Source organism: Pseudomonas matsuisoli, from assembly GCF_014647635.1.
GTDB classification, from domain to species: Bacteria; Pseudomonadota; Gammaproteobacteria; order Pseudomonadales; family Pseudomonadaceae; genus Pseudomonas_P; species Pseudomonas_P matsuisoli.
This window is the reverse complement of the sequence record NZ_BMPO01000006.1, coordinates 1-115,343: the sequence shown is the minus strand read 5'-3', so window position 1 is coordinate 115,343 and position 115,343 is coordinate 1. Positions and strand designations below refer to the sequence as shown.

The window sequence follows — 115,343 nt, the reverse complement described above, 5'->3', positions numbered from 1 at the left end:
CTAGACCGGCTGTCTCCTCCGTAGACCGCGAGGCGGTTTGATCCACGCGGGCCTATTCCCTGCGGTCAGGCGACTTTGGCAGCGCTCCCTTCATAGGCTACACCTACCGGTGTCGTCACCTTTTGGTTGTGCCTGGTGCGTGGAGGTAGTGGCGCATGCGTGCCTAACAGTGCGCGTATCGGCCGTAGGCTCGCAGTTCAGCAAGTCGCCGGGGTCAGGGTCATGCGACGCCCCAACAACAAGAACCTCAAGAAGGACACCTGCTCATGGTCGATAACACGCGCCGCGAGTTCATCGCGACCAGCCTCATCGCTACAGCGGGCATCGCTGCTGCCACCGCCTCCACGACGAGCGCTGCTCAAACCAATGCCGCCGATACCACTGTCGTCCCCATACCGCCCCCCGTCTTGCTCAATGTCGTGGGCTCCGACGCGAAGTTTCCGGTACGCCGTATCTACTGCGTGGGCCGCAATTACCTGGCCCACGTGCGCGAGCTCAACAACAATGAAGCCGAGCCACCGTTCTTCTTCCAAAAACAGCGGGACATGATCGTGCACAACGGCGGCAAGGTGCGTTATCCGGCACTGACGAAGGACTTCCAATTCGAGACGGAACTGGTCGTCGCGCTCAAGACGGGTGGGTCCAATGTGAGCAAAGAGAACGCGAATTCGCTCATCTACGGCTATGCGGTGGGTTTCGATATGACGCGGCGCGACCGTCAAAGCGACATGAAGAAGATGGAGAAGCCATGGGAGGTCGGCAAATCCTTCGAAGACAGCGCCCCCTGCGGTGATATCACGCCCGCGGAAAAAACCGGCTTCCTGACCAAGGGCCGCATCAAGCTGGAGGTGGAGGGTAAGACTCGCCAGGACAGCGACCTGGACCACATGATCTGGGACGTCGTTTCGATCATTGCGGAATTGTCCAAGCAGGTCGACCTGGCACCCGGAGACCTGATCTACACCGGCACACCCGAAGGCGTTGGCCCAGTGCAGAAAGGCGAGCGCATGGTGGCTACGATCGACGGCTTGCAGACGTTGACCGTGGACGTGGTCTGAGCGAACCGGCGATTGTCTTGGCCTTCGGGTTTTGCAAGGTGTCGCCGCTGGCGGCATCGATCTACGCCCGAAGGCCTTGCGATTACATGTAGCGTCCTGGTGCAAGCACGCTGTACCTGTTTGAAAGCCAGTTTCTGTACTTAATCTTGGCTGCCAAGCTTGTCTAGACTGGTGCCTACTGATAGCGCCTGCATCCCCCATGCGGGCGTCCTGCCTATCGCTTACCCCTGCCGAGCCGTTATGCCTCCCGCCAATCCGCTGCTGTTGATCGCCTCCTTTTTCGCCCTCTATTTCGTCTGGGGTTCGACCTATCTTGTGATCAAGTTCGGCATCGCCTCCTGGCCACCGCTTTTGATGGCAGGCATACGCTTTCTCGTCGCGGGGTCGTTGATCTATGCCTGGTGCCGCTTTCGCGGTGCAGCCAATCCGTCCCTGCGTGAGTGGGGGGCCGGGGCGATCGTGGGTATTCTTTTGCTGGCAGTGGGCAATGGCGGTGTCACGGTCGCCGAGCACATGGGCGTGGACTCGGGCATCGCCGCGCTCTGCGTCGCGACCGTCCCGTTGTTCGCACTGCTGTTCGGCATGATCTGGGGGCAGCGCACACGAGGTTTGGAGTGGGCCGGCATCGCTTTGGGTCTGTTCGGTATCGGCCTGCTCAATCTCGGCTCCAACCTTCAGGCAAGCACCCTAGGCGCCGTTTTGATTCTGATCGCCGCGGCCAGCTGGGCATTCGGTTCGATGTGGAGCAAGCATTTGCCCCTTCCTCGGGGTGCAATGGCCAGCGGCGTGGAAATGCTCGCGGCGGGCGTGGTTCTGTTGATGGCCAGCTTAATTTCGGGGGAGCGCATGACGGCGGCGCCTACGGCGACCGGCTGGTTCGCCTTGGCCTATCTCATCGTGTTTGGTTCGATCATTGCGTTCAGCGCTTACGTTTATCTCCTCAAGCATGTGCGTCCTGCCGCGGCGACAAGCTACGCCTACGTCAATCCCGTGGTTGCCGTCCTGCTTGGCGTGGGCTTCGCCGGCGAGCGCGTCGGTGGGGAAGAACTCTTGGCGATGGCAGTCATCGTTAGCGCGGTCATTCTTATCGGGTTGCCTCAACGGCGTACGCAGAAGCTCGCGGAGTCCTGCTGAAACAAACGCGTGGGGTTAAACTGCGCGCCTGTTTTCACGCCCCGGATTTCCCACGATGACTTTCGCTTCGCTTGGCCTGTTCGAACCGTTGCTCAACGCACTGGATGCACTGGACCATCGAACGCCGACGCCCGTTCAGGCGAAAGCGATACCTGCAGTATTGAGTGGTCGCGACGTGTTAGCGGCCGCACAGACCGGAACCGGCAAGACGGGTGCCTTCGCATTGCCCTTGCTACAGCGGTTGATGCAGCAGGGGGTGCCCGCGGGCGCCAATGGCGTGCGCGCGCTGATCCTGGTGCCGACGCGCGAGCTCGCTGAGCAAGTGCATCAGGATATTCAGGCCTACGCGGCGCATTTGCCGCTACGCAGCCTGGTGGCCTATGGCGGCGTGAGCATCAACCCGCAGATGATGAAATTGCGCAAGGGCGTTGACGTAATCGTCGCGACACCTGGGCGGCTGCTGGACCTACATCGCCAGAACGCAGTGCGTTTCGAGCGGCTGCAAGCGCTCGTGCTCGATGAGGCGGACCGGATGCTGGATCTGGGGTTCGCACGGGAACTCGATGCGTTGTTCCGGGCATTGCCCGAACGACGGCAAACCCTGTTGTTTTCCGCGACCTTTTCGAGTGAGGTCCGCCAAATGGCGGATGGGCTGCTGCATGACGCGCTGTCTATCGACGTCAGCCCGCGCAATGCCGCGGCACAGAGCGTCAAGCAATGGCTGGTGCCGGTCGACAAGAAGCGCAAGACGGAGCTGTTTCAACACCTTTGGCACACGCGGCGCTGGCAGCAGGCGCTGGTCTTCGGCAAAACGCGCAAGGGCGTCGAGCAGCTGACAGCCGAATTGATCGCCAACGGCATCGCGGCGGACTCCATTCATGGGGACAAGCCGCAACCCTCGCGTTTGAAGGCGCTGCAACGGTTCAAGGCCGGCGAGGTGCGGGTATTGGTCGCTACCGATGTGGCGGCGCGTGGGTTGGATATCGAGGCGCTGCCGCTGGTGGTGAACCTGGACATGCCTATCGTTCCGGAAGACTACGTGCACCGCATCGGACGTACGGGACGTGCGGGAAGCGAAGGCGAAGCCGTGTCACTGGTCTGCGCCGATGAAGTGCAGCAACTGGCGGCGATCGAAACTTTGATCCGGCAGGTCCTGCCTCGGCGAGAAGAACCAGACTTCGTCCCCGATCATCGGGTACCGCAAACGACGCTGGGTGGTCAGGTGATCAAGAAGCCAAAAAAGCCCAAGCAGAAGTTGATCCCTGGCAGCACAAAGGACGGCAGCGGAGCGTCTCGCGTTCATCTCGGTGCGTTTCAGGAAGACGCCAAACCGAGCGTAAAACCGGTACGGGCGATGCCAGGGTTCGGGAAAAAGTCCCCTAAGAAGCCGCGTTGATGTTGATGGGCTACGCCGGGTAGGCGCGAGCTTGCTGGCGATCAGTTTGGGCGAATGGGATGTAGACGATCGGTGTCTGTCACGAACGCAGTGTCGCTAATTGGATCCTGATCGCCCACAAGTGGGCTCCTACAGGGAATGGGTGAACGCCGCGTCTACCGTGTAGGAGCCCACTTGTGGGCGATCACGATCTGACCGGCTAAGCCGCAACGTCTGACAATCTGCGGTCGACTTGGCGAGCCCCGTCAGACTGCTACGAAACGTACGTAATGCCCCGGCTTATCCTTCCTCCGCAACCCTCAACCACTCCAGCACGCCCTTCGCCGCCTTCCTCCCGGACGCGAAACACGCGGTCAGCAGATAGCCGCCAGTAGGCGCTTCCCAGTCGAGCATTTCGCCCGCGAAGAACAATCCCGGTTGAGCACGCGCCATGAGATTGTCATCCAGTCCTTCCAGGCGAACGCCGCCTGCGCTGCTGATCGCTTCCTCAATGGGTTTTGGCCTGTGCAGGACGATCGGTAGCGATTTGATCCAACTTGCTAATAGGGTCGGATCATCGAAAGCCTCCCGTGGCGCGAGCTCACGCAATAGCGCGGCCTTCACGCCCTCCAAACGGACTTGCGTGTGGAGGTGCTTGCTCATCGAGCGGCTACCCCTGGGTTTGGTGAGGGCGGCGGCAATCTGCTCGCGGCTGCGGCTAGGCAGTAAATCCAGGTGCAGGGTTGCGGTTCCCCTCCGGGCGATGGCCTGGCGAATCGGCGCTGAGAACGCATACACCAGGCTACCCTCGATGCCGTCGCGGGTCAGGATGAATTCGCCCGTCTTGGCCGGCTCGCTGTCGAGGCTCAAGGCGACATTCTTCAACGGCGAACCGGCGAATTTCTCAACCAGCAGCGCACTCCAGCGCTCGACGTCGAAGCCGCAATTGCTGGGGCATAGTGGCGCGATGTCCAGGTCCCGTTCAGCCAGCGCGGTAACCCATGCACCATCGGAACCGAGGCGTGGCCAACTGGCTCCGCCCAAGGCCAGCACCGTCGCGCGTGGGGACAACGTGAGCGTGGCGCTCGGGCCGGTTATGCACAGGTGTCCGGCCTCGTCCCAGCCGGTCCAGCGATGACGCGTGTGAATGTTCACACCGAGTTCGCGTAGCCGCCGAAGCCAGGCACGCAGCAGCGGGGCGGCCTTCATATCGGAGGGAAATACCCGGCCGGACGTACCCACGAAGGTCTCGATACCCAGACCGTGGATCCATTGGCATAAGGCGTCTGCGTCGAAAGGTTTTAGCCAGGCGTCGATGGCGTCCTGCCGCTCGCGGTAACGGCTAACGAACGCAGGATAAGCTTCAGAGTGGGTGATGTTCATGCCACCCACGCCCGCCAGCAGGAACTTGCGCCCCACCGAAGGCATCGCGTCATAAAGGTCCACTGCCAGGCCCGCTTCGGCGAGTACCTCCGCGGCCATCAATCCGGCAGGGCCGCCACCGATGATGGCGATGGACGAGGAGGGATGGTCGATCATGGGTGGCCGGCAAGCAGAAAAAGGGCGGGGATTGTAGCCCGTCGGGTGGGTTAGCGCAGCGTAACCCACCGTTTTCCATACGGACTCATCCCAATGGCGATACGCCCGCCGTACCCCCAGCCATTTGCTCTTGGGCGGGCGTCGACTTGAAGTTCGGCGCGCTGTCGGGGACCAACACAACCTTGCGGCAATCCTCTTGCTTGTCGTTGAAGATCTTGTAGCCCTCGGCAGCCTGCGACAGCGGCAGCCGGTGGCTGATGATGACGTCGGGCTTTAACGCGCCGCTCTCGATGTGTCCCAGCAACTCCGGCAGGAAACCATGGACATGGGTTTGCCCCATCTTGAACGTCAGCCCCTTGTCGAACGCATCGCCGAACAAGAAGCCATGTATGGGGCCGGCGTAGACGCCAGGCACGCTCACCGTGCCGCCACGGCGAACCGCAGCGATGCACTGGCGCAATGCCTTGCCACTGGAGCCTTCCAGCTTGAGCGCGGTCAGCAGGGTTTCGGTGGTGCTGCCTTTGGCTTCGAAACCTACGGCATCGATGGTTGCGTCCACGCCGCGATGCCCTGGCGTCGCTTCAAGGATGACCTCTGCCGGGTCGTCTTCCTTGTCGAAATTGATGGGAATTACACCGTAGGTCTTCTGTGCGAACTCCAGTCGGAACGGGTGATGGTCGACCATGAAGATTTGCTCTGCACCCAGCATGCGGGCGCACGCGGCCGCCATCATGCCGACCGGTCCAGCGCCGAAGATTGCAACGCTGGAGCCCTTGCCCACGCCGGCATTACGCACCGCTTGCCAGCCCGTCGGCAGGATGTCGGTAAGAAACAGCACTTGTTCGTCTTGCAGCGTATCCGGGATCTTGAAGGGGCCTGCGTTGGCCTTGGGTACGCGTACGTATTCGGCTTGGCCGCCAGGCATACCTCCGTACAAGTGGCTGTAGCCGAAAAGCGCGGCCCCCGAGGGAAGCGATTTTTTGTTGACGATGGCCCCACGGTCAGGATTGCTGGTTTCGCACGCCGCATGCAGATTCATCTGACAAAAGAAGCAATCGCCGCAGGCGATCACGAACGGGACGATGACCCGATCCCCTTTTCTAACGCTCGTGACCGCTGGGCCTGCCTCTTCGACGATACCCATGAATTCGTGGCCAAGGATGTCGCCGCTTTTGGTCAGCGGAATCTTGCCTCGATACAGGTGCAGGTCCGAGCCGCAGATGGCCGTTGCGGTCACCCGCAGGATGATGTCATCCGGTTCCTGAATGACGGGGTCTGGCACATTGTCGACGCGTACGTCTTTGGTCCCGTGATAGGTCAACGCTTGCATGGTCGCTCATCTCCCGCAGGTGGATTAGCCCTGGTGGGCGTCTTCCAGTAGGCGATAGCGAGAACGCAAGGGTTTCACGGCGCAGATGAGCGGTGAGCTCTCCTTAGGGGTTGCCCGCCGCCGCAGGACGCAAGCGTTGCATCATCCGGCCACCGAACACATTGATCAGCAGGCCCGCCATGACCAGGGCGCCACCTACCCATTGCCAGTCGCTGAGTTCCTCGCCCAGCATCAACGCGGCAGAGGCGAGACCGACGATGGGAACCAGTAAAGACAGGGGCGCGACTTTGCCCGCGGGATAACGTGAAAGCAGCACGCTCCACTGGCTATAGCCGTAGAGCGTGGCGACGAATGCCAGATAGAAAATGGCAAAGATCGAGCTGAACCCGATGTTGTGCAGGGCCGTCGCGATACGTTCGGGACCTTCCAACCAGAGTGACAGCGCGAGGAACGGCAGTGGCGGAATCAGGCTGCCCCACACCACCAGACCCAGTAGGTTTACGTTGCCGAAACGCCGGGTGATGATGTTGCCCAGCGCCCACATCGCTGCACCGCACAGGGTTAGGATCACCGCGTGCACCGGCGTGACATGATTGCCTTCGAGGCCGATCAATGTCAGGCCACCTGCGGCAACCAGCAAGCCGAGCAGGTTGCTGGCGCGCAACCGTTCACCGATGAATAAAGCGGCGAAGATCATGGTGAAGAAGGCCTGCGCCTGCAGTACCAGGGAGGCGAGGCCGGGCGGCATGCCTTGCGCCATGGCTTCGAACAGGAAGGCGAATTGGCCGAGCGAAATGGTCAAGCCATAGGCGACAAGCCAGAAAACCGGAAGCGCAGGGCGCTTGATGAACAGGCATGCGGGAAGCGCAACCAGCAGGAAGCGGAGCGCGCCAAGTAGCATCGGTGGCAGGCCGTCGAGCCCTACCTTGATGACGACGAAGTTGACCCCCCAGGCCACGATGATGGATAGCGCCAGCAGCAAATCACGGGGAGACATCGCAGTCACTCTCGAACGGATGGAAAGGGGGGATTGTCACCTGTTACCAGATATGACGAGCGGCACAGTCCCCGGTTAATGCACCCGTACAGTCGGATGACCGCCCTCGTAGGTCGGGTGGAACCCGACGTGGACGTGCAGGGTTCTTGAGGTTTGACGGGATGAGCATCGCAAAAAGCCGCGGGTTGCACCCGCACTACGTAGGTCAGGTGAAACCAGACATGGCCGCTCAGGGCCGCGCGGTTCGATGGGGTTGACCGTCCCAAAAGCCGCGGGTTGCACCCGCCCTACGGGTAGGGCAGGTACGGTTTCAAAGGGCGGCCAACGTCCGGTATTCGTCCTGCGCGTGCTGGTCGGTCATACCGCTGATAACGTCCTGCAACAACCGGCACCGATGATAGAACTCCCACAGCGCCTGATCCGGCAAGCCATCGCGGGCTTTGATGGCTTCGTGATAAGCCTTCACCAACTGGCTGGGCAGGCGTCGGGCGAGCATCTGCAAATGCGGGTTCCGCGCGTATCGGCCGGTCGTGAGAGCGTCGAACGTGGCCGGATCGACGCGCAGCAGCGGCGCGTAGAAATCCAACAGACCTTGCAGGATGCGATAGCCCTGTAGGTGCAGCGTCTCTACCTCACGATGGCAAAACACCCGCTCGCGGGCGACATCCTTGAACGTCTGCACCACGGCATGCGCCGGACTGTCGTCCTCCATCAAGGCGCGGTCGAAGGTGCCGGCATGAATGGCGTCGATGTGCGCGATGAACTGGTCGGCTGCATGCTCCACCAGCGGATGAATCATGTTGACGCGTAGCCAGATGAAGAACTCGCTTACCTTGTTGATCGATTCGTTCTGCGAGCGCTCACGCGCATAGGCGATCAGAGCACCGAAGCGACGTCCCTTGTCATCCACCGCAGGATCGTCCGGCCGATGCAGAGCGAACGTCTTCACCAGGAGTTCGGCGAGCGTTTCGATATCGAGAATGCCTTTTTCCACCGAATCCTCGATATCCGCCAGACAGTAGGAAATATCGTCTGCCGCCTCCATGACGTAGGCCAGTGGGTGTCGACTGCCGGGCGCCATGCCTTGTGTCAGGCAAAGCGCCTCCACAAAAGGCTCTTCCGACAGATAGAAACCCGGCTTCTTGGCAAGATAAGCACCGGCAGTGCCGGCCGCTGGACGTGGCCGGTAGGCGGCGCGCACGTACTTCAACAGGCACGCGGTCTGCGTGTAGGTCAGGTTCAGCCGCAACAGACTGACCACCAGGCGTATCGTTTGCGCGTTGCCCTCGAATTGCTTCAGATCGGCGAGCATGCGGTGGCGCAAGGCAGCATCATGATCGGTGTCCGCCAACGCCGTGTCGAAATGCTCATCGAGATGCCGTTCGAACCACTCGCTGATAGCGAACTCGCCAAAGTGCCCGAATGGAGGGTTGCCCACGTCGTGCATCAGACAGGCCATTTCCACCAGGCTTTCGACGGCGCGCTCCAGGCCTGCGAGGCCATATCCAGGCGCCTGATCACCCAGTTTCTGGAACAGCGTCCGGACGATGAATCGACCGACCTGCTGAACCTCCAGTGAGTGCGTCAAGCGGCTACGTACGGCGGCATTTCGCTCGAGCGGGAACACCTGAGTCTTTTGTTGGAGGCGGCGAACGGCAGCGGAATTAACGATGCGACCACGGTCACTTTCGAACGCCTGCATTAGTTCGTTGGGTGAACAGTCGGACGCCGTCAAGCGATGTTCGAGGCGGCTATGGGGGCGTTGTCGAGAAAGTTTGGAGGTGAAGTCGACGGACATGATCGGGCGCACGCTGAAAAGATGAGGCGAGGGTACCACCTGCATGATGCCGATGAGGATTCGGGTCGTCGAAGGGGGACGGCGAGCCGCTTTGGCGCCGTGTCGCACCTCGTCGTCGGTGTACGGTCGGATGGAGGAGCCCCGAGGAGTGCCTATGGACCGTTTGCCGACCCTGGATACACCGCGTTTACTACTGCGTCCCTGGCGTGACGCCGACCGAATACCCTTCGCCGAGCAAAGCGGTGACCCGAAAGTGATGAGCTTTTTCCCCGGGCCGATGACACCTGTGGAAAGCGATGCGCTGGCGGACGCTATCCAAGCGCATTTCACTGAACACGGTTACGGCTGGTGGGCAGTCGAAGTAAAGGGCGGTGACCCGTTCGTGGGTTACGTCGGCATTCAGCACTGTGATTTCGCGGCACCGTTCGCGCCTGCCGTCGCCATCGGCTGGCGACTCGCTGCGGAGCATTGGCAAGAAGGGTATGCCCATGAAGCCGCCGAGGCCGTTCTCGATTTCGCCTTTGATCGCGCCGGGCTGGAGGAAATCGTCGCGTTCACGGTGCCCGCGAATCTGGCATCGCTGGGTCTCATGGAGCGTCTGGGCATGACCTACGATGCACGGGATGACTTTCAGCATCCCCACTTGCCGCCGGAGCACCGCCTACGGCATCACCTGTTGTATCGCTTGAGTCGTGCTGCGTGGCAGGCACGTGGCTAATGCGCTTTTGGATCGTCCATGAACGGGTTGCGTGGCAACGCGGCTCGCGATGAAACGGCAACAGACCCTAATATGCCCCCATTAATCGATTGCCTGCCTAAGGAAACCCCATGAGCCGTGTATTGGATGACCTTGTCGCCCTGTTGACCCTGGAGCCCATCGAAGAAAACCTGTTCCGGGGGGCAAGCCAGGATATTGGCTTCCGCCAGCTGTTCGGCGGGCAGGTAGTCGGTCAGGCACTCTCGGCTGCCACGCAGACGGTCGACGCTAGCCGCCCTGTTCATTCGCTACACGGTTATTTTCTGCGTCCGGGCGACGCCGCGATGCCGGTGCTCTATCAGGTCGATCGCGTTCGGGATGGCGGCAGCTTCTGTACCCGCCGGGTGACGGCGATTCAAAAGGGCAAACCGATCTTTTTCCTCAGTGCGTCGTTCCAGATCGTCGAAGCCGGTCTCGAGCACCAGACCTCGATGCCCGAGGTGCCAGGCCCCGACGGATTGGTGTCCGAAGCGGAACTGGCGCAGCGGATCGCTGAACGCATTCCGCCGGCGATCCGCGAGCGCGTATTGGGTGATCGGCCGATCGAAATGCGTCCCGTGCATTTCCAGGACCCCTTCGCGCCGCAGGCCGCCGAGCCGGTGAAGCACGTGTGGTTTCGCGCCAACGGCACTCTGCCGGACAACGCGGCATTGCATCGTTACCTGCTGGCCTACGCCTCGGACTTCAATCTGTTGCCGACGTCGATGCTGCCCCATGGCGTGTCGTTCTGGCAGAAGTCGATGCAAGTGGCGAGCCTCGACCATGCGATCTGGTTTCATCAGGAGCCGAACCTGAACGATTGGCTGCTGTATGCGATGGACAGCCCGTGGGCAGGCGGCGCACGCGGCTTTTGTCGGGGCAGCGTGTACGATCTTAAGGGCCGCCTGATTGCGTCGGTCGCCCAGGAAGGGCTCATCCGACAGCGCGGAGATGTGCAATGAAGTGCGCTGACATTCGTCACTGGGTGTTCGACATGGATGGCACGCTGACGGTCGCCGTGCATGACTTCGCCGCCATCAAGCGGCACCTCGACATCCCGGCAGAAGATGACATCCTGCACCATCTGGCGGCGTTGCCCGAAACCGAGCAAGCGGCCAAGCACGCCTGGTTGCTGGAGCACGAGCGCGCACTAGCGGAGGCGTCTACAGCGGCGACAGGGGCGGTGGAACTGGTGCGGTATCTATGTGAGCGTGGCGACCAGATTGGCATTCTTACCCGCAACGCTCACGAGCTTGCCCTGATTACGCTGGAGGCTATCGGACTGGCAGACTGCTTCTCGGTCGAGGATGTCCTGGGGCGCGCCGACGCGCCGCCCAAACCGCACCCTGGCGGTTTGCTTCACCTCGCTGAGCGATGGGGCGTCGAGACGCAAAACATGGTCATGATCGGGGATCACCTGAACGATTTGGCATGCGCGCATGCGGCTGGCGCGCGAAGCATCCTCGTCAATTTGCCCCACAACCCATGGCCCGAATTCGGCGATGCGATCGCGCAGGATTGCCGGGAAATTCAGGCATGGGTGGCGCGGGGATAGGTGAGTAGAGCGACGCGATGAGGCCGTTACGCGTGGTCGATATTCCACACGTGCGTTTGCTCGTGAGATCGCTAGGCCGCACGTACGGCGCGGTTACTGTAGGGGCGGCTTTAGCCGCCGACTCATCTGGAACGCGACTCTATAAAACTAACCACCCCTAAAGCTGCTTCGCCCGGAACGTGTCGCACTCGGCGGGAGAGCCCGCCTCATATCCGCGCTTGAACCACCGAACGCGCTGCTCGGAGGACCCATGGGTGAACGAATCAGGCACGACGCGACCCTGGCCGCGCTGCTGCAGACGGTCATCGCCAATCGCAGTGGCTGCGTTCAACGCTTCCTCCAGATCACCAGGCTCCATCCAGTCCAGGCGCTGCTGCGCATTGAACGCCCATACGCCTGCATAACAATCCGCCTGTAGCTCCTGGCGCACGGAAAGCCCCGTAGCGCCTTCCATCGGCGTCCCGCGTTGGCGGGCGGCTTGGATCTGCCGGGGCAAACCCAGTAGGTTCTGCACGTGGTGACCGACTTCATGGGCAATGACGTACGCCTGGGCAAAGTCGCCGGCTGCCTGGAAGCGCTGCTCCAGTTCCTGGAAGAAACTCAGATCTAGGTAAACCTGGCCGTCACCGGGGCAATAAAAGGGTCCCACGGCGGAGGAGGCAAAGCCGCATGCGGACTGTGTCGCACCGTTGAACACGACTAATTTTGGGCGCTGGTATTGGGCGCCTTCGGTGGCGAACAGTGCGTCCCAGGTGTCCTCGGTGTCGCCCAGGATGGACTGAACGAATTGCAATTCAGGATCGGCCTCGCCAGACCCGCTCGTTCGGGGAGCGGGTGCTTCGCTGGCGGTACCCTGAATCTGGCTAAGTACCCGCAGGGGGTCTTCGCCCATCACCAGGCTGAGAATGACCACGATAGCGATGCCGCCGAGCCCGAGCCCGCCGCCAACACGCATGCCGCTACCGCCTCGTCCTCGTGCATCCACGACATTGTCGCTGCGCCTTGCTCGTTGCCAACGCATCGCGGTCTCCTGATGTGATGTCGCCCGGTAGATCAGACGTGTGTTCGACCGGCTCGTTCCGCGCAGGGCTTACACGTTGAAACAGGTTGCGCTCCGCCGCGCGGCGGTTGCTTGCCGGGCGGCGCTGTTCTCCATCGAACCTATCGCGTGGCGCTCGACTCATAACTACGTAAGGCAACCGAACACGGTGCTGCCAAGTGATAAGCGCCGGACCAAGCCGTAGGAGGAATCTCATGATCAATCATGTTTGGGGACTGTTATCTCGTCCAACCCAGGAGTGGAAGAACATCCGCGGCGAGGGTGAAACGATCACGCACATGTACGCGCATCATGTGCTGCTGCTGGCATTGATCCCCGCAATCAGCGCATTCCTTGGCACCACACAGATCGGTTGGCGAGTGGATACCGAGGCAGACCGAGTGGCGGTATCGACTGGCCTGGCGATGGCATTGACGTTCTACGTATTGATCCTGGTCGCCGTCGGCATCATGGGTAACGTGATCCACTGGATGTCCGAACGCTTCAACAATCGCCCGAGCCGCCGTCGCTGCGTGCTCTTTGCCGGGTACACCGCAACGCCGCTGTTCATTGGCGGGTTGGCGCTGCTGTATCCATCGCTGATCCTGTGGGCGATCGTCGGCGTAATCGCCGTGGCTTATACGGGCTACCTGCTCTATACCGGGTATCCGACGCTGTTGGGTGTAAGCCTGGCCGAAGGCTTCAAGGAAGGCTTCACCATCACCGGCGGTACGCTGGCAATTGGTGTACTGGTGTTGGAGCTATTGCTTGCGGCAACCGTTGCCCTGTGGGGCCTGGGCTTCGACTTCGGGGTGAGCTGGTCGCTGTTCCCGGGGCGTTGATCGCTGAATGCGGAAAGCCCGGGTGCTTGAGAAAGCATCCGGGCTTTTTTGGTTTTTCGCCGACCCTGATCGCCCACAAGCTGACCGCAGCCCGGTGGGCTCCTACGCGGTTCGCAGCGCATTGTAGGAGCCCACTTGTGGGCGATCAGCGATCGTCAAAACGACCGCATCACCGACGGCAGGTACGTCACCGCCTAACCAACATCACTCCCGCCTCCATGTGATGCGTATACGGGAACTGATCGAACAGCGCACAGCGCTCGACACGGTGGGTATCGCTCAACTGCGCGATGTTGGCCGCCAACGTTTCCGGATTGCACGAGATGTAAAGAATCCGCTCGAAACGCCGGGTCAGCTCACAGGTGTCTGGGTCCATGCCCGCACGGGGTGGGTCAACGAAAACCGTACCGAAGTCATAGCCCTTCAAGTCGATACCCGCGAGACGGCGGAAAGGTCGCACGTCGTTCAGTGCTTGGGTGAGTTCCTCGGCAGAAAGCCGGACCAGCGACACGTTGTCGATCCCGTTATCCGCCAGGTTATGCAAGGCGGCGTTGACCGACGTTTTGCTGATTTCCGTTGCTAATACCTGGCGTGCACGAGTGGCCAAGGGCAGGGTGAAATTGCCATTGCCACAGTAGAGTTCGAGCAGATCATCGGTACGCTCGCCCATAACCTCGTACGCCCAGTTGAGCATCTTTGCGCACACCTCGCCGTTGGGTTGAGTGAACGCGCCTTCGGGTTGGCGATAACGGAAGGTACGGCCCGCGACCGTCATTTCTTCGTCCACATGATCGCGCCCAATGACGATGCGTTTGCCGCGGGAGCGACCCACGATGCTAACGCCCAGGTCTGCCGACAAACGTTCGGCTTCCCTCTGCCACGCCTCGTCAAGCGGGCGGTGATAGGCGAGCGTGATCAGAGCATCACCAGAAAGCGTGGTCAGGAATTCCACCTGGAACAATTTGAACGACAGCGTCTGGCTGCTCTGCCATCCCGCTTTCAGGCGCGGCATCAATTCGTTGATGCGCCGGCTGGCGATGGGAAAGTCTTCGATCAAGATCGGCGTATGTTTGTCCCCCGGCGCGAACATAGCGTAGAAGCGTTCTTCGTTTTCGCGCCATAAGCGAAACTCGGCCCGCAGGCGGTAATGCTCGCGCGGCGAATCGAATACCTCCGGCTCGGGTGCGGCGAATGGCGCCAGCAGTTCACGCAGGCGAACGACTTTTTCGGCTAGCTGCTGATCGTATTGGGCGGGGTCGAAAACGGTGGCGCTCATGGATCACTCGGGGACGATACGGACGACGGCGCGCATTGTACGGACTTGGCGCACGGGATGCGCGGTCGCCAGGGTCGTTGCGTCGAGCGGTCAGCGCTCTCATTCTTTGCGTGCCGGTCGAAAGTATCGAGGTACCCGGGTTGGCACCCGGTCTACAAAAAGCCGTGCAGTGGCGGCGATCGGTGTACGGCAGCATTCGGATTGCGCCGGTCCGCAGGAGCCGTAGGGCGGGTGGAACCCGCGTGCGGTGTCTCCCGGACGCGTTGCATCCGGGCTGGGACGTATTGTGGTTAAAACAGGCTGAGCTTGACCACGCAAAAGATCGCCAGTGCTACCAGCATGCCATTCAGCTCGCGGAAGCGGCCCGCGATGACTTTGATGGCGACCCAGGCAATGAAGCCAAAGGCGATGCCCGTGGCGATGGAGTAGGTCAGCGGCATCGCCAGCGCGGTGATCACCACGGGGGCCGCGGTGGTGAGGTCGCGCCAATCGATTTCAGCGAGCCCCGAGGCCATCAGTACCGCGACGAACAACAAGGCCGGCGCCGTCGCGAATGCCGGAACACTGCCGGCCAGTGGTGCGAAGAACAGTGCGCCCAAAAACAGCACGGCCACTACGATCGCGGTCAGCCCCGTACGGCCCCCAGCGCTCACCCCGGAGGCGGATTCGATGTAACTCGTGGTCGTCGAGGTGCCAAGGATCGAGCCGCCTAGGGCTGCCGTGCTGTCGGCGATCAGCGCGCGACCCATCTTCGGCATGTAGCCATCCGCCCGCATCAGCCCTGCCTTTTTCGCGACGGCGATAAGCGTCCCGGAGTTATCAAACAGGTCTACGAACAGAAAGGCGAAGATCACGCTGATCAAACCCACATCCAGCGCACCCGCAATGTCGAGCTGCATGAAGGTGGGCGCCAAGGATGGCGGCATGGACACCAGGCCGCCAAACGCGCTGATGCCCAGCAGAATGCTGATGACCGTGACCGTCAGGATGCCGATCAGGACGGCGCCAGTCACACCACGTGCTTCCAATCCGACGATCAGGAAGAAACCCAGAATCGCCAGCAATGCGGGCGGCGCGGACAGGTCGCCGAGGCCTACCGTGGTTGCCGGATTCGCTACCACGATGCCGGCGCTTTGCAGGGCGATCAGCGCCAGGAACAGCCCGATACCGGCTGCGATGGCCGAGCGCAGCTCGAGGGGAATGCTGTTGATGATCCATTCCCGAATCTTGAAGATCGACAACAAGAAGAACAGGCACGCGGACAGGAACACCGCGCCCAGTGCCACTTGCCAGGTGTGGCCCATGCCGAGCACGACGGTGTAGGTGAAGAACGCGTTCAGTCCCATTCCGGGTGCCAGGGCGATCGGGTAATTGGCGATCAAGCCCATGACGGCGGAACCGAAGGCGGCGGCGAGGCAGGTCGCGACGAAAACCGCGCCTTTGTCCATGCCGGTTTCCCCAAGGATGCTGGGGTTGACGAACAGGATGTAGGCCATCGTCAGAAAGGTCGTCACGCCCGCGAGAATCTCAGTGCGAACGTTGGTGCCGTGGGCCTGGAGTTGGAAGAGTCTTTCCAGCATGGAAGAAGGTCCCCGTATGGCGAATCGCCAAAGTCATAGGAAGTACGTGCGGCCGAGCTTGCAAACGATGGGCCGAGAAAGGCGCGCGAGCATAGCAAGCCGGAGGTTTCTCCGCCCGTATCGTGTTTTCGACCCGATGAGCCGCACCTCCCTGATCTTCTTGCCGTTTACCCGTTGACCGGAACGATCAGCAGCCGCCTCTCGTCCCAATCCAGGAGACGCAGCTGACTGCGCACACCTTTAACCGTGAGGCTCCCATGAACGCGATTACCCCACCCCCGGGCGGAAATTCCCATGCCGTGCACCTCATTTCCCTGAGCATTAATGGGAAGAAGCACGAACTCGAGGTTCGCCCCTGGACGACACTGCTGGATCTGCTGCGTGAAAACCTGCAGATGACCGGTACCAAGAAAGGCTGCGACCACGGCCAGTGCGGCGCGTGCACCGTGCTTGTCGATGGCCGACGCATCAATAGTTGCCTGACCCTGGCCGTGATGCACGATGGTGCCGAATTGACCACCATCGAAGGACTGGCCAGCGAAGACGCCTTGCACCCCATGCAAGCGGCCTTCGTCAAACATGACGCGTTTCAGTGCGGTTACTGCACACCAGGCCAGATTTGCTCTGCCGTTGGGCTCGCTAACGAAGGACGCGCCCACAGCAGCGCCGAAATTCGCGAAATGATGAGCGGCAACCTGTGTCGCTGTGGCGCCTACAACAACATCCACGATGCGGTGCAGGAAGCCTTGCCTGTGTGCCGTGGGGAGGGCACCGCATGATTCCGTTCGCCTACAGCAAACCGACGGCAGTGGATGAAGCCGTGAAGATGGCCGGGCCGGACGCGCGCTTCATCGCGGGTGGCACGAACCTGCTGGACCTGATGAAGGAGAACGTCGCCCGCCCTGAGCGTTTGATTGACATCAATGCGCTGCCGCTGCGCGATGTAGAAACGACCGCCACCGGCGGATTGCGGGTGGGTGCTCTGGTGCCGAACTCGGACCTCGCCTGGCATCCAGAGGTCGAAGCGCGTTACCCGTTACTGTCTCAGGCGATTCTCGCCGGGGCTTCGCCGCAACTGCGCAACATGGCGACTACCGGCGGTAATCTGCTTCAGCGCACGCGCTGCTATTACTTCTATGACAGCGCGGTGCCGTGCAATAAACGCGAGCCCGGCAGCGGCTGCCCTGCGAAAGAGGGCGTCAACCGTATTCACGCGATCCTGGGCGCCAGCGACCAATGCGTGGCGACGCACCCTTCCGATATGTGCGTGGCCTTGGCAGCGCTCGAAGCCGAGGTGATCGTCACCGGGCCTGGCGGCGAGCGGCGCATTCCATTTGCCGATTTCCATCGCTTACCTGGGGATCAGCCGGAGCGCGACAACGTGCTCGAAGCAGACGAGCTCATCCTGGCAGTCGAGCTTCCCGCCGAGCGTTTTACCACGCACTACGCGTATTTGAAGTTGCGTGATCGTGCGTCCTACGCGTTTGCGCTGGTGTCGGTTGCGGCCGCGCTGGAAATGGACGGCGACCGCATTTCAACGGCGCGAATCGCTTTAGGTGGCGTTGCGCACAAACCCTGGCGGGTCGCAGAGGCCGAAGCGCTATTGGTCGGCCAGTTGGCGGATCAGGCCAACTTTGCCAAGGCGGCGGATGCGCTGCTGCGCGGCGCACAACCGCTGGAACACAACGCGTTCAAGGTCGAGCTCGCCCACGGCGCCATCATTCGGGCACTGGGTGAAGCCGCGGGAGGTATCACGCAATGACAGCCATGCAATCCCCAGTGGGCAAGCCGCTTGACCGCGTCGACGGCCCCAAGAAGGTTACCGGCCAAGCGCAGTACGCCGGTGAGTTTGACGCGCCAGGTCTGCTTTATGGCAGCGCGGTGTCCAGCGCCATCGCGCGCGGCCGCATTCTGACCCTTCATACCGAAGCCGCAGAGAACGTCCCGGGCGTTCGCCTCGTCCTGACGCATCTGAACCGGCCGAAAATGGCCGGCGAGAACGATGCCTACGAAGATATGGACGCCGCTGATGGTGCGCCTTTTCGGCCGCTCTACAATGACCGGGTGCTCTACAGCGGCCAGCCGATTGCACTGGTCGTGGCGGAAGACCTGGAAATCGCGCGGCATGCCGTCTCGCTGATCGAAGTCGAATATGACGTGGAGTCCCACGAGACCGATCTTTACGCGCAGCTGGACCGTGCGCATGACGCCCCAGCCGAACTGCCCGAGGCGCGTGGCAACGTCGATGCGGCATTGGCGAAATCCGACCAGACCATCGACGTCGAATACCGCGTGCCAGTTGAGCATCACAACCCGATGGAGCCGCATGCGTCCACGGTGATGTATTTCCCGGACGGCAGCTTGTTGATCTATGACAAGACCCAGGGCACGCAGAACAGCCAGGCTTACATCGAGCAAATCTTCGGTTTGGAAGGGCAGGTCCGCGTGCGTGCGCCCTTCGTCGGCGGTGCTTTTGGCTCAGGGCTGCGCCCGCAATATCAACTGGTGCTCGCCGTAATGGCGTCGCTGACGTTGAAAGCGCCAGTGCGCGTAACCCTGACGCGTCAGCAGATGTTCACCTTCGGTTATCGACCACGCATGTCCCAGCGGTTACGCATGGGCGCCTCGGCGGACGGTAAGTTGCAAGCGATCGAGCACAGCGTGATCGGGCAAACATCACGGTTCGAGGACTTCACCGAACACGTCGCCGAATGGTCAGGGATGCTCTATCACTGCGACAACGTGGCACTGAAGTACAGCCTGGTGCCGCTCGACGTCTATACGCCGCTGGACATGCGCGCGCCCGGTGCCACCGAGGGCGTCTATGCACTGGAGTCCGCCATGGACGAGCTTGCCTGCGCGGTGGGCATGGATCCGGTCGAATTCCGTTTGGCGAACTACACCGATTTCAATGCAAACGAAGGCAAGCCCTATTCGAGCAAAGAATTGCGGGCGTGTTACGCCCAAGGTGCCGCGCGCTTTGATTGGAATAAGCGATCAGCCGAGCCTCGAAGCATGCGAGAAGGGCACGAGTTGATCGGCATGGGCATGGCGACCGGTGTCTGGGAAGCGATGCAGATGCCCGCCAGCGCCAAGGCGGCGCTATGCAGCGACGGAACTCTGCGTGTCAGCAGCGCCACCACCGATATCGGTACTGGCACCTATACCGTAATGACGCAGATCGCCGCCGCAGCGTTTGGCCTGCCGGTCGAGCGCGTCGAGTTTCGTCTCGGGGATTCATCGTTTCCAAAAGCGCCTTTGCAAGGCGGCTCGTTCACGGTGTCGTCGGTGGGCAGCGCGGTTCAGAAAGCGTGCGATGCGCTTAAGGAAAAAATCTGGGAAGCGGCGCGGCAGCTGGCGGACTCACCCTTAGCGCAGGGCGCGGTCGATGACCTGCGGTTCGTGGACGGACGTCTGCAACTGGGCGATTCGCCTGAGCACGGGATGGCGCTGGAAGACATCGTGGCAACCTGTGGCCCCATCGAAGCCGAAGTGGACGGCAAGCCCGGGGAGGCGCGCGAGAAGTACGCTACCGCGACCCATTCGGCGGTTTTCGCCGAAGTACGGGTGGACGAGGCCTTGGGTACCCTCCGCGTCGTGCGTATCGTCAGCGCGGTAGCCGCAGGCCGTGTGGTCAACCCCAAGACGGCGGGCAGCCAGATTCAGGGCGGCGTGATCTGGGGGATTGGGCAGGCGCTGCAGGAAGAGACGTTGATCGACCACAAGCTCGGGCGATACATGAACCACAACCTGGCGGAGTACCACATCCCCGTCCACGCGGATTCGCCAGAGCTCGATGTGATTTTCGTCGAGGAACACGATGAGATCGTCAATGCCCTGGGCTCGAAAGGCGTCGGGGAGATCGGCATCGTCGGCGTCGCGGCGGCCATCGGCAATGCGGTGTACCACGCTACGGGTAAGCGGGTGAGGGAGTTGCCGATCACGTTGGATAAGGTGTTGTAGTCGGCCGTCTTAACCTTCGGTGCATCCGCTTTAGCCGCGATACTACTGATCTGGCGGAATAGCTCTGCCTCTCACGGCACCGGCGCTTCATGCATCCGATCCCGATGCGCGAGCGTCGGGAACAGCTTCACCCACAGCCCAGTAATCACGATGGCGCCGACACCACCTGCGACCACCGCCGGCACCGTGCCGATCCACGCCGCCGTGACGCCGGCCCTAAATTCCCCTAGTTGATTCGACGCGCCGATGAACAGGCCATTGACGGCGCCCACCCGTCCGCGCATTTCGTCCGGTGTTTGCAATTGCACGAAGGCGCCGCGGATGACCATGCTGATCATGTCGGCAGCGCCCAGCACGACCAACGTCGCCAAGCTAAACCAGAGCGACGTGGATAGCCCGAAACCGATGGTCGCAACGCCAAATATCGCCACGGCGGTGAACATGACCGGGCCAACCTTGCGTTCGATGGGAAAGCGCGCCAGCCAGAACGACATCAGAAGCGCGCCGACGGCGGGGGCGGAGCGCAACAGCCCGAGCCCCCAAGGGCCGGTAAGCAGGATGTCCTTGGCGAATACGGGAAGCAACGCCGTGGCGCCGCCCAGCAGCACGGCGAACATGTCCATCGAGATGGCGCCGAAAATGTCCGCACGGCTGCGAATGAAGCGAAAACCCGCAAGCAGGGATTCCATGGAGACCTTTTGCTTCAGTGGCCGCTGGCGAGAAGGAAGACTCAGCATCAGGCTCAGGGCCAGTGCGTAGAGCACCACGCTCGGCCCATAAACCCAGCCCGCGCCAAGCGCGTAGAGCAGGCCACCAATCGCCGGCGCGACGATGGTCGCGGATTGCATCGCCGATGCGGCTGCGGCTACTGCCTTGGGAAACAGCCCCGCCGGCACGATATTCGGCAGCAGCGCTTGGGTCGTTGGCATCTCGAATGCACGCGCGCTGCCCAGCAGGAACGCAATGACGAAGATCATCTCGCGGGTGACCGTGCCGGTCGAACTGCCGAGCAGCAGGGCCAAGGCCACCAATCCCTGAGCGGCTTGGCAGATTGCGGCCACGCGACGCCGGTCGAAGCGATCCGCGACGTGGCCGGTGAACAGAATGAACAGGATCTTCGGCATGAATTCGACCAAGCCCACCAGACCGAGGTCCAGCACGCTGCCGGTGAGCGAGTACATGTGCCAGCCGATGGCAACGGTCAGCATCTGGAAGCCGCTCGCGGTAAACACCCGCGCGAACCAGAAAGCCATGAAGGGGCGATGGCGGAGGAGGGACGTTTCGGCTGACATAAGGCACCGGAGTTGCGCGACGGAGCCGGGCATCTTAGCCGTTTGTGACAGATTATTGCTGGGTGAGATTGGGTGTGGGGCGTTGGGTGGATTAGGTAAGGAGCGGGTACGGTGTGCAGGTGGGTGGCGACTGGTCGACTGGATCGCCAGTAAGCTGATCGCAGCCCGGCTGGCTCCTACGAAAAGCGGGTGATGCGCGGACTTGAGCTCCGACGCGATTCCTGTAGGAGCCAGCTTGCTGGCGATCCGATAGTTGCGGCGACGCTGAGATTGCGTGGTTGCTGCTGATATTGATCGCCCACAAGCTGACTGCAGTCCGGTGGGCACCTACAGGTATCGCGTCGTAACACAGGTTTGCGCATCACGTGCTTCTTTGTAGGAGCCCACTTGTGGGCGATCAGTATCAGCGGCAACTGCTTAATTTCGCCGTCGCCAGGACTACCTGATCGCCAGCAAGCTGATCGCAGTCCGGCTGGCTCCTACAGGTGCTGCGTCGTAACACTGGCCTGCTCATCACCTACGCCCAACCTCACAACCCCATCATCAACCGAATGCCATACGCCAACACTGACACCGCGAGCACCCCGCCCAGCCAGAGGCCGACGAACCACGCAAGGCGTTTCCAGAGAGGACGTTGCATCAGTGGTAGCCCTCGCCCAGTTTCATCTTGCCGCGGAACACGAAGTATCCGTACACCGTGTACATCAAGATGATCGGCACCATGACGACGACGCCGACCAATGCGAATTTCTGGCTCGATTCGGGCGCTGAGGCGGCGGTGAAGCTGATGGCGGGTGGGATAATGTTTGGCCAGAGGCTGATGGCCAGTCCGGTATAGGCCAGGAAGATGAGCGCCAGGGTGAGCAGGAACGGCTGGTTGTCCTTTTTCAGGCGGACCGAGCGCAGCAGGGCGGCCAGACTGGCGAGCACCAGAATGGGGACCGGCGAGAAGTACAGCAGGTTGGGCAGATCGAACCAGCGCGACGCAATGGCCTCGTGGGCGAGCGGCGTCCATAGACTGACGATGGCGATGCAGGCACCCAGCGCGATCGTTAGCGGTGGCATGAGCTTGAACATTTTGTCCTGCAACTCACCCTCGGTCTTCATGATCAGCCAGCCGCAGCCCAACATCGCGTAACCCACGACCAGCGCGACGCCGCAGAACAAGGGAAACGGTGCAAGCCAGTCGAACGGCCCACCCGCGAAGGCACGGTTCTCGACAGGAAAGCCATTGATGTAGGCGCCCAACACGACGCCCTGGAAAAACGTGGCGACCAGCGAGCCGAAGATGAACGAGAGGTCCCAGACCGGCCTCGAACGCTTGGATTTGAAGCGGAACTCAAACGCCACGCCCCGGAATATCAGCGCCAGCAACATCAGGATCAACGGCAGATACAGCGCCGACAGCACGACCCCATAGGCGAGGGGAAAGGCGGCGAACAATCCGGCGCCGCCGAGTACCAGCCAGGTTTCGTTGCCGTCCCAGATGGGCGCGACACTGTTCATCATCAGGTCACGTTTGTCCCGTTCCTTGAAGAACGGGAAAAGGATGCCGATGCCTAGATCGAACCCGTCCATGACCACATACATGAAGATACCGAACGCGATCACGCCGGCCCAGATCAGCGGGATATCAATGTTCATGGCGGTCTCCCTCGTCGCTGTCAGCTCGGTCATCCGACTCACTGGCGCCGGACAGGGGGCGCGACGGCGTACGCGCGCGGCCTGGCCCACCTTCTATATCCGTCTGATGTTCCACCGCTTTGAGCTTCGGTCCTTTGCGCATCATGCGCAGCAGGTACGTGATGCCGACGCCGAAGACCAGGAAGTACACGATAACGAACAGCGCGAAGGTGGTGCCGACCTGGGTTGCGCTGTGCCCCGAGTCGGCATCGGCCGTGCGGAGCAGGCCATAGACTACCCAGGGCTGGCGTCCGACTTCCGTCGTGACCCAGCCGGCGAGCACGGCGATCAACCCGGACGGCCCCATGATCAACGCCATTCGATGGAACAGGCGGGCGTCGTATAGCTGTCCCCGTAGGCGTAGCCAGGCGCTGATCAAGCCTGTCAGCACCATGAGCAGACCAAGGCCGACCATCAGCCGGAAACTCCAGAACACGATCGTGGAATTCGGACGATCTTCCGGGGCCCATTCCTTGAGGCCTTTGATTTCGCCATCGAGGTCGTGGGTGAGAATCAGGCTGGCGAGCCGGGGGATGCCAATGGCGTAGTGCGTCGTTTCGGCCTGCATGTCGGGGATGCCGAACAGCAAGAGATCCACGCCGCGTTCCGTGTCCCAGTGCCCTTCCATGGCCGCGATCTTCGCGGGCTGGTGCTCCATCGTGTTCAGCCCGTGCGCGTCGCCGATGACGGCTTGGGTCGGTGCCGCCAGCAGCGCCATCCACATTGCCATGGAAAACATCGTTTTGACTTCCGCGCTGCGGCGCCCCTTGAGCAGGTGCCAGGCACCGGTGGCGCCGACGATGAAGGCGACGCTGACGAAGGCGGCCATCGCCATGTGCGCCAGGCGATAGGGGAAGGACGGGTTGAAGACGATGGCCCACCAATCGGCGGGGTAGAACACGCCATCCACCAGCTCGTAGCCCTGCGGGGTGTGCATCCAACTGTTGGAGGAAAGGATCCAGAAGGTGGATATGAGCGTGCCGATGGCCACCATCAGGGTAGCGAAGAAGTGCAGCCCTTTGCCCACCTTGTTCATGCCGAATAGCATGATGCCGAGAAAACCCGCTTCGAGAAAAAACGCGGTCAGCACTTCGTAGGTTAGCAGCGGCCCCATGATGCTGCCGGCTGCATTCGATAGGCCTGCCCAGTTCGTGCCGAACTGGTAACTCATCACCACGCCGGACACGACGCCCATGCCGAAGGCTACGGCGAAGATCTGCAGCCAGAAGCGGTAGAGGTTGAGGTAAACATCACGTCCCGTTTTTAGCCAAAGCCCTTCGAGCACGGCCAGGTAGCTGGCAAGCCCGATGCTGATGGCGGGGAAGACGATATGAAAGGAAACCGTGAAGGCGAACTGAGCGCGGGCCAGCTCCAAGGCATCGAGGCCGAACATTGATCCATCCTCGTGATGTTGATCTGCATCAATGCTGCGCCTCTCTTTCGAGCATGCCCAGTGGGCGCACTGTCGCATTAGGCAACATGTCGCAGCTCGAGAATTGGGCCGTTATGTGCGCTTGGGAGTTCGCATCGTTCCGCAGCAGTGGGGCGCCGGGCGATGAGCGGCCCGAGGGTCATCCGCAGTGGCTTACTTACGCGCTTTCAGCACCACGAATTTGGGCGTGGCCGCGATCTGTTCGACGCCCCGGAACAATTTTTTCAACTTGGCGTGATAGCCCAGATGGCGGTTGCCGACGATCCACAGCGATCCGCCCGCGACCAGTGCGTCACGAGCTTGCTGGAACATGCGCCAGGCGATGAAGTCACCGACGACCTGTTGTTGGTGGAACGGCGGATTGCACAGCACGACATCCAGGGCGTTTTCCGGCTGGCCCGCGAGTCCGTCCGCAGCACGCACCGTGACCGGTCGCTCACCAAGGGTGGCTCGCCAGTTTTCGGCGGCGGACTGCACTGCCATATAGGATTCGTCGACCAGCGTGTACTGCGCATCCGGATTGGCGAGCGCGCTGGCAATGGCCAACACCCCGTTACCGCAGCCCAGATCGGCCACGCGCGCATTGCCAAGCCCGCCCGGCAAGTGCGGCAGAAACGCACGCGTGCCAATATCCAGCCCCTCCCGGCAGAACACGTTGGCGTGGTTGAGCAATTCGATGGCGGGATGTTCGAGGCGGTATCGACTGGGGTAAGGCGATACCGCCGGGGGGCGCTCGCCCACGGTGACGTGGAGCAAACGAGCTTTCTTCACGGCCAGAGATGCGTGCACATCACCGATATAGCGTTCCAGCAATTCACCCGCGGCCCGAGGGAGGTGCTTGATCATACCGCCGGCGATGACCTTGGCGCCGGGCGCCAGTTGACCTTGCAGTCGGATGAGTTGCTCTTCCAGTAATGCCAACGTCTTCGGGATACGGATCAAGACGGTGTCGAAGGGGCCGACGATGTGTTCGCTGGCCGGCGAGAAGCGAACGCTGTCCTCCGGTAAACCATTGCGCTTGAGGTTGTCGCGCAAGCCAAGCGCGCCGAGATAGGAATCGCCACTGCTGCTCACTACGGCATGCTGTGCAAGGCTGATGGACAGGGCGCCGAAGGTGTCGTTCAGCACCAGTACGCGAGCGTGGTTGGCGATGCCCGCTTCGTGCGTTGCATTGAGCAGGTATTCGTCGGCCGCATCGAAGGCCTGAAGGGGATCGTCGCGGCGCGGGGGCTGGCGGACGAGATCGAGCTGAGCGAAAGGGGTATCGAGAAGAGGCATGGGCATTCCAAGGCAGCAGGCGAGCATTCTCCACGCACCGACCTATGCGCTCAAGTCGAATGAAAATCCCTCGTGCAACGTCGGTGTTTAGGCGCTGCGTTTTGCGCGACACTGCCGTTCCCAAGCACAGGAGACCCGCATGAGCGCCAGCGACGAGAAGTTCACCCGCCAGACCTTGACCGAGGTACACACGCTGACGCCTAACCTGTTTACGTTACGGACCACGCGAGATGCCGGCTATCGCTTCACCGCGGGTCAGTTTGCCCGGTTGGGGGTGACGAAGGCGGACGGCAGCGTGGTCTGGCGCGCGTACTCCATGGTGTCGTCACCACACGATGAATACTTGGAATTCTTCTCGATCGTTGTGCCGGACGGAGAATTCACCAGCGAGTTGCGGCGTCTGAAGGTGGGGGATGAACTCTTGGTGGACAAGACCGCGTTCGGCTTCCTGACGCTGGATCGCTTCCCCGATGGACGAGACCTTTGGCTCATCGGGACGGGCACCGGGCTGGCACCGTTTCTTTCCATCTTGCAGGGGCTCGACGTGTGGGAACGGTTCGAGCGGATCGTGCTCGTCTACAGCGCACGGGAGGCCAGTGAGTTTGCCTACCAGGAGTTGATCAAGGACATCCCCGAGCGTGAATGGCTGGAGGGCGCAGGAGCCAAATTCACCTACGTGCCCGTGGTGACGCGCGAACAGGTGCCGGGCGCTCTGAATGCGCGCGTCACCACGCTCATCGAGAATGGCGAACTCGAGCGTGCTGCCGGTATCGCGCTCGAACCCGAGCACTCGCGGATCATGCTGTGTGGTAATCCGCAGATGATCGAGGACACGCGAGCAGTGCTTAAAACCAAAGGCATGAGTCTGGCATTGACGCGCAAGCCAGGGCAGGTGGCGGTGGAGAATTATTGGTAGGGTCTTTCCTGCGGCGCGATTGTGTCGCAGGCCTAAACTTCCTGTAGGAGCGGGCCGGGCTGCGATCAGCTTGCCCGCGAAAGCGATAGTCAGCCATAAAGATTAAGTTGCTCCTGCCGCCGTATTCGCGGGCAAGCCCGCTCCTACAGAAGCCACGCCAGCGCAGAGATTCGGTATCTCATAACAAGCCCTATCTATTTGATAAGCGCGCTCACCATGCTTGAAAACAGGAGCCTATCTTTCGGCTATTTTCCAACCTGCCTAGCTTTTGCACCTTCCAGCTCTCTACGTCGCAAACCCGCCCGACATACGCCATTCATCTTTGGAAATCTTTTTTAATTGAACAGCGGCTGAACGGATCGCATAGGATGAGCGTTCCTTTCTTACCAGAATGAGCTGCATGAACAGTGACAGTAGGCGGCCGCTCTCGCTTCAGACGAGCGCGGCAGAGACTCCTCCAGACCCTTCCGGTCGCACCGCAACACGCCCCCGTCCGATAACGGACACGTCTGCGCCCCTGCGCAGTGTTTCGTTCTCCCGCACTTTCTCCCAACGTCTTCTTGAGGCCCGCTGATGGAGTGGCTCGCTGATCCTACGGCCTGGCTGGGCCTATTTACCCTTATCGTGCTGGAGCTCGTGCTCGGTATCGACAACCTCGTGTTCATCGCCATCTTGGCGGACAAGCTGCCGCCGCATCAGCGCGACAAGGCACGCATCATTGGTCTATCGCTGGCGCTGCTCATGCGCCTGGGCCTACTGGCGAGCATCGCCTGGTTGGTCACGCTGACACAGCCGTTGTTCGAGGTATTCGGCAAGGCGTTCTCCGGCCGTGATCTGATCATGCTCTTGGGTGGTGTGTTCCTCCTGTTCAAAGCGACGATGGAGCTGCACGAGCGCCTGGAAGGGCGAATGCAGACGCACCAGACGAACCGGGTCTATGCCGCGTTCTGGCCGGTGGTCGCGCAGATCATCGTGTTGGATGCCGTGTTCTCGCTGGATGCGGTCATCACCGCCGTCGGCATGGTGGAGCATCTGGAAGTCATGATGATCGCCGTGGTGATCTCCATGGCGCTCATGATGGTCGCGAGCAAGCCGCTGACTGCGTTCGTCATCGCGCATCCCACGGTCATCATGCTCTGCCTGGGCTTTTTGATGATGATCGGCTTCAGCCTTACGGCCGAAGGTCTGGGCTTCCATATTCCGAAGGGGTATCTGTACGCGGCGATTGGGTTCTCGTTGCTTATCGAGATCTTCAACCAGGTTGCGCGCTGGCGACGTAAGCGTCATCTCCAGGGTGAACACAGCATGCGCGATCGCACGGCGCATGCGGTGATGCGCCTGCTTGGCGGGCGCACCCATGAGGGCGAGGTCGACGACGATATTGCGGATATGGTGGGCAAGAATACGGGCGACGTCGCGCTGTTCGAACGCCAAGAGCGCGTCATGATCAGCGGGGTACTCCGGCTCGCCGAGTTGTCCATCGAACGGGTCATGACCGATCGCATGGAGGTCGACCACATCAATCTGGATGCACCGCTGGATGAGGTTCGACAGGCGCTGCTCGAATCGCCCCATTCGCGTCTCGTGGTCTCGCGGGGCTCGTCGATCGATGAACCGCTCGGCTACGTGCACAAGAAGGAAATGCTGCGTGAGATGCTGAGCGGCCTGGAGCCGGACATCGAGCAGTTGGTGCGTGCTCCGGTGAATTTGCCGGATAGCTGTACGGTGCTCAGTGCATTGGAGCAAATGCGCAAGGCGTCCACCCACGTTGCATTCGTGGTCAACGAGTTCGGTAATTTCGAAGGACTTTTGACCTTGACCGACATCCTGGAATCCATCGCTGGTGAGCTACCGGACGCCAGCGAAATGGAAGGGCCGGACATCGAGTCCCAGGCACAGGGCTATCAGGTCAGCGGCGCGATCAACTTGGCTGCGCTACGTGAGCGGCTCGGCTTCAATGCGCAGGCCAGCGAGGACTATCAAACCCTGGGCGGACTTGCGATGCACCAGCTCGACCGGCTGCCCGTGATCGGTGACAGCGTGGAGTTCGCGGGCTGGACGCTGACCGTGACCGAGGTGAAGGAACGCCGTATTACGCGCTTGTTGATGCGACGCAACGATCAGGATGGAAGTCCAGTAACGGCTTGATATCGGAGCGGACGGGAGGGTACTGCTTCCCGTTGAGTTCCCCTAGGGCGCTAGCCACGATGTTAGGCATAGCTTCCGTAGGGCGGGTAAACCCGCGGCTTTTTTGTCCAGAGGTTGGCAAGGGATCGGGGTATCCGGGTTAGCACCCGGTCTACGGGCGGCGTATGGGCGCTTCCGTAGGGCGGGTGAAAACCCGCGGCTTTGGTTCTGGAGACCGGCTTGGGATCGGAGCACCCGGTCTACGGTTGGTTGAACGCTGCTTCATTGTGGAACATCCGTTATCGCGCAAACAAAAACGGCAGCCTTCAGGCTGCCGTTCTCTTTTCTTGATCGCTTAAAGCGGCGGACGTGGATTCTCATTCTGTTGCTTCAACAGGTCGCGAATCTCGCCCAATAGCACTTCCTCTTTGCTTGGCGCAGGTGGCGCCGCAGGAGCAGGCTTGGCTTCCTCTTTGTGACGCATACGATTCATGACCTTGATGACCATGAAGATCGCGAACGCAACGATCAGGAAATCGAAGACGGTCTGAATGAAGCGTCCGTACGAGAGCAGCACTGCCGGCGTATCGCCTTGGGCCGCCTTGAGCGTTATCGCAAGGTCCGAGAAGTCAACTCCACCGATCAGCAGCCCCAGCGGCGGCATGATCACGTCCCCGACGAACGAGGACACGATCTTGCCGAACGCGGCGCCGATGATGATCCCGACGGCCAAATCCACGACGTTGCCCTTCATGGCAAAGGCTTTGAATTCCTGGATGAAGCTCATGCACGCGTTTCCTTCTATTGGTGTAGATGTCGCTTGATCTGAGGGTGAAATCGTCCACGCCTCGAAAGGAGAAACAAGCGTCGATGACGGCATTCGTCAGCGCCGACAGCATCACTGCCAGCCGCGCGGGCACTGCAGTTCAGTGTAGTTCGTCCTGCGAAACACGACTAAACCGCGACCGCCTGGCGCAAAGCGACGCCGATGGCGCCGTCCCTAATGGCAGACTCGGGCGACGCGCGATCAGTTCAAGTCGTTTGGCCAGGAAATCGCCGGCAGTGCTTCGAACGCGGGTTTCGCGAATAGATAGCCTTGGAACAGACGCACGCCCATTTCGCGGAGGGTCACGTATTCATCCGCTGTCTCCACGCCTTCGGCAATGACGCGGATGTTTAGCCGACGGCAAGCCTGTAGGGTGGATTCAACAATGACCTGCCGCACGCGGTCAGCGTCGATTCCTCGGATCAGGTGCATGTCGAGCTTGATGAGGTTGGGTTGGAAGTCGGCAAGCAAATTGAGGTGCGCGTAACCTGCGCCGAAGTCGTCGATCGCGGTGAGAAATCCCATCTTGCGGTAGGCACGCAGGATATCGACAAGGTGTGGCAGGTCGAGAATGTCTTCTTGTTCGGTGACCTCGAAGATCACCCGGTCGAGGGGGAAGTTAAGTTTGCGTGCCGTTTCGAAGGTCGCCCGTATGCAGGTCTCTGCCTTGTACACAGCGTTGGGCATGAAGTTGATGGATAGCATGCCAGGCAGGTTCAAGGGGGAGGCTTTGGTTAGCGCCGTCATTCGGCAGGCCTGGTCGAACGCATAGCGATTGGCCTCGTCGACCCGCGCAAGTACCGTTCCCGCGCCTTCGCCCGCAGTGCCTCGGACCAACGCCTCATGCGCAAAGACCGAGCCGCTTTGGATATCGATGATCGGCTGAAATGCCATGCTGATAGCGAAATCGAGCGGTGCGCCGTCGCGGCAGTGGGCGCAGGAGGGAAGGGCATGCAACGGTGTATTCATCAGAGCCTCGGGGACGACAAGCTGGCTTAGCGCTACGTCGACCCGGATCGACGTTGAATGCCCTAAGGTAGTCAATGGGCGCATTGTACTGTTGGACAGTCCTGTTGAGTGGTCTGTACGTCTTACTCGATAGCAGCTCGTCCGACAGCTAACGGTAGGCGCCAAAACGTTCCATTACGTCTAGGAGTGGCGCTCTACTGCCTGCTGAATTTGGCCTCGTTAGAGCTGTAATTTTATCCAGTTGTTCGGTATCGTTCGGCCTTCGTTCGAGCACACAGGATCACGTCATGGCCAAGGCCAAGCGCATGTACGGCTGCACCGAGTGCGGTGCAACCTTCCCGAAATGGGCGGGGCAGTGTGCCGAGTGCGGCGCGTGGAATACGTTGGTGGAAACGGTGCTCGAAGGCACGGCCACGCCCTCGGGACGCGGGGGTTGGTCTGGTCAGCAAGCGCAACTCAAGACGCTCGCCGAAGTAAGCGTCGAGGAGGTGCCGCGCTTTTCCACCGCCTCCAAGGAACTCGATCGTGTGCTCGGTGGTGGATTGGTCGACGGTTCGGTCGTTTTGATTGGCGGCGATCCTGGTATCGGTAAATCCACGATCCTGCTGCAGACGTTGTGCAACGTGGCGGAGCGATTTCCGGCGCTGTACGTCACTGGCGAGGAGTCGCAACAGCAGGTTGCAATGCGCGCGCGGCGCCTGGATCTCCCGTTGGACAAGCTCAAGGTCATGACGGAGACAGGCATTGAATCCATCATCGACACCGCCCGGCGTGAGCGCCCGAAGGTCATGGTGGTCGACTCGATCCAGACGATTTTTACCGAGCAGTTGCAATCTGCACCGGGCGGTGTCGCGCAGGTGCGTGAGAGCGCGGCATTGCTGGTACGTTTCGCCAAGCAGAGCGGCACCGCGATATTCCTGGTCGGCCATGTGACCAAGGAGGGCTCGTTGGCCGGGCCACGGGTGCTCGAGCACATGGTGGATACGGTGTTGTATTTCGAAGGGGAATCGGACGGGCGCTTGCGCCTCCTGCGCGCCGTCAAGAACCGCTTCGGTGCTGTCAACGAGCTGGGCGTGTTCGGGATGACCGACAAGGGTTTGAAAGAAGTGTCCAACCCGTCGGCGATCTTTCTGACGCGGGCGCAAGAGGCCGTTCCCGGAAGCGTGGTGATGGCCACCTGGGAAGGTTCGCGGCCAATGTTGGTCGAGGTTCAGGCACTGGTAGATACGAGCCATTTGGCCAATCCCCGGCGGGTGACCTTGGGCCTGGACCAAAACCGTCTAGCGATGCTACTGGCTGTTCTGCATCGCCACGGCGGCATCGCCACCTACGACCAGGATGTGTTCCTCAATGTGGTGGGCGGCGTGAAGGTATTGGAAACCGCCTCCGACCTTGCGCTAATGGCGGCCGTCATTTCCAGCTTGCGTAACAAACCACTGGAACATGATCTATTAGTCTTCGGTGAGATCGGGCTTTCCGGCGAAATCAGGCCAGTGCCCAGCGGCCAGGAGCGTCTGAAAGAGGCCGCCAAGCATGGCTTTAAGCGCGCGATCGTGCCAAAAGGCAATGCGCCCAAGGATGCGCCACCTGGTTTGCAGATCATCGCGGTAACGCGTTTGGAGCAAGCACTGGATGCGCTGTTCGAGTAGCGCATCGCTACCTTACGACCCGAGTGCGGCCAGCTCGCGCTCCAGTAGTGCCTCGTCACCCAGATTGAGCTCGACGATACGGCGTAGATGGCTGATCGATTCGATGTCGATGTGATCGCAGCTGAAACCGAGATAGGCATCATCGCTGCGCTTGAGCGTCAGTTGCATGGCAACTTCAATGTCATCCCCCAGCGCGACCGAGCCCATGAAGGGGGCATTGCTGTCGCCATCCCATTCATCGGGGCGGCGTACCAGCAGTCCCTTGAACGAGATGTCCTGGGACACAGTGACCCACTGTCGCTGACCTTGTGCGATGACGGTCTTCGCATCGAAGCCAATCCGGTGAAAGCGCCGGCGCTCTTGGCTATCGTTGGACATGACGTACTCCTGCCGCAGGCGATGATTTCTTGAAGCGTCACGAATACCTGTCCCACGCCCATAGAGCAAGCACAAACGAACTTCCGTCAAAATGCCGACTCCACGCGCGCTATTGCCACACACCTAAGAAATATTGGCGACTCGGTCATGGTTTATGCAAAAAGGTTCTTTTGACAGCTTAATGCCAGCAGTTACTTTAGTGTCTACTACGCACACGACGGGACGGATGCGTCGGTGCAGTACCTCAGAGGGAATTGATATGAATGGACCGAAGTGCGGGGATTCGGTGTGCGTGGAACGCGTGTGGGCCGGACTCGAGCGCAAGGTGCGTCTACATGAACGCAAGGTGATTCGGTTCAACGATTTCGATGCGATGTTGCCTCTGTACGCAGTAGGTGCGCTATTGGTTGCAGTAGCGATGGCGATCGCCGCCATTCTCGCCCATGACGTCAGGTCTCCTGCTCGTGTGGCGAGCATTACTCCTAACAGTGGTCATGTGCCCATCATTCGTTCGGAAGACGTCCTGAGCGTTGTGGGCGATCGTTCGGGCGGCCCAGCGGAGCTGGCCCAAGCGGGAAAATCGAAGGAGGGCGGTAGGAGCCCGGTACGCTTCGTGTTCTGACCCAACGCTTGCTGCGATAAAACGTTCGACACAAAAAAGCCCGAGTTGCGATGCAACCCGGGCTTTTGCTTTGCAATACCCGATGCTTACTGGCCGTAGACCGGCAGCTTCTTGCAGATGGCCTGTACCTTCTGACGCGTCGCATCGATCACGGATTCGTCACCCATGTTTTCAAGGATGTCGCAGATCCAGCCTGCCAACTCGCGGCAATCGTCTTCTTTGAAGCCACGGGTCGTGACAGCAGGGCTACCGATACGAAGACCCGAGGTCACGAACGGCGACTTGGGATCGTTCGGTACCGAGTTCTTGTTGACCGTGATGAAGGCGCGACCCAAGGCCGCATCCGCGTCCTTCCCAGTGAGGCCTTGCTTGATCAGACTCAGCAGGAACAGGTGGTTTTGGGTGCCGCCGGAAACGACGTCGAAGCCACGCTCGATGAAGACCGAGGCCATGGCTTGTGCGTTTTTCAGCACCTGCTGCTGGTAGGTCTTGAACTCGGGCTGCAAGGCTTCTTTGAAGCAAACCGCCTTCGCCGCGATGACATGCTCCAGGGGGCCACCTTGTGCGCCGGGGAATACGGCCGAGTTCAGCTTCTTCTCGATTTCCTCGTTCTTGCGCGCCAGGATCAAACCGCCGCGAGGGCCGCGCAGGGTCTTGTGTGTCGTCGTGGTCACGACGTCGGCGAACGGCACTGGATTCGGGTAGACGCCCGCGGCCACGAGGCCGGCGACGTGGGCCATGTCGACGAAGAGGTAGGCGCCGACCTTGTCCGCGATCTCGCGGAAGCGCGCGAAGTCCAGTACTTGGGAGTATGCGGAAAAGCCCGCGACGATCATGCGAGGTTTGTGCTCGACGGCCAGGCGCTCGACTTCGGCGTAATCGATCAAGCCGTTATCGTCGATGCCGTACTGCACGGCGTTGTAAAGCTTGCCCGAGGACGAAACACTGGCACCGTGGGTCAGGTGACCGCCATGGGCCAGGCTCATGCCGAGAATGGTGTCACCAGCGCTCAGTAGAGCGAGATAGACCGCTGAGTTGGCTTGCGAGCCTGCGTGTGGCTGAACGTTGGCATAGTCGGCACCGAACAGTTGCTTGGCGCGATCGATGGCCAATTGCTCGATGACGTCGACGTGCTCGCAGCCGCCGTAGTAACGCTTGCCGGGGTAGCCTTCTGCATATTTATTGGTCAGCACAGAGCCCTGTGCTTCCATCACTGCCGGGCTGGTGTAGTTCTCGGAAGCGATCAGCTCGATGTGATCTTCCTGGCGCTGGGCCTCTTGCTGCATGGCTTCGAACAGTTCTGCATCGAAGCGTGAAAGGGTCTGTTCCCGACTGAACATGGCAAATTCCCCGGCTGTGGCGGTTTCGAAAGACGCGCATTCTACGTCATGCCCTCGCGGCAGGGTATCGCGCCTCGTTCATGTCCAGACGAGGCGGGCTCATGTGCAGGACGAGCCCCTTGCGGTCCGGGAGGTCGAGGGTTACGCCAACGTATCGTCCTTGGTGGTTGCGAGCCGCAAGATCGAAAGAAACGACAGCGCCGCGATCACGAAGAGGTACACCGAAACGCCCCACGGACTACCGTCCCCAAACTCCAGCAGCGACGTCGCGATGAAGGGCGTTACACCCGCGAGCAGCGCCGAAATCTGGTAGGCCACCGATAAGCCGGTGTAGCGCACTTCAGGCCTGAAGATTTCCGCGAAGAATGTGGGCTGCACGCTGAACATCAGCCCCGTGCATAGCGAAAACCCGATGGTGATGGCCAGCCAGATCAGGGGTGTGGAGCCGGTATTCAGCAACCAGAAGAATGGGAACGCATAGAGGCAGGTGAACGCCGCACCGGTCGCATAGAGCTGGCGCCTGCCCCAACGATCCGAAAGCTTGCCGAACAAAGGAAGCAAACCTAGCTGCACGGCGGACGCGATGATGACGCCCGTCAGCGCAATGGTGTCGGGCAGTTTCAGCTGCTGGCTGATGTAAGCGAGTGCGAATGCGTTGAAAATATTGGACGCGGCCGCATCAGCCAGCCGCGAGACGACGGCGAGTCCTGTGCTGCGGGGATGATGCTTGACCAGGTCCTTGAGTGGCATCGCGGATTCCTTACCCTCGGACTTCACCGCTTCGAACTCCGGGGTCTCCTGTACCCGCAGGCGAATGAACAAGCCGACACCGAGCAGTAGTGCGCTCAATACGAACGGCAGGCGCCAGCCCCAGCTCATGAACTGATCCTCGGGTAGCAAGGAGCAAAGCGTGAAGATGCCGGTTGCGAGCAGTAGCCCGGCAGGCGAGCCGATTTGCGGCAGGCTGCCCCAAAAGCCTCGCTTGGACTTTGGTGCATGCTCGATCACCATCAGTGCCGCGCCGCCATACTCGCCACCCAAGCCAAGCCCCTGAAGCAGGCGTAGGGCAACTAACATCGTCGGCGCCCAGTAGCCAACGCTGTCGTAGGTCGGCAACAACCCGATGAGCAGGGTGGACACGCCCATGATCAATAACGTCAGCACGAGTATCGATTTGCGCCCGAGCTTGTCTCCGTAGTGTCCGAAAATCAGCCCACCCAGCGGCCGGGTGAAAAAGCCTGCGCCGAAAGTCGCGAATGCGGCCAGAGTGCCGCCAAGCGCGGAAAAGTCCGGAAAGAACAGTTTGGCGAACACCAGCGCGGCCGCCGTTCCGTAAAGGTAGAAGTCGTACCATTCCAGCATCGACCCCATGAAGCTGCCCACCGCAACGGTTTTCATCGATGTGTGTCGAGATGACGAGGTATTGACCGACATATGTTCTCCGCATATCTCATGGACACGGCGACGTGAGCCCCGACGTAGAGCGGTCACAGAACGCATTAGGAGAATGGAAGCCACGCGAGCATTGAAAGTGCCGGTCCCCTCGCCATGGCCGACGAATGGTGCCTGTGCAACGTCGCGGGAGGCGACCTACGTCGTGTCGTAGGCCGCACCGAGAAAAGCGGACTTAATTGAGTATGAACAGCGAATCGTTGCTGTAGAGCGTCTCGAACTGCGCCGGGGGCATGGGTCTGCCAAACAAAAAGCCTTGCACTTCGTCGCAGCCGTGCTCACGTAGGAAGTCCAGTTGCTCCTGGGTTTCCACGCCTTCGGCGATCACGCTTAAGTTGAGGCTGTGCGCCATGGCGATGATCGCGCGTGCGATCTGCGCGTCCTGCTCGCCGTCGGGAAGTCCGTCGACGAAGGTGCGGTCGATCTTGAGCACGTCAATCGGGAATTGCTTCAAGTAGTTGAGCGACGAATACCCGGTACCGAAATCGTCCACGGCAATGCAGATGCCGAGCTTTTTAAGCCCGTCCAGCATTGCCATGGTTTCACTGACGTCGTGCATCAGAATGCTCTCCGTCAGCTCCAGCTCCAGGCAGCTGGGCGGCAGACCGCTGTTCTCGAGAATGCGGGCAATGCGCGACCGTAATTGGCCGTCGCCAAATTGGCGGGCCGAGATGTTCACCGACACCTTCGGCACCCGAACCTTGGCGCGGTGCCAGCGTTTTAACTGTTGGCACGCTTCGGCAAGGGCCCAGTCGCCCACCTGCACCACCAGGCCGAGCTCTTCCAGCACTGGCACGAAGTCCGCTGGCGAGATGAAGCCGCGCTGTGGGTGTTGCCAGCGCAGCAACGCCTCGACGCCCGTCAGGCGTTTGCCGTCGCCGGAAAACTGCGGCTGGTAGTAAAGCTGGAACTGCTCGTTATCCAGGGCATGTCGCAGGTCGCTCTCCAGCTCCAGGCGTTCAAGGGCGCGGGCGTTCATGTCGGCCTGGTAGAACTGGAAATTGTTCTTGCCCATTTCCTTGGCGTGATACATGGCGGTATCGGCGTTCTTCATGAGCTGGCTCAGCTCGTTGCCGTCCTGCGGACTGAGCGCGATACCGATGCTGGCGGTGACGAAGAACTCACGTCCTTCAAGAACGAAGGCCTGGGACAGGCTGCCGAGGATTCGCTCGGCCACGTGAATGGCCCGGGTAAGGGCGTTCTCCCGATTCTCGCTCGCGCGGAGGAGCAAGGTGAATTCGTCACCCCCCATGCGTGCAACGGTATCTTCCTGGTCCACGCAGCCTGACAGGCGCTGGGCGACGTCCTTGAGCATGCGATCGCCTGCGGCGTGTCCGAGGGAGTCGTTGATCGGCTTGAAACGATCGAGATCGAGGAACATCAGGACGACCCACGCGCGATTGCGCTCGGCAGTTTGCAGCGCGGTGTGTAGCCGGTCCTGGAACAGCGTGCGGTTGGGCAACTGAGTCAGGGCATCGTAGTAAGCGAGGCGATGGATGCGCTGCTCGCTGGCCTTGCGCTCGCCCACGTCACTGAAGAAGCAGACATAGCTCACCAGGTCGCCTTCTTCGTCCTGTACGGCAGTGATGCCGACCCACGCCGGATACGTTTCGCCATTGCGCCGCTTCAGCCAGACTTCACCTTCCCAGCTCCCGGTGATGTCCAACTGACCGATGATGTATTGCAGATGATTGGCCTGCTGCCGGTCTGCGGTCAGCAAGGCCGGGCTTTGATCCAGTATTTCTCCACTTTCATAGCCGGTGATCCGGCTGAATGCGCGGTTCACCTGCACGATGTAGCCGGCTGGATCGGTAACGAGAATGGCCGCGGTGGAATGTTCGAAAACCGTGGCCGCCATGCGCATGTCTTTTTCCGCGCGGCGCTGGCGGCTGATGTCGCGACCCACACCCAGCAGCCCTTGGAAATGCCCACTGTCGTCCCACATGAGCACGACGCGGATCTCCACCGGCACTTTACGGCCGTCGGCTCGCAAACAATCGATGACCATATGCTGCGGTCGAACGTCTTGTCTCAGCACGGCAAGTTTGCGCGGGTCGTTCAAGCAACCGTGTACGCGTGCAACGAGATGGGTCAGCCCGGCGATTTGCTGGGGGTTGGCGATGATGCTGCGTATACCGGTCTCCAGCAGTTCCTCGGGCTGGTAGCCGAGCATCTGTTCTACGGACGGGCTGATGTAGTTCAGGTGCAGCGCGGCATCGCTGGAAAAGATGACGTCGCTGATGCTTTCCGCTAGCAAGCGGTAACGCTGTTCACTGGTTGTCAGTGATTCGTTGGCATCGATCTGCTCGGTGATGTCCTTGGCGATCCCGATCAGGCGGGTGGTCGGCACCGTGGTGTCCACCTGTTCCAGCGCCTGCTCACGGATGTCGAACCAGCGCCAGCTTCCGTTGTGATGACGCAGGCGGACCTGGCCCTGGATCAGCCGGGACGGCGCCGCCTGTTCCTGGAGCACCGTCTCCAAACGGGCTTGATCGTCGGGGTGTAGCAGGTCTTTCCAGTCGAAGCGATCCGCGTGTTCGTAGCCCAGCTGCCGGCGTAGGCGATTATTGCTGAACACGGGCGTGCGGCTTTGCATGTCGAGCACGTAGAGCGCGTCCGGCACGGCGTAGGCGATTCCCGACCAGAATTGCTCCCGCTCGATCAGCGAGAGCTCCATGGCTTTGCGGCTGGTCATGTCGTTGAGGCTGACCGTCACCGCGCGGAAGTCTTCCCGGCGCTCGGGGAAGCGGGCCGTCATCCAGAAATGCCGGACGCCGGTATCGCACTCGACACAGACTTCCACTTCGATGTGGCGGTCGCTTTCGATCAGAGCGGAAACGATCGCGTCGCACACGCTTTCGCAGTTTGGGTTGCGGGCGGTCAAGTGTCGCCAGACATCGGTGGTATCGCGCGTGCCTAGAAGGCGCGCCACCATTGCGTTGGCTTCGGTTACCTGCAGCCGCTGCTCGATATCGTCCGCCGCATCAGGGGATGCGCGCAGCCATGCGTGGTAGTCATCGCGGTTCTGGAAATTCAGCGCTTTCAGCATTGAGGCCAGCTTGGACAGATCGAGCACGCAAAGCCCGGCGCCGCTGCCTTCGAAGATGTCCTGGTAGCGACGCCGCGTCTCTTCGAGCGTTGCCAAGGCTTGCAGTGCTGCGGTCTCGTCCCGCATGACCCAGACATACCCGCCCAGGCTGCTGTGGTTACCCATTCCGCTCCGCTCGACCGTGTAGCGGCGGACGTTTCCTGCGCGTTCGAGAGTGACGATCCGGCGTTGCACATCGCAATAAGGCGCCGCAAGCATGTCGGCAAGCTCGGGCAGGACGGACAGCAGGTTCGTCGCCGTAGTCGCCGGTGCCTGGCCCAACATGATCTCGGCGCGGCGGTTCAGATAGAGCAATTCGCCGTCTGTGCGCGAAAGCAGTACCGGCTGGTCGATTGTCGACAGTACGCTTGTCGTCTGTTCGAGCTGGCGGCTGGAAGCCGCACTCTTGCTACGCAATTCACGGAGAAGCGCAACGAGCGCGAGCAGTGTCAGTGCGGCACACATAAGATAAAGCACAGCTTTGGTGGCGAACGGCACCATGCGCTCAGGGTGCAACGGCGTATCCGTGGTGTATAGCGACCATTCGCTATTGGCGATTGGAACGTGAAGACTGTCGGCGGGACGGGACGTACCAGCGTGAGCGGATTCGCTCAATACGTTGCCTTGGCGATCAACCAGCGCCCAGCCAATGTCCGGAATGCCCGCTTCATCGAGCCAGTGCTGTAACGCCTTCGTTTCGACGTGCACGACCCAAACGGCCGCACCCCGTACGACAAGGTCAAGACGAGTATTTTCGCCGCGCGTCGACGCGTAGAAATAGTTCACGCTTGGGTCGATACGTTCGAATAGCGTTTGCAGATGGCTTGACGTTTCAGGCTCGCCGATGGAGTGGACCAGGCGGCCATCTTCGTCCAGCCACGCGATTCCCCTCGTATTCGGCAGCACCCCTCGCAACGTCGTCATTAGCGCATGCGCGGCGTCATCCCGCACCTGAGTGTTGCCCGCTTGCTCGAGCGCGACGCGTGCTGCTGAAGCTTTAGCTTTCAAGAGCGCATTCAAGCGCTCGGCTTGGTCGTGGAGGCTACGCTCGGCATGGTGCCGTTCGAGCGTCTGCAGCTGCTCGTATTCCTCCGGCAGGTCCCAGAGCAGCAGGGCAAGTGTCAAGATGACCAAACCGATGAACAGATTCTTCACGGAAAGACGACGCAACGTGGCTTCTCGTAATTTCTGAGACGGGGGTGGAGCGGACGGTGGGAGCGCCTTGGACACCAGCTAGTACCTGATCAATGCGTGAAGCGCCTACAGAGCCTGTCCATAACCTGCTGCGCATCGGCTGTTCGGCCTTGGAAGATCTGCTCCGGCTGCCTATTAACCTTACGTAAACCGGCGCGCGGGGCCGATGCGCTTCCTTGCTGCTTGTTGCGAGTGTGCAAAGCCTTTACTTGGCATCCGCTCGAGGTCGTGAACGAATTCCAGGGCGCGATAGGATGCCTTGAAAAAAGGCAAACTGCCAGTATGTCCGACGACACGCCATTTGACCCTCCAACACCGGTTCCGGTAGCTTTGCGTCTCTTACTATGCGCGCGACGCGAGTCGGCTCCCAAACGCCGGCAATCGCTCAGCCCGACGCCTCGGTCGATAGTCATCGGTTCTGCGGGGCACGTCTTGCGGACCATTCGCGTCATCTCAATCAACCTCACCGAAAGTCAGGTCACCATGGCTCAATACGTCTACAGCATGCACCGTGTCAGCAAGGTCGTGCCCCCGAAGCGCGAAATCCTCAAGGACATCTCTCTGTCGTTCTTCCCTGGCGCCAAGATCGGTGTGCTCGGCCTCAACGGCGCGGGCAAGTCGACGTTGTTGCGCATCATGGCCGGCGTAGACACCGAGATCGACGGCGAAGCGCGGCCGATGCCCGGTATCAAGGTAGGTTATCTGCCGCAGGAGCCGAAACTTGACCCCGAGAAAACCGTCCGGGACATCGTTGAAGAGGCGGTAGGCGAGATTAAGCAAGCGCAGGCCCGTCTTGACGAGGTTTACGCTGCATACGCCGAGCCGGATGCGGACTTCGACGCGCTGGCTGCCGAGCAGGCCAAGCTCGAAGCGATTCTGCAAGCGTCCGACGGTCACAACCTCGAGCGCCAGCTCGAAGTCGCTGCCGATGCGCTCCGCCTGCCCGCCTGGGACGCCAAGATCGAACACCTCTCCGGAGGTGAAAAACGCCGTGTCGCGTTGTGCCGCCTCCTGCTCTCGGCACCCGATATGTTGTTGCTGGACGAACCCACCAACCACCTGGACGCCGACTCGGTCGCCTGGCTGGAACACTTCCTTCACGCCTTCCCCGGTACGGTCGTGGCCATTACTCACGACCGTTACTTCCTCGACAACGTTGCTGGCTGGATTCTCGAACTCGACCGCGGACACGGTATTCCTTACGAGGGCAATTATTCAGGCTGGCTGGAGTCGAAGTCCGCCCGTTTGGCCCAGGAATCCAAGCAGGAAGCGTCCCATGCGAAAGCGATGAAGGCCGAGCTGGAGTGGGTCCGGCAGGGCGCAAAAGGGCGTCAAGCCAAATCGAAAGCGCGCCTGCAGCGTTTCGAAGAGCTGCAATCCCAGGAATTCCAGAAGCGTAGCGAGACCAACGAGATCTACATCCCCGCCGGCGAGCGGTTGGGTGACAAGGTGATCGAATTCAACGGGGTGTCGAAGGGCTTCGGCGATCGCGTGCTCATCGACAACCTCAGCTTCTCTGTGCCCAAGGGCGCCATCGTCGGGGTAATCGGCGGCAACGGTGCCGGTAAGTCGACTCTGTTCCGCATGATCATGGGCACCGAACAGCCTGATAGCGGGACGATCGAGGTGGGCGACACCGTCAAACTGGCCAGCGTCGACCAGATGCGCGATGAGTTGGAAGGCACCAAGACGGTTTGGGAGCAGGTCTCCGACGGCTTCGACATGATCAAGATCGGCAACTATGAGGTGCCATCGCGAGGCTATGTCGGCCGCTTCAACTTCAAAGGCGCGGACCAACAGAAGTTCGTGAAGGATCTGTCCGGCGGTGAGCGTGGTCGCTTGCACCTGGCGCTGACCCTCAAGCAGGGCGCTAATGTGCTGCTGCTTGACGAACCGTCCAACGACCTCGACGTGGAAACGCTACGTGCACTGGAAGAGGCGCTGCTGGACTTCCCCGGTGCGGCGATCGTCATTTCCCACGATCGTTGGTTCCTGGACCGAATCGCAACGCACATCCTGGCGTACGAAGATGAATCGCACGTCGAGTTCTTCGAAGGGAACTACACCGAGTACGAGGCCGATCGCAAGAAGCGCCTTGGTGACGCGGCGGCCCAGCCGAAGCGGGTGAAGTACAAAAAGCTCGCATAAGGGCGATAGCGTCCTGTCAGCAAAAAGCCCGGCGATGATGGCCGGGCTTTTTGCTATCCAGTCGGTCAGAAGTGATATTTGACCAGCAGGCTTGCGGTGTTCTGGTCCGTCTTGCCGACAAAGTTCTCGCTTACGAAGCCGCCGTCCTTGATGCCGTATTTGTTGCTCCAGTAATCGTACTCGGCACCCACGTACAGATGCTTGGCCTCGTAACCAAGCGACTTGCCCAAGTCGTACTTGATCTGTGGGTTGAAATGCAGGTTTCTTTCCAGTCGGTCGCCGCGCGCTTCGGAGCCCTTCGAGTTCACCACCCAGTCCATGTAGCCGTCGATCAGTAGATCGGAGTTGCCGACGGGGAGAGTGATGCCCCACACGGGCGTGACCTGCCACTGGCCGGACGGTTGCTGCGTAATGCCATCGGGCTTGCGGTAGTACAGGTTGATCTGGAAGTAGTCGAAACCGGGGACATCAATGTCCAAGCCTGGGCCGAGCAGATAGTTACGGTTGCGGTTCTCTCCGCGCTCGTAAGTGCCGGCCAGCAATACGTCCTTGATCGGCCCGAACGAAAGATCCTTCCCACTCAGCTTTCCGAACGAAAGCCGGGGCGTGAATTCGCCATAGTACGTTTCTTTACCGAGATTGCTGTCGGACTCGCCGTTGTAGTTGATCCAGTCCACGAAGATGAACAGATCGCCCCAATTCCACGCGCTTGCGTGCTCGAAAGTCAGGGTCTGCTGGATGGCGGGGTTTACTTTGAAGTCTTTGCCGTAGAGGTACGTCAGGCTGTTGTCTTGCCAGATCAGTGGGCTTTCGGCGTGTGCGGTTGCTGCGCAGAAGAGGCTGCCAGCGATCAGCAACGATGTTGCGGTGGATTTCATGGGGCTCCTGAGGGCGTGTTCGAGGGTGCGAAGTTCATCGTGTCGGCAGATCTTGCGTCTGCTTTATAAGGTTCGGAGTTGGATGCCCTCTACGGGGTGCAGGGCACGTTACTGCGATGTCGGCTCGGCTCTATGCGTCTGCGCAAGGGCCTCCAGAAAGCATTCCAGCACCAGATGCGCATGCCGATCGCGACGCGTGACCGTTGCCAGGCTGAGGTCGTAGAAGCGGGTGGCAACTTTCAACGCTCGCAGCCGGCCCTGCTGAACCCACTGCCGAGCGTAATGATCCGGCAAATAACCCACATAGCGGCCGGTCAAGATCAGAAAAGCCATACCTTCGCGGTCGGATGCGCTGGCCGTGCAATTGAGCCGCTGGTGGTGCGCCTGAACCGCCGCCGGCAAGCGGAAGTTCGGCGCGATGGCATCCTGGGCGTCGAGGCGCGCATCGTCGAGCTCGTTATCACTGACGTAGAACAGCGGATGACCGACAGCGCAGTACAACTGGGAGCGTTCCTCGTACAGCGGGTGGTAGTCGAGCCCGGCCAACGCGCCTGCCTGCGGCACGACGCCAACGTGAAGTCGACCATCGAGCACGCCTTTCTCGACCTCACTGGGCGGCGTCATGCGGATCTGGATGCGAACGTCCGGCCCGTGCTCTTTGAGCGTTGCTAGCGCATGAGTGATGCGCATGTGCGGAACGGTGACCAGGTTATCCGTCAAACCGATGTTGAGTTCGCCACGCAGGTGGCTGTGCAGTCCATTCACTTCAGTGCGAAAGCTTTCCATAGCGCTCAGAAGGCGCTCTGTGGCGCGATAGACCTCGGCGCCCTCTTCGGTAACCGAGAATCCCGCACGGCCCCGTTGGCAGAGACGCAGCCCTAGACGTTGTTCGAGGTCACCCATTTGCTGGCTGATGGCCGAACGGCCAATACCGAGTACGCTTTCGGCTGCGGCGAACCCACCGCTGTCGACGACCGTGCGGAAAAGCTTCAAAAGGCGGATATCGAAATCGCTGACTTGCGACAGGGGTCTCGAGCGTCGTTGCATGCTTTGAGCCTTTCGAGCGGAGGGTTACTGAGCTAATAAGCCGAGAGGCGGGTATCTACTCGCGCCTGCGTTGGCTGCCTACAGGATGCGGATTCCGATAGCGACCAATTGGAATGCGCAAAAGAAACCAAACGCGACCTTCAACGAGGGCTCCATTTCCTCACCCAGGCTGAGCTTCAGCGGCTTGAACATGAAGGATGGCGTCAGCGCCAGCCCCACCAAGAGTGCGATGATCGCGAGCATCGAAAAGAATTCGCTGGAATACACTGCCACGTTGGACGCCAATGCATAAATGAGGCAGCCAGCGGCAACAGCCGCCCATAGCGCTGCGACCAGACGTTCACGTGGGGACCAGTCGGAAAATTTCATGGATGTCTACCCGGGCTTTGCAAAGCCCGGGAGTATAAGACGGCGAGGCTAATGCGGCGATCGTATCGCGACGGCGATGGAGCCTTCGGCGCATTGCGGCGCCTGGGTTAAAGGAGCGCGTTTGCGTGTAAACCGCTTGCCGAACGCGATGGCGGGCATTTCCACCCAGCGATAGAGAACCTCGGCGCCGATTATCGTTAACAGTACCGTGCCGGTCGCCATCAGCCCGAACTGCTGCCACGGCGTGGCATCCAGGGCGTCGATGGTCGCAAGACACATCATGAGGCTGATGACGACCCAATGAAGGATGTAGACCGAGTACGAGCGCATCCCGGCGCCTACGGCGAGTGGACTGTCCAATAGCCTCCGTAGCCAACGTGTTGCGCTATCGGGCTGGTCGAACGCTCGTGCATCGAGCAAGGCGTAGCTCATCAAAGCGACCCAGGCGGCAATAGGTACCAGCGCCCCGGAGCTCAGAGCGAGAATCAGGCAGCCGCTGACGAGGGCCGTCGGATAACGCTGTAAGGCGGGAAGCTTATCTACCGCCAGGCGTGTGCCCATTCCCACCAGAAAATAACCGATCGCACCCGGTAAAAAGCTGGGCAGGTAAAACTGCCCGAAAAGGCCTAGTCGATAGGCGGCATAACTCATCGCTGCCAGCAATAACACGACGATCTGCAGCCGCTCGCGCACGAGCATGGCGAGCAGTACCGGCGCCACGAGATAGAACTGCCATTCGAGGGACACGCTCCAGGCTGGCGTCAGGAACATGTATTCGGACTCTGGAAGCAGCGTATTGGGGACAGCGCCATGCAGCATCAACGCATGCAAGAGCACATGCAGGCTCGCCAAGCCATCGTGCAACTGCGCGCTTTGAGCCTTGAAATGCAGGATTTGCGTGGCGTCGTGCCAAGGCAGTGCATCGAACGCAGCAACCGTGGCCGGGAGTACGGCAATGGCAAGTAGAAGCGCAACGAGATAAGCCGGAAACAGGCGAAATGCGCGCCGGGTGATGTAGGTGAGATAGGGCTCTCGACGGGCTAGCAGGAGGTGGCTGATGACAAAGCCACTGATGATCACGAAAAGCTGAACAGCCCAGTCGCCCGCCAATTGGATGCGACCCAGGAGTGGTGCGACTTGTGAAACCCCTGTCAGTGCCACAAGGTGGGTGAACACAACGATCCACGCCAACCAGGCGCGCGCGCCTTCGATACCACGGTAATTCGACATGTGAGGGACTCCTTCCCTGAATTCATTGTTATCAGCACCTAACTGCAATCGGCCTATCTGTCGTTACGAAAACAGTGGCGCAAAGGTTGTAACCGAAAGTGTCTTAGGTCGGGTAGACATGACAGGCGAACGGAGCGTTCAAGGTTTTCGCCTCGCCGGTTAAGCGGCTCAGCGAAATGCGTAGAAGGTCACGGTTCAATCCGATGCGGGATACGACGGCGCCGTGAGTTGGGCGCAACGGTGCATGCGGAGTCTCGAGATGATGAGGGCGGCGAGAGGAGTCGACGCCCGTACTTCATCGGAAGCGGTTTTAAGAGAGGGGGACGGAAAGTCCCGCGTCAACCGGTCTTGGTGTTGCCAGGTTAGGTCTTAGGATTTCTTCACGAATTGGGATTTGAGCTTCATCGCGCCGATCCCGTCTATCTTGCAGTCGATGTCATGGTCGCCTTCGACCAGGCGAATGTTCTTTACCTTGGTGCCTACTTTCACGACCGCCGAGGACCCTTTGACCTTTAAGTCCTTGATGACCGTCACCGTGTCGCCGTCCTGAAGTACGTTGCCCACCGAATCTTTGATGACGCTACCCGGCGTGTCATCGCGAAGTGGATCATCGATAGCCCATTCATGGGCACACTCGGGGCAGACCAGCAGTACACCTTCTTCGTAGGTGTACTGGGAATCACATTCGGGGCAGGGCGGTAGGTGGCTCACGGATCGCTCCAATGTCAAAGACCGCATTGTATGAGGAAGGATCCGACGTACGAAAGCGTAAGGCCCCGTGTTGCGCCTGGCGCGGGAAACGGTTACAGGCATTTCAGGCGTCATCCGCCTGCATGGGGCGCAAGCTGTCTAGCGTGGGATTCGAACGACTGAGATTCGCTGGGAGTCCTGTTAGAAGGGCAGGTCACATAAACCGTAAGCAGAGGTAACCCAGCTTTCAGTTCGCCTGGCCGTCTTTTTCCAAACTCGTACGTTCAGAGGAGACACCCATGAAATACCGCCCGCTTGGACAATCTGGCCTATTGGTATCTGAATTTGTTGTCGGGACCATACCCTTTGGTGGACGCGGTGATTTCAGCAAAACGGGAGAAGTCGGAGTGGAACAGGCTCGACGGATGTTCGACTTCGCGTTCGATGCCGGCGTGAACATGGTCGACACTGCTGACCTCTATTCGGCAGGGCTCGCGGAAGAGGTGGTCGGGCAGGCGCTGGGCGACAAACGCCATGAGATCGTTCTGGCCAGCAAGGCGCGAAGCCCGATGGGCAATAATCCAAATAATAGCGGCGCCTCGCGCTATCACCTGATTCGAGCATGCGAAGCCAGTCTCAAGCGGCTGCGAACCGACCATATCGACCTGTACCAAATGCACAATTGGGATGGCGTGACCCCTATCGAAGAGACGCTGGCGGCGCTCGACCACCTCGTGCAGTCAGGCAAGGTTCGCTATGTCGGCACGTCGAACTACACCGCGTGGCAAATGATGAAGACACTGGGAACAGCCGAGTTCAAAGGGCTGGTCAAGCCTATCGCGCAGCAGATCTATTACACCCCCGAAGCGCGTGATGCCGAATACGAGCTGTTACCCATGGCGATCGACCAGAACATCGCGACGCTGGTTTGGGGCCCGCTGGGTGAAGGACTGCTGACGGGCAAGGTGCGCCGCGGGCAAGAGACGCCGAAGGGGACGCGTCAGGGTAATGATTGGCCCGAACCCTACGTGCATGACATGGAGCGGGCATACGACATTATCGAAACGTTGATCGCTATCGGTGAAAGCCACAACGTGTCGCCCGCACGCGTTTGCCTTGCCTGGCTAAAAGATCGCCCTGGCATTACCTCAGTGATCGTCGGGGCACGGACTGAGGAGCACCTGCGCGACAATCTTGCCGCTGCGGAATTGAAGCTGACGGGAGAGGACATTGACCGACTCGAACGCGTCACCCGTCAGGCGCCCCTCTACCCGTACTGGCATCGTGTTACTGCCGGTATGGATCGCATCGATCCTGCCGAAAAGCCGTTCCTAGACGGCCATCGTCAAACAATGGCCCTGAAAAAAGCTTGAAAGGTGAAGGTGCAGGCCTGAGCACGACGTCTTCAGAACCCGCCTACAATCTGCTGCGCGTTGGTTCTTCCTGCGTTAAACGCCGGCTGGGAGCCTCATTTACCATTCGTAAATGAGGCTCCCAGCCGGTTTTCAAGGGTTCGGCTCCAGCAGGATTCTGGCTAGCAATGTGGTCGCTGGCGCTCAGGCCTGCACGGTTTCCACCATTTTTCGCGCGTGGGCGATCGATTCCTGGGTGAGGTCCACGCCACCCAGCATGCGTGCGACTTCTTCCACGCGGTCCTTGTCGCCGAGGTATTTGACGGCCGTTTTCGTCTCCTTGCTGCCACGCGCCTTGTGTACGAACAGATGCTGATGACCCTGCGCTGCAACTTGCGGCAGGTGAGTGACTGTCAGCACTTGTCCGCGATCACCCAATCGACGCAACAATTGGCCGACAACCTCGGCCGTCGGCCCGCCGATGCCCACATCCACTTCGTCAAACACCAGGGTTGGTACGCGGGAGGTTTGGGCCGTGATGACCTGGATGGCAAGACTGATCCGCGAAAGCTCGCCGCCCGACGCTACCTTGGCCAAGCCCTTCAGCGGCTGGCCAGGGTTGGCGCTAACGAGAAATTCCACATGCTCTTGCCCAAAGGGTTGCGGCTCGTCATTCGATATACCGCGTAACTCGATCGAAAAACGGCCACCAGGCATCCCGAGACGCTGCATTTCTTTCTCGACCTTGATCTCAAGCGCCTTGCTGGCCTTGTTGCGCAGACCGCTCAGTTTGGTGGCCTTTTCCGCGTAATGCCGTAGATAAGAGGTCAGCTCCTCCTCGAGCACGCCGACGGTTTGGTCACTGGCATCGAGCCCGGCCAGCTCGGCACGCAGCTGGCTCTGCAGTTGTCCCAGTTCGTTTGGCTGGACACGGTGCTTGCGGGCCAGCGTATAGATGGCGTCGAGCCGTTCCTCAAGGTACTGCTGCCGCTCGGGGTCGGCATCGAAGTTGTCGATGAAGCGGTTCAGCTGGCCGACCGCTTCCTCGACCTGGATTTGCGCGCTGGTCAACAGGTCGGTCGCCTCTTGCATGGCCTCGGGTTGCCCGTCGCCGCTCGCTGTAAGCCGGTTGAGACTGGCCGTGAGCGCGGCAATGACATTACCGCCGTCGCTTTCCCTGCACATTTCCAGAACCTGTCGGCATGCGCTTAACAGACTTTCGGCGTTGGAGAGTGACTTATGCTCCTGTTCCAGATCCTCGAGCTCGTTCTCCACCAGCGCAAGGTTGTCGAGCTCTTCGAGCTGGTAGCTGAGCAGCTGGTGGCGCGCCCTGTGCTCGTCGCTACTCCGCGAAAGCCGCTCCAATTCACTGCGTGTTTGTTTCCAGCGCTGGGATGCCAGTTGAACCTGGCGTGCCAGGTCGACCGCGCCGGCATACTCATCAAGTAAACGGCGGTGTGTGTCGAGTTTGAGCAGAGATTGGTGCTCATGCTGGCCGTGGATATCGATCATCAGCCCGCCAAGACTTTTCAGGTCGGCGAGTGGGCACGGCGTGCCGTTGATATAGCCGCGCGAGCGGCCCTCCGCTGTAATGACCCGACGCAGAATGCAGTGGCCGTCATGCTCGAGGTCGCGTTCGGACAACCATGCCGCCGCTTCGGGAATGTCGCGAAGATCGAAGCTGGCCAGGATATCGGCTTTGTCGGCACCTGGACGCACGACTCCGCTGTCGGCTCGATCACCCAAGGCAAGACTCAGCGCATCGAGCATGATGGACTTGCCCGCGCCGGTTTCGCCCGTGATGACACTCATGCCACCACGCAGCTCCAGGTCGAGGTGTTCGACGATTGCATAGTTGTGAACGGACAGATGCACCAGCATGGGAAGGCTCCGAATATGTTCGTACATTCAGTGCTGTCTATTTATACAGTTGTCCAGTTCGGCTGGCAACGTACCGTTTGTCTACCGATGTCGACCCGCGCGCGACGTCCATTCGCTTCCGCCCCTTGAAGGTTGGCCGGTCGTCCCCATATAGCCGGCAAGCGAATCGGATCCGCGTATCCGAACGATAAATTGGAGGAGAAACGCATGGCTGACGAGCAGAAGCTGGATACCCAGAATCCCGAAGACATCGCCGCCACGACCGAATCAGCCGACAGTGATTTGTCGGCTCGTGTCGAGCAATTGGAAGAGCAACTGGCTGCCGCGCAGGATCAATCACTGCGTAGTGCGGCTGAGCTGCAAAACATACGCCGCCGGGCCGAGCAAGATGTCGAGAAAGCGCACAAGTTTGCGCTCGAGAAGTTTGCCGGCGATCTGTTGGGCGTCGTGGATAGCCTGGAGCGTGGTCTGGAGCTGTCCAATCCCGATGATGCGAGCATCAAGCCAATGCGCGAGGGCATGGAGCTGACGCTGAAGATGCTCCAGGACACGCTCAAGCGCCACCAGATCGAGGCGATCGATCCGCACGGGGCGCCGTTCAATCCAGAGCATCACCAGGCGATGGCGATGGAAGAAAGCACCCATGTCGAGCCGAACAGCGTGCTCAAGGTGTTCCAGAAAGGCTATCTCGTCAGCGGCCGCCTCCTGCGTCCTGCAATGGTCGTTGTAAGCAAGGCGCCCGTCGAACCGCCTCCGAGCATCGACGAAAAAGCTTGAAAATCCGGGGAGTGATCCCCACCTAAGTGATCAACCAAACATTGAATGGCCCTGGTCGGGCCGCACGAAATCCAACGTTTTCGGAGAGGATTATGGGCAAGATTATTGGTATCGACCTGGGAACCACCAACTCCTGTGTGGCCATCCTGGAAAACGGTAACGTCAAGGTTATCGAGAACGCTGAAGGTGCACGTACGACGCCTTCCATCATCGCCTACGCCAACGATGGCGAGACGCTGGTCGGTCAGTCCGCCAAGCGTCAAGCGGTGACCAACCCGCACAACACGCTGTACGCGGTAAAACGTCTGATCGGTCGTCGTTTTGATGAAGACGTCGTGCAGAAAGATATTCAGATGGTGCCGTACAAGATCGTCCGGGCGGATAACAACGACGCCTGGGTCGAAGTCAACGGTCAGAAGATGGCGCCTCCGCAGATATCGGCCGAGATTCTGAAGAAGATGAAGAAGACCGCCGAAGACTACCTCGGCGAAACGGTCACCGAGGCGGTGATTACCGTTCCAGCGTACTTCAACGACAGCCAGCGTCAGGCCACTAAAGATGCGGGCCGTATCGCGGGTCTCGACGTCAAGCGGATCATCAACGAGCCGACTGCTGCCGCGCTGGCCTACGGCATGGACAAGGCCAAGGGCGATCATACGGTCATCGTCTATGACCTGGGTGGCGGTACGTTCGACGTCTCGGTGATCGAGATTGCGGAAGTTGACGGCGAGCACCAGTTCGAAGTGTTGGCGACTAACGGCGACACCTTCCTGGGTGGTGAAGACTTCGATATTCGTCTTATCGACTACCTCGTCGACGAATTCAAGAAAGAGTCCGGCATGAACCTCAAGGGCGATCCACTGGCGATGCAGCGCCTGAAGGAAGCGGCTGAGAAGGCGAAGATCGAGCTGTCGTCGAGCCAGCAAACCGACGTAAACCTGCCGTACATCACGGCTGACTCGTCCGGTCCGAAGCACCTGAACGTCAAGATCTCGCGCGCCAAGCTGGAGTCGCTGGTCGAGGATCTGGTCGAGCGCACGATCGAGCCCTGCCGTGTTGCTTTGAAAGACGCTGGTATCGACGTCTCCAGCATCAACGACGTGATTCTGGTCGGTGGTCAGACCCGTATGCCGCTGGTGCAGAAGCGTGTGGCCGAGTTCTTCAATAAAGAAGCGCGCAAGGACGTCAACCCGGATGAAGCCGTGGCTATGGGCGCTGCGATTCAGGGTGCGGTACTTGCCGGTGACGTGAAGGACGTACTGCTGCTGGACGTTTCCCCGTTGACCCTGGGTATCGAAACCCTGGGTGGTGTGATGACGCCGCTGATCGAGAAGAACACCACGATTCCGACGAAGAAGTCGCAGGTATTCTCCACCGCGGACGACAACCAGAACGCGGTGACCATCCACGTGTTGCAGGGCGAGCGCAAGCAAGCGGCGCAGAACAAGTCGCTGGGGCGTTTCGACCTCGCCGAGATTCCACCGGCACCGCGTGGCGTTCCACAGATCGAAGTGACCTTCGACATCGATGCGAACGGTATCCTGCACGTCGGTGCGAAGGACAAGGCGACTGGCAAGCAGCAGTCCATCGTGATCAAGGCTAACTCCGGTCTGTCCGAGGAAGAAATCGAGCAAATGGTGCGTGACGCCGAGGCGAATGCCGAGGACGACCGCAAGTTCGAGGAGCTGGTTTCGGCGCGTAATCAGGGTGACCAACTGGTCCACGCAACGCGCAAAATGCTGACTGAAGCGGGCGATAAGGCCACTGCTGAAGAGAAGGCTGCGATCGAGACGGCGATTGGTGAGTTGGAAACCGCGGTGCGTGGTGACGACAAGGAAGCGATCGAAGCGAAGGTCAACGCGTTGTCTCAAGCGTCTGCGCCATTGGCACAGAAGATGTACGCCGAGCAGCAGCCTGGCGATGCGGCCAAGCCTGAGGGTACCTCGAAATCTGCTGGCGACGATGTCGTCGACGCGGAGTTCGAAGAGGTCAAGGACAACAAGTAAACGTCACGTTTGCTTTGCTCCGGTGCGGCTTGCGTCGCACCCCCTAACTGACTACGCGGGGGCTTGCTCCCGCGTAGGCATGTCTGGAGGAGTGAGAGAGGAATTTAGAGAATCATGGCAAAACGAGACTATTACGAGATCCTTGGGGTCGAGCGTGGTGCTAGCGAAGGGGACCTGAAGAAGGCCTATCGCCGCTTGGCCATGAAGTATCACCCGGACCGCAATCCGGACGATAAAGCTGCGGAAGAGAAGTTTAAGGAAGCCAACGAAGCGTACGAAGTGCTCTCCGATGCGAGCAAGCGCGCGGCGTACGACCAGTACGGCCATGCCGGCGTCGATCCGCAGATGGGCGGTGGCGGTCCGGGCGGTATGGGCGGCGCCAATTTCTCCGACATCTTCGGGGACGTATTCAGCGATTTCTTCGGCGGGGCCCGTGGCGGTTCGCGCGGCGGTCCGCAACGCGGCAGCGACTTGCGCTACACCTTGGAACTGGACCTGGAAGAGGCCGTGCGCGGCACCAATGTCACCATCCGGGTGCCGACGCTGGTCAACTGCAAGGTGTGCGACGGCAGCGGCGCCAAGAAAGGCTCTTCTCCGGTTGGTTGCCCTACCTGCGGTGGTATCGGCCAGGTGCGCATGCAGCAGGGCTTTTTCTCTGTTCAGCAGACCTGCCCTCGTTGCCATGGCAGCGGCAAGATCATTCCCGATCCGTGCGAAGCCTGTCATGGGCAGGGGCGCGTTGAAGAGCACAAGACGCTTTCGGTCAAGGTGCCAGCGGGTGTGGATACGGGGGATCGCATTCGCCTTTCCGGTGAAGGCGAAGCGGGCGCATTGGGAGGCCCGGCAGGCGATCTGTACGTCGTCGTCAATGTGCGTGAGCACGCGATCTTCCAACGCGATGGACGCGATCTCTTCTGTGAAGTGCCTATCGGCTTCGTCGATGCAGCACTGGGTGGCGAGCTGGAAGTGCCGACACTGGATGGGCGCGTAAAGCTCAAGATTCCAGAAGGTACCCAGACCGGAAAGTTGTTCCGTTTGCGCGGCAAGGGCGTCGCACCGGTACGTGGCGGCGGTCCTGGTGATCTGATGTGCCGTGTCGCTGTGGAGACGCCTGTCAACCTGGACAAGCGCCAGCGCGAGTTGCTGGAAGAGTTCCGTGGCAGCCTCAAGGGCAACAGCTCTCATTCCCCTAAGGCGAGCGGATGGTTCGAAGGCGTGAAGCGTTTCTTCGGTGACCTATAACAAAGGAATCGTCGGCTCGTCATGAGCCGGCTTCCAAAATCTGGAGCAACGTTCTAATGCGACGTATAGCCGTAGTTGGCGCCGCCGGGCGCATGGGTAAGAACCTCATCGAGGCTGTGCAGCAGAGTAGTGGCGCAGCAGGGCTGACCGCTGCGATCGACCGGCCAGATAGCAGTCTGGTCGGTGCCGACGCAGGCGAGTTGGCGGGAATCGGCCGCATAGGCGTTCCACTTTCTGGGGACCTGGCTCGAGTGGTCGATGAATTCGATGTGCTGATCGATTTCACTCACCCTTCGGTTAGCGTGCAGAACATCGCTGCCTGTCGTCAGGCAGGCAAGGCCATGGTGATCGGGACAACTGGTTTTTCGCCTGAGCAGCGTGAGCACTTGGTTGAAGCATCAAAAACTATCCCTATCGTCTTTGCTGCCAATTTCAGCGTCGGGGTCAATCTGTGCCTGAAGCTGCTCGATACTGCGGCTCGCGTATTAGGTGATGACGTTGATATCGAAATCATGGAAGCGCATCACCGGCATAAGGTAGATGCGCCGTCCGGTACCGCGGTGCGCATGGGGGAGGTCATTGCCGAGGCGCTTGGGCGTGATCTAAATGAGGTCGCGGTCTACGGTCGCGAAGGCCAGACGGGCGCGCGTAAGCGTGAGACCATCGGGTTCGCTACGGTTCGTGCAGGTGATGTCGTTGGGGATCACACCGTGCTGTTCGCGGCAGAGGGAGAGCGTGTCGAGATCACCCATAAGGCATCGAGTCGCATGACGTTCGCCAAGGGCGCCGTTCGCGCGGCATTGTGGCTCGAGGGTCGTGAAGCCGGTCTTTACGACATGCAGGACGTTTTGGGTCTACGCTGATTAGATTCCTCATCGACCTTGCGGTGGACCCTAAAGCGCAACCTCTATAGAATGCCCGCTTTAGTATGTTTACTAAAAGTTGCGCAGAAAATGGCTCAAATAAAAAGCGGGGTGACGGTCGATACGTCATCCCGCTTTTTTACAATCTGCGTTTGCGTCAGCTCTAGATCCTTGGGAGGTCTTTCTTGACTAAGCCAGCCATACTCGCCCTTGCCGATGGCAGCATTTTTCGTGGCGAATCCATCGGTGCCGACGGATATACAGTCGGCGAGGTGGTGTTCAACACCGCCATGACCGGCTATCAGGAAATCCTCACCGATCCCTCCTATGCCAAGCAACTTGTTACGCTGACCTATCCGCACATCGGCAATACCGGTACAACACCGCTAGACAGCGAAGCCAATCAGGTGTGGGCCGCCGGTCTAATCATTCGTGACTTGCCGCTGATCGCCTCCAACTGGCGCAACAAGCAGCCCCTCGACGCTTACCTTAAGGAAAATGGCACTGTCGCTATCGCCGATATCGATACGCGCCGCCTGACGCGCATCTTGCGTGAGAAAGGTGCGCAGGACGGTTGCATTCTTGTCGGGGACGATGCAACGGAAGAGCGCGCGCTGGAGCTGGCCAGAGGCTTCCCAGGTTTGAAGGGTATGGACCTGGCCAAAGAAGTCAGTGTGAAGGAGCGCTACGAATGGCGTTCGACGGTGTGGAATTTAGAGGGCGACAGCCACTCCGACATTCCTGCTGATCAGCTGCCTTACCATGTCGTTGCGTTTGACTACGGCGTCAAGGTGAACATTTTGCGCATGCTTGTCGCGCGCGGTTGCCGTATCACGGTGCTGCCGGCGCAGACGCCCGCAAGCGAGGCATTGTCGCTGAATCCGGACGGCGTATTCCTGGCCAACGGTCCTGGCGACCCGGAGCCGTGCGACTACGCGATCAAGGCCATCCAGGAAGTGCTGCAAACGGAAATTCCCGTGTTCGGGATCTGCCTGGGGCATCAGTTGCTCGCGCTGGCGTCCGGGGCCAAAACGGTAAAAATGCCGAATGGTCACCACGGCGCTAACCACCCCGTACAGGACCTGAAAACCGGCGAGGTGTTGATCACTAGCCAGAATCACGGGTTCGCCGTGGACGAAGCGACGCTGCCCGATAACGTTCGCGCTACGCACAAATCGCTGTTTGACGGCACGCTGCAAGGTATCGAGCGGACGGACAAAGTGGCGTTCAGCTTCCAGGGTCACCCTGAAGCGAGCCCAGGGCCGCACGATGTTGCGCCCTTGTTCGACCGTTTCATCGAAGCCATGGCCGCGCGCCGTTGAGTTTGTCGAGCCAAGGAATTCGAGAGTAAGCACATGCCAAAACGTACAGACATTAAAAGTATCCTCATCCTCGGCGCGGGCCCTATCGTCATCGGCCAGGCCTGTGAGTTCGACTATTCCGGTGCGCAAGCCTGTAAGGCGCTGAAGGAAGAAGGTTTTCGCGTCATTCTGGTGAACTCCAACCCGGCCACCATCATGACCGACCCAGCGATGGCCGACGCGACCTACATCGAGCCCATCAAGTGGGCCACCGTCGCCAAGATCATCGAGAAGGAGCGCCCCGATGCGCTGCTTCCCACCATGGGGGGGCAGACTGCGCTCAACTGCGCGTTGGACCTCGAGCGTCACGGCGTGCTCGAAAAGTTCGGTGTCGAAATGATCGGTGCCAACGCCGACACCATCGACAAGGCTGAAGACCGCTCGCGCTTCGACAAGGCGATGAAAGACATCGGCCTTGCCTGCCCGCGTTCAGGTATCGCGCACAGCATGGAAGAGGCTTACGGCGTCCTCGAGCAGGTCGGCTTCCCGTGCATCATTCGCCCGTCGTTCACCATGGGCGGCACCGGCGGTGGTATCGCGTACAACCGTGAAGAGTTCGAAGAGATTTGTGCACGTGGTTTGGACTTGTCTCCGACCAACGAGTTGCTGATCGACGAATCGCTGATCGGCTGGAAGGAATACGAGATGGAGGTTGTCCGCGACAAGAAGGACAACTGCATCATCGTTTGCGCGATCGAGAACTTCGATCCGATGGGTGTCCATACCGGAGACTCGATCACTGTTGCGCCCGCTCAGACGCTGACTGACAAGGAATATCAGATCATGCGTAACGCCTCGCTGGCGGTACTGCGCGAGATCGGAGTGGAAACGGGCGGTTCCAACGTGCAGTTCGGTATCTGTCCGGACACCGGTCGGATGGTCGTGATCGAGATGAACCCGCGGGTGTCCCGCTCTTCCGCGCTGGCATCGAAGGCCACGGGCTTCCCGATTGCCAAGATCGCCGCGAAGCTGGCAGTCGGCTACACGCTGGACGAGTTGCAGAACGACATCACCGGTGGGCGCACCCCAGCGTCCTTCGAGCCGTCGATCGACTACGTCGTGACCAAGATCCCACGCTTCGCCTTCGAGAAATTCCCGAATGCCGATGCCCGCCTGACGACGCAGATGAAGTCGGTTGGTGAGGTCATGGCCATCGGGCGCACCTTCCAGGAGTCCGTACAAAAAGCGCTGCGTGGTTTGGAAGTCGGTGTTGCCGGCTTCGATCCCAAGCTTGATCTCAATGATGCTGAAGCTGAAAGTACGCTCAAGCGCGAGCTGACCGTCCCGGGCGCTGACCGTATCTGGTACGTGGCCGACGCGTTCCGCGCCGGCCGTTCCGTGGATCAAGTCTTTGCGCTGACCAAGATCGATCCATGGTTCCTCGTGCAGATCGAAGACCTCGTGAAAGAAGAAGAGCAGGTCAAGACGTTGGGCCTGTCCAGCATCGATTATTCGGTGATGCGCCGCCTCAAGCGCAAAGGCTTTTCGGATGCGCGCCTCGCCAAGTTGCTGGGCGTTACCGAGAAAAACCTGCGTAGCCATCGCCACAAGCTGAAGGTCTTGCCGGTCTACAAGCGTGTGGACACCTGCGCGGCCGAATTTGCGACCGATACGGCGTATATGTATTCGACCTACGAGGAAGAGTGCGAGGCTAATCCGAGTTCGCGCGACAAGATCATGGTCATTGGTGGCGGCCCGAACCGTATTGGGCAGGGTATCGAGTTCGACTATTGCTGCGTTCATGCGGCCCTCGCGATGCGCGAAGACGGCTACGAAACCATCATGGTGAACTGCAACCCTGAGACCGTCTCGACCGATTACGACACCTCGGATCGCCTCTACTTCGAGCCGGTCACGCTCGAAGACGTGCTGGAGATCGTACGCGTCGAGCAGCCGAAAGGCGTGATCGTCCAGTACGGTGGCCAGACGCCGCTGAAGCTGGCGCGGGCCTTGGAGGAGGCGGGCGTACCGATCATCGGCACGACTCCAGACGCCATCGATCGGGCGGAAGACCGTGAGCGTTTCCAGCAGATGGTTCAGCGTCTGAATCTGCGTCAGCCGGCGAATGCCACAGCCCGCAGTGAAGACGAAGCTATCCTGGCGTCGAAGGCCATCGGTTATCCGTTGGTGGTACGCCCGTCTTATGTGCTAGGCGGCCGCGCGATGGAGATCGTCTACCAGGAGGACGAGCTCAAGCGTTACATGCGCGACGCAGTGAAGGTGTCCAATGACAGCCCAGTGTTGCTGGATCACTTCCTCAATTGTGCGATCGAGGTGGACATCGATGCCGTGAGCGACGGCACCACCGTTGTTATTGGCGCAATCATGCAGCACATCGAGCAGGCGGGTGTTCACTCCGGCGACTCCGCATGCTCGTTGCCGCCGTATTCCTTGCCGAAGCACATCCAGGATGAAATCCGGGATCAGGTGAAAAAGATGGCGCTCGAGCTTCATGTGGTCGGTCTGATGAACGTCCAGATGGCGGTCCAGGGCGAGGATATCTACGTCATCGAGGTGAACCCGCGTGCTTCGCGTACGGTTCCGTTCGTATCCAAGTGCATCGGGACGTCGCTGGCGAAGATCGCGGCACGCGTCATGGCCGGTAAGACCCTCGCCGAGATCGGTTTCACCGAAGAGATCATTCCGCCGTATTACAGCGTGAAGGAAGCCGTGTTCCCGTTCGCGAAGTTCCCCGGCGTGGACCCGATCCTCGGCCCAGAGATGAAATCCACCGGTGAGGTAATGGGGGTCGGCGATAGCTTCGCCGAAGCCTTCTCCAAGGCGCAGATCGGTGCAAGCGAAGTGCTGCCGAATTCTGGCTGTGCGTTCATCAGCGTACGCGATGATGACAAGCCCTTCGTGGCACAGGTCGCCGGGGATCTGGTGAAACTGGGCTTCGAAGTCGTTGCCACGGCAGGAACTGCGCGCGTGATCGAAAACGCGGGTCTACCCGTCCGTCGCGTCAACAAAGTCACTGAAGGTCGCCCGCATGTGGTCGACATGATCAAGAACGATGAAGTGACCTTGATCATCAATACCACCGAGGGGCGTCAGTCCATCGCTGATTCTTATTCCATTCGTCGCAATGCTCTGCAGCACAAGATCTGCTGTACCACTACGATTGCGGGCGGTCAGGCAATCTGTGAAGCGCTCAAATACGGTCCCGAGAAAACCGTGCGCCGCTTGCAGGATCTACATGCAGGAATCGATATATGACCAAGTACCCAATGACGGTCCAGGGCGCTCGCGCCCTGGAAGAAGAGTTGAAACACCTAAAAGGCGAGTTGCGCCCGCAAATCACTCAGGCGATTGCAGAAGCGCGCGAGCTCGGCGATCTAAAGGAAAATGCGGAGTATCACGCTGCGCGTGAGCAGCAAGGCATGGTCGAAGCGCGCATTCGCGACATCGAAGGCCGTTTGCAGAACGCGCAGGTCATCGATGTGGCGGCGATTCCGCATACGGGCAAGGTGATTTTCGGCACTACCGTCGATATCGCGAACGTGGAAACCGACGAAACCACGACCTATCAGATTGTGGGTGACGACGAGGCCGACGTGAAGCAAGGCAAGTTGTCAGTGAGCTCGCCTATCGCTCGCGCTTTGATCGGAAAAGAAGAGAGTGATGTCGTCACGGTGCGGACGCCAAGCGGACTGATCGAGTACGAGATTGTCGAAGTCCGCCACGTCTGAGTCACGCGCTGGATTCGTCGCTCTCGCCTGGCACATTGCATTGGCGTTTTGGGTCGGCGGCGCGCTTTCGCTTCAGTTGGTATCGCTGCCGGGCCTGCAATTCGCAGGTCTGGCGCCGATGCTTGCGGACGATGTGAGGCTCGTGCTGACACGCATGCAGATTGAAGCCACTCTGTGGTGCGCTGCCTTTCAGTGGCTTCTCTTGATGATCGCCTCGCCGCAAGCAAGGCGCTTGCGTGATGCGCGAGTGCTTGCGCTGGCACTTGTAGCGGTCGTATGCCTGATCGATCTATTCATTCAGGGCGCCTTGCCGATGTACGATTTCCGCATCACCGGCATGCTGCTCGTCGCTTCAGGGTTGTGGCTGTTGTCGCGTCCCGCTCCGGAGTACCGGAAAGGATAAACGTGCTCAACCGGCGTTGCGGCTGATGTTGGACAGGTTGCGATTGGGTTTTGGGTTTTTCCGATATACCAGTGCCACCTTGCCGATCGACTGAACGAGCTCGCAGCTTCCTGCCGTGCAAAGCGCTTCGATGATGGCGCGACGATCTTCACGCTCAGCGACGCGAACCTGGATCTTGATCAACTCGTGATCGTTCAGAGCGCGATCCAGCTCGGCCATCACGCCTTCGCTAAGACCGTTTTCGGCAATCATCAATACCGGTTTCAGGTGGTGGCCGATAGCTTTGAACTGTTTCCTCTGCTCTTGAGTGAGCGGCATAATCTGACCCCTATGTTCGGCCGTGCGAAAAAGCGGGCTAGTTTACCCGAGCTCCGCAAAGCATGCGCGGCTGTTGATGATTCGATACGAGGTTCCTTTGGCGCGTTCCAAGACTAGCCTTCGTTGGCTAAAAGAGCACTTCGACGATCCCTACGTCAAAATGGCGCAGAAGGATGGCTACCGATCGCGTGCCAGTTACAAACTGCTCGAGTTGCAAGAGAAGGATCGTTTGTTAAGGCCAGGCATGACTGTCGTCGACCTCGGCGCTGCGCCTGGCGGTTGGTCGCAGGTGACCAGTCGCGTCATTGGGGATCGTGGTCGCCTAATCGCATCGGACATACTGGAGATGGATAGCATCCCGGATGTCACGTTCATTCAGGGTGACTTCACCGATGACAAGGTCTTCAAGCAATTACTGGACGCGATTGGCGAACATCCCGTGGACCTTGTTATTTCGGACATGGCACCCAATATGAGTGGTGTCAGGACCGCTGATCAGGCACGCGCCATGTATTTATGCGAGCTGGCGCTGGATCTTGCTGGGCGAGTCTTGCGACCCGGCGGCGACTTCCTGATCAAGATTTTCCAAGGTGAAGGATTCGACCAATACCTCAAGCAGGTTCGCGACGAATTCGATAAGGTGCAGATGCGGAAACCGTTGTCGTCTCGAGACCGTTCCCGTGAGCAATACCTGCTGGCGCGTGGTTATCGCGATGGCTAAGCATTTAAAGTCTTCGGCGCACTGCACTTGAGCTTGTTTTTTGCGTCCAAGGCAAACAAAGGGTTACAGACGGCGCCTGCGAGGAGCGGGGTTGTGTAGTAAGTTAGGCCGGTGAACATCCGGCCGTCATGCGGGGTTTGTCCGCTCGGACGGCTTCAGAGGGTAGCGAATTGAACGACATGGCAAAGAACCTGATCCTGTGGCTGATCATTGCAGCTGTACTGGTGACGGTGATGAACAACTTCTCCAGCCCCAGCGAACAGCAGACGCTGAACTATTCCGACTTCATCGAGCAGGTGAAGGACGGTCAGGTCGAGCGTGTCACGGTAGACGGCTACGTCATTACCGGTAAGCGTCAGAACGGCGAGAACTTCAAGACCATCCGACCAGCCATCCAGGACAACGGCCTGATTGGCGATCTGGTTAATAACAATGTGGTCATCGAAGGCAAGCAGCCTGAGCAGCAGAGCATCTGGACGCAGCTGCTGGTCGCCAGTTTCCCAATCTTGGTGATCATCGCCGTATTCATGTTTTTCATGCGGCAGATGCAGGGGGGCGCTGGCGGTAAAGGCGGCCCGATGAGCTTCGGCAAGAGCAAGGCTCGCCTGCTTTCTGAGGACCAGGTCAAGACCACGTTTGCCGATGTGGCGGGCTGTGACGAGGCAAAGGAAGAGGTCAGTGAGCTGGTCGAATTCTTGCGCGATCCAGGTAAGTTCCAGCGCCTGGGCGGGCGGATCCCTCGTGGTGTCCTCATGGTGGGTTCGCCTGGTACTGGTAAGACCCTACTGGCCAAGGCTGTGGCGGGTGAAGCCAAGGTTCCGTTCTTCACGATCTCCGGTTCCGACTTCGTCGAGATGTTCGTTGGTGTAGGTGCAAGCCGCGTTCGCGACATGTTCGATCAGGCCAAGAAACACGCGCCCTGCATCATTTTTATCGACGAGATTGACGCGGTTGGTCGTCATCGTGGTGCCGGTCTGGGTGGTGGTCACGACGAGCGCGAACAGACCCTTAACCAGCTGCTGGTAGAGATGGACGGCTTCGAGATGAACGATGGGATCATCGTTATTGCCGCAACGAACCGCCCGGACGTGCTCGATCCTGCACTGCTACGCCCAGGTCGTTTCGACCGTCAGGTTGTGGTTGGCCTTCCCGACATACGTGGTCGCGAGCAGATTCTCAAAGTTCATATGCGCAAGGTGCCCGTCGGCGAAAACGTCGACCCTGCAGTAATTGCCCGTGGAACTCCAGGCTTCTCCGGTGCTGACCTTGCGAACCTCGTGAACGAAGCCTCGCTGTTTGCCGCACGTGCGGGCAAGCGAATCGTCGATATGCGCGAGTTCGAATTGGCGAAAGACAAGATCATGATGGGCGCCGAGCGCAAAACCATGGTCATGTCGGAAAAAGAAAAGCTCAACACGGCGTACCACGAAGCAGGGCACGCGATTGTGGGGCGTCTGGTCCCTGAGCATGACCCCGTTTACAAAGTCTCTATTATTCCGCGAGGCCGCGCGCTGGGCGTGACGATGTTCCTGCCGGAAGAGGATCGCTACAGCCTCTCGAAGCGCGCGCTGATTAGCCAGATCTGCTCGTTGTTCGGTGGCCGTATCGCAGAGGAAATGACGCTTGGTTTCGAAGGCGTCACAACCGGTGCCTCCAATGACATCATGCGGGCCACGCAACTGGCCCGTAACATGGTGACCAAATGGGGCTTGTCGGAAAAACTTGGCCCGCTGATGTATGCCGAAGAAGAGGGTGAAGTATTCCTGGGGCGTAGTGCAGGCAGCCAGCAGAGCAATGTCTCCGGCGAGACAGCACAGATGATTGACCAGGAAGTTCGCAGCATCATCGACCAGTGCTATAGCACGGCCAAGCGGTTACTCGAAGAGAACCGTGACAAGCTCGACATGATGGCCGAGGCATTGATGAAGTACGAAACCATCGACGTCGATCAGATTGACGACATCATGGCTGGCCGTAACCCGCGCGAGCCTCGCGACTGGCAGGGCGGATCTGGTACGCCTACGCCGCCGCGTGAAGAAGCGGGGCGTCCCGAAACGCCGATTGGTGGTCCAGCTGGCGAACATTAAGGTCTTTTAATGCTCGACGTGCATTACCCAACACGGCTGCCATTCGGCAGCCGTGTTGTCGATTTAGCCCTTCCGAAAGTGATGGGCATTCTGAACGTGACGCCCGATTCTTTTTCGGATGGCGGGCAATTCAGTCGTTTGGACGCAGCGTTGCGCCATGTCGAGTCGATGGTGGAGGCAGGGGCCGCTTTTATCGATGTGGGTGGCGAGTCCACGAGGCCTGGCGCGGCGCATGTTACGCGTTCTGAGGAGCTGGATCGCGTTGCGCCGGTTGTGGAAGCTATCGTCCAGCGGTTCGATGTGGTCGTATCGCTCGATACCTCTACGCCCGAAGTCATGACCGAAGGCGCGCGCCTGGGAGCAGGGCTGATTAATGATGTGCGCTCGTTGATGCGTCCGCGCGCGTTGGAGGCCGCTGCGGCGACCGGGCTGCCGGTCTGCCTGATGCATATGGTCGGTGAACCGACGACCATGCAGGACAACCCTCAGTACGATAATGTCGTCGAAGCGGTACATGCGTTCTTGAAAGCGCGCATTGCTGCCTGCGCACAGGCGGGTATCGAGCAACATCGGCTGATCATCGATCCCGGCTTCGGGTTCGCCAAGACGCTTCAACACAATCTTGTGCTGTTCAAGCGAATGGACGAATTGGCTGACCTGGGGTGCCCTTTGCTTGTCGGTGTCTCCAGAAAAAGTATGATTGGTCAGACGCTGTCACGCCCGGTCCAGGGGCGATTAGCTGGAAGCCTTGCGCTCGCAGCGCTGGCACTTGCAAAGGGCGCACGCATACTGCGTGTGCACGATGTCGCGGAAACCGTCGATGTCGTGAGAATGATCGCCGCCGTAGAAGCGGCGGAGTAAGCGATTCGGAGCTCCAATGAGTAGAAAATATTTCGGTACCGATGGCATTCGTGGGCGCGTCGGACAGTTTCCTATTACGCCTGACTTTATGCTCCGCCTTGGCTGGGCCGCGGGTATGGCTTTCCGAAAGCAGGGTGCATGCCGTGTATTAGTCGGCAAGGACACGCGTATTTCTGGGTACATGTTCGAGTCTGCCTTGGAGGCGGGACTCTCGGCGGCAGGGGCGGATGTCATGCTGCTTGGGCCGATGCCAACACCAGCAATCGCTTATCTCACGCGCACATTCCATGCGGACGCGGGCATTGTGATTAGTGCTTCGCACAATCCTCACTACGATAACGGAATCAAGTTCTTTTCGGCTCAGGGCACTAAGCTTCCGGATGAGATTGAGCTAATGATCGAGGAGCTGATCGATGCGCCGATGACCGTCGTCGAATCGGTCAAGCTCGGTAAGGTGTCGCGCATCAACGATGCCGCTGGCCGCTACATCGAATTCTGCAAGAGTACGGTCCCCGCCGGAACGAGCTTCGCTGGCCTGAAAATAGTCGTCGATTGCGCGCATGGTGCGACTTACAAGATTGCCCCAAACGTCTTCAAGGAGTTGGGCGCACGCGTCGTCACCTTGGCTGCACAGCCCGACGGGTTGAATATCAACGATCAATGCGGCTCGACCCATCTTGCGGCTTTACAGGCTGCAGTGGTGGCGGAGTCGGCTGACCTGGGTATCGCATTCGATGGCGATGGTGATCGGGTGTTGATGGTCGATCATACGGGGGCCGCAGTGGACGGGGACGAGCTGCTTTACATTATTGCTCGCGATCTTAGTCAGCGGCAAAAATTACAGGGCGGCGTCGTCGGAACCCTGATGAGCAACCTGGGGCTCGAGTTGGCGCTGGCGGACCTGGATATTCCGTTCGTGCGGGCGAAGGTCGGTGACCGCTACGTCATGGCCGAGCTGCAGGCAAATGATTGGCGACTAGGAGGCGAAAACTCTGGGCACATCGTTTGTGGGCAATACGTCACAACTGGCGACGCCACGGTTGCGGCGCTTCAAGTATTGATGGCGTTGCAGCGCAGCAAGCAACACTTGGCAGCCGCACGTCGCGGGGTCAGGAAGATGCCGCAGGTGTTGGTGAACGTGCGTTTCGCCGGGGGGGTTGATCCGGTAGAGCATCCGGCTGTCAAAGAGGCGTGTGACCGAGTTACCGCGCAGATGGGCGGGCAGGGCCGGGTGCTTTTGCGTAAATCCGGTACCGAGCCGCTGGTGCGTGTGATGGTCGAAGGTTCCGACGAAGCGCGCGTGCGGGGTTACGCCGAGGAGCTGGCGGGCATCGTTAAAGAGGTATGTGCTTGATTTTGCTTGTCAGCCTGAAAAGGCTTGGGTAATATCCGCACCCACTTTGATCGATGAGGACACTGCATGCGTCGTCCACTGGTCGCAGGCAATTGGAAAATGCACGGCACTCGCGCATCGGTAGATGAGTTGGTGCAAGGGCTTCTAAAGCTTGAAGTTGTGCCAGGTGTTGATGTTGCGGTGCTCCCTGTAGCGCTTCATATCGAGCGAGTGATTTCTGCTATCGAGAGCGTGCAAGTGCTTGTCGGTGCTCAAAATTGTTCGGTCGAGGCGCAGCAAGGCGCGTTCACGGGTGAAATATCCGCGGCGCAGCTCGCTGATTCGCAATGCCGGATGGTGCTGGTAGGCCATTCGGAGCGTCGGCAGCTGTTCCAGGAAGATGATCATGTGATCAGTCGCAAGTTTTATGCGGCGCAGTCTTATGGACTGACCCCGGTGTTGTGCGTAGGGGAAACCCTGGAACAGCGCGAAGCGGGTAAGACGCTCGAGGTCATTGCCGATCAGTTGGGCAATGTGATTCGAGAGTTGGGTATTGGTGCTTTTGCGCAGGCGGTAATTGCGTATGAGCCGGTTTGGGCGATTGGCACTGGTCTTACTGCGACGCCAGAACAGGCTCAGGCTGTTCATGCGGCGATTCGCGATCAGCTGTCGAGTGAGGATGGCCAGATTGGCTCGTCTATTCGTCTGCTGTACGGCGGTAGCGTTAAAGCTGCCAACGCGGCCGAGCTTTTCGAGATGCCGGATATTGATGGTGCGCTCGTAGGCGGGGCTTCCTTGAATGCGGATGAGTTCGGTGCGATTATCCGCGCCGCTGGACGTAAGTGATGGTTGAGACGATCGTAATCGTTGTTCATTTGTTGGTAGCACTGGCCGTAGTGGGTCTGGTGTTAATTCAGCAAGGTAAAGGCGCAGATGCGGGCGCGTCTTTCGGTGCAGGTGGTTCTGCAACGGTATTTGGTGGACAAGGTTCTGCTACCTTTCTGAGTCGTTTTACTGGTATACTTGCCGCGCTTTTTTTCTTGACCAGCCTTGGGTTAGCGTATTTTGCTAAAGAAAAGGCTGAAGCACTTAGTGGTGTAGGTCTTCCTGCTCCGGCTGCCATTCAGGCACCTCAGCAGTCTGCTCCTAACGACGATGTGCCTGTTCTTGAAAAGCCTCAATCTCCTGCTGAAGCAGGCGACGTTCCTGGGGTGCAAGAGCAGAAGTAAGGTGTTTTGCCGAGGTGGTGGAATTGGTAGACACGCTACCTTGAGGTGGTAGTGGCCATAGGCTGTAGGGGTTCGAGTCCCCTCCTCGGTACCATAAACACAAGACGGCCCGCTTTGCGGGCTTTCTTGTTTTCGGATGTCAGGTTGACCCGTCACGCGGTGACGCCTTATAATCCGGCACCAGCTTTGACGCGGGGTGGAGCAGTTTGGTAGCTCGTCGGGCTCATAACCCGAAGGTCGTTGGTTCAAATCCAGCCCCCGCAACCACATATAAAAGGCCCCTGTTCAGGGGCTTTTTATTAGCTGGACAGTTCATGCCGTTTCGATATGGCTGTAATCAGGGATGGGCGTGTTGCCCATTTTTTATTTGTATCGCACGCAAGAGAGGGCTCAGGTGTCGAGCAAGCTAGAACAGTTGCAGGCCCTTTTGGGCCCTGTCGTAGAAGCGCTTGGCTATCAATGCTGGGGAGTCGAATTCATTTCCCAGGGCCGGCACTCGCTTTTGCGTATTTATATCGATCATCCCGATGGGATCCTCGTTGACGATTGCGAAAAAGTGAGTCGTCAAATCAGCGGTGTACTCGATGTCGAGGATCCGATCAGTAGTGAGTACACGCTAGAAGTTTCTTCACCGGGTATGGACCGGCCACTGTTTACCGTCGAACAGTATGCGGCCCATGTTGGTGAACAAGTGAAGATCAAACTGCGCGCTCCTTTTGAGGGTCGACGCAATTTCCAGGGTCTTCTTCAGGGCGTTGAGGATCAGGATGTCGTTATTCGTGTAGAGGAACACGAATATCTGCTACCGATCGATCTGATCGACAAGGCCAATATCATTCCCCGTTTTGATTGAGCCACGGGTCCGCGGGCCAAATGGATTGCGAAAGGCGAGGCGTACATGAGTAAAGAAGTACTGCTGGTTGTTGAATCGGTCTCCAATGAAAAGGGTGTACCGGCTGGCGTTATTTTTGAAGCGCTGGAACTGGCGTTAGCGACCGCCACAAAAAAACGTTACGACGACGAAGTCGAGCTTCGGGTCGAGATAAACCGTATCACCGGTAATTACGATACGTATCGCGTCTGGAACATCGTTGAAGACGAAGATTTCCAGAATCCAGCTTCCGAGTTGACGGTAGAAGACGTTCAGGAGCAAAAGCCAGGCGCCAAAGCCGGTGACGTAATCGAAGAAAAGATCGAGTCGATCGAGTTCGGTCGTATCGCCGCGCAAACGGCCAAGCAAGTCATCGTGCAGAAAGTGCGCGAAGCCGAGCGCGCCCAAGTGGTCGAAGCCTACCGCAACAAGCTGGGCGACATCATTTTCGGCACCGTGAAGAAAGTGACTCGCGACAACGTGATCGTCGATCTTGGCAATAACGCGGAAGCGCTGTTGGCTCGCGACCAGATCATCCCGCGCGAAACATTTCGGGTCGGCGCGCGCCTGAGGGCGCTGCTCAAGGAAATTCGTACTGAAAACCGTGGGCCACAGCTCATTCTGTCGCGCACCGCGCCGGAAATGCTGATCGAGCTGTTCCGGATCGAAGTGCCTGAAATCGCGGAAGGCCTGATCGAGGTCATGGCGGCCTCGCGTGATCCGGGATCGCGCGCCAAGATCGCCGTGCGCTCGAAAGACAAGCGCATCGACCCTCAAGGTGCCTGCATCGGTATGCGCGGATCACGCGTCCAGGCAGTATCCGGCGAGCTAGGTGGTGAGCGTGTCGATATCGTTCTCTGGGACGACAACGTCGCACAGTTCGTGATCAACGCGATGGCGCCTGCTGAAGTTGTCGCGATTATCGTCGACGAGGATGCTCACGCGATGGACATTGCTGTTGGCGAGGACAACCTCGCTCAGGCCATTGGCCGGGGCGGTCAGAACGTCCGCTTGGCGAGCCAGCTGACCGGTTGGACGCTCAACGTGATGACCGAGAAGGACATTCAGGCAAAACAGCAAGCTGAAACGGGTGACATCCTTCAGACATTCATCGATGAGCTCGAGGTCGATGAAGAGTTGGCACAGGTTCTGGTCGAGGAAGGCTTTACCAGCCTCGAAGAGATTGCCTACGTGCCAATGGAGGAAATGCTCAACATAGACGGGTTTGACGAAGAGATCGTCAATGAGCTGCGCTCCCGCGCTAAAGATCGGTTGCTGACCAAAGCAATCGCCACTGAAGAAAAGCTCGCTGACGCTCAACCTGCGGACGATCTTGTCGAGCTCGAGGGCATGGAAAAAGACCTCGCTCTCGAACTCGCTATGCGCGGCGTTATTACCCGAGAAGACCTGGCAGAGCAGTCGATCGACGACCTGCTCGAGATCAAAGGCATGACTGAAGAGCGTGCTGGCAAATTGATCATGGCCGCCCGAGCCCATTGGTTCGAGTAAGAAGTTGCGGCCTGAGGAGAGGAATGCATGACGCAAGTCACGGTGAAAGAACTGGCCAGTGTGGTCGATACGCCGGTGGAACGCCTGCTGCTACAGATGCGCGAGGCGGGACTGCCGCACACCAAAGCTGATCAGGTGGTAACCGACAACGAGAAACAAGCGCTTCTGGCTCACCTCAAAGGTAGCCATGGAGAGCGTGTGGAAGAGCCGCGCAAGATTACGTTGCAGCGCAAAACCACCACTACGTTGCGTGTTGCCGGCAGCAAGACGATCAATGTCGAAGTCCGGAAGAAAAAGACCTACGTCAAGCGCAGCCCCGACGAACTCGAGGCTGAAAAGCAGCGCGAACTGGAAGAGCAGCGCGCCGCCGAGGAAGCGTCTCGTTCGACGATCGACGCGGAAGCCAAGCGTATAGCTGCAGAAGAAGAGGCGCGTCGCAAGAAAGCGGAAGCTGAGGCAGCGAAAGCCGTTCAAGCGACGGCTGCATCGACCGCAAGTGCGGCCGATCAGAGTCCATCGGTCGAACAAGATGTGCCCGTTGCGCCGACTGCAGCGCCTGTAGCCGACGTGGCTCCGGTCGCTAGCCCTGCGCCTGAGCGCAAGAAAGATGAGCCGCCACGGCGCGTCGAGAAAACGCGTGATGACGATGACCGTCGCGATCGCAAGCATGCTCAGCACCGGCCTTCCTTGAAGGACAAGGGCATGACCTCTCGCGTAGGTCCTCGCACCACGTCGGGTGACGACGATCGCGAAGGCTTCGGTCGTCGTGGTGGGCGCGGAAAGGCGAAGCTCAAGAAACGTAACCAGCATGGCTTCCAGAGCCCGACTGGTCCGATCGTTCGCGAAGTCAATATCGGTGAAACCATCACCGTGGCAGAACTTGCCGCCCAGATGTCCATTAAGGGCGCGGAAGTCGTCAAGTTCATGTTCAAGATGGGGACACCCGTCACCATCAACCAGGTGCTCGATCGGGAAACGGCGCAACTCATCGCCGAAGAGCTGGGGCACAAGGTCAAGTTGGTCAGCGAGAATGCGCTCGAAGAACAGCTTGCCGAGTCGCTCAAGTACGAAGGCGAGGCGATCCATCGTGCGCCAGTCGTGACCGTCATGGGTCACGTCGACCACGGTAAGACGTCGCTGCTCGACTATATCCGTCGCGCGAAAGTCGCTGCTGGCGAAGCAGGCGGGATCACGCAGCACATCGGTGCCTATCACGTACAAACCGATCGTGGGATGGTGACGTTCCTCGATACCCCCGGCCACGCTGCGTTTACGGCAATGCGTGCACGGGGTGCGAAGGCGACCGATATCGTGATCCTGGTCGTTGCCGCAGACGATGGCGTCATGCCGCAGACCGAAGAAGCCGTACAGCATGCCAAGGCTGCTGGTGTGCCTATCGTGGTTGCGGTCAACAAGATCGATAAGCCGGAAGCTGATCTCGACCGCATCAAGAATGACCTTGCGGGCCGTGACGTGATTCCGGAAGAGTGGGGCGGTGATACGCAGTTCGTACCGGTTTCCGCGAAAGCAGGTACCGGCGTGGATGAGCTGCTCGAAGCCGTCCTCCTGCAAGCTGAAGTACTCGAGCTGACTGCACGTCCTGAGGCACCTGGACGCGGCGTGGTCGTTGAATCTCGTCTCGACAAAGGTCGTGGCCCTGTCGCGACGGTCTTGGTTCAGGACGGTACGCTGCGCCAAGGCGACATGGTCCTGGTCGGCGTCAACTACGGCCGCGTTCGCGCAATGCTCGACGAAAACGGTAAGCCTGTTAAGGAAGCCGGCCCGTCGATCCCGGTCGAGATCCTTGGCCTGGATGGCACGCCGGACGCTGGCGATGAAATGACCGTCGTTGCCGACGAGAAGAAAGCACGCGAAGTGGCTTTGTTCCGTCAGGGCAAGTTCCGCGAGGTCAAGCTGGCTCGTCAGCATTCCGCCAAACTCGAGAACATCTTCGAGAGCATGGGACAGGACGAGGTCAAGACGCTCAACATCGTACTCAAGTCCGATGTCCGCGGTTCGTTGGAAGCGCTGCAAGGTGCACTGGCTGACCTGGGCAACGAAGAAGTACAGGTTCGCGTAGTGGGTGGCGGTGTTGGTGGTATCACCGAGAGCGATGCCAATCTCGCACTGGCGTCCAATGCAGTCGTGTTCGGCTTCAACGTGCGGGCCGATGCCGGTGCGCGCAAGATCGTCGAGCAGGAAGGCTTGGACTTGCGTTACTACAACGTCATCTACGACATCATCGAAGACGTCAAGAAAGCGTTGTCCGGTATGTTGGGCAGCGACGTCCGGGAGAATATCCTTGGTGTTGCCGAAGTACGCGATGTGTTCCGCTCGCCGAAATTCGGTGCGATCGCCGGTTGCATGGTCATCGAAGGTACGGTCTTCCGTAACCGTCCGATCCGTGTTCTTCGCGACGATGTCGTTATCTTCGAAGGCGAACTGGAATCCCTGCGTCGCTTCAAAGACGACGTCGCTGAAGTGCGTAACGGCATGGAGTGCGGTATCGGCGTGAAGAGCTACAACGACGTCAAGGCCGGCGACAAGATCGAAGTTTTCGAGAAGGTACAGGTCGCGCGTACGCTCTAAGCGGTATCGCAAGGCTGAACGGCAAGCCCCGGACTCTGTCGGGTGCTTGCCGTTTCTCTTTGTGGCATGTGAATCAATGGCTGCGGCCGGCAGCCCAAGGCGGTATCTATGGCCAAGCAATACAGTCGTACACAACGTATCGGCGATCAGATGCAGCGCGAGCTGGCACTGCTGATCCAGCGTGAAATCAAGGACCCGCGTCTCGGGCTCGTGACCATCACCGCGGTTGACGTCACGCGGGACCTCTCACATGCCCGCGTCTATACCACGGTAATGGGGAAGGATTCCCCGGACGAGATCAAGCAGAACCTCGACATCCTCAAGGAAGCGGCTGGCTTCTTGCGTATGCAATTGGGCAAAGCCATGAAGCTGCGAACCGTGCCGCAGCTGCAGTTCGTTTATGACGCAAGCATTCGGCGAGGCGCCGAACTGTCTGCGCTCATCGAGCGGGCGGTCACCGAAGATCGCAAGCACGAGGATTGAGCGTGGCCCAAGTTAAACGAATCAGACGCAAAGTCGACGGAATTCTGGTGCTGGACAAGCCTAAGGGCTTTTCTTCGAACGCCGCACTGCAAAAGGTTCGCTGGTTGCTGAACGCGGAAAAAGCGGGGCATACAGGTAGCCTCGACCCCCTCGCCACTGGCGTATTGCCGCTTTGCTTCGGCGAAGCGACGAAGTTTTCGCAGTACCTGCTTGACGCTGACAAGGGTTACGAAACGATCATGCGCCTGGGCGTCACTACGACCACAGGTGATGCGGAAGGGGACGTTCTCGAACGCAAGCCGGTGGAGACCAGCGCCGAGGCCATCACTGATGTTCTACCGCGGTTTCACGGTGACATTCAGCAAATTCCGCCCATGTATTCGGCGCTCAAGCGCGACGGCCAACCGCTTTACAAATTGGCGCGTGCGGGAGAAGTAGTGGAGCGCGAGCCGCGTTCTGTTAATATTGCGCGCCTGGAATTGCTCGGCCTCGAAGGCGACGATGCGCGCCTGGCAGTTTCGTGTAGCAAAGGCACCTACGTGCGTACGTTGGTCGAAGATATTGGACAGTTGCTGGGATGCGGTGCGCATGTTGCGGCGTTGCGTCGGACCCAGGCAGGTCCTTTCGGGCTCGTGCAGGCCATTAGCCTCGAGGAGCTCGAAGAAGCGCACGCTCAAGGTGGCAATGAAGCGCTCGATCGTTTCCTGCTTCCTGTGGACAGTGGTTTGGAACATTGGCCGCTGGTCCAGCTGTCCGAGCATAGCGCGTATTATTGGCTACACGGCCAGCCGGTACGGGCACCAAACGCGCCCAAGTTCGGCAAGGTGCGCGTTCAGGATCATACGAACCGCTTTATCGGTATCGGTGAGGTGGATGACGACGGGCAGATCGCTCCGCGTCGACTGATTCGGTCGGAATGAGTGAGTCCTGGATTCACTTGATTCGGCTGTAACGAGGGTGGCTGTCAGCAGGCACGGTCATACCTCCTTTTAAAACACGGGATTTGTCCCGGCCTGTTCACTCAAGGAGCCCACCATGGCACTGAGCGTTGAAGAAAAAGCCCAGATCGTTAACGACTACAAGCAAGCTGAAGGCGACACCGGTTCTCCTGAAGTGCAAGTTGCACTGTTGACCTTCAACATCAACAAGCTGCAAGGTCACTTCAAGGCCAACGGCAAGGACCACCACTCCCGCCGCGGTCTGATCCGTATGGTAAACCAGCGTCGTAAGCTGCTGGACTACCTGAAGGGTAAGGACACCACGCGTTACAGCACCCTGATCGGTCGTCTGGGTCTGCGTCGCTAAGACGCGCTAGAGTCCGAAGCGGGAAATGGAAGCTGGAAGTAGGAGATCGCTCTTGCTTCCAGCTTCTTTTTTTCCGTTTTCGATTCTTAAAGAGGTGTTCACGATGACCTGTGCAGAATGCTGCAAAGTAGGTCGTGATCATCAGCGGAATGCGTCGGGTCCGACTCCCGAGCTTTCCACCTATTTCCCCAAAGGCAACAAAGAGAAGGAATATCCGTGAATCCGGTAATCAAGAAATTCCAATTCGGTCAGTCGACCGTCACGCTGGAAACTGGCCGCGTCGCGCGTCAGGCTTCTGGTGCCGTGCTGGTCAGCGTCGATGACGACGTGACCGTCCTCGTTACCGTGGTCGGCGCCAAGTCCGCTGATCCAACCAAGGGCTTCTTCCCCCTCTCGGTCCACTACCAGGAAAAAACGTACGCAGCTGGCAAGATTCCAGGCGGTTTCTTTAAGCGCGAAGCGCGTCCTTCTGAGAAGGAAACCCTCACTTCTCGCCTGATCGACCGCCCGATCCGTCCGCTTTTCCCTGAAGGCTTCTTCAACGAAGTCCAGGTCATCTGCACCGTGGTTTCCACGAGCAAGAAAACCGATCCGGACGTTGCTGCCATGATCGGTACCTCCGCGGCACTGGCCATATCCGGCATCCCATTCGATGGCCCCATCGGCGCTGCGCGCGTTGGTTTCCACGAAAGCACCGGCTATCTGCTGAATCCGACGTACGAGCAGCTCAAGGCTTCGAGCCTGGACATGGTCGTTGCCGGTACCGAAGAAGCGGTGCTGATGGTCGAGTCGGAAGCGCAAGAGCTGACTGAAGATCAAATGCTGGGCGGCGTGTTGTTCGCTCACCAGGAGTTCCAGGCCGTCATCAGCGCGATCAAGGAATTCGCCGCAGAAGCCGGCAAGCCGACTTGGGACTGGGCGCCTGCCGCAGAAGACACTGCACTGCTGACCGCCATCAAGGGCGAGTTCGGCGCTGCGATCTCCGAGGCCTACACCATCACCATCAAGCAGGACCGCTACGCGCGTCTGGGCGAGTTGCGTGATCAGGTCGTCGCACGTTTCTCCGGTGATGAAGAAGGTCAGCCTTCGGCTGGCGCGGTCAAGGATGCGTTCGGCCTGCTGGAATACCGCACCGTTCGCGAGAACATCGTCAACGGTATGCCGCGTATCGATGGTCGTGACACCCGTACCGTTCGCCCGCTGAACATCGAAGTCGGCGTACTTGGCAAGACCCATGGCTCGGCACTGTTCACGCGTGGCGAAACGCAGGCGCTGGTCGTTGCCACCCTTGGTACGGCGCGTGATGCACAGCTGCTCGACACGCTCGAAGGCGAGAAGAAAGACCCCTTCATGCTGCACTACAACTTCCCTCCCTACTCGGTAGGCGAGTGCGGTCGTATGGGTGCTACGGGGCGCCGCGAAATCGGTCACGGCCGTCTGGCGCGTCGTGGCGTCGCCGCCATGCTGCCGAGCGCTGACGAATTCCCGTACACCATTCGTGTGGTTTCCGAGATCACCGAATCCAACGGCTCCAGCTCCATGGCATCTGTGTGCGGTGCTTCGCTGGCACTGATGGACGCGGGCGTGCCGATGAAGGCGCCGGTTGCCGGTATCGCCATGGGCCTGGTTAAGGAAGGCGAGAAATTTGCAGTCCTGACCGACATCCTCGGTGACGAAGACCACCTCGGCGACATGGACTTCAAGGTTGCCGGTACCGCGAAAGGCGTTACCGCTCTGCAGATGGACATCAAGATCCAGGGCATCACCGAAGAGATCATGGAAATCGCGCTGGGTCAGGCGCTGGAAGCGCGCCTGAACATCCTTGGCCAGATGAACCAGGTCATTGCGACGTCGCGTAGCGAACTGTCCGCCAATGCACCGACCATGATTTCGATGAAGATCGATCAAGACAAGATTCGTGACGTCATCGGTAAAGGTGGCGCGACCATTCGTTCGATCTGCGAAGAGACCAAAGCGTCCATCGACATCGAAGACGATGGTTCCATCAAGATCTTCGGCGAAACCAAAGAAGCAGCTGAAGCGGCCAAGCAGCGCGTGCTGGGCATCACAGCTGAGGCGGAAATCGGCAAGATTTACGTGGGCAAGGTTGAGCGTATTGTCGACTTCGGCGCCTTCGTGAACATTCTGCCGGGCAAAGATGGCTTGGTGCACATTTCTCAGATCAGCGATCAGCGGATCGAGAAAGTCACCGACGTGCTGAAGGAAGGCGAAGAAGTGAAGGTATTGGTACTGGACGTGGACAACCGCGGTCGCATCAAGCTTTCCATCAAGGACGTCGCTGCAGCGGAAAATTCGGGCGCCTAAGGCGTTTGGTAGAAAAAAAGGGCCTTCGGGCCCTTTTTTTGAGGCTAATTTGATGGCGTGCAGGATGCAACGCCGAGATAGGCGTTACGTGCAAACTGCAATAACCGTACTAAGAGAATTATTTTTAACTATCTGATTTTAAACACAATTTTATTGTGTTTGATGTTGGCATGTCGAATGCAACCATTACTCTCAAGCGTGTGCTAATAGCACGCGATCCTCAGAAGAAATGGAGTAATGAGTATGAAGACGCCCTTTGAAAAGTGGACTTTTGCCGCTGTTGCTGCCGCCGCCCTGAGCCTTTCCTTGGCCAATGCCGCTCATGCGGACAGCACGCGCGCAAACGGGGCTCAACCTATGGTTCTCGCTGCCAACACTGTCGACAACGCAGAAGAAGCGGTCTCCGATACCTGGATCACCGGCAAGGTGAAATCCGCCTTCCTGGCCGATGATTCCATCAGCGGTATGGACATCAAGGTTGAAACCAATAAGGGCGTCGTGTCCTTGTCGGGTGCAGTACCTTCCGATGCCGAACGTGACTTGGCTGTTGAGAAAGCAAAATCAATCAAAGGTGTTCGCGAGGTTTCCGCGGATGGCCTGAAGTCGACCGAGTAATCGGATCGTCTACCAGCGTTAAGAAAAAGCCGCTCGAATGAGCGGCTTTTTTGTACAGCTCAAAATATGTCTGGCGACTACATGGCACCCAGTTGCAACCGGGTATTCACTTGGCCGTTCTTTGCGTCGTCGTTACTTACATCAATAAGGTAAATACGATCGGCTGCAAGCCTCTGGCTTACCAGATATTCCTTGATCTGTTCAGCACGTTGCTGCGCAAGCAGGCGCCGTAATGGCTCGCTGTCTTGCCACGATGCGAGCACCTCGGAGCGCATGTTCCGCGTGCGTTCCTCGTCGGGCAACTCATTCCATGCCTCAGGTGGCTGCTGTTTGAGGCGCTGACGGTAGATGCCGGCCAGCAGCGCGGGTTTGTCCTCTTCGGGCACCTGCAGCGCTTCGGCTTTTGCCGGCACAGTGTCGCCACGACGCTGAAGGATTCGGAAGTAGACCTCCTGGTACTCCCGCTCCAGCCGCTCCTGCGCGAGCAGCGGGCCGTCGGCAGCAGGTGAACTCGTGCCTTCCACTTCGATCCTCAATGCCGGGCGCTCGGCCAGGGCGCGAGCCAAAAGGTCGAGCGCTGAGCGAGCGTTGTCATTCAGCTCGCTGGAGCCCGCCGCGAAGCCAACCACACTGAGATCCTGATCGCCAGCGCCGCTGACCAGCCCGGCCATGAACTTGAAGGGAGCTTGCGCCGCGCGCAGAACGAGGTTTCGCAGTGTCTGCCAGACCACGGGCATGACGTCGAACTGCGGGTTGTCCAAGTCGCCCTGTACCGGCAAGGCGATATCGATGCGACCGTTACTGTCCTTGAGCAGTGCGATCGCCAGGCGGATGGGCAGGTCGACTGCGTCGGGGCTTTCTACGCGCTCGCCAAGCTCCAGCTGATCGAGAGTGACGTGGTTGTCCGCGTTCAACCGGCTGTCGTCGATGCGGTAATGCAGATCGAGGTCAAGTCGCCCCTTGCGAATGCGATACCCCGCAAACTTGCTGGAGTAGGGCGTCAGCGTCGTGAGTTCCACTTGATTGAAGCTCGTCCTGATGTCGAGCTTTTGCATTGGATCGAACGGCGTCAGTTCGCCGGTGATGCTCACCGGCGCGTAACGATCGACGTTGCCTTTGATAGTGACGTTCGCGGGCGTTTTGCTCGCGTTATCCAATGTGCCGATGCTGCCGTTCAGGCTCTGCATCGCGGTCACGAATGGTGGCCGCAGAGAGAAATCGGCAAAGTTTGCTGAGCCATCGGCGATGTCCACCTTGCCGATATGGATGGCCAGCGGATCGCTGGTTTCCGTGCCGTCTTCCCCATCGGTGTTGCCGGCCTGAGGTACCAGCAGGTCACTGAAGTTTGTGGTGAGATTTTCGTTGATCACGAAGCGTGTATAGGGCTGCTCCAGCCCAACGCGCTCAATGGACAGGCGTTTGCCGTGCTCATAGGCAATATCTTCCAGGTCGAGCTTTTGCCACTTGACCAGGTCCCGTTCGTGATCTGTATCCACGGTATGCAGCTGGTCGATCGTGGCTCGACCGGTAACGTTCAGTGCCAGCGGCTCGATAGCGCTCAATTCGACGCTTGTAGCGCTCGACAAGCGCCCGGCTCGCAACTCCACGCGCGCATAGGGTGTGATGTAGGACTGCGCTACGCGCAGGTCGATATCCTTCGTTTCAACCTGGAGCTTCGCGGTCATCGGTTCGAGTTGGATATTCCCCGCTGCCGACAGTGACCCCTGCTCACCTATCGCGGTGTCCAGCTTGAGAGCGAAAGAAGCGTCGGGCGCTGTATCGAAGCCTTCGACGTCCACGTTCAGTGGGCCGAGCTCCAGTGCCACTTCGGGTTGCGGTACACGATCTGTAAGGTGGATACGGTAATCGCGCAGCTGTATTTGCTCAGCCTGAGCTCGCCAGGGCTGGGCTGGCTCGTCTGTTCCCGCAGGCTCGGTACTCGTCTCGGTCGGGGTGCTGTCGCCTGAGAACAGTGTTTGCCAATCAAGGCGACCATCCTCTTCACGCGCTGCCCAGGTTTCCAAGCCCTCGCTGTGCAGGCGTTTAAGGGCGACGCTGCGCTGGGTCAGATCCAGCTGGCCTTCGCCTATCTCCAGTTGCTTGATCCGGATCAGTGGCTTGCCGTCCGCGCGATCAACGGAGAGTGGAATGGGCGTGTTCAATGCGAATCGGTTGAGGATCAGTTGCGTCGTTTCCGCGAGATCGAGGGAGTAATGCGTGGATGCACTGAGCTGTCCCTGATTCAGAGTGAGTGGTACTGCGTCCTTGATGTACGGCCATATTGATGCGAGGTCGAAATCCGAAACCGACAATTGGCCGCTCGACCGAATCGGTACCGGCTCGAAGCTCCCAGTCCATTCCAATCGCCCGCCGCCTGGCTCCGAAGCGGTCAGCCTCATGTCAGTACTCTGTTCCGGTGACGTGTTGAGGTTCTGTAGTTCCAGGTCGATCGGGGTGTAGTTGAGGGTGACAGGATCGCTCGGGCGGGCGTCCGCGAACTTCAAATCACCGCGCTGGATAGACAGCTCGTCAACGATGAGAGGGAAAAGGCTATCGTTCTTCGGCTCTTCGCTCGCTTCGGAAGGTGGAACATCGAACAGCTGCGCCAGGTTCAGATTGCCGCTCTTGTCGAACCGAACATCCAGGACTGGCTGTTCGAGTTCGAGTCGTGAAAGGTGCACCGCGCCTTTCCAGATGCTATCGATTTCGAGATTGGTGTACAGGCGCTGAAAAGCGATCTGTTCGATGCCGGGTTCGCCAATCTTCAAGTCGAAAAGGGTGACTTCGAGGCTGAATGGATTAAATCTGACCCGTTCAAGGCTAGCCGGCACGGTGGCATAGGTCTCGAGCTGCCCGTTGATAACGTGGCGAGCGATCACTGGTACGAGAAAAAATCCTAAGACCGAATATCCGGCTAGAACGGCCAACGTGATGAGCGCGGTGCGCTTCGCTTTACGAGGCATCTGTAGCGGCTTCCGAGTGAAATGATGGCTTGGAGTGCGGAACGCCGCTTCGGTTCCTATGGTCCTTGCGTGGTCGTGCCCGCTTTCGGTGGCGTAAGCCCCAATCTCCGATGAGCCCGATGTGAAGAACCATTGCGGACAGCCCATCTCAGCAGCGGCGCAATGCAATTGACGCCGGTACGGACAAGCAGCTTCTCGCCCGGCAACTGTCGTAACTCCAATTGCTGTCTTGCCCAGTCGGGTAGCAAATCGACTCCCGCACGTGTCATCAACCGCCCAAAGGGTTTCACGATCGCACGAGGTGCAGGCGCGCCGAAGAGAACGCTCAATACCTCCCCGGTACGGTCGTCGAAGCGCAGCTCAGGCCTTATCGCTTCGATAAATGCAACCGCCTCGGCTTTTGAGTGCGGCACATTTTCCGCGCCCAGACGCTCGGCGATAGTCGCGGTCTCGGCAAAATAGGTGTCCTGATCCTGCAGTGAAAGATGAGGGTTGAGATAGCGCAGATGCGCCTGGAGGAAATTCCATACCTCGGCGATGTGAACCCACGTCAGAAGATGGGGATCATTGGCAGAGTAGGGAACGCCGTAGGCGGTGACGCCTGAAACCTGGTCGTGAATCGCTTTGACACGCGCGATGAGGCCTTCCGCGTCCTGGCGAGGACCGAATGTCGTACCTGCGATGAACTGCCCGGTGCGACGCAGGCGTCCCAGCATGTCTTCACGAAAATTGGAGTGATCCCATACGCCGGCCAGCGCTGCCGGGTGAAGCATTTGCAGCATCAGCGCGGAGATTCCGCCAACCATCATCGATGTGAAGTCACCATGAACCCGCCAGCACACGGCCTGCGGGCCGAATAGCCCGGGGTCACCCTTTGGGGCTTCGAAGTCGACGCCTTTCAACGACAAGCCTGTTAGGCCTATTACTTCGCGCTCGATGCGCTGACGTGCCCACTCCATAAATCCTGTCTTCCAAAAAACAGCCGGCGTGTGCCGGCTGATGATGCGTCGAAATGCAGCGAGCTTAGCGGTTTTGCCGCTCCGCGATCAGATTTTCCACCACACTCGGATCGGCCAGTGTCGACGTATCGCCCAGGCTGTCGATCTCGTTGCAGGCGATCTTGCGCAGGATGCGGCGCATGATCTTGCCGGAACGCGTCTTGGGAAGTCCTGGTGCCCACTGCAGGTAGTCGGGCCGGGCGAACGAGCCGATTTCCTGGCTGACCATGCGATTGAGCTCCTGGCGCAATTCCTCGCTTGGCTCCTGACCGTGCATGAGCGTGACGAAGGCGTAGACGCATTGACCCTTCACGTCATGCGGGCAACCTACGACCGCGGCTTCAGCGACGATATCGTGCAAGGCCAACGCGCTTTCCACTTCGGCAGTGCCGATGCGGTGGCCGGAAACATTGATGACGTCGTCCACGCGGCCGGTGATCCAGTAGTAACCGTCTTCGTCACGGCGCGCGCCGTCGCCCGTGAAGTAATAGCCCGGATAGGCAGTGAAATAGGTTTCCACCATGCGCTTGTGGTCGCCGTAAACGCTGCGGATCTGGCTTGGCCAACTGGCCTTGATCGCCAGTACGCCGGCGCCTGGCCCGGTGATTTCCTTACCTTTTTCATCCAGCAGCACGGGCTGGATACCAAAGAAGGGCCGGGAGGCCGAGCCGGGTTTGAGTGCGGTGGCGCCTGGAAGCGGAGTGATGAGGATGCTGCCCGTTTCGGTCTGCCACCACGTGTCGACCACGGGGCAACGGCTATCGCCGACGACCCGGTAGTACCATTCCCAGGCTTCCGGGTTGATCGGTTCGCCGACGGTTCCCAGCAGGCGAAGGCTTTGGCGTGACGACGTTTTGACCGGCTCGTCACCCTCGCGCATGAGCGCTCTCAACGCCGTGGGTGCCGTGTAGAAGATGTTGACCTGATGCTTGTCGATCACTTGCCAGAAGCGGGAAGCATCGGGATAGCTGGGAACGCCTTCGAACATCAGGGTCGTGGCACCATTCGCGAGGGGGCCGTAGACGATGTAGCTATGGCCGGTCACCCAGCCGACATCGGCGGTGCACCAATAGACCTCACCGTCGTGATAGTCGAATACGTACTTGAAAGTCATCGCGGCGCCAAGCAAGTAGCCACCCGTGGTGTGTAGCACGCCCTTGGGTTTGCCGGTGCTGCCCGAAGTGTAAAGAATGAACAGTGGATCCTCGGCCGCCATGGGCTCGGCGGCGCAATCGGGCGATGCTTGCCGGGTAGCGTCGCCGTAGCGCAAATCGCGCCCTTCTACCCAATTGACGTCAGCACCAGTGCGTTCAACCACGATGACCGTGGAAACGCCCGGGCAGCTGTCCAGCGCGTTGTCCACATTCTGTTTGAGCGGTATGTGTTTGCCGCCGCGGATGCCTTCGTCTGCGGTGATCACGGTGTGGCAGTCGGCGTCTTGAATACGGTCGCGCAGGGCATCGGGTGAAAAACCGCCGAAGACAACGGAGTGAACTGCGCCAATCCTCGCGCAGGCCAGCATGGCGTAGGCCGCCTCCGGAATCATAGGCATGTAGATGCAGACTCGATCGCCCTTCGCCACGCCGCGGGACTTCAACACATTCGCCAGCCGGCAAACGTGCTCGTGTAATTGGCGATAGGTGATTCTCTGGGTGTCGTCAGGGTTATCACCTTCCCAGATGATGGCCACCTGATCGCCACGGGTCGCCAAGTGGCGATCGATGCAATTCGCCGAGACGTTGAGCAAGCCTCCCTCGAACCACTTAGCCTCGCCGCGCTTCAGATCGCTGCTGTGCACTTGGTCCCATGGCTTCGACCATTCGAGAAACTGCTTGGCCTGTTCGGCCCAGAACTGGTCGGGCTGTTCGATCGATTGACGATAGAGGCGTTGATAGCCGTCGTCATCCAAGTGGGCGTGCGTGCGCACGGCATCAGGAACGGGATAGGTGTCGGTCATGGCGGACTCCTTGTTGTTGTGGATAGGTTCGCCGGCGTTGTGGAATAGCGTTACTGGCGAAGGAGCGTTACCGGGTTAGGCCTGATTTTCGGTTGCGGGTTCGGCGGAAGAGGTGCGATGGCTCACCTAATGTCTCGAGTCCACATTCGCTTTCGCGGCCAAGGCCGCTCCTACAGAAAGACGGTATGCAACGTCATTGCGGCATCGTATCTGCGTCGGGACGACCGCCCGGCGATCTGTGTTAGCGGTGAAGACGACTGAAGTCGCCCCTACAGGCAGCGGATGCTGGTTCCGGAACCACGAGGCGGCACGCTTTAGTGTAGGAGCGGCCTTGGCCGCGAAAGCGGTATTAGATGCGGTATCGGTAGTGCGTCTTGCCTGCTAGAGCGGATTGCGACCAAAGCGTTCAGTAGCACATAGGTGAAGCCGTTGCGGCATGCCGAGGAGAGGTAACGCACCGCGCCGGGTCGGCGCGGTGCGAAGGGGATCAACCGCGATGACGGCTGCGGAAGTAGTCGATGAGACCTTGCGTAGAGGCGTCGTCTGCGGGCAGTTGATCATGGCCGGTCATCTGCTGGTAGACGGTTTTACCCAGTTCCTTGCCCAGCTCGACGCCCCACTGATCGAACGCGTTGATACCCCAAATGACGCTCTGTACGAACACCTTGTGTTCGTACAACGCCACGAGTGCGCCGAGGCGGCGTGGATCGATACGTTCGACCACCAGGGTGTTGCTCGGACGGTTGCCTGGGATGACCTTGTGGGCCGCCAGCCGCTGTACCTCGTCCTCGCTCATACCTTTGGCGCGCAGCTCGGCTTCGGCCTCTTCGCGCGTCTTGCCGAGCATCATTGCCTGGCTTTGGGACAGACAGTTGGCGTACAGCCACTGATGATGGTCCGCCACCGGGTTGTAGCTCGTGACGGGGACGATGAAGTCCGAAGGAATCATCAGTGAGCCTTGGTGCAACAGCTGGTGATAGGCGTGCTGGCCGTTACAGCCGACGCCACCCCAGATAACCGGGCCGGTAGCGGTCGAGACGGGGGTACCGTCTTGGCGCACCGATTTGCCGTTGGATTCCATGTCCAGTTGCTGCAGGTGCTTCACGAAGTTGCGGAGGTAGTGGTCGTACGGCAGGAATGCGTGCGTTTGCGCGCCCCAGAAGTTCGCATACCAGACACCCAGCATCGCCAGCAGGACCGGCATGTTTTCTTCGAAGGGCGCGTTGCGGAAGTGTTGGTCCATGGCGTAACCGCCGGACAGCAGCTCCTTGAAGTTGGACATGCCGATGGCCAGCGCGGTGGGCAGACCGATTGCCGACCACAGCGAGTAACGACCGCCAACCCAGTCCCACATTGGGAACACATTCTTCTCACGAATGCCGAATTCGACGGCGGCTTTGATATTGCTGGTTACCGCAATGAAGTGGCGGTAAAGCTTCTCTTCGGTACCACCGCGGGCCAGGTACCAGGCGCGTGCGGCCTGGGCATTCTTCAACGTTTCGAGGGTGCCGAACGTCTTGCTGGAAATGATGAACAGCGTCGTTTCGACGTTCAGTTTGGCGGTGACTTCACGGAATTCACTGCCATCGATGTTCGCCAGATAGTGACAGCGCACACCGTTCTGCGTGAAGGGGAGCAACGCTTCGGAGACCAGCTGCGGACCCAGGAAGGAACCGCCAATGCCAATGTTCACGACATCGGTGATGGTCTTGTCGTTGTAACCGCGCCATTGATTGGTGTGGATACGCCCAACGATATCTGTCATCTGGCCGATCACCCGATGAACCTCGGGCATGATGTCCTGGCCGTTGACGGGCAAGCGGTCACCCAGCGGACGGCGCAGTGCGGTGTGCAGCGCAGGGCGATGTTCGGAGGAATTGACGAACTCGCCTTCGAGCAACGCATGGATCGCTTGTTCCAGCCCACTTTCGCGCGCCAGGCTGTAGAGCAGCGACAACGTCTGGTCGTTGATCAGGTTCTTGGAGTAGTCGAGAAACAGGCCGGACGTAGTGAACGAATACTTGTCGAAACGCTTTTCATCCGTTGCGAACGCTTCGCGCATGCTGAAGCGCTGCATCTCCAGTCGGTGTTCGGAGAGGGCCTTCCAGGAGGGAAGGGTAGTGACATCGATCGGGTTCTGATAGTACGCCATGGCGGGTCGGCTTCCTTTCTTTAACTGTCTGTATGCCCTTGGCTCGTCCTGAATGGATGCCGCGTGGCCGTGCGAAGGCGTGGCCAGGCACAGTCGCGAGTATTCGAGCCCAAAAAGATCAAGCGGTTCCGACGACGAGCGTCATTCATTTCGCATCGTTTGCCTATCGGACATCGCGTGAACGTCCATGCGCGGGGCGGTACATCCAATGCCTGCCGCCGCGCGTGAAGAAGGCTATCAGTTCACATCGAATGCCAGGTTATCGATCAAGCGCGTTTGGCCAAGGTAGGCCGCCACGAGAAGAATCAGGTGGCGATCGTCTGCGGTGGCGGGTTTCAACGTGGCCGGCTCACGAAGTTCCAGATAATCCACCTTGAAGCCTGCCTCTTCCAGTGCGGCCGACTCGCGACCGAGCTGATCTGCGTAGTCCCGCGCGCCAGCTTGTATCGCATCCGCAAGCCTGCGCAGGTGGCGGTAGAGCTCCGGCGCCTTAGCGCGCTGTTCGGCGCCGAGGTAGCCGTTGCGCGACGACAAGGCCAGCGCGTCCTCCGCGCGAACGGTTGGCAGGCCTTCGATATCGATAGGAAGGTTGAGGTCGGCCACCATCTTGCGAATGACGGCCAACTGTTGGAAATCCTTTTCGCCAAACACGGCGACGTCGGGCTGGACCATGTTGAACAGCTTGCTGACAACGGTAGCCACCCCTTCGAAGTGGCCAGGCCGGCTGGCGCCACAAAGGCCTTCCGACACGCCGGGAACCGTCACGCGCGTCTGGCCGTCCATGCCGTGCGGATACATCTCACGGACGCTAGGTAGGAACAGTACATCGCATGCCGCTGCTGTGAGTTTCTCGCGGTCCTCGGTGAGCGTACGCGGGTATTTGTCCAAGTCTTCGGTCGGAGCGAACTGCATCGGATTGACGAAGATGCTGGCGACCACAAAGTCGCTCAATTCGTGCGCCCGGTGCACGAGGGCGATATGGCCGGCGTGAAGATTGCCCATGGTTGGAACGAAGCCGATACGTTGCCCGGCCTGCCGTGCACGCGCGACATGGTTGCGCAGCTCACCCACCGTTTCGACGAGGATCATGCGGAGAATCCATGCTCAGGCGCAGGGAATTCCCTGTTCTTCACGGCTTTGACATAGGCACGCAATGCTGCCTGGATGTTTCCCTCGCCTTGCATGAAGTTGCGAACGAACTTCGCAGTCCGGCCTGATAGCGACAAACCGAGCATGTCGTGGATCACGAGCACCTGGCCATCGGTATCGGGGCCAGCGCCTATGCCGATCACGGGCACCGAGACGGCCTGGGTAATCCGCGCGGCCAATTCGCTGGGTACGCATTCGAGCACCAGCATCGCCGCGCCTGCTTCGGCCACGGCCACACAATCTTCCAATAGCTGACGGGCCTGCTCATCGCCACGGCCCTGTACCTTGTAACCGCCTAGTACGTTCACGGCCTGCGGGGTCAGCCCCAAGTGAGCGCAAACCGGCGCACCGCGCTCCGCCAATTGCCGGATGGATTCGGCGAGCCAGGCGGCGCCCTCGATCTTGACCAGATGTGCACCGGCCCGCATCAGCTGGGCGGCGCTTGTGAACGTCTGTTCGAGGGTGGCGTATGCCATGAAGGGAAGGTCGGCAACAATCAGTGCACCAGGAGCGCCGCGTTTGACGCAAGCCGTGTGGTAGGCGATATCGCTCACGGTCACTGGCAAGGTGCTGTCATGTCCCTGTAGGACCATGCCCAGGGAGTCTCCGATGAGGAGCACATCGATGCCGGCCTCTTCGCAGGCATGGGCCAGGGTTGCGTCATAACACGTGAGCATGGCGATCTTCTCGCCCTTGTCCTTGAGCTTCTGCAGCGTGGTCAGGGTCTTGGCAGGCATTTCGGTCCTCGCTACAGGTGCATAGCGGTTGCGCGTCTAGATAGATATCAGACGTTCGGCGATCCGTTATGACCTGGTCATGCCGATTTTGGCATCGGCTCTTGTAAAGGGAGGCCTATAGTCCTGATCGTCAGTAACGAAGTCAATTCGTAGCGTTACGAGGGTGTTACCGCGTTACCAAGGGCGCCGGCGCCAGGACTTCGAGGCTTTCGCGAGGGCAGCTCGCCAAGAGTTCTTGCAAGGAACGGCCGTCAGGCAATATCAGGTGTGGGGCGATCTCGGCCAAAGGGTAAAGAACGAACGCGCGCGCATGCATATGATAGTGCGGCACCTTGAGGCGCGGATGCTCGATCGCGGTATCGCCGACGAGCAGAATGTCGAGGTCAAGCGTGCGCGGTCCCCATCGTTCAGCCTTGCGGACCCGGCCCTGTTCCTGCTCGATCTGCTGGAGCCTGTCGAGCAGATCGAGCGGCTCGAGCGTTGTGTCCAGCGCGGCGACAGCATTGACGTACCGCGGCTGGTCGGCGGGGCCGAGGGGATCGCTGCTGTAAAGCGAGGACACCAGGGTGAGCGTGGTCTGCGGTAACGCGGCGAGCGCGGCCAGCGCCTCGCGCAGTTGTGCGGCCGGGTCTTGCAGGTTGCTCCCCAGGCCGATGAACACCGTCGTACTCATTCGCCGCTCGGCCGGTCCGTACGCGGCCCGCGTCGGCGTCCACCCCGACGCTTCTTCTTAACAGGCGCTGCGCTGTCGTTATTGCTCAATTGACGGATCATGCCGCGCCGTTCGGTATCGCTGGCGTCCTGGTAGCGTGTCCACCAATCGCCAAGACCGTTGGTGCGTTCTCCCGCTTGTTCACGCAGCAACAGGAAGTCGTAGCCGGCGCGAAAGCGCGGATTCTCCAGCAGCATATCGGCGCGCTTGCCGTGCCGGCGGGGCAGTCGCTCCTGCATATCCCAGATTTCCCGTACGGGAATGGTGAAACGCTTGGGGACGGCGGTGCGCCGGCACTGCTCGACGATCAATTCATGCGCAGCTTCCTGCAATGCGGGCAGCGGCGGCATGCCGCGATCCTGCAGTTGCAAGGCACGCCCAGGCAGCGCAGGCCAGAGCAGGGCGGCAAATAGGAACGCGGGCGTTACCGGTTTGCCGAGCCGGATCCGCTCATCCGTGTTGGCCAGCGCGTGGCGCACGAGTGCATCGGTGTAGTCGGGGTTTTGCTCCATCGCACGGGCGGTGACCGGGAAGAGCGGCTCGAACAGCTCGTATTCCAGCAACAGTTCGTAGGTGCGCTCGGCGTTGCCGCCAAGCATCAGCTTGAGCACTTCGTCGAAAAGGCGCGGTGACGGGATGTCTTCCAGCAGGGGCGCCAGTTCGGCGATCGGCTCGGCGGTATGCCGTTCGATTTCGAAGTCGAGCTTGGCGGCGAAACGTACCGCTCGTAGCATCCGAACGGGATCTTCCTGGTAACGTCGCTCTGGCATGCCGATCAGCCGGATCAGGCGATTACGAATGTCTGGCATGCCATTCGCGTAATCGAGGATACGTTCGCTGCTCGGGTCAAAATACAGCGCGTTGATGGTGAAGTCGCGACGCTGCGCATCGTCTTCCAGCGTTCCGTAGATGTTGTCCCGCAAGATACGGCCGCTCTCGTGCTGAGAGGCGAGCGCGTTACCCTCGTCATCATCGCCTTGCGGATGATGGCTGCGGAAGGTGGCGACTTCGATGATCTCGCGGCCGAAGTGCACGTGCACGAGCTTGAAGCGGCGGCCGATCACGCGCGCATTACGAAACTCGGCACGTACCTGTTCAGGCGTGGCGTTGGTGGCGACATCGTAATCCTTGGGCGAGAGCCCCAACAGTAGATCGCGTACGCATCCACCGACGGCATAAGCGTCATAACCGGCTTTCTGCAAGCGCTCGACGACGCTGACCGCATGGCGGCTGATTTGCGCTCGCGTCAGTGCGTGCTGACTTTTATTCAGAACTTGGGGCGTGGTGCGAACGGCATTGGCCGGACGCCTTGGAAAACGGAGGGACTGGAACAGCTTTTTCAGCATTGGATTGGACTTGTGACCGGGAAATCGCCGTGGCCGATGGTAATGGCTTTAGGGGCGCGAAAGTCTCGGAATCTGTTCATGACTTGCGGCAGGTGGCCCCGTTTGCGTGGAAATAGCGAGGCTTGCCAGCGATCTTTCGAAATTCGTGTGCCGAATTCGATTGGAACCGTTCGATCGTGGCGTTGCGTGATCGCCCGGCAAGATCATGAGCATGTTCTAAGGTTGACCGGCGGATGATGAACGCGGTAGCGCTAGCTGTCAAAAGAACAAAGGGGAGCCGAAGCTCCCCTAGATGTTGAAAGTGTACGAATATCGTACTGCTGGCCTGTCGTTTTTGTTTTTCAGCCAGCGCTCCCGATTTGGGAGCGAGTAGCAAACGGATTGCTTTGATCGCCGTTTTTGCCATGACCTGTAGATCCAACCGAGCGCCGCTGCCTTCAAGGCAGTTTTGTTGTTCTTAACCGGTTGCAGGCGTGCCCGTGACAACGTTCTTCAAAAGAATCAGTTAGCTGCGTCTCTGCTTTTTATCGTTGTTATGCGGAGCCGTATATATCGTTCTTATTGTGGGTGGCCGTTTTTATTGTTGTTGTACGGTTCAGTAAAGCAGGGCGTGTGCCAGTTTTAGAATATCCTTTATAAACAAAAGCTTATGAAAAACTGTGCAGCCTTGCGGCGTAAAAAAACCGGGGAAACGTTACCGTCCACCCCGGTTTTGCGTTACGCGCGCGCTGCGCCGTAACAGATGTGTCAGACCGTACTCGCTTTACGACGCGGGATCCCGAGCCGTTGGCGCCGCTCCCAGAGGCATTTCCGACTGATACCAAGCTTGCGTGCCAGTTCGGTTTCCGTCATGTGGTCTTGGTGTTCGAGTACGAAATGTTGGAAATAGTCCTCGAGCGACAGATCCTCCGTCGGCTCAAGCGCTGCATCGTCGGCCGCCTGGGCGCCCGGGACATCGTCGAAGCCGTCGTCATCCAATCCTTCGAGCTCAATGTCGATCCCCAGCAGATCCGCCGGAATCTCCGGACCTTCTGACAAGATGACCGCCCGTTCCACGGCATTCTCCAGCTCACGCACATTGCCAGGCCAGCTGTAATGACGGATCGCCTGCTCAGCATCATGAGAAAAACGCAGCGTCGACACGCCCATGGTCGAACATTGGCGCGCCAAAAAGGCGTGGGCGATTTCGTTCACATCACTGCCGCGCTCGCGTAGCGCCGGCAGCCGCAGGGCGATGACATTGAGGCGGTAATACAGGTCTTCGCGGAATTGCCCGGTTTTCGAGAGGGTTTTCAGATCGCGGTGCGTAGCCGCGATCAACCGTACGTTGACCTTTTGCGATTGCACCGAACCCACGCGACGGATTTCCCCTTCCTGGAGTACGCGAAGCAGACGTGCCTGCGCCTCCAGAGGCAGCTCGCCGATTTCATCGAGAAAGAGCGTGCCGCCGTCCGCGGCCTCGACCAGGCCTGCTCTGGCCGCGCTGGCGCCGGTGAATGCGCCTTTTTCATGGCCAAACAGCTCGGATTCGATGAGGGTTTCCGGGATCGCGGCGCAGTTGACCGAGATCAGGGGCGCCTTTGCACGTCGCGAAAGGTTATGCAGGGCACGAGCGACCAGTTCCTTGCCGGTTCCCGATTCGCCTTGGATAAGCACGGTCGAGTCGGTGGGCGCGACCTTACGAATCTTGCCGAACAGATCCAGCATCGGTGCGCAGCGACCAATGATGCCGATGTCGTCCTGATCGCTGGCATCAGCGCTGGGCGATTCAGTTGGCGGACGGGTTTCCGCTGCCGCTGCGCGCATGCGTAGGATCCGGGCGACGGCCTGGAGCATTTCGTCGTGATCGAATGGCTTGGCGATGTAGTCCACCGCGCCCATTTTCATCGAGTCTACCGCCGAGCGCAGGCTGGCGTAGCTCGTCATGATCAGTACCGGTTTGCCTTCAGCCAGGCCGATGAGCTCGGTGCCCGGCGGGCCTGGAAGGCGCAGGTCGCTGATGATGAGGTCGAAACTCGAAAGGGTGTAGCGTTCTTGCGCTTCCGGAATGGAGCCGGCTTCGCTGACTTCGTACTGATTGCGCTCGAGCAGTCGGCGCAAGGCGGTGCGGATGATGCTTTCGTCTTCGACGATCAGGATGTGTGGCATGTAAACAGGCTCTCTCGACGATCTATTCGACTGGAAGGCCCATTCCAGACACGTTGCCTGGTGGAGGCCTCATCGCAGCCGTCTATGTCAGGGCGGACGCCGCTTCGACATGCCTCGGCAAAGTGACCCTGATCCGGGTACCGCGTTGTTGGATCGGATCGGCCGGGCTGTCGATAATTATTTGGCCATAATGCTCTTCCACGATCGAATAGACCAGCGCCAGACCCAATCCGGTCCCCTGGCCTGGCTCTTTCGTGGTGAAGAATGGCTCGAACAATTGGTCCATGATCGCCTTGGGAATGCCTGTGCCTTCGTCCTCGACGATGAGATCGATCGTGTGCTCACCGGCTTCGCTCCGGGCGCGGATGACACCGTTGGCGGGGGAGGCGTCGCGGGCGTTGGATAACAGGTTGATCAGCACCTGAGCCAGCCGCTGCGGATCGCCGTCCACCAGGTGTTCGGGGTTGCACAGGTTGTAGAACTGCACGTCGTTGCCCCGTTTGTTGAGTGACAGCAGGCCGATCGCCTCGCGGGCGGTGTCCGCAAGGCTGACCGCTTCAGTACTCTGCCGGCTCCCCGCATGGGCGAAGCTCATGAGCGACTGGACGATGCGCGAGACGCGTTTGGTCTGTTCGATGATCTGGCTGCTGGTCTCGATGATTTCCTCATCGTTTTCCCGTTCTTCGCGCAGGTTTTGGGCGAGGCAAGCGATGCCGGTGATGGGATTGCCGATTTCGTGGGCAACGCCTGCAGCTAGGCGTCCGATGGAGGCCAAGCGTTCTGAATGAATCAGCTTGTCTTCAAGAGACTGGTTTTCGGTCAGATCCTCGACGAGAAGGACCAATCCGCTGTTGACGGGCGAAAGTGGTTCGATGATGGCCGCCTTGTGCAAGCTGAGCCAGCGTGTCTGGCCATCGAGCCCAAGCCTTTTCTTGTGCAGATGCTCATCCGACTGCCCGACGAAATCCAGCAGCAGATCGCGCCACGGATTCGGCAGAGTCGTCAGGCGCGACCCTACGACCTGCAATGCGGGAACGCCGGTCAGTTCCTCCATCGCACGGTTCCACATGAGGATTTCCTGATCCTTGGCGAGCGAGCAGACGCCCATCGGTAACTCTTGCAACGTCTGGCGGTGGTAGCGGCGCAGGGCATCCAGCTCCGCGGCCAGGCCCGTCAGGCGGGACTGATATTCCTCGAGCCGGGTTTCGATGAAGTGGATGTCCTCGGTGACATAGGTTTCGTTGTCCGTACGATAGGGCAGGAAGGTTTCCACCATGTCCTGCGCAACGCTCGGCCCCATTAGGCCGGATAGGTTCGCTTCGATACGGTCCCTCAGCCGCCGCAATGCGTAAGGGCGGCATTCGTCGAAGGGTAGGTCGAGATCCCGCAGGGCCTTCTCGACTTCCTTTTGCGCGGTCTTCGCGCCCAGCGGCTTGGCCAGTTGTTCGGCAAATTCCTGGGGTGAGCCGGCGACCAGATCGCGCCGCTGGGGCCGGCGCACGTTGTCGACGGCGCATGCTTCGGCGGCGGCCTGTTCCTCGGGGCTGAGATCGGTGAACAGGGAGACCAGGGTGAACACGAGCACGTTGGCGGCCAGTGACGCGATCGCGGCGAGGTGCCAGCTCGTGTCGTCCAGCACGTAGACGACGTCCAGCACCGGGATGTAGAACCCTGGCCAACTCCCCATTAGCGGGAGCAACATGGTCAGGCTCCAGACGCTCGCGCCCGCGAGAAGTCCGGCGATGAAGCCGCGGCGATTCGCCGTCGGCCAGTACAGCACCGAGAGGGCGGCGGGAAGAAATTGCAGCGTCGCTACGAAAGACACGATGCCAAGGTTAGTTAGGCCCTGGCCCGGGCCGAGCAGATAGTAGAAGCCGTAGCCCGCCATGATGATCGCGGCAATCAGCGCGCGGCGCGTCCATTTAAGCCAGCGATAGATATTGCCGCCGGCAGGTGGCTGGTACAGCGGCAGCACCAGATGGTTGAGCGCCATCCCCGACAGCGCGAGCGTCGTGACGATAATCAGTCCGCTGGCGGCCGACAGCCCACCGACATAGGCCACCAGTGACAGCAGCGGGCTGTCGACCTGAATACCGAGGCCCAGCGTGAAATATTCGGGATGCGTGTCGATCCCCAGTCGCAACCCCGCCCAGAGGATGGGTGGTATCGCCAGGCTCATGAGCAGCAGGAAAAGCGGTAGCGCCCAACTGGCGACGACCAACGAGCGTGGGTTGAGGTTTTCGGTGAAGGTCATGTGATACATGTGCGGCATGACGATCGCGGCCGCGAAGAACACCAGCAAGAGCGTTCGCCATGGACCTTCCTGCAACGGCGAGTGCAGGGTCGCGAGGGCGACTTGGTTCTCCATCAGCCAAAGCTCCAGCGCGCCCGGACCGCCGAAAACGCCGTACACCGCATAGAGTCCAATCGAGGCAATCGCGATGAGCTTCACCAGCGATTCAAATGCGATGGCGAAGACCATGCCTTCGTGTTTTTCCCGGGTCGCGATATGCCGAGCGCCGAACAGGATGGTGAAAAGAATGATCCAGGCGCAGAACCCTAATGCGATCCGTGCGGGCTGCGGCTCGCGGGTGAGGATGCCGATGGAATCGACAACGGCCTGAATTTGCAGCGCCAGCAACGGCAAGACCGCGATCAGCATGAACAGCGTGGTCAGCGCGCCGGCCCAGGAGCTGCGAAAGCGAAACGCGAATAGGTCGGCGAGCGAGGATAGCTGATAGGTGCGCGTGATACGCAGGATCGGATTGAGCAGTACGGGGGCCAGCAGGAACGCCCCGGACAGTCCGAGGTAGACGGCCAGGAAGCCGTAACCGTATTGGTAGGCCAGCCCCACCGTGCCGTAGAACGCCCACGCGCTGGCGTACACACCCAGCGATAGCGTGTAGGTCAGGGGATGACGAATGAGGCGGCGCGGCATGATGCCCCGGTCGCTCAACCAGGCGACGCCGAAAAGCAGGAGCAGGTACGCGGTGCTGATGAGAATCAGCTGAGTCAGGCTATAGCTCGTCTGCATCGCGATGGCTCTGTAGCAGGAAGGTGACGACGATCAGGATCAGCCAGAGCAGGTAGGGGCGATACCAGGCGCTACCGGGGGCAATCCACCAATCCATGATGGCGGGAGAGAACAGGTAGATTCCGACCACGAGAATCAGAACCAGTCGATAGATGTACATGAGGTCGATTGGCCTTGAGCGTTGGGCTACCCGTTATAAAGGCTGTTAGCAGGGTTGGCGAGTCTGACGAGCGACGATCAGAGCAGGTCGGCTTCGGCCAAGGTCGCGTGGCGAGGGATGCGTTCGGCGTTCCAGTGGGTGATACCCCAGTGGATGACGGTGTCGGTTGGCGCCTTCGCGAGGTCCTCGGGCGGGCATTGCCCCAGTGCGCGGAGGGCACGCGTCAGTAGCGCAGGTGCCTCGTCGGGCGGCAAGGGTGGTGAACGATAGGCCTTGCCGAGCTTGTGTCCGTCGGGCTGGACGATCAACGGGATGTGCAGGTAACGCGGATGCGCGAAGCCCAGCAGCTCTTGCAGATAGAGCTGCCGGGGCGTGGAGTCCAGGAGGTCGGCGCCGCGGACGATATCGGTGATTCCTTGCCAGGCATCGTCCAGTACGACAGCGAGCTGGTAGGCGTAGAGCCCATCGCGTCGGCGGATCACGATATCCCCGACCTCTCGCCCAAGGTGCTGCTCGATCTGGCCCTGCAGGCGGTCCTCGAAGCGATAGGCGAGGGCGGGCACGCGCACGCGAATCGCCGCGTCATGGGCTGCGTGGTTCGCCTCGCGACATAGGCCGGGATAGACGCCTTGATGGGGCTCGAGGGTCTTGCGCGAACAGGTGCACGCGTAGGCCAAGCATTGGGCGAGCAGGCGGGCGACGCATTCGGCGTACGCCTCATGACGGGCGCTTTGATACTCGACGGCGCCGTCCCAGTGCAGCCCATAGGTTTCCAGTGTGCGCAGGATGAGGTCTTGGGCACCGGGCATTTCACGTGGGGGATCGAGATCTTCCATCCGCACGAGCCAGCGTCCGCCCACGGCGCGAGCGTCGAGGTAAGAGGCCAGCGCGGCGACGAGTGAGCCGAAATGCAGAAGGCCGCTGGGAGTGGGCGCGAATCGCCCGACGTAGGCTTTTTTATTCATTGGGCATGAAAAAAAGGGCGCCGCTTGTCCCTTTGAAAACGTTGAGCGAACCCTGTTTTCGAGTGGACCGCGGCGCCCCTTTTGGCGATCAGGAACCGAGTTGCTTTTCCTTGATTTCCGCCAGTGTCTTGCAGTCGATGCACAGGGTCGCGGTAGGGCGCGCTTCCAGGCGACGAATGCCGATCTCGACACCACAGGAATCGCACCAGCCGTATTCGTTGTCTTCGATCAGCTGCAGCGTCTCGTCAATTTTCTTGATCAGCTTGCGCTCGCGGTCGCGGGTGCGCAGTTCAAGGTTGAATTCTTCTTCCTGGGTCGCACGGTCAGCAGGGTCGGCGAAGTTGCCCGCGTCTTCCTGCATGTGATGCACGGTGCGGTCCACTTCTTCCATCAGCTCTTTCTTCCAGCGGTTGAGCAGATGCGTGAAGTGAGCACGCATGGCATCGCTCATGTACTCCTCACCCTTGGTTTCCTGGTAAGGCGCTACGCCGCGGTTCAGTTGGCTGTTCAATTCGTTCTCTTTGGTGGGCATGGATGACCGCCTCTCGCTCTTTCTAATCCACTGCGCAGGAAAATGTCCTTCGCCGGTTCGACCGGCCCCGCGTCTGCAAGCGGGCGAACTTACCAGATCGCCAGGGTGACCGCTACTCCAGTCAATGGGCCGGCTGCCGCCGCCGTGTCGACTTCGCTAGAATCGCCGTTTCGACCTGATAAAAGGAAGGCCAATGGCCCTGTCCTACAGCGCTCGCAGCCGCGCTATCGAACCGTTTCATGTTATGTCCCTGTTGGCGCGAGCCAACGAATTGCAAGCCGCCGGACATGACGTCATACACCTCGAAATTGGCGAGCCGGATTTCACAACGGCCGCGCCCATCGTCGCCGCTGGACAGGCTGCGCTGGCCGCTGGGCATACCCGTTACACCGCTGCCAGGGGGCTTCCGCAGTTGCGCGCAGCGATCGCCGAGTTCTACCTCAGCCGTTACGGGTTATGCATTGACCCCGAACGGGTGCTGATTACTCCCGGTGGATCGGGCGCGTTGCTGTTGGCCAGTAGCTTGCTGGTCGATCCCGGCAAGCATTGGCTGCTCGCTGACCCGGGCTATCCCTGCAATCGCCATTTCCTGCGGTTGGTCGAAGGCGCCGCGAAGCTGGTGCCGGTGGGCCCAGAAGAGCGCTATCAGCTCAGTGCCGAGAGCGTAGCGGCGCACTATGACAATCAAAGTGTCGGCGCGCTGGTCGCATCGCCGGCCAACCCCACCGGTACCGTTCTTTCGCGAGAGGCGTTGAGCCGTCTTTCCCAAGCCTTGAAGGCGCGCGATGGGCATCTGGTCGTGGATGAGATCTACCACGGTCTCACCTATGGCATGGACGCGCCGAGCGTTCTCGAGGTGGATGACGACGCCTTCGTGCTCAATAGCTTTTCCAAGTACTTCGGCATGACGGGCTGGCGCCTTGGGTGGCTGGTAGCCCCGTCGGATGCCGTTCCCGAGCTGGAAAAGCTGGCGCAGAATCTCTATATCAGCGCGCCAAGCATGGCCCAGCATGCGGCGCTGGCCTGCTTCGCGCCCGAAACCCTCGAAATACTGGAAGCGCGGCGCGCGGAATTCGGTCGGCGGCGCGACTTTCTACTACCGGCGTTGCGTTCCCTTGGATTTGGGATCGAGGTCGAGCCGGAAGGGGCGTTCTATCTATATGCCAATATCTCCGGATTCGGCGGGGCCGCCGCGGATTTCTGCCGCCACTTCCTGGAAACCGAGCACGTCGCGTTCACCCCGGGCATCGACTTTGGCCTCCACCGCGCCCCTCATCATGTGCGCTTTGCCTACACCCAAGGGTTGGCGCGTCTGGAAGAGGCTGTCGAGCGCATCGCGCGTGGATTGCGGAGCTGGCAGCCCTGATGGAGTTCGTACCTGCGCTGGAGCGTGGCCGTTTGGCGCGCCGCTACAAACGCTTTCTGGCCGATATCGTCACCGAAACGGGCGAGACGATCTGTATTCATTGCCCCAATACGGGCTCGATGCACAACTGCATGGTGCCGGGAGGTGAGGTGTGGTTCAGTCGCACCGATGATCCGCGCCGCAAACTGCCGGGAACCTGGGAGCTCGCCGAAACCCCCCAGGGACGCATGGCCTGCGTGAATACCGGGCGAGCCAATGGTTTGATCGAAGAAGCCCTGCGCGCCGGAATAATCGCCGAGCTGGCAGGGTTCACTTCGCTAAGGCGCGAGGTGGCGTACGGCGAAGAGCGCAGCCGCATCGACTTCCGGCTCGAATACCCCACCGGTCCTGCTTATGTGGAAGTGAAGAGTGTTACCCTGGGATTCGACGACACCGCCGTCGCGGCTTTTCCGGATGCCGTCACCTTGCGCGGTGCACGCCATTTGCGTGAACTCGCGGCATTGGCAAGGGCAGGCGTACGTGCGGTCCAGTTGTACTGCGTCAACCTGTCCGGTATCGAGGCCGTGCGTATGGCCGACGAGGTCGATCCGGCCTACGGTCTCGCACTGCGCCAGGCGATAGGCGACGGCGTCGAGGTGCTGGCTTATGGGGTTTCGGTCACGTCGGCGCGACTGGTGGTTACCCATAGGCTTCCTGTTTTGCTCGATTGAGCGTTTCCCTGTCCGACGCGTCGCTCTCGGCTATGCATCGGTCGTATACGGCGCGAGCAAGGGCGGCGAGGACGCGTAGCGTGCGTGACAGCCGGGCGCGAACAGTGATCTAGACGCGCCCGACCCTTTCTCACGGTACCGGAGTGGCGCATGGAGCAGGTAAGCGAGCAAGCAGTGGATCAGCATGTCGATCTGGTCACGTTACGGAAAGTGATCGCCGCATCGGCCATTGGCAATTTCGTGGAATGGTTCGACTTTGCGGTGTATGGGTTCCTTGCCGTCACCATCGCGAGTTTGTTCTTCCCTCCCGGCAACGCATCACTCGCTCTCTTGCAGACGTTCGCCGTTTTCGCCGTGTCGTTCGCGTTACGGCCATTAGGGGGAATCTTCTTCGGCGTGTTGGGCGACAAGCTTGGCCGTAAGCGTGTGCTGTCCATCACCGTCCTGTTGATGGCGGGTGCGACGACATTGATCGGCTTGCTACCGACCTACCAGACCATCGGTTTGATCGCGCCGTTATTGCTGGCCTTGGCGCGGTGCCTGCAAGGTTTCTCTGCGGGGGGTGAATACGCGGGTGCGTGCGCGTTCGTCATGGAGCATGCGCCTACCGACCGCAAGGCACGATACGGCAGCTTCGTGCCGGTATCGACGTTTACCGCGTTCGCGGCAGCGGCCGGCCTGGTCTTTGGCCTTGGTACGTTTCTCTCCGAAGCGCAGATGCAAGTCTGGGGATGGCGCCTGCCGTTCCTGATCGCTGCGCCGCTGGGGCTTGTTGGGCTCTACATGCGGCTGCGACTCGATGAGTCACCGGCGTTCCAGGCGATCGCGCAGCAGTCCGAAAAGGCTCATTCGCCGCTGAAGGAAACACTGCGCGATCACGCCAAGCCCATCATCTGCCTGTCGGCGTTCATCTCGGCGACGGCGCTGTCCTTTTATATGTTCACCACCTACCTTGCGACCTATATGCAGGTCGTCGGTGGCGCTTCGCGGCCGACGGCTTTACTCGCAAGCCTGATGGCGCTGGTCTTCGCCGCGCTGTTGTGCCCGCTCGTTGGGCTTTATTCGGATTGGGTCGGGCGGCGCAGAACGATTCTTTCCGCCTGTGGCAGCTTGATCGTGGCCGTCTATCCCGCCTTCATGCTCGCGGCCACTGGGGAATTTCTGAATGCTGCGATCGGCGCCATGCTGCTTGCCGTTGGCGCCGTTGCTTGTGGCGTCGTCACAGCGGCTTTGCTTTCCGAGCAGTTTCCCACGCGGGTTCGTTACACCGCGTCGGCGTTCACTTACAACGTCGCCTACACGATCTTTGGCGGCACGGCGCCGTTGGTTGCGACCTGGTTGATCGATGTCACCGGCAACCGTATGTCGCCAGCGTTCTACCTTATCGTGATTGCTCTGCTCGCGATGATCGGGGGCATGTCGCTGCCTGAAACGGCGAAACGGCGCCTGGATTACGCCGACGCCCATTGATTCGTCCTGCAGCGACCATCCCCAGCGCGTAGAAGGGCCTGCGAGCCCTTCTGGCGATTCTGCGTCCGCACTTCAGTTTGTCTATGCGGGCGCGTTGACTTCGCTCCTCGCGCAGCCCACCTTATGCCGACTTCGACGCACACCTGTCATTCCTGCTGGGTCTTTCGTGCGCGCTGCCCCACCCTGCCGTCATAAGAAATAGAGCACATGATCAAAACGCTTTGGATGTTCGGGTTACTTGCGGGCTTGCTGGTCCAACCTACATTCGCCGATGAGCGAGCCGATGCGCAGGACCGGCAGGACCGGTTCATCGACGAGCTACTCGAGAAGATGACGGTCGATGAAAAGATCAGCCAGCTGCGGTTGGTGAGCGTGGGGCCGGAACATCCGAAGGAGACGCTGATCGCCGACATCCGCCAGGGAAAGGTCGGTGGCATTTTCAATACGGTGACGCGCCCAGATATTCGCCTTCTTCAAGACCAAGTCAAGGAAAGCCGGCTGAAGATTCCGCTTTTCTTCGCTTACGACGTGACGCACGGCCACCGAACCGCGTTTCCCATTAGCCTTGGCCTGGCGTCCAGCTGGGACCTCGAGGCGATTGGACGCAGCGGTAGGATCTCCGCCCTCGAAGCCAGTGCTGACGGCCTGGACATGACCTTCTCGCCGATGATCGACGTGACCCGTGAACCGCGCTGGGGACGTGCCTCGGAAGGTTTCGGTGAGGACCCTTACCTCACGGCCCGCATCGCGGAAGTGCTGGTAAAAGCTTATCAGGGCGACAGTCTGCGGGATCCCCATTCAATCATGGCGGTGTTCAAGCATTTCGCACTCTACGGTGCCACCGAAGGTGGACGTGATTACAACACCGTCGATATGAGCGCGCAGCGGATGTTTCAGGATTACATGCCACCCTACAAGGCTGCGGTGGACGCGGGTGCCGGCGCGGTCATGACCTCGCTCAGTGCATTGAACGGCATGCCGGGAACGGCGAACAGTTGGCTGCTGCGCGACGTCCTTCGCCAGCAATGGGGCTTCGATGGATTGGTCGTGAGCGACCATGGCGCCGTGCTGGAACTGATGCGGCATGGTGTGGCGGCGGATCCGGCGGCAGCGACGCAGATGTCGATCAATGCCGGCACGGACATGAACATGAATGACGATGCCTATCTGCATGAACTGAAGGCCTTGTTCGATTCTGGCAAGGTGCCGATGGCTGTGCTCGACGCCGCGTGCCGTAACGTGCTGGTCACGAAATACCGGCTTGGGTTGTTCGATGATCCCTACCTGCGTGCGGGTGTTGTCGCGGATGATCCGGCGGATCGCAACGCGGAAAGCCGTCTGCACCGGGCGGACGCGCGTGATATCGCGCGGCGGAGCATGGTCCTGCTGAAAAACGCCGACAGTGTCCTGCCGTTGAAAAAGAGCGGTACGTTGGCGGTAATCGGTCCATTGGCCGATAGCCAGAACGACATCATCGGAAGCTGGTCCGCAGCCAGCCTTCCCAACCAGGCGGTCACCGTACTGCGGGGCGTCACCGAAGCGATGGGCGATCGTGGTCGCGTGCTGCATGCGAAGGGCTCGAACCTCAGTAACGATCCACTGATTCAGCAGTTCATCAACGCCTATGAGGTGGTGAGCCCGCTCGATCCGCGGTCACCTGAACAGATGATCGATGAGGCGGTGGCCATTGCCCGCCAGGCGGACGTGGTCGTGGCGGTGGTAGGTGAGGCGCGCGGAATGGCGGATGAGTCAGGGAGCCGCGCTAGCCTGCAGATTCCCGATGCACAGCAAGCCTTGATCGCTGCGCTCGAGGCGACTGGCAAGCCGCTGGTGCTGGTGCTGTTGAACGGCCGACCACTGGCGCTTGGAAAGGAGCACGAACAAGCGGATGCCATGCTCGAGGCCTGGTTCCCAGGAACCGAAGGTGGACACGCGATCGCGGACGTTCTGTTCGGTGACTACAACCCGTCGGGCAAACTGCCCATGACCTTCCCGCGGACGGTGGGTCAGGTGCCGCTTTACTACAACCATCTCAATAGCGGGCGTCCGTTCCGGCCGGAAAATCGGGGCAAATACACATCGAACTACTTCGACGTGGAACATGGGCCGATGTACCCCTTCGGTTATGGACTGAGCTACACCGATTTCGAGGTGTCGCCGATTCGCCTGTCGTCGAAGACCTTGTCGTCTGGCGGGCGCATCGAGGCGCAAGTTACGGTGCGCAATATGGGGTCGCGTGCGGGCGAAACCGTGGTGCAGCTCTATCTTCAGGACAAGGTTGCGTCCATCAGTCGCTCTGTCCAGGAGCTCAAGGGTTTCCGCAAGATCGCGTTGCAGCCTGGAGAAAGTCGTGACGTGACCTTCGATGTTGGCATCGACGCGCTGAAATTCTTCAATGCGGCACTCGATTTTCAGGCAGAGCCGGGCGTCTTCAAGATTATGGTGGGCCTTGACTCGGTGGATGTGCGGTCGGACGAGTTCACGCTGGAGTGAGGTTGACCCGCTCGATTCGGCAGTTGATCTACGTTTGGCAATGCAGTAACGTCTGGTCATTCTTTGGAGACAAACGACATGTCAGCACCTTGCACAGAAGTGCCTCGTTCGCTCACTGCTCACCGCAGTGCGGTGACCTGTGGTTCGCGTGATGTGCCCGGCGTTTCCTATTCGTTTTATGGGTATTGGTTTAGCCACGGGCTAGCCTGATACCTGTCAGGCGGCCCTAAACCGGGTCGCCGCCAGTGTGTTTTTCGAAACCCCCGGTCGGTAACCCGACCGGGGGTTTTTCGTTTTCTGGCGGCTTAAAGCACGTGAACTGATTGAGGAGTAACACATGAGCACTTATCAATTTTTTGGCTACGGCATTTTTTCCTGGCGATACCTGCAATTGAGCCTTCAGCACACCCCGTCGCGAAAACCCAATAGATAGCTACCGAGCGGGCACATTGCCCGCTCGGTCAGGAGCCGTAGATATGTCCGCTGTATTGTCCCCGTTGTCACCCATGCCTTCATCCGTCGAGCCATCGCAGCCGGCTGCGCAAAACCGCCGCAGTGAGCGCTTACCCACACCACAAGAGCTACGCTCGAACGTCCACCTGGATCCCGCCCGCGCTAACCAGATACACGCGCAGCGTGATGCGGTCCGTCAGGTCCTGGACGGTCGCGATTCGCGCCTGTTGGTCGTCGTCGGCCCGTGCTCGCTGCACGATGAAGATGCTGCTATCGAGTATGGCGAGCGTCTGGTCAAGCTCGCCAAGCGCGTTGATTCCGAGCTGCTCATCGTCATGCGCGCCTACATCGAAAAGCCGCGCACGACCGTCGGCTGGAAAGGGTTCGTTTACGATCCGCGCCTGGACGGTACGGGTGACATTGCCGAAGGGCTTCACCGTTCGCGTCGCTTGATGCTGCGTTTAGTGGAAATGGGGCTACCGCTGGCGACGGAATTGCTTCAACCCTTGGTGGCCAATTATGTCGACGATCTGTTGAGCTGGTCCGCCATCGGCGCACGCACGAGCGAGTCGCAGATTCATCGCGAGATGGTGAGCGGGCTGGATATGCCTGTCGGGTTCAAGAACGGTACGGATGGCAGCATCGGTATCGCCTGTGACGCAATGCGCTCGGCGTGCAGGCCGCATCAGCATTTCGGAATCGATGACAATGGCTTTCCCGCAACGGTCGATACGCTGGGCAATCCGGATACGCATCTTGTGTTACGCGGTGGCCAGGCCGGGCCGAATTACGATGCCGGTAGCGTGAGACTCGCGTGCGAAACGTTGCGTGCCCAAGGCCTGAATCCGCGAATCATGGTCGATTGCAGTCATGCCAACAGTGGCAAGGACCCACAACGCCAGCCTGCGGTCATGGCCGATGTCATCGGTCAGCGATTGGCAGGTAATGAGGCGTTGCGAGCCGTTATGCTCGAGAGCCATCTGGGGGAGGGCGCGCAGCCGTTGAGCGATAGGCTTGCCTACGGCGTTTCCATTACGGACGGTTGCCTTGGTTGGGAGAAGACTGAAGCGTTGCTGTTGGACGCTGCCGGTAGGTTAAGCAGTGCCAGGGCTTGAGCCGCGTAGCGGCAGGTCTGCGTGTACTTGATCCGTGAGTGCTTTATGCGAGGCAAAAAAAGACCCGGCAAGAGCCGGGTCAATAACCGTGATTAGCCTGATGAGGAGATAGCCTGAAGAGCTCGAGTCCGACCTTTTCAGCTTATCTGGCTGGCCTCGCGACCAGTTGAGGTAATAGTAACAATTCTCATTTCATCGTCAAATCTTTTTGAGAATTATTTCCATTTTATAGGTTTTGGGCGATGAACGGTCTTTCAGTGGACGCTTGAGCGCTATTCCCGGCTCATTTCAGGCCTTTATAACCCCGGCAGCTTTTGGCGTATCCGTTGAATCAAACTGTCGACGCTACTGGCATCGTTGGTATCGACGCGCTTACTGCGCTCTTGCTCGAACGCACTGAGGGGCTCGCGGCTCGCTTGCTGCGCGTGAACCACATCGAGCGTGGCATCCGAAGGATCGCCGCCTTCCTGGCGCCGTTGTTCGAGCCATTCGGCGATGACTTTTTCCGGTGCATGACAATCGATGATCAGGAATGGCACACCGTGTTTTTCGGCGATTGCGGCGGCCTGCTCGCGCTGTTTAGCCTTGAGATAGGTGGCGTCGATGATGATTGGGTTGCCGGCATTGAGGCCTTGGCCTGCCAGGTCGTGCAGCCGCTGGTAGGTTCTTTCACCTGCCGCTTGGTCATACAGCGCTTCGGACGACGCGCCTGGAAACAAGCGTTTTCTCTCGACGTCCGAGCGCAGCCGAATGGCGCCGAGCGCTTCGACCAATCGCAGTGCTACATGACTTTTTCCCACGGCGGATACGCCATGGGTGATGGCCAGAAAGCGGGAGGGGATAGCGGCGTACGTTTCCGCTAGCGTGGCATATCGTCGGTACTGCCTCAGGATCACGGCGCGCTCGACTGCATCCTGCTCCTGGGCAAGGCGGAACAAGGTGACCTTGGCCCGGACCATGGCGCGATAGGCTTTGAACAGATCGAACAGGGCAAGCGCATCGTAATCGCCGGTTTGCTCGAGCCATCCACTGACGAAGCGGCGGGCCAGTGGTTTCAGGTCGCGGTCTTCCAAGTCCATCGCAACGAACGCGGCGTCCGAGGCGATATCGATCAGGCGGAAGGGCTCATTGAATTCGATGCAATCGAAAACGGCCGGTGCGCCGTCGATGAGCGTGACATTGCCAAGGTGGAGATCACCGTGGCATTCACGAATAGCGCCTTGCCTCGCCCGCGCACGAAGCAGGGGAAACAGACGCTCGATGCTGTCTTCGGTCCAGCTCTCCAGCAGCGCCAGTTGGTCGAGGTCGGCCTTGTCTTTCAGAAGCGGGCGCGCTTGTTCGAAGTTCTGGCGGAGCGGGGCAACGATGGCTTCGGCGGATGCCAAGGGATGATCTTCCGCGACGGCAGGCGTTCGGGTATGAAAATCTGCAACCAGGCGCGCCAATTCGTCGACGTGTGCGGCAGTCAGTTCTCCACGAGCCTGCACTTCGGCAAGCAGATCGGCTTGTGGAAACTGCTTCATCTTGAGTGCGAACTCGATCGGTGCATCCGTTCCGTTCAGAGCAGGGGCGTCGATGCTGCCGGTGATTGGCACGACGTCGAGATACAGTCCGTCGGTCAAGCGGGCGTTCAGGCGCAGTTCTTCATTGCAGAAATGCTCCCGGGCCGACAGCTCGGTGAAGTCGAGGAAGCCAAAATTGACCGCTTTCTTGATCTTGTACGCGTAGGGACCGGTCAAGATCACCCAGGAGATGTGGGTCTCGATGACCTGAAAGTGCTCCACGGGATGCGGGTACAGTGCCGGGTTTTGCAGGGCGTCGATCAGGGGCTGGGTCACGGCGGGCAGTCCTTATGAGTTGTCATCAAATGGCCCGCATTATTGGCCGCGAATCTCTGAGGTGCAAACCGCCGGACGTCCATAGCCGACCACGATGAAATGCGTATAATCCGCCGCCATGACACGTGCACGCTCCCCTCGCTCCCGTTCCAAACGCCGCTCCCGTGGACTTCGCCCCTGGTTAGGATGGGCCTTCAAGATTGGTCTTGTCGGTCTCGTCATTTTGGCTGGGTTCGCGATCTATCTGGATGCGGTCGTTCAGCAGAAATTCTCCGGCAAACGGTGGACCATTCCCGCGAAGGTCTACGCGCGCCCGCTCGAGCTGTTCGCCGGCCAAAGGTTGAGCAAGGACGATTTCCTCCGCGAGCTCGATGCGCTGGGTTATCGCCGTGAGAGCGTTGCGGACGGTCCAGGCGATGCGTCCGTGTCCGGCAACACAATCGATTTGCATACCCGGGGCTTCCAATCTTACGAGGGCGCTGAGCCATCGCGCGGCATTCGCGTGCGATTCTCTGGCAACTCGGTCGCTGGTCTAACTGAAGCTAGCGGCAGCCCCCTGCCAGTTGCACGGATGGAACCGATGCTTATTGGCGGGATTTATCCTGCCCAACAGGAAGATCGGATTCTGGTGAAGCTCGACCAGGCGCCATCGCGGTTAGTCGAGACGCTCGTTGCGGTGGAAGATCGCGAATTCTTCAGCCACTTCGGCGTGTCGCCCAAATCAATCATGCGCGCGGTCTGGGTCAATGCAACCTCGGGTGAAGTGCGCCAGGGCGGCAGCACGCTGACCCAGCAGTTGGTGAAGAACTTCTTCCTGACCAATGAGCGAAGCCTGTCCCGTAAAGGCACCGAGGCCATGATGGCCGTCCTGCTGGAAATGCATTACGACAAACAGGAAATCCTCGAGGCTTACCTGAACGAGGTTTTCCTCGGCCAGGACGGTCCGCGGGCGATCCATGGTTTTGGGCTCGCCAGCCAATATTTCTTCGGGCAGCCGTTTTCCGAGTTGCAATTGCATCAGGTCGCCTTGCTGGTCGGCATGGTCAAGGGCCCGACTTATTACAACCCACGCCGCCATCCCGAGCGGGCGTTGGAGCGCCGTAACATCGTCCTGGACGTAATGGCTGAACAGGGTGTTGCAACGGTTGAGGAAATCGATGCCGCCAAGAAGCGTCCGCTCGGCGTAACCGCTCGGGGCAGCGTAGCGGACAGCTCATTCCCGGCGTTCCTGGATTTGGTCAAACGCCAGCTCCGCGAGGACTATCGTGAAGAGGACTTGACCGAGGAAGGTCTGCGTATCTTCACCAGCTTCGATCCGATCAAGCAGTGGAAGGCCGAGGCGGCCATGACCGATACCTTCAAGCGCCTCGATGGCCGCAAGGGTGTCGACGAGACCGAAGCAGCGATGGTGGTCGCCGACCCCGAAAACGGCGAAATCCAGGCTTTGATCGGTAGCCGCCAGACGCGATTTGCAGGCTTTAACCGTGCACTCGATGCGGTGCGTCCGATTGGCTCGTTGATCAAGCCGGCTATATACCTGACGGCGCTTGAACAGCCGACCAAATACACGCTGACGAGCTGGCTACAGGATGAGCCGTTCTCGGTAAAAGGCGCTGACGGCCAGGTGTGGAGCCCCCAGAACTATGATCGAAAAGCGCACGGCACCATTTATCTTTATCAAGGGTTGATGAATTCGTACAACCTATCGAGCGCGCGTTTGGGGCTGGATGTGGGTGTGCCAAACGTTCTGAAAACGATCGAGAAACTCGGTGTCAGCCGGCAGTGGCCTGCGTACCCGTCGATGTTGCTCGGTGCGGGGGCGCTTACCCCGATGGAAGTGGCCACGATGTACCAGACGATCGCGAATGGTGGTTTCAATACGCCGCTTCGCGGGATCCGGAGCGTTCTTGCTGCGGACGGGGAGCCTCTGAAGCGGTATCCGTTCCAGATCCAGCAGGCTGTCGATCCCGGCGCGATCTTCCTGGTCCAGAATGCGATGCAACGCGTAATGCGCGAAGGGACCGGGCGTTCGGCCTACAATCAGGTACCGTCTTCGGTGAATCTTGCCGGCAAGACCGGCACCACGAATGATTCCCGTGATAGCTGGTTTGCCGGCTTCAGCCAGGATCAGTTAGCCGTCGTGTGGATCGGCCGTGATGACAACGGGAAAACGCCTCTGACCGGAGCGACCGGTGCATTGCAGATTTGGTCGGGATACATGGGTAAGACCTATCCGATGTCTCTGGATATGCCGGTACCCGACAATGTCGATTACGCGTGGATCGATGCGTACAGTGGACAAGGCTCTGCGCAAGGGTGCCAGAATGCGGTACAGATGCCCTATATTCGAGGCAGTGAGCCGGTTGCTGGCGCTGCCTGTGGTCAGCCCGATCAACCGCCCTCCGATACGGTGATGGATTGGGTCCGCGGCTGGCTCCAGTAATTGAGGAGTGATGGTGTGAAGAAATGCCTTTTCACGTTAGCGCTATTGGCGCTGGCGACTGGATGTTCGACCAACCCGCGTGGTTCGGTCCCTGTCGTGGATGCAGGTGCGCCGCTGTCTTCGAGTCAGCAGGGAAACGCGAATCGAGGGTACAGCCAAGCACAGCCTCAGCGGCAAGCGGCACCGACGCCCGAAGAATCGGGGGTCGTCGTGATGGTCCCTCAAGGTGCGTCCAGCGCGCCATTAGAAACGTTTCCGGCGAACGATTCTGGGTTCAACGCGCCGGCGCCTGCCGCGCAGCCGGTCTACACGCCGTCTGCTGCACCGGGGGCGTCTTCGCCTACGGGTATTCCTAGCGCTAATGCGGGGACGAGTGCCGGTTCAGGTTTGGCTGCCGATGAACAGCTCGATGGGCCGGTGCTGGCGCTGCTGACCACCGCTCAGAGTTTGCAAAGCTCGGGCGATCTGAACGGCGCAGCGTCCAGTTTGGAGCGGGCGCAACGTATCGCCCCTCGCGAGCCTCAGGTCCTGTATCGGCTGGCTGAAGTCCGTCTTGTGCAAGGGGACGCCGCTCAGGCTGAACAGTTCGCCCGCCGAGGACTGACGTACGCCAACGGTCGCCAGACTTTGCAGGCTGGCTTGTGGAACATCATCGCCAAGGCGCGTGAGAGTCAGGGTGATACGGCAGGGGCCAACGAAGCGCGCCAGCGTGCACGGGTGGGGTCGTGACTGACAGTCGCCTACCGCTGCTTGCGGATCAACTGCTGCTGGTAGAGCGGGAGTTGCGCCGATTGGGATGGTGGGAGGATATTCCACCACCAGACAAGGCGCTTACAAGCGAGCAGCCATTCTGCGTCGATACGCTGGATTTCTCGCAGTGGCTTCAGTGGATATTCTTGCCGCGTATGAAGCTGATGATCGAGCAAGACGCGGAACTGCCGACGACGTCGGGCATACGATCAATGGCAGAATACGTTTACCAAGCGCGGCTAGCCGATGCTAGGCCTCTAATAGAGGCGCTCGGTCGTTTCGACGCGCTTATTACCGGCTAGGGCGAGGGGTTCAGGCGCAGTTTGCGCCGATCCCTTTTTCCGTATCTTTGATACGCGCTTGACGCTCTTCCTCGGTCAGCCTTCTCATTTGTCCGGCGGGCTCTTCGATACGAACGCGCGGATTGTTTTTCAGATGCGACAGGTTGGTCCGAAGCATGGTGCATGCTTTCTTCCTGTTCACCTCTTGCTGCGCGACCTGCGCCTTCACGCGTTCATCAATGGCCAATTGCTCGTCTGCGGCGATCTGGCTATCTAGCTTTGGCAGCGCCGGTGGAAAACCGCCTTTGCTCAGTTGCGCAAGGCGAGTGTCGACCTTGACCGCAGAAGCATCCTCCGGAGGAAGAGCGGAGAAATGGATGACGCCGCTCGAGTCTTGCCATTTATAAACCTGCACAGCAAAAGCGGCGTTGCTGAAGGCAATTGTTAGGGCAAACCCTGTGAGGATGCGACGCATAGTGGAGATCCTTTCTCTCGACGCTACGCGGCGACTATAGCAAAGGCCGTGCTTTGGAAATGATTTAGCTTACTAACGGGCGAAGTTTCAGCTGAACGGGTTGACTTGCCACGTTTGAAGACTTAACAATGTCGCGTCAACTGTAGTGGAGCCAGCCGCAAGCTGCCTGCAGCTCAGTAGACATGAGGCGCATACCCGTGCCGACTTCTGCAACACCCGCAACGCGTTACCTCGCGCTGGGTGGGATGCTCTCCAAACGTTCGGAGTATCCCAATACTTGCCAAGTATGCTGACGTAGTCGGCGACCACCGTCGCTCATGCTCTACTAGCAAGTAAACCTATTGGAGCCGTTCTCCCCCTGAATGGCGTTCTAGCGTGTTAGAGGTGAATAACGTGGAGCTCTTGTCCGGCGCTGAAATGGTCGTCCGCTTCCTGCGTGACGAAGGCGTTAAGCATATTTATGGGTACCCGGGTGGCGCCCTCCTTCATATTTACGATGCCTTGTTCAAGGAAAAGGAAGTCACGCACATCCTTGTTCGCCATGAGCAGGCGGCCACGCACATGGCCGATGGTTATGCACGAGCGACCGGCAAAGCGGGCGTCGTATTGGTAACCTCCGGGCCTGGCGCAACGAACGCAATCACCGGTATCGCTACGGCATACATGGATTCGATCCCGATGGTGATTATTTCGGGACAGGTGGCGAGCAACATGGTCGGCACCGATGCGTTCCAGGAAACCGACATGATCGGTATTTCCCGGCCTATCGTGAAGCACAGCTTTATGATCAAGCATCCTTCCGAAATTCCGGAAGTGATGAAAAAAGCATTCTATATCGCGCAATCCGGTCGTCCGGGGCCGGTAGTCATCGATATTCCCAAGGACTTGACGAACCCGGCGGAAAAGTTCGAGTACGTCTTTCCGAAGAAAGCCAAGCTGCGCTCCTACAACCCCGCGACGCGTGGGCATTCCGGTCAGATCCGCAAAGCGGCCGAAATGCTATTGGCCGCCAAGCGCCCGGTTCTCTATTCGGGCGGCGGAGTCATCATGGGCAATGCCTCGGCGCCGCTGACCGAGCTGGCGCAGATGCTGAACCTGCCGGTGACCAACACGCTGATGGGGTTGGGTGGGTATCCAGGAACGGATCGTCGTTTTCTGGGAATGCTGGGGATGCATGGCAGCTATACGGCCAACCTTGCGATGCACCATGCGGACGTCATTCTCGCTGTGGGTGCTCGGTTCGATGATCGGGTCATTAACGGCGCTGCTAAGTTTTGCCCGACCGCGAAGATCATCCACATCGACATTGATCCGGCTTCCATTTCGAAAACGATCAAGGCCGACATTCCGATCGTAGGCCCAGTCGACAGTGTGTTGACCGAAATGGTCGCCATCGTTCGTGAGATCGGTTCAGGCGCGCCTGAAGGTGTCGCGAGTTGGTGGAAGCAGATCGAAGAATGGCGCGGTTCGCGCGGGCTGTTTCCTTACGACAAGGGCGATGGAAGCATCATCAAGCCGCAAACGGTCGTGGAAACGCTTTGCGAGGTAACGCGCGGCGAAGCCTATATTTCCTCGGACGTCGGTCAACACCAGATGTTCGCGGCCCAGTACTACACGTTCGCCAAGCCGAACCGCTGGATCAATTCTGGTGGTCTTGGAACCATGGGCTTCGGATTCCCGGCTGCAATGGGGGTGAAGCTGAATTTCCCCGATGCAGATGTGGCCTGCGTTACGGGCGAAGGCAGCATTCAGATGAACATCCAGGAAATGTCGACCTGCCTGCAGTACGACCTACCGGTGAAAATCGTGAATCTCAACAACGGCGCATTGGGGATGGTTCGCCAGTGGCAGGACATGCAATACAACAGTCGTTATTCGCATTCCTATATGGAGTCTCTGCCTGATTTCGTGAAGCTCGCTGAAGCCTACGGCCATGTGGGTATGCGGATTACTTCCCTCTCGGACCTCAAGCCGATGATGGAAGAGGCCTTCGCATTGAAAGATCGATTGGTGTTCATGGACATTGCAGTGGATACACGCGAGCACGTGTATCCCATGCAGATCCGTGACGGGTCGATGCGGGACATGTGGCTGAGCAAGACGGAGCGAACCTGATCATGCGTCATATCATTTCGTTGTTGCTTGAAAATGAACCTGGTGCGCTCTCACGCGTGGTAGGGCTTTTTTCTCAGCGCAACTACAACATCGAGACCCTTACCGTTGCTGCCACAGAGGATCCAACGCTTTCGCGTTTGACGCTCACTACGATTGGCCACGATGAGACCATCGAACAGATCACCAAGAACCTCAACAAGTTGATCGAGGTGGTGAAGTTGGTCAATTTGTCCGAGGGCGGCCACATAGAAAGAGAGCTCATGCTGGTTAAGGTCAAGGCGACCGGCGCTCAGCGGGCAGAGGTAAAACGCACGACCGATATCTTCCGTGGACAGATCGTCGATGTTACGGGAAGCACTTATACGATCCAGCTGACCGGTACCAGCGACAAACTCGACAGCTTCATCCAGGCCATCGGTACTGCAGCAATCGTAGAAACGGTTCGTAGCGGTGTGACCGGTATTGCACGCGGCGACAAAGTGTTGAGCGTCTAGAACAAGTAGCCAACTGATGGGCCGGTAGGCCAATAAAAGGGGAATTCAATGAAAGTTTTTTACGATAAAGATTGTGATCTGTCGCTTATCCAGGCCAAGAAAGTCGCCGTTATTGGTTATGGCTCACAGGGCCATGCGCACGCCTGCAACCTGAAGGACTCAGGTGTCGATGTCACTGTTGGTCTGCGCGCTGGGTCGTCGTCCGTTGCCAAGGCGGAAGCGCATGGCCTCAAAGTGAGTGAAGTGGCTAGCGCCGTTGCCAATGCTGATGTTGTGATGATCCTTACCCCTGATGAATTCCAAGGGCGCCTTTATAAAGACGAGATCGAGCCAAATTTGAAGAAGGGCGCAACCTTGGCCTTCGCTCATGGTTTCTCGATCCATTACAACCAAGTGGTGCCGCGCGCGGATCTTGACGTCATCATGATCGCGCCGAAGGCGCCCGGCCATACGGTCCGTTCCGAGTTCGTTAAAGGTGGCGGTATCCCTGACCTGGTCGCGATCTTCCAAGACGTTTCGGGTAATGCGAAGAACCTAGCGCTTTCGTACGCGTGCGGCGTCGGCGGTGGTCGTTCCGGCATCATCGAAACGACGTTCAAAGACGAAACCGAAACCGATCTCTTCGGTGAGCAGGCCGTTCTTTGTGGCGGTGCGGTCGAGTTGGTCAAGGCAGGTTTCGAAACGTTGGTCGAGGCGGGTTACGCGCCTGAAATGGCGTATTTCGAGTGCTTGCACGAGCTGAAGCTGATCGTCGACCTCATGTATGAGGGCGGCATCGCGAACATGAATTATTCGATCTCCAACAATGCCGAGTACGGTGAGTACGTAACTGGCCCTGAGGTCATCAACGACGAATCCCGTGCAGCTATGCGTAACGCGCTGAAGCGCATCCAGAACGGTGAATACGCGAAGATGTTCATCAGTGAAGGCGCGAGCAACTATCCATCCATGACGGCGTACCGTCGCAACAACGCGGCTCACCCAATCGAGCAGGTTGGCGAGCGTCTGCGTGGGATGATGCCTTGGATCGCGGCAAATCGTATTGTTGATAAAGCGAAAAACTGACGCGCTCCAATCAAAGAAGAAACGCGGCGAATGCCGCGTTTTTTCGTTGTGGGGGCGGCCTCTGCTATAAAGCGCCTGCAGCACATCACGAACTGCCGTCCCGTGTAGGCTGTCGAAAAAATAACCAGATTACGGTGTAAGGTCCCCAAAGTATGAGTGAACGTCACGATGAGACCGCAGGTAGCGAGCGCGCCCCGGACAGTCTTCTTCCTATCGATGAGCATATAGAAGAAGGGCACGACGACGAAGGGCGGAAGGTCCGTCACCGTGGTGTCTATCTACTTCCGAACCTGTTCACAACAGCCAACCTCTTTGCCGGTTTCTATTCCGTTATCAACGCCATGAACGGCAATTTCTATGTTGCCGCGGCGACCATTTTCGTTGCGATGGTGCTTGATAGTCTCGACGGCCGTGTTGCAAGGCTTACGAATACACAAAGCGCGTTCGGTGCGGAGTACGATTCCCTATCCGACATGATCGCGTTCGGAATGGCACCGGCGATACTTGCGTTTGAGTGGGCGTTGGGCAGCATTGGTAAAGCGGGATGGATGGTCGCCTTTATTTACGTGGCAGGGGCGGCCCTGCGTTTGGCCCGTTTCAATACGCAAATCGGAAAGGTGGACAAGCGCTATTTCACTGGTTTGGCAAGCCCTGCAGCTGCAGGTGTCGTTGCTGGTGTCGTCTGGGCGTTCAGCGACTCCGGCGTCCGGGGCGCCGACATGGCATTCTTCGTCGCGGTGCTCGTAGCCGCCTCCGGGATGCTTATGGTCAGCAACATACGCTATTACAGCTTCAAGGATCTGGACCTTAAGGGTCGTGTGCCATTCGTGGCGATTCTTGTAGTTGTCCTGTTGTTCGCCGTCATCTTCAGTGATCCGCCGCGCATTCTTCTGTTGATCTTCCTTGCATACGCCGCTTCAGGTCCAATTCAATACCTGATCCAATTGCAGCGCCGCAAGCACAGCTAATCGCATAAAAAGCTGAGGTCTGTGGCGCACGTATTGGTAGGAGTGATTAAGGCATGCTAATCAAGTTTCCGGCCCGTTCTGAGGCCAAAGAGTCTGACGTCACGCCTGAAAGCGTCTACCTGTCGCGCCGGGGTTTCATGAAGGCGGGTGCAGCTGTAGGTCTAGGTGCAAGTGCTCTTCCAGCGGTCCTTGCCGCGCAGGAATATCCGGACGTACCAAGCGTCGATGTACCTGCATGGCTAGAGCCGCGTTTGGTCGATGCCCGTTGGAAAGCGGTTTCGACCAATGAGCCCATCACGCCTTTCAAGGATGCGACTTCCTACAATAATTTTTATGAGTTCGGTACGAACAAGGGCGATCCCGCGCGAAATGCGTCGGGGTTGGTCGTCGAGCCGTGGACAGTAATGATTGATGGCGAAGTCGCCAAGCCCGGTCGTTACGATCTGACGAAACTCTTGGCGGATGACCGCCTTGAAGAGCGAATTTATCGCTTACGTTGTGTTGAGGCTTGGTCAATGGTGATTCCGTGGTTGGGCATTCCCCTGTCAGGGCTGATCCGGCAGGTAGAGCCGACTTCGAAGGCTAAGTACGTACGGATGGAAACCGTCGTTCAAGAAAAGGCAATGCCTGGGGTTCGGTCTAGTTTTTCGCTAGTGGACTGGCCATATGTCGAAGGGCTTCGTATGGATGAGGCCATGCATCCGCTCACGTTGCTCGCTGTCGGTATGTACGGACGCAGTCTGCCTAATCAGAACGGTGCGCCAATAAGGCTAGTCGTTCCATGGAAGTACGGCTTCAAAAGCATCAAGTCCATCGTTAAGATCTCGTTCGTACCGGAGCAACCTCGCACGAGTTGGGAGTCGCTCGCTCCGAGCGAGTACGGCTTTTACGCGAACGTTAATCCAAACGTCGATCATCCAAGGTGGTCACAAGCGCGTGAACGCCGCCTCCCTAGCGGCCTGTTCAGTCCGAATCTAATGGATACCCGCCTGTTCAACGGATACGAAGATGAGGTTGCAGGCCTCTATTCAGGGCTTGATCTGCGGGCGAACTATTGATGCCGCATCCGTACTTGCGGCTTGCGTTGTTTCTTACGTTGCTTTGCCCGCTCGGCTATTGGTTCTATCAGGCGTGGACGTTCGCACTAGGTCCCGATCCAGGTCGGGTGCTCTTATGGAATCTCGGACAATGGTCGCTGGGGTTGTTGCTGGCTACCTTATGCATGTCGCCGCTTCAACAACTTACAGGTTGGCGCTGGATCGCCTTCCGGCGTCAGCTCGGGCTGTGGTCATTTGCTTATGCACTTTTGCACCTGCTGGCTTACCTGTCCTTTGTGCTTGGCTTTGAATGGAGCCAGCTGGCTGTCGAAATTCAGCGGCGGCCCTATATTTTGGTGGGTTTTCTAGCGTTCTTAGTGCTGCTGCCGTTAGCAGGCAGTTCCAATAGACGGGCGATGCGGTTGTTAGGTAAGAAGTGGAAGCCACTGCATCGACTGGTTTATCTGGCTGTTTGCTTAGGCTTGCTCCACATGCTTTGGATAGCCCGGTCGGACATCGGGAATTGGGCGGTCTATGCCGTGATCTTTGCCATATTGATGGTGTTGCGAGTAGGCGTTGTTCGCGCATGGCTCATTAAAAGGAGGCCAGCGCGCAACAGCGAATAATAAAAGTGTCATCTGCCTATTGACGGCCTGATTTGAGGGCCTATAATGCGCACCACTTCCGGCGCAGCCTGAACCTGAAAAGCCTTGTAGATCAAGGGTTTAGGTTTAAATTAAAGGTTGCACGGAAGGCGGATTCGAGTA

92 protein-coding genes and 2 tRNA genes are annotated in these 115,343 nt (G+C 59.4%); 54 read left to right on the top strand and 40 right to left on the bottom strand.

Features of this window, described 5'->3' with window-relative positions:
* Positions 1–266 precede the first annotated feature (266 nt).
* From IEY47_RS13810 to rhlE1, 3 genes are all read left to right on the top strand, one after another.
* The gene (locus tag IEY47_RS13810) at positions 267–1,058 is read left to right on the top strand and encodes a fumarylacetoacetate hydrolase family protein (protein ID WP_188983840.1); all 792 of its coding nucleotides are present in this window, start codon (positions 267–269) and stop codon (positions 1,056–1,058) included.
* Between the two features lie 240 nt (positions 1,059–1,298).
* Positions 1,299–2,192: a drug/metabolite exporter YedA gene (gene yedA, locus IEY47_RS13805; RefSeq protein ID WP_188983839.1), complete on the top strand. Its 894-nt coding sequence runs from the start codon at positions 1,299–1,301 to the stop codon at positions 2,190–2,192.
* Positions 2,193–2,247: 55 nt separating this feature from the next.
* Positions 2,248–3,588, top strand: a complete 1,341-nt coding sequence (gene rhlE1, locus IEY47_RS13800; protein WP_188983838.1) for an RNA helicase RhlE1 — start codon at positions 2,248–2,250, stop codon at positions 3,586–3,588.
* A gap of 279 nt (positions 3,589–3,867) precedes the next feature.
* On the opposite strand, the gene IEY47_RS13795 is transcribed toward rhlE1, so the two are convergent.
* The 4 genes from IEY47_RS13795 to dgt form a co-directional block, all read right to left on the bottom strand.
* Positions 3,868–5,106 carry a TIGR03862 family flavoprotein gene (locus IEY47_RS13795; RefSeq protein ID WP_188983837.1) on the bottom strand — a complete coding sequence of 413 codons (1,239 nt, stop codon included), beginning with the start codon at positions 5,104–5,106 and terminating at the stop codon, positions 3,868–3,870.
* 85 nt (positions 5,107–5,191) lie between these two features.
* Entirely contained in the window at positions 5,192–6,436 is a 1,245-nt protein-coding gene (locus IEY47_RS13790) for a zinc-dependent alcohol dehydrogenase (protein ID WP_188983836.1), read from the bottom strand.
* Positions 6,437–6,539: 103 nt separating this feature from the next.
* Positions 6,540–7,433 carry an EamA family transporter gene (locus IEY47_RS13785; RefSeq protein WP_188983835.1) on the bottom strand — a complete coding sequence of 298 codons (894 nt, stop codon included), beginning with the start codon at positions 7,431–7,433 and terminating at the stop codon, positions 6,540–6,542.
* A 310-nt stretch (positions 7,434–7,743) separates the two neighbouring features.
* Positions 7,744–9,231: a dGTPase gene (gene dgt, locus IEY47_RS13780; protein ID WP_188983834.1), complete on the bottom strand. Its 1,488-nt coding sequence runs from the start codon at positions 9,229–9,231 to the stop codon at positions 7,744–7,746.
* A gap of 154 nt (positions 9,232–9,385) precedes the next feature.
* Here dgt and IEY47_RS13775 point away from each other — a divergent pair, with 154 nt between their 5' ends.
* The 3 genes from IEY47_RS13775 to IEY47_RS13765 all read left to right on the top strand — a co-directional run bounded on the left by IEY47_RS13775 (position 9,386) and on the right by IEY47_RS13765 (position 11,522).
* A complete protein-coding gene (locus IEY47_RS13775) occupies positions 9,386–9,949 on the top strand; it encodes a GNAT family N-acetyltransferase (RefSeq protein ID WP_373293594.1) in 564 nt (187 codons plus the stop codon).
* A 110-nt stretch (positions 9,950–10,059) separates the two neighbouring features.
* Positions 10,060–10,929 (top strand): acyl-CoA thioesterase II, encoded by an 870-nt coding sequence (gene tesB / locus IEY47_RS13770; RefSeq protein WP_188983832.1) that lies wholly within the window; start codon positions 10,060–10,062, stop codon positions 10,927–10,929.
* Entirely contained in the window at positions 10,926–11,522 is a 597-nt protein-coding gene (locus IEY47_RS13765) for an HAD family hydrolase (protein ID WP_188983831.1), read from the top strand. The genes tesB and IEY47_RS13765 overlap by 4 nt, the downstream gene beginning before the upstream one ends.
* Before the next feature lie 157 nt (positions 11,523–11,679).
* Here the strand turns inward: IEY47_RS13765 and ypfJ are convergent, their stop codons facing one another.
* Positions 11,680–12,543 carry a KPN_02809 family neutral zinc metallopeptidase gene (gene ypfJ / locus IEY47_RS13760; RefSeq protein WP_188983830.1) on the bottom strand — a complete coding sequence of 288 codons (864 nt, stop codon included), beginning with the start codon at positions 12,541–12,543 and terminating at the stop codon, positions 11,680–11,682.
* A gap of 233 nt (positions 12,544–12,776) precedes the next feature.
* Between ypfJ and IEY47_RS13755 the strand changes: the two genes are divergently transcribed.
* Complete coding sequence (locus IEY47_RS13755) at positions 12,777–13,403, top strand: Yip1 family protein (protein ID WP_188983829.1); 627 nt, start codon at positions 12,777–12,779, stop codon at positions 13,401–13,403.
* A gap of 187 nt (positions 13,404–13,590) precedes the next feature.
* Here IEY47_RS13755 and trmA read toward each other — a convergent pair whose 3' ends face one another.
* Both trmA and IEY47_RS13745 read right to left on the bottom strand, forming a co-directional pair.
* Positions 13,591–14,679, bottom strand: coding sequence for a tRNA (uridine(54)-C5)-methyltransferase TrmA (trmA, locus tag IEY47_RS13750; protein ID WP_188983828.1), 1,089 nt, complete (start codon positions 14,677–14,679; stop codon positions 13,591–13,593).
* A 290-nt stretch (positions 14,680–14,969) separates the two neighbouring features.
* Positions 14,970–16,259 (bottom strand): NCS2 family permease, encoded by a 1,290-nt coding sequence (locus IEY47_RS13745; protein ID WP_188983827.1) that lies wholly within the window; start codon positions 16,257–16,259, stop codon positions 14,970–14,972.
* A 257-nt stretch (positions 16,260–16,516) separates the two neighbouring features.
* Here IEY47_RS13745 and IEY47_RS13740 point away from each other — a divergent pair, with 257 nt between their 5' ends.
* Genes IEY47_RS13740 through IEY47_RS13730 form a run of 3 tightly spaced genes read left to right on the top strand, consistent with a single transcriptional unit; the run spans position 16,517 to position 20,222 of the window.
* Entirely contained in the window at positions 16,517–17,038 is a 522-nt protein-coding gene (locus tag IEY47_RS13740; RefSeq protein WP_188983826.1) for a (2Fe-2S)-binding protein, read from the top strand.
* A complete protein-coding gene (locus IEY47_RS13735) occupies positions 17,035–18,021 on the top strand; it encodes an FAD binding domain-containing protein (protein ID WP_188983825.1) in 987 nt (328 codons plus the stop codon). The genes IEY47_RS13740 and IEY47_RS13735 overlap by 4 nt, the downstream gene beginning before the upstream one ends.
* On the top strand, positions 18,018–20,222 hold the full coding sequence (locus IEY47_RS13730; protein WP_188983824.1) for a xanthine dehydrogenase family protein molybdopterin-binding subunit: 2,205 nt from the start codon (positions 18,018–18,020) through the stop codon (positions 20,220–20,222). Before IEY47_RS13735 ends, IEY47_RS13730 begins: the two co-directional genes overlap by 4 nt.
* 71 nt (positions 20,223–20,293) lie before the next feature.
* Here IEY47_RS13730 and IEY47_RS13725 read toward each other — a convergent pair whose 3' ends face one another.
* The 5 genes from IEY47_RS13725 to IEY47_RS13705 all read right to left on the bottom strand — a co-directional run bounded on the left by IEY47_RS13725 (position 20,294) and on the right by IEY47_RS13705 (position 25,907).
* The gene (locus tag IEY47_RS13725) at positions 20,294–21,514 is read right to left on the bottom strand and encodes an MFS transporter (protein ID WP_373293593.1); all 1,221 of its coding nucleotides are present in this window, start codon (positions 21,512–21,514) and stop codon (positions 20,294–20,296) included.
* Between the two features lie 529 nt (positions 21,515–22,043).
* Positions 22,044–22,154, bottom strand: a complete 111-nt coding sequence (locus IEY47_RS13720) for a DUF2474 family protein (RefSeq protein ID WP_188983822.1) — start codon at positions 22,152–22,154, stop codon at positions 22,044–22,046.
* Entirely contained in the window at positions 22,154–23,158 is a 1,005-nt protein-coding gene (gene cydB / locus IEY47_RS13715) for a cytochrome d ubiquinol oxidase subunit II (RefSeq protein ID WP_188983821.1), read from the bottom strand. The genes IEY47_RS13720 and cydB overlap by 1 nt, the downstream gene beginning before the upstream one ends.
* Positions 23,148–24,590: a cytochrome ubiquinol oxidase subunit I gene (locus IEY47_RS13710; RefSeq protein ID WP_188983820.1), complete on the bottom strand. Its 1,443-nt coding sequence runs from the start codon at positions 24,588–24,590 to the stop codon at positions 23,148–23,150. The genes cydB and IEY47_RS13710 overlap by 11 nt, the downstream gene beginning before the upstream one ends.
* A 192-nt stretch (positions 24,591–24,782) precedes the next feature.
* Positions 24,783–25,907 carry a methyltransferase gene (locus IEY47_RS13705; protein ID WP_188983819.1) on the bottom strand — a complete coding sequence of 375 codons (1,125 nt, stop codon included), beginning with the start codon at positions 25,905–25,907 and terminating at the stop codon, positions 24,783–24,785.
* 139 nt (positions 25,908–26,046) lie between these two features.
* Here IEY47_RS13705 and IEY47_RS13700 point away from each other — a divergent pair, with 139 nt between their 5' ends.
* Entirely contained in the window at positions 26,047–26,823 is a 777-nt protein-coding gene (locus IEY47_RS13700; protein ID WP_188983818.1) for a ferredoxin--NADP reductase, read from the top strand.
* A gap of 573 nt (positions 26,824–27,396) precedes the next feature.
* Positions 27,397–28,971: a TerC family protein gene (locus IEY47_RS13695; protein WP_188983817.1), complete on the top strand. Its 1,575-nt coding sequence runs from the start codon at positions 27,397–27,399 to the stop codon at positions 28,969–28,971.
* A gap of 334 nt (positions 28,972–29,305) precedes the next feature.
* On the opposite strand, the gene mscL is transcribed toward IEY47_RS13695, so the two are convergent.
* Entirely contained in the window at positions 29,306–29,737 is a 432-nt protein-coding gene (gene mscL / locus IEY47_RS13690) for a large-conductance mechanosensitive channel protein MscL (protein ID WP_188983816.1), read from the bottom strand.
* A 240-nt stretch (positions 29,738–29,977) separates the two neighbouring features.
* Positions 29,978–30,745: an EAL domain-containing protein gene (locus IEY47_RS13685; RefSeq protein WP_229779436.1), complete on the bottom strand. Its 768-nt coding sequence runs from the start codon at positions 30,743–30,745 to the stop codon at positions 29,978–29,980.
* A gap of 287 nt (positions 30,746–31,032) precedes the next feature.
* Here IEY47_RS13685 and radA point away from each other — a divergent pair, with 287 nt between their 5' ends.
* Complete coding sequence (radA, locus tag IEY47_RS13680) at positions 31,033–32,394, top strand: DNA repair protein RadA (RefSeq protein ID WP_188983815.1); 1,362 nt, start codon at positions 31,033–31,035, stop codon at positions 32,392–32,394.
* A 12-nt stretch (positions 32,395–32,406) separates the two neighbouring features.
* Here radA and IEY47_RS13675 read toward each other — a convergent pair whose 3' ends face one another.
* Positions 32,407–32,772, bottom strand: coding sequence for a PilZ domain-containing protein (locus IEY47_RS13675; protein WP_188983814.1), 366 nt, complete (start codon positions 32,770–32,772; stop codon positions 32,407–32,409).
* 259 nt (positions 32,773–33,031) lie between these two features.
* On the opposite strand from IEY47_RS13675, the gene IEY47_RS13670 reads away from it, so the two are divergent.
* Entirely contained in the window at positions 33,032–33,394 is a 363-nt protein-coding gene (locus IEY47_RS13670; protein WP_188983813.1) for a hypothetical protein, read from the top strand.
* 86 nt (positions 33,395–33,480) lie between these two features.
* Here the strand turns inward: IEY47_RS13670 and glyA are convergent, their stop codons facing one another.
* From glyA to IEY47_RS13655, 3 genes are all read right to left on the bottom strand, one after another.
* Positions 33,481–34,734, bottom strand: coding sequence for a serine hydroxymethyltransferase (glyA, locus tag IEY47_RS13665; protein WP_188983812.1), 1,254 nt, complete (start codon positions 34,732–34,734; stop codon positions 33,481–33,483).
* Between the two features lie 141 nt (positions 34,735–34,875).
* On the bottom strand, positions 34,876–36,168 hold the full coding sequence (locus tag IEY47_RS13660) for an MFS transporter (protein ID WP_188983811.1): 1,293 nt from the start codon (positions 36,166–36,168) through the stop codon (positions 34,876–34,878).
* A 193-nt stretch (positions 36,169–36,361) separates the two neighbouring features.
* Entirely contained in the window at positions 36,362–40,444 is a 4,083-nt protein-coding gene (locus IEY47_RS13655) for a bifunctional diguanylate cyclase/phosphodiesterase (RefSeq protein WP_229779435.1), read from the bottom strand.
* A gap of 507 nt (positions 40,445–40,951) precedes the next feature.
* Here IEY47_RS13655 and ettA point away from each other — a divergent pair.
* Entirely contained in the window at positions 40,952–42,616 is a 1,665-nt protein-coding gene (ettA, locus tag IEY47_RS13650; RefSeq protein ID WP_188984020.1) for an energy-dependent translational throttle protein EttA, read from the top strand.
* A 65-nt stretch (positions 42,617–42,681) separates the two neighbouring features.
* Here ettA and IEY47_RS13645 read toward each other — a convergent pair whose 3' ends face one another.
* The 5 genes from IEY47_RS13645 to IEY47_RS13625 form a co-directional block, all read right to left on the bottom strand.
* On the bottom strand, positions 42,682–43,494 hold the full coding sequence (locus tag IEY47_RS13645) for an outer membrane protein OmpK (RefSeq protein ID WP_188983810.1): 813 nt from the start codon (positions 43,492–43,494) through the stop codon (positions 42,682–42,684).
* A 108-nt stretch (positions 43,495–43,602) separates the two neighbouring features.
* Positions 43,603–44,541, bottom strand: a complete 939-nt coding sequence (locus IEY47_RS13640) for a LysR family transcriptional regulator (protein WP_188983809.1) — start codon at positions 44,539–44,541, stop codon at positions 43,603–43,605.
* A 78-nt stretch (positions 44,542–44,619) separates the two neighbouring features.
* Entirely contained in the window at positions 44,620–44,910 is a 291-nt protein-coding gene (locus IEY47_RS13635; protein ID WP_188983808.1) for a hypothetical protein, read from the bottom strand.
* Positions 44,911–44,958: 48 nt separating this feature from the next.
* On the bottom strand, positions 44,959–46,140 hold the full coding sequence (locus IEY47_RS13630; RefSeq protein ID WP_188983807.1) for an acyltransferase family protein: 1,182 nt from the start codon (positions 46,138–46,140) through the stop codon (positions 44,959–44,961).
* Between the two features lie 369 nt (positions 46,141–46,509).
* Complete coding sequence (locus IEY47_RS13625) at positions 46,510–46,851, bottom strand: zinc ribbon domain-containing protein YjdM (RefSeq protein WP_188983806.1); 342 nt, start codon at positions 46,849–46,851, stop codon at positions 46,510–46,512.
* Between the two features lie 278 nt (positions 46,852–47,129).
* On the opposite strand from IEY47_RS13625, the gene IEY47_RS13620 reads away from it, so the two are divergent.
* On the top strand, positions 47,130–48,203 hold the full coding sequence (locus tag IEY47_RS13620) for an aldo/keto reductase (RefSeq protein WP_188983805.1): 1,074 nt from the start codon (positions 47,130–47,132) through the stop codon (positions 48,201–48,203).
* 183 nt (positions 48,204–48,386) lie between these two features.
* Here the strand turns inward: IEY47_RS13620 and recN are convergent, their stop codons facing one another.
* On the bottom strand, positions 48,387–50,063 hold the full coding sequence (gene recN, locus IEY47_RS13615; RefSeq protein WP_188983804.1) for a DNA repair protein RecN: 1,677 nt from the start codon (positions 50,061–50,063) through the stop codon (positions 48,387–48,389).
* Positions 50,064–50,270: 207 nt separating this feature from the next.
* On the opposite strand from recN, the gene grpE reads away from it, so the two are divergent.
* The 8 genes from grpE (at position 50,271) to IEY47_RS13575 (ending at position 60,404) form a co-directional block, all read left to right on the top strand.
* Positions 50,271–50,840 (top strand): nucleotide exchange factor GrpE, encoded by a 570-nt coding sequence (grpE, locus tag IEY47_RS13610; protein WP_188983803.1) that lies wholly within the window; start codon positions 50,271–50,273, stop codon positions 50,838–50,840.
* A 92-nt stretch (positions 50,841–50,932) separates the two neighbouring features.
* Entirely contained in the window at positions 50,933–52,846 is a 1,914-nt protein-coding gene (gene dnaK / locus IEY47_RS13605; protein WP_188983802.1) for a molecular chaperone DnaK, read from the top strand.
* A gap of 114 nt (positions 52,847–52,960) precedes the next feature.
* Positions 52,961–54,088: a molecular chaperone DnaJ gene (gene dnaJ, locus IEY47_RS13600; protein WP_188983801.1), complete on the top strand. Its 1,128-nt coding sequence runs from the start codon at positions 52,961–52,963 to the stop codon at positions 54,086–54,088.
* 56 nt (positions 54,089–54,144) lie between these two features.
* On the top strand, positions 54,145–54,951 hold the full coding sequence (gene dapB, locus IEY47_RS13595; RefSeq protein ID WP_188983800.1) for a 4-hydroxy-tetrahydrodipicolinate reductase: 807 nt from the start codon (positions 54,145–54,147) through the stop codon (positions 54,949–54,951).
* 185 nt (positions 54,952–55,136) lie between these two features.
* Positions 55,137–56,273 carry a glutamine-hydrolyzing carbamoyl-phosphate synthase small subunit gene (carA, locus tag IEY47_RS13590; protein WP_188983799.1) on the top strand — a complete coding sequence of 379 codons (1,137 nt, stop codon included), beginning with the start codon at positions 55,137–55,139 and terminating at the stop codon, positions 56,271–56,273.
* 33 nt (positions 56,274–56,306) lie between these two features.
* On the top strand, positions 56,307–59,528 hold the full coding sequence (carB, locus tag IEY47_RS13585) for a carbamoyl-phosphate synthase large subunit (protein WP_188983798.1): 3,222 nt from the start codon (positions 56,307–56,309) through the stop codon (positions 59,526–59,528).
* Positions 59,525–60,001: a transcription elongation factor GreA gene (gene greA / locus IEY47_RS13580; protein ID WP_188983797.1), complete on the top strand. Its 477-nt coding sequence runs from the start codon at positions 59,525–59,527 to the stop codon at positions 59,999–60,001. Before carB ends, greA begins: the two co-directional genes overlap by 4 nt.
* Positions 59,979–60,404: a hypothetical protein gene (locus IEY47_RS13575; protein ID WP_188983796.1), complete on the top strand. Its 426-nt coding sequence runs from the start codon at positions 59,979–59,981 to the stop codon at positions 60,402–60,404. Before greA ends, IEY47_RS13575 begins: the two co-directional genes overlap by 23 nt.
* Positions 60,405–60,410: 6 nt before the next feature.
* On the opposite strand, the gene yhbY is transcribed toward IEY47_RS13575, so the two are convergent.
* Entirely contained in the window at positions 60,411–60,722 is a 312-nt protein-coding gene (gene yhbY / locus IEY47_RS13570) for a ribosome assembly RNA-binding protein YhbY (RefSeq protein ID WP_188983795.1), read from the bottom strand.
* 97 nt (positions 60,723–60,819) lie between these two features.
* Here yhbY and rlmE point away from each other — a divergent pair, with 97 nt between their 5' ends.
* The 16 genes from rlmE (at position 60,820) to IEY47_RS13490 (ending at position 76,650) form a co-directional block, all read left to right on the top strand.
* Positions 60,820–61,443 (top strand): 23S rRNA (uridine(2552)-2'-O)-methyltransferase RlmE, encoded by a 624-nt coding sequence (gene rlmE / locus IEY47_RS13565; protein ID WP_188983794.1) that lies wholly within the window; start codon positions 60,820–60,822, stop codon positions 61,441–61,443.
* Between the two features lie 179 nt (positions 61,444–61,622).
* Positions 61,623–63,530, top strand: coding sequence for an ATP-dependent zinc metalloprotease FtsH (gene ftsH / locus IEY47_RS13560; protein WP_188983793.1), 1,908 nt, complete (start codon positions 61,623–61,625; stop codon positions 63,528–63,530).
* Between the two features lie 9 nt (positions 63,531–63,539).
* Complete coding sequence (gene folP, locus IEY47_RS13555) at positions 63,540–64,391, top strand: dihydropteroate synthase (RefSeq protein WP_188983792.1); 852 nt, start codon at positions 63,540–63,542, stop codon at positions 64,389–64,391.
* Between the two features lie 16 nt (positions 64,392–64,407).
* The gene (gene glmM / locus IEY47_RS13550) at positions 64,408–65,745 is read left to right on the top strand and encodes a phosphoglucosamine mutase (protein WP_188983791.1); all 1,338 of its coding nucleotides are present in this window, start codon (positions 64,408–64,410) and stop codon (positions 65,743–65,745) included.
* A 66-nt stretch (positions 65,746–65,811) separates the two neighbouring features.
* A complete protein-coding gene (gene tpiA / locus IEY47_RS13545; protein ID WP_188983790.1) occupies positions 65,812–66,570 on the top strand; it encodes a triose-phosphate isomerase in 759 nt (252 codons plus the stop codon).
* Positions 66,570–66,953 (top strand): preprotein translocase subunit SecG, encoded by a 384-nt coding sequence (secG, locus tag IEY47_RS13540; protein ID WP_188983789.1) that lies wholly within the window; start codon positions 66,570–66,572, stop codon positions 66,951–66,953. Before tpiA ends, secG begins: the two co-directional genes overlap by 1 nt.
* Positions 66,954–66,961: 8 nt before the next feature.
* Positions 66,962–67,047: transfer RNA gene (locus tag IEY47_RS13535), tRNA-Leu, on the top strand.
* Between the two features lie 96 nt (positions 67,048–67,143).
* Positions 67,144–67,220 (top strand) — tRNA-Met (locus IEY47_RS13530).
* Positions 67,221–67,347: 127 nt separating this feature from the next.
* On the top strand, positions 67,348–67,806 hold the full coding sequence (rimP, locus tag IEY47_RS13525) for a ribosome maturation factor RimP (RefSeq protein WP_188983788.1): 459 nt from the start codon (positions 67,348–67,350) through the stop codon (positions 67,804–67,806).
* A 45-nt stretch (positions 67,807–67,851) separates the two neighbouring features.
* A complete protein-coding gene (gene nusA / locus IEY47_RS13520) occupies positions 67,852–69,333 on the top strand; it encodes a transcription termination factor NusA (protein WP_188983787.1) in 1,482 nt (493 codons plus the stop codon).
* A 27-nt stretch (positions 69,334–69,360) separates the two neighbouring features.
* Positions 69,361–71,922 (top strand): translation initiation factor IF-2, encoded by a 2,562-nt coding sequence (gene infB, locus IEY47_RS13515; protein ID WP_188983786.1) that lies wholly within the window; start codon positions 69,361–69,363, stop codon positions 71,920–71,922.
* Positions 71,923–72,030: 108 nt separating this feature from the next.
* The gene (gene rbfA / locus IEY47_RS13510) at positions 72,031–72,405 is read left to right on the top strand and encodes a 30S ribosome-binding factor RbfA (RefSeq protein ID WP_188983785.1); all 375 of its coding nucleotides are present in this window, start codon (positions 72,031–72,033) and stop codon (positions 72,403–72,405) included.
* Positions 72,406–72,407: 2 nt separating this feature from the next.
* Entirely contained in the window at positions 72,408–73,325 is a 918-nt protein-coding gene (truB, locus tag IEY47_RS13505; protein ID WP_188983784.1) for a tRNA pseudouridine(55) synthase TruB, read from the top strand.
* 115 nt (positions 73,326–73,440) lie between these two features.
* Positions 73,441–73,710: a 30S ribosomal protein S15 gene (gene rpsO / locus IEY47_RS13500; RefSeq protein ID WP_188983783.1), complete on the top strand. Its 270-nt coding sequence runs from the start codon at positions 73,441–73,443 to the stop codon at positions 73,708–73,710.
* Between the two features lie 216 nt (positions 73,711–73,926).
* Positions 73,927–76,035, top strand: a complete 2,109-nt coding sequence (pnp, locus tag IEY47_RS13495) for a polyribonucleotide nucleotidyltransferase (protein ID WP_188983782.1) — start codon at positions 73,927–73,929, stop codon at positions 76,033–76,035.
* Positions 76,036–76,278: 243 nt separating this feature from the next.
* The gene (locus IEY47_RS13490; protein WP_188984019.1) at positions 76,279–76,650 is read left to right on the top strand and encodes a BON domain-containing protein; all 372 of its coding nucleotides are present in this window, start codon (positions 76,279–76,281) and stop codon (positions 76,648–76,650) included.
* A 77-nt stretch (positions 76,651–76,727) separates the two neighbouring features.
* Here IEY47_RS13490 and IEY47_RS13485 read toward each other — a convergent pair whose 3' ends face one another.
* The 13 genes from IEY47_RS13485 to dksA form a co-directional block, all read right to left on the bottom strand.
* On the bottom strand, positions 76,728–79,613 hold the full coding sequence (locus tag IEY47_RS13485) for a DUF748 domain-containing protein (RefSeq protein ID WP_188983781.1): 2,886 nt from the start codon (positions 79,611–79,613) through the stop codon (positions 76,728–76,730).
* A 56-nt stretch (positions 79,614–79,669) separates the two neighbouring features.
* Positions 79,670–80,572, bottom strand: a complete 903-nt coding sequence (locus IEY47_RS13480; RefSeq protein ID WP_188983780.1) for an oxygenase MpaB family protein — start codon at positions 80,570–80,572, stop codon at positions 79,670–79,672.
* A gap of 64 nt (positions 80,573–80,636) precedes the next feature.
* The gene (acs, locus tag IEY47_RS13475; RefSeq protein ID WP_188983779.1) at positions 80,637–82,568 is read right to left on the bottom strand and encodes an acetate--CoA ligase; all 1,932 of its coding nucleotides are present in this window, start codon (positions 82,566–82,568) and stop codon (positions 80,637–80,639) included.
* A gap of 487 nt (positions 82,569–83,055) precedes the next feature.
* A complete protein-coding gene (gene pgi / locus IEY47_RS13470) occupies positions 83,056–84,720 on the bottom strand; it encodes a glucose-6-phosphate isomerase (RefSeq protein WP_188983778.1) in 1,665 nt (554 codons plus the stop codon).
* Positions 84,721–84,957: 237 nt separating this feature from the next.
* Complete coding sequence (panC, locus tag IEY47_RS13465) at positions 84,958–85,809, bottom strand: pantoate--beta-alanine ligase (RefSeq protein WP_188983777.1); 852 nt, start codon at positions 85,807–85,809, stop codon at positions 84,958–84,960.
* Positions 85,806–86,606, bottom strand: a complete 801-nt coding sequence (panB, locus tag IEY47_RS13460; RefSeq protein ID WP_188983776.1) for a 3-methyl-2-oxobutanoate hydroxymethyltransferase — start codon at positions 86,604–86,606, stop codon at positions 85,806–85,808. Before panB ends, panC begins: the two co-directional genes overlap by 4 nt.
* Before the next feature lie 166 nt (positions 86,607–86,772).
* The gene (gene folK, locus IEY47_RS13455; RefSeq protein WP_188983775.1) at positions 86,773–87,279 is read right to left on the bottom strand and encodes a 2-amino-4-hydroxy-6-hydroxymethyldihydropteridine diphosphokinase; all 507 of its coding nucleotides are present in this window, start codon (positions 87,277–87,279) and stop codon (positions 86,773–86,775) included.
* On the bottom strand, positions 87,276–88,664 hold the full coding sequence (locus IEY47_RS13450) for a polynucleotide adenylyltransferase PcnB (protein WP_188983774.1): 1,389 nt from the start codon (positions 88,662–88,664) through the stop codon (positions 87,276–87,278). Before IEY47_RS13450 ends, folK begins: the two co-directional genes overlap by 4 nt.
* Before the next feature lie 747 nt (positions 88,665–89,411).
* Complete coding sequence (locus IEY47_RS13445; RefSeq protein WP_188983773.1) at positions 89,412–90,812, bottom strand: sigma-54-dependent transcriptional regulator; 1,401 nt, start codon at positions 90,810–90,812, stop codon at positions 89,412–89,414.
* Between the two features lie 82 nt (positions 90,813–90,894).
* A complete protein-coding gene (locus IEY47_RS13440; protein ID WP_188983772.1) occupies positions 90,895–93,846 on the bottom strand; it encodes a sensor histidine kinase in 2,952 nt (983 codons plus the stop codon).
* On the bottom strand, positions 93,830–94,006 hold the full coding sequence (locus IEY47_RS13435; RefSeq protein ID WP_188983771.1) for a hypothetical protein: 177 nt from the start codon (positions 94,004–94,006) through the stop codon (positions 93,830–93,832). Before IEY47_RS13435 ends, IEY47_RS13440 begins: the two co-directional genes overlap by 17 nt.
* 77 nt (positions 94,007–94,083) lie before the next feature.
* Positions 94,084–94,971, bottom strand: a complete 888-nt coding sequence (gluQRS, locus tag IEY47_RS13430; protein WP_188983770.1) for a tRNA glutamyl-Q(34) synthetase GluQRS — start codon at positions 94,969–94,971, stop codon at positions 94,084–94,086.
* A gap of 88 nt (positions 94,972–95,059) precedes the next feature.
* The gene (gene dksA / locus IEY47_RS13425) at positions 95,060–95,503 is read right to left on the bottom strand and encodes an RNA polymerase-binding protein DksA (RefSeq protein ID WP_188983769.1); all 444 of its coding nucleotides are present in this window, start codon (positions 95,501–95,503) and stop codon (positions 95,060–95,062) included.
* 193 nt (positions 95,504–95,696) lie between these two features.
* On the opposite strand from dksA, the gene IEY47_RS13420 reads away from it, so the two are divergent.
* From IEY47_RS13420 to IEY47_RS13400, 5 genes are all read left to right on the top strand, one after another.
* On the top strand, positions 95,697–96,869 hold the full coding sequence (locus tag IEY47_RS13420) for a pyridoxal phosphate-dependent aminotransferase (protein ID WP_188983768.1): 1,173 nt from the start codon (positions 95,697–95,699) through the stop codon (positions 96,867–96,869).
* Positions 96,869–97,579: a DNA/RNA nuclease SfsA gene (gene sfsA / locus IEY47_RS13415; protein WP_188983767.1), complete on the top strand. Its 711-nt coding sequence runs from the start codon at positions 96,869–96,871 to the stop codon at positions 97,577–97,579. Before IEY47_RS13420 ends, sfsA begins: the two co-directional genes overlap by 1 nt.
* Before the next feature lie 150 nt (positions 97,580–97,729).
* Complete coding sequence (locus IEY47_RS13410) at positions 97,730–99,049, top strand: MFS transporter (RefSeq protein ID WP_188983766.1); 1,320 nt, start codon at positions 97,730–97,732, stop codon at positions 99,047–99,049.
* A gap of 210 nt (positions 99,050–99,259) precedes the next feature.
* Positions 99,260–101,542: a beta-glucosidase BglX gene (bglX, locus tag IEY47_RS13405; RefSeq protein ID WP_373293597.1), complete on the top strand. Its 2,283-nt coding sequence runs from the start codon at positions 99,260–99,262 to the stop codon at positions 101,540–101,542.
* A 476-nt stretch (positions 101,543–102,018) separates the two neighbouring features.
* Complete coding sequence (locus IEY47_RS13400) at positions 102,019–103,110, top strand: 3-deoxy-7-phosphoheptulonate synthase (RefSeq protein WP_188983764.1); 1,092 nt, start codon at positions 102,019–102,021, stop codon at positions 103,108–103,110.
* Positions 103,111–103,406: 296 nt separating this feature from the next.
* Here the strand turns inward: IEY47_RS13400 and IEY47_RS13395 are convergent, their stop codons facing one another.
* Entirely contained in the window at positions 103,407–104,948 is a 1,542-nt protein-coding gene (locus IEY47_RS13395) for a bifunctional aminoglycoside phosphotransferase/ATP-binding protein (RefSeq protein WP_188983763.1), read from the bottom strand.
* Positions 104,949–105,066: 118 nt separating this feature from the next.
* Between IEY47_RS13395 and mrcB the strand changes: the two genes are divergently transcribed.
* The 3 genes from mrcB to IEY47_RS13380 are packed head-to-tail and all read left to right on the top strand — an operon-like array spanning position 105,067 to position 108,443.
* Entirely contained in the window at positions 105,067–107,391 is a 2,325-nt protein-coding gene (gene mrcB, locus IEY47_RS13390; protein ID WP_188983762.1) for a penicillin-binding protein 1B, read from the top strand.
* Between the two features lie 15 nt (positions 107,392–107,406).
* Positions 107,407–108,120 carry a tetratricopeptide repeat protein gene (locus IEY47_RS13385; RefSeq protein WP_308426294.1) on the top strand — a complete coding sequence of 238 codons (714 nt, stop codon included), beginning with the start codon at positions 107,407–107,409 and terminating at the stop codon, positions 108,118–108,120.
* Positions 108,117–108,443, top strand: coding sequence for a YqcC family protein (locus IEY47_RS13380; RefSeq protein ID WP_188983760.1), 327 nt, complete (start codon positions 108,117–108,119; stop codon positions 108,441–108,443). Before IEY47_RS13385 ends, IEY47_RS13380 begins: the two co-directional genes overlap by 4 nt.
* 10 nt (positions 108,444–108,453) lie before the next feature.
* Here the strand turns inward: IEY47_RS13380 and IEY47_RS13375 are convergent, their stop codons facing one another.
* Positions 108,454–108,897, bottom strand: coding sequence for a DUF4124 domain-containing protein (locus tag IEY47_RS13375; protein ID WP_188983759.1), 444 nt, complete (start codon positions 108,895–108,897; stop codon positions 108,454–108,456).
* A 393-nt stretch (positions 108,898–109,290) separates the two neighbouring features.
* Between IEY47_RS13375 and IEY47_RS13370 the strand changes: the two genes are divergently transcribed.
* The 6 genes from IEY47_RS13370 to msrQ all read left to right on the top strand — a co-directional run bounded on the left by IEY47_RS13370 (position 109,291) and on the right by msrQ (position 115,202).
* Positions 109,291–111,012, top strand: coding sequence for an acetolactate synthase 3 large subunit (locus tag IEY47_RS13370; RefSeq protein ID WP_188983758.1), 1,722 nt, complete (start codon positions 109,291–109,293; stop codon positions 111,010–111,012).
* Positions 111,013–111,014: 2 nt separating this feature from the next.
* The gene (gene ilvN, locus IEY47_RS13365; RefSeq protein ID WP_188983757.1) at positions 111,015–111,506 is read left to right on the top strand and encodes an acetolactate synthase small subunit; all 492 of its coding nucleotides are present in this window, start codon (positions 111,015–111,017) and stop codon (positions 111,504–111,506) included.
* Between the two features lie 48 nt (positions 111,507–111,554).
* Entirely contained in the window at positions 111,555–112,571 is a 1,017-nt protein-coding gene (ilvC, locus tag IEY47_RS13360) for a ketol-acid reductoisomerase (protein WP_188983756.1), read from the top strand.
* A 152-nt stretch (positions 112,572–112,723) separates the two neighbouring features.
* Positions 112,724–113,539, top strand: a complete 816-nt coding sequence (pssA, locus tag IEY47_RS13355) for a CDP-diacylglycerol--serine O-phosphatidyltransferase (RefSeq protein WP_188983755.1) — start codon at positions 112,724–112,726, stop codon at positions 113,537–113,539.
* A 53-nt stretch (positions 113,540–113,592) separates the two neighbouring features.
* Positions 113,593–114,597 carry a protein-methionine-sulfoxide reductase catalytic subunit MsrP gene (gene msrP, locus IEY47_RS13350; protein ID WP_188983754.1) on the top strand — a complete coding sequence of 335 codons (1,005 nt, stop codon included), beginning with the start codon at positions 113,593–113,595 and terminating at the stop codon, positions 114,595–114,597.
* A complete protein-coding gene (gene msrQ, locus IEY47_RS13345; protein ID WP_188983753.1) occupies positions 114,597–115,202 on the top strand; it encodes a protein-methionine-sulfoxide reductase heme-binding subunit MsrQ in 606 nt (201 codons plus the stop codon). The genes msrP and msrQ overlap by 1 nt, the downstream gene beginning before the upstream one ends.
* The last annotated feature ends 141 nt before the right edge of the window (positions 115,203–115,343 follow it).

Excerpts from the sequence above, each read along its gene's own strand:
- IEY47_RS13420 (WP_188983768.1), top strand. The coding sequence starts at position 95,697 with ATGGCCCTGTCCTACAGCGCTCGCAGCCGCGCTATCGAACCGTTTCAT.
- acs (WP_188983779.1), bottom strand. The coding sequence starts at position 82,568 with ATGACCGACACCTATCCCGTTCCTGATGCCGTGCGCACGCACGCCCAC.
- carB (WP_188983798.1), top strand. The coding sequence starts at position 56,307 with ATGCCAAAACGTACAGACATTAAAAGTATCCTCATCCTCGGCGCGGGC.
- ypfJ (WP_188983830.1), bottom strand. The coding sequence starts at position 12,543 with ATGCGTTGGCAACGAGCAAGGCGCAGCGACAATGTCGTGGATGCACGA.
- dgt (WP_188983834.1), bottom strand. The coding sequence starts at position 9,231 with ATGTCCGTCGACTTCACCTCCAAACTTTCTCGACAACGCCCCCATAGC.
- tesB (WP_188983832.1), top strand. The coding sequence starts at position 10,060 with ATGAGCCGTGTATTGGATGACCTTGTCGCCCTGTTGACCCTGGAGCCC.
- sfsA (WP_188983767.1), top strand. The coding sequence starts at position 96,869 with ATGGAGTTCGTACCTGCGCTGGAGCGTGGCCGTTTGGCGCGCCGCTAC.
- ftsH (WP_188983793.1), top strand. The coding sequence starts at position 61,623 with ATGGCAAAGAACCTGATCCTGTGGCTGATCATTGCAGCTGTACTGGTG.
- pgi (WP_188983778.1), bottom strand. The coding sequence starts at position 84,720 with ATGGCGTACTATCAGAACCCGATCGATGTCACTACCCTTCCCTCCTGG.
- ettA (WP_188984020.1), top strand. The coding sequence starts at position 40,952 with ATGGCTCAATACGTCTACAGCATGCACCGTGTCAGCAAGGTCGTGCCC.
- IEY47_RS13445 (WP_188983773.1), bottom strand. The coding sequence starts at position 90,812 with ATGCCACACATCCTGATCGTCGAAGACGAAAGCATCATCCGCACCGCC.
- IEY47_RS13710 (WP_188983820.1), bottom strand. The coding sequence starts at position 24,590 with ATGTTCGGCCTCGATGCCTTGGAGCTGGCCCGCGCTCAGTTCGCCTTC.
- IEY47_RS13440 (WP_188983772.1), bottom strand. The coding sequence starts at position 93,846 with ATGCAGACGAGCTATAGCCTGACTCAGCTGATTCTCATCAGCACCGCG.
- IEY47_RS13730 (WP_188983824.1), top strand. The coding sequence starts at position 18,018 with ATGACAGCCATGCAATCCCCAGTGGGCAAGCCGCTTGACCGCGTCGAC.
- IEY47_RS13810 (WP_188983840.1), top strand. The coding sequence starts at position 267 with ATGGTCGATAACACGCGCCGCGAGTTCATCGCGACCAGCCTCATCGCT.
- IEY47_RS13675 (WP_188983814.1), bottom strand. The coding sequence starts at position 32,772 with ATGTCCAACGATAGCCAAGAGCGCCGGCGCTTTCACCGGATTGGCTTC.
- msrQ (WP_188983753.1), top strand. The coding sequence starts at position 114,597 with ATGCCGCATCCGTACTTGCGGCTTGCGTTGTTTCTTACGTTGCTTTGC.
- dnaK (WP_188983802.1), top strand. The coding sequence starts at position 50,933 with ATGGGCAAGATTATTGGTATCGACCTGGGAACCACCAACTCCTGTGTG.
- IEY47_RS13775 (WP_373293594.1), top strand. The coding sequence starts at position 9,386 with ATGGACCGTTTGCCGACCCTGGATACACCGCGTTTACTACTGCGTCCC.
- cydB (WP_188983821.1), bottom strand. The coding sequence starts at position 23,158 with ATGAACATTGATATCCCGCTGATCTGGGCCGGCGTGATCGCGTTCGGT.
- gluQRS (WP_188983770.1), bottom strand. The coding sequence starts at position 94,971 with ATGAATAAAAAAGCCTACGTCGGGCGATTCGCGCCCACTCCCAGCGGC.
- greA (WP_188983797.1), top strand. The coding sequence starts at position 59,525 with ATGACCAAGTACCCAATGACGGTCCAGGGCGCTCGCGCCCTGGAAGAA.
- IEY47_RS13685 (WP_229779436.1), bottom strand. The coding sequence starts at position 30,745 with ATGAATACACCGTTGCATGCCCTTCCCTCCTGCGCCCACTGCCGCGAC.
- panC (WP_188983777.1), bottom strand. The coding sequence starts at position 85,809 with ATGATCCTCGTCGAAACGGTGGGTGAGCTGCGCAACCATGTCGCGCGT.
- trmA (WP_188983828.1), bottom strand. The coding sequence starts at position 14,679 with ATGAGCGCCACCGTTTTCGACCCCGCCCAATACGATCAGCAGCTAGCC.
- IEY47_RS13375 (WP_188983759.1), bottom strand. The coding sequence starts at position 108,897 with ATGCGTCGCATCCTCACAGGGTTTGCCCTAACAATTGCCTTCAGCAAC.
- tpiA (WP_188983790.1), top strand. The coding sequence starts at position 65,812 with ATGCGTCGTCCACTGGTCGCAGGCAATTGGAAAATGCACGGCACTCGC.
- folP (WP_188983792.1), top strand. The coding sequence starts at position 63,540 with ATGCTCGACGTGCATTACCCAACACGGCTGCCATTCGGCAGCCGTGTT.
- IEY47_RS13640 (WP_188983809.1), bottom strand. The coding sequence starts at position 44,541 with ATGCAACGACGCTCGAGACCCCTGTCGCAAGTCAGCGATTTCGATATC.
- dksA (WP_188983769.1), bottom strand. The coding sequence starts at position 95,503 with ATGCCCACCAAAGAGAACGAATTGAACAGCCAACTGAACCGCGGCGTA.
- IEY47_RS13670 (WP_188983813.1), top strand. The coding sequence starts at position 33,032 with ATGAATGGACCGAAGTGCGGGGATTCGGTGTGCGTGGAACGCGTGTGG.
- IEY47_RS13410 (WP_188983766.1), top strand. The coding sequence starts at position 97,730 with ATGGAGCAGGTAAGCGAGCAAGCAGTGGATCAGCATGTCGATCTGGTC.
- radA (WP_188983815.1), top strand. The coding sequence starts at position 31,033 with ATGGCCAAGGCCAAGCGCATGTACGGCTGCACCGAGTGCGGTGCAACC.
- IEY47_RS13620 (WP_188983805.1), top strand. The coding sequence starts at position 47,130 with ATGAAATACCGCCCGCTTGGACAATCTGGCCTATTGGTATCTGAATTT.
- rbfA (WP_188983785.1), top strand. The coding sequence starts at position 72,031 with ATGGCCAAGCAATACAGTCGTACACAACGTATCGGCGATCAGATGCAG.
- IEY47_RS13490 (WP_188984019.1), top strand. The coding sequence starts at position 76,279 with ATGAAGACGCCCTTTGAAAAGTGGACTTTTGCCGCTGTTGCTGCCGCC.
- IEY47_RS13745 (WP_188983827.1), bottom strand. The coding sequence starts at position 16,259 with ATGCTGGAAAGACTCTTCCAACTCCAGGCCCACGGCACCAACGTTCGC.
- IEY47_RS13645 (WP_188983810.1), bottom strand. The coding sequence starts at position 43,494 with ATGAAATCCACCGCAACATCGTTGCTGATCGCTGGCAGCCTCTTCTGC.
- ilvN (WP_188983757.1), top strand. The coding sequence starts at position 111,015 with ATGCGTCATATCATTTCGTTGTTGCTTGAAAATGAACCTGGTGCGCTC.
- IEY47_RS13795 (WP_188983837.1), bottom strand. The coding sequence starts at position 5,106 with ATGATCGACCATCCCTCCTCGTCCATCGCCATCATCGGTGGCGGCCCT.
- IEY47_RS13630 (WP_188983807.1), bottom strand. The coding sequence starts at position 46,140 with ATGTCGAATTACCGTGGTATCGAAGGCGCGCGCGCCTGGTTGGCGTGG.
- msrP (WP_188983754.1), top strand. The coding sequence starts at position 113,593 with ATGCTAATCAAGTTTCCGGCCCGTTCTGAGGCCAAAGAGTCTGACGTC.
- dnaJ (WP_188983801.1), top strand. The coding sequence starts at position 52,961 with ATGGCAAAACGAGACTATTACGAGATCCTTGGGGTCGAGCGTGGTGCT.
- IEY47_RS13400 (WP_188983764.1), top strand. The coding sequence starts at position 102,019 with ATGTCCGCTGTATTGTCCCCGTTGTCACCCATGCCTTCATCCGTCGAG.
- glmM (WP_188983791.1), top strand. The coding sequence starts at position 64,408 with ATGAGTAGAAAATATTTCGGTACCGATGGCATTCGTGGGCGCGTCGGA.
- IEY47_RS13700 (WP_188983818.1), top strand. The coding sequence starts at position 26,047 with ATGAGCGCCAGCGACGAGAAGTTCACCCGCCAGACCTTGACCGAGGTA.
- IEY47_RS13705 (WP_188983819.1), bottom strand. The coding sequence starts at position 25,907 with ATGCCTCTTCTCGATACCCCTTTCGCTCAGCTCGATCTCGTCCGCCAG.
- yhbY (WP_188983795.1), bottom strand. The coding sequence starts at position 60,722 with ATGCCGCTCACTCAAGAGCAGAGGAAACAGTTCAAAGCTATCGGCCAC.
- IEY47_RS13790 (WP_188983836.1), bottom strand. The coding sequence starts at position 6,436 with ATGCAAGCGTTGACCTATCACGGGACCAAAGACGTACGCGTCGACAAT.
- IEY47_RS13740 (WP_188983826.1), top strand. The coding sequence starts at position 16,517 with ATGAACGCGATTACCCCACCCCCGGGCGGAAATTCCCATGCCGTGCAC.
- IEY47_RS13735 (WP_188983825.1), top strand. The coding sequence starts at position 17,035 with ATGATTCCGTTCGCCTACAGCAAACCGACGGCAGTGGATGAAGCCGTG.
- rpsO (WP_188983783.1), top strand. The coding sequence starts at position 73,441 with ATGGCACTGAGCGTTGAAGAAAAAGCCCAGATCGTTAACGACTACAAG.
- mscL (WP_188983816.1), bottom strand. The coding sequence starts at position 29,737 with ATGAGCTTCATCCAGGAATTCAAAGCCTTTGCCATGAAGGGCAACGTC.
- recN (WP_188983804.1), bottom strand. The coding sequence starts at position 50,063 with ATGCTGGTGCATCTGTCCGTTCACAACTATGCAATCGTCGAACACCTC.
- ilvC (WP_188983756.1), top strand. The coding sequence starts at position 111,555 with ATGAAAGTTTTTTACGATAAAGATTGTGATCTGTCGCTTATCCAGGCC.
- yedA (WP_188983839.1), top strand. The coding sequence starts at position 1,299 with ATGCCTCCCGCCAATCCGCTGCTGTTGATCGCCTCCTTTTTCGCCCTC.
- pssA (WP_188983755.1), top strand. The coding sequence starts at position 112,724 with ATGAGTGAACGTCACGATGAGACCGCAGGTAGCGAGCGCGCCCCGGAC.
- mrcB (WP_188983762.1), top strand. The coding sequence starts at position 105,067 with ATGACACGTGCACGCTCCCCTCGCTCCCGTTCCAAACGCCGCTCCCGT.
- folK (WP_188983775.1), bottom strand. The coding sequence starts at position 87,279 with ATGAGTACGACGGTGTTCATCGGCCTGGGGAGCAACCTGCAAGACCCG.
- panB (WP_188983776.1), bottom strand. The coding sequence starts at position 86,606 with ATGCCTGCCAAGACCCTGACCACGCTGCAGAAGCTCAAGGACAAGGGC.
- IEY47_RS13660 (WP_188983811.1), bottom strand. The coding sequence starts at position 36,168 with ATGTCGGTCAATACCTCGTCATCTCGACACACATCGATGAAAACCGTT.
- secG (WP_188983789.1), top strand. The coding sequence starts at position 66,570 with ATGGTTGAGACGATCGTAATCGTTGTTCATTTGTTGGTAGCACTGGCC.
- IEY47_RS13725 (WP_373293593.1), bottom strand. The coding sequence starts at position 21,514 with ATGTCAGCCGAAACGTCCCTCCTCCGCCATCGCCCCTTCATGGCTTTC.
- IEY47_RS13635 (WP_188983808.1), bottom strand. The coding sequence starts at position 44,910 with ATGAAATTTTCCGACTGGTCCCCACGTGAACGTCTGGTCGCAGCGCTA.
- IEY47_RS13755 (WP_188983829.1), top strand. The coding sequence starts at position 12,777 with ATGATCAATCATGTTTGGGGACTGTTATCTCGTCCAACCCAGGAGTGG.
- infB (WP_188983786.1), top strand. The coding sequence starts at position 69,361 with ATGACGCAAGTCACGGTGAAAGAACTGGCCAGTGTGGTCGATACGCCG.
- grpE (WP_188983803.1), top strand. The coding sequence starts at position 50,271 with ATGGCTGACGAGCAGAAGCTGGATACCCAGAATCCCGAAGACATCGCC.
- dapB (WP_188983800.1), top strand. The coding sequence starts at position 54,145 with ATGCGACGTATAGCCGTAGTTGGCGCCGCCGGGCGCATGGGTAAGAAC.
- IEY47_RS13450 (WP_188983774.1), bottom strand. The coding sequence starts at position 88,664 with ATGCTGAAAAAGCTGTTCCAGTCCCTCCGTTTTCCAAGGCGTCCGGCC.
- nusA (WP_188983787.1), top strand. The coding sequence starts at position 67,852 with ATGAGTAAAGAAGTACTGCTGGTTGTTGAATCGGTCTCCAATGAAAAG.
- IEY47_RS13785 (WP_188983835.1), bottom strand. The coding sequence starts at position 7,433 with ATGTCTCCCCGTGATTTGCTGCTGGCGCTATCCATCATCGTGGCCTGG.
- IEY47_RS13485 (WP_188983781.1), bottom strand. The coding sequence starts at position 79,613 with ATGCCTCGTAAAGCGAAGCGCACCGCGCTCATCACGTTGGCCGTTCTA.
- rhlE1 (WP_188983838.1), top strand. The coding sequence starts at position 2,248 with ATGACTTTCGCTTCGCTTGGCCTGTTCGAACCGTTGCTCAACGCACTG.
- IEY47_RS13435 (WP_188983771.1), bottom strand. The coding sequence starts at position 94,006 with ATGTACATCTATCGACTGGTTCTGATTCTCGTGGTCGGAATCTACCTG.
- IEY47_RS13765 (WP_188983831.1), top strand. The coding sequence starts at position 10,926 with ATGAAGTGCGCTGACATTCGTCACTGGGTGTTCGACATGGATGGCACG.
- IEY47_RS13720 (WP_188983822.1), bottom strand. The coding sequence starts at position 22,154 with ATGCAACGTCCTCTCTGGAAACGCCTTGCGTGGTTCGTCGGCCTCTGG.
- glyA (WP_188983812.1), bottom strand. The coding sequence starts at position 34,734 with ATGTTCAGTCGGGAACAGACCCTTTCACGCTTCGATGCAGAACTGTTC.
- IEY47_RS13695 (WP_188983817.1), top strand. The coding sequence starts at position 27,397 with ATGGAGTGGCTCGCTGATCCTACGGCCTGGCTGGGCCTATTTACCCTT.
- IEY47_RS13480 (WP_188983780.1), bottom strand. The coding sequence starts at position 80,572 with ATGGAGTGGGCACGTCAGCGCATCGAGCGCGAAGTAATAGGCCTAACA.